The organism is Ruegeria sp. CE9 (assembly GCF_056537425.1).
This window is the reverse complement of sequence record NZ_JBQFRO010000009.1, coordinates 1-115,343: the sequence shown is the minus strand read 5'-3', so window position 1 is coordinate 115,343 and position 115,343 is coordinate 1. Positions and strand designations below refer to the sequence as shown.

Annotated in this window: 88 protein-coding genes and 5 pseudogenes; 69 read left to right on the top strand and 24 right to left on the bottom strand. The window is 55.2% G+C overall.

Going from position 1 to position 115,343, the window contains the following annotated elements:
• Window positions 1–63 precede the first annotated feature (63 nt).
• The 6 genes from ACR0B3_RS16745 to ACR0B3_RS16720 all read left to right on the top strand — a co-directional run bounded on the left by ACR0B3_RS16745 (window position 64) and on the right by ACR0B3_RS16720 (window position 4,936).
• Window positions 64–372 carry a hypothetical protein gene (locus ACR0B3_RS16745; RefSeq protein ID WP_170687397.1) on the top strand — a complete coding sequence of 103 codons (309 nt, stop codon included), beginning with the start codon at window positions 64–66 and terminating at the stop codon, window positions 370–372.
• Window positions 373–375: 3 nt separating this feature from the next.
• The gene (locus tag ACR0B3_RS16740) at window positions 376–729 is read left to right on the top strand and encodes a hypothetical protein (RefSeq protein ID WP_170329075.1); all 354 of its coding nucleotides are present in this window, start codon (window positions 376–378) and stop codon (window positions 727–729) included.
• Entirely contained in the window at window positions 719–1,573 is an 855-nt protein-coding gene (locus ACR0B3_RS16735; protein WP_170511148.1) for a hypothetical protein, read from the top strand. Before ACR0B3_RS16740 ends, ACR0B3_RS16735 begins: the two co-directional genes overlap by 11 nt.
• 93 nt (window positions 1,574–1,666) lie before the next feature.
• Window positions 1,667–2,866, top strand: coding sequence for an N-acetyltransferase DgcN family protein (locus ACR0B3_RS16730; RefSeq protein WP_480810071.1), 1,200 nt, complete (start codon window positions 1,667–1,669; stop codon window positions 2,864–2,866).
• Window positions 2,863–3,984, top strand: a complete 1,122-nt coding sequence (locus ACR0B3_RS16725) for an alanine/ornithine racemase family PLP-dependent enzyme (protein WP_480810070.1) — start codon at window positions 2,863–2,865, stop codon at window positions 3,982–3,984. Before ACR0B3_RS16730 ends, ACR0B3_RS16725 begins: the two co-directional genes overlap by 4 nt.
• Before the next feature lie 379 nt (window positions 3,985–4,363).
• The gene (locus ACR0B3_RS16720) at window positions 4,364–4,936 is read left to right on the top strand and encodes a hypothetical protein (RefSeq protein WP_170511153.1); all 573 of its coding nucleotides are present in this window, start codon (window positions 4,364–4,366) and stop codon (window positions 4,934–4,936) included.
• Between the two features lie 327 nt (window positions 4,937–5,263).
• Here the strand turns inward: ACR0B3_RS16720 and ACR0B3_RS16715 are convergent.
• The 7 genes and pseudogenes from ACR0B3_RS16715 to ACR0B3_RS16685 all read right to left on the bottom strand — a co-directional run.
• A pseudogene (locus tag ACR0B3_RS16715) lies at window positions 5,264–5,410 on the bottom strand (IS481 family transposase); the annotation flags it as partial.
• Window positions 5,411–5,760: 350 nt separating this feature from the next.
• Window positions 5,761–6,303 (bottom strand): RES family NAD+ phosphorylase, encoded by a 543-nt coding sequence (locus tag ACR0B3_RS16710; protein ID WP_480810069.1) that lies wholly within the window; start codon window positions 6,301–6,303, stop codon window positions 5,761–5,763.
• Complete coding sequence (locus ACR0B3_RS16705; protein ID WP_170638481.1) at window positions 6,300–6,650, bottom strand: hypothetical protein; 351 nt, start codon at window positions 6,648–6,650, stop codon at window positions 6,300–6,302. Before ACR0B3_RS16705 ends, ACR0B3_RS16710 begins: the two co-directional genes overlap by 4 nt.
• A gap of 321 nt (window positions 6,651–6,971) precedes the next feature.
• Window positions 6,972–8,054, bottom strand: coding sequence for a helix-turn-helix domain-containing protein (locus ACR0B3_RS16700; protein WP_480810068.1), 1,083 nt, complete (start codon window positions 8,052–8,054; stop codon window positions 6,972–6,974).
• A gap of 194 nt (window positions 8,055–8,248) precedes the next feature.
• Window positions 8,249–9,262 (bottom strand): plasmid partitioning protein RepB, encoded by a 1,014-nt coding sequence (gene repB / locus ACR0B3_RS16695; RefSeq protein ID WP_480810067.1) that lies wholly within the window; start codon window positions 9,260–9,262, stop codon window positions 8,249–8,251.
• Window positions 9,262–10,446 carry a plasmid partitioning protein RepA gene (gene repA / locus ACR0B3_RS16690; RefSeq protein ID WP_480810066.1) on the bottom strand — a complete coding sequence of 395 codons (1,185 nt, stop codon included), beginning with the start codon at window positions 10,444–10,446 and terminating at the stop codon, window positions 9,262–9,264. The genes repB and repA overlap by 1 nt, the downstream gene beginning before the upstream one ends.
• 418 nt (window positions 10,447–10,864) lie before the next feature.
• The gene (locus ACR0B3_RS16685; protein ID WP_480810065.1) at window positions 10,865–11,920 is read right to left on the bottom strand and encodes a tyrosine-type recombinase/integrase; all 1,056 of its coding nucleotides are present in this window, start codon (window positions 11,918–11,920) and stop codon (window positions 10,865–10,867) included.
• A 245-nt stretch (window positions 11,921–12,165) separates the two neighbouring features.
• On the opposite strand from ACR0B3_RS16685, the gene ACR0B3_RS16680 reads away from it, so the two are divergent.
• The 10 genes and pseudogenes from ACR0B3_RS16680 (at window position 12,166) to ACR0B3_RS16635 (ending at window position 22,295) form a co-directional block, all read left to right on the top strand.
• Entirely contained in the window at window positions 12,166–12,846 is a 681-nt protein-coding gene (locus ACR0B3_RS16680) for an IS6 family transposase (RefSeq protein WP_480809997.1), read from the top strand.
• Window positions 12,847–12,904: 58 nt separating this feature from the next.
• Window positions 12,905–13,168: pseudogene (locus tag ACR0B3_RS16675) on the top strand (DDE-type integrase/transposase/recombinase); the annotation flags it as partial.
• Window positions 13,169–13,597: 429 nt separating this feature from the next.
• Window positions 13,598–15,547 (top strand): oxidoreductase, encoded by a 1,950-nt coding sequence (locus ACR0B3_RS16670; RefSeq protein WP_480810064.1) that lies wholly within the window; start codon window positions 13,598–13,600, stop codon window positions 15,545–15,547.
• Window positions 15,548–15,621: 74 nt separating this feature from the next.
• On the top strand, window positions 15,622–16,818 hold the full coding sequence (locus tag ACR0B3_RS16665; RefSeq protein WP_480810063.1) for a Tm-1-like ATP-binding domain-containing protein: 1,197 nt from the start codon (window positions 15,622–15,624) through the stop codon (window positions 16,816–16,818).
• A gap of 10 nt (window positions 16,819–16,828) precedes the next feature.
• Window positions 16,829–17,659, top strand: coding sequence for a phosphoenolpyruvate hydrolase family protein (locus ACR0B3_RS16660; RefSeq protein ID WP_480810062.1), 831 nt, complete (start codon window positions 16,829–16,831; stop codon window positions 17,657–17,659).
• Between the two features lie 43 nt (window positions 17,660–17,702).
• Window positions 17,703–18,566 (top strand): branched-chain amino acid ABC transporter permease, encoded by an 864-nt coding sequence (locus ACR0B3_RS16655; RefSeq protein WP_480810061.1) that lies wholly within the window; start codon window positions 17,703–17,705, stop codon window positions 18,564–18,566.
• Window positions 18,567–18,570: 4 nt separating this feature from the next.
• A complete protein-coding gene (locus ACR0B3_RS16650) occupies window positions 18,571–19,578 on the top strand; it encodes a branched-chain amino acid ABC transporter permease (protein ID WP_480810060.1) in 1,008 nt (335 codons plus the stop codon).
• A complete protein-coding gene (locus ACR0B3_RS16645; RefSeq protein ID WP_480810059.1) occupies window positions 19,575–20,810 on the top strand; it encodes an ABC transporter substrate-binding protein in 1,236 nt (411 codons plus the stop codon). The genes ACR0B3_RS16650 and ACR0B3_RS16645 overlap by 4 nt, the downstream gene beginning before the upstream one ends.
• Before the next feature lie 10 nt (window positions 20,811–20,820).
• Window positions 20,821–21,567 carry an ABC transporter ATP-binding protein gene (locus ACR0B3_RS16640; protein ID WP_480810058.1) on the top strand — a complete coding sequence of 249 codons (747 nt, stop codon included), beginning with the start codon at window positions 20,821–20,823 and terminating at the stop codon, window positions 21,565–21,567.
• The gene (locus ACR0B3_RS16635; protein ID WP_480810057.1) at window positions 21,564–22,295 is read left to right on the top strand and encodes an ABC transporter ATP-binding protein; all 732 of its coding nucleotides are present in this window, start codon (window positions 21,564–21,566) and stop codon (window positions 22,293–22,295) included. Before ACR0B3_RS16640 ends, ACR0B3_RS16635 begins: the two co-directional genes overlap by 4 nt.
• Before the next feature lie 2 nt (window positions 22,296–22,297).
• Here ACR0B3_RS16635 and ACR0B3_RS16630 read toward each other — a convergent pair whose 3' ends face one another.
• Window positions 22,298–22,813 (bottom strand): GlcG/HbpS family heme-binding protein, encoded by a 516-nt coding sequence (locus ACR0B3_RS16630; RefSeq protein ID WP_480810056.1) that lies wholly within the window; start codon window positions 22,811–22,813, stop codon window positions 22,298–22,300.
• Between the two features lie 154 nt (window positions 22,814–22,967).
• On the opposite strand from ACR0B3_RS16630, the gene ACR0B3_RS16625 reads away from it, so the two are divergent.
• Window positions 22,968–23,882, top strand: a complete 915-nt coding sequence (locus ACR0B3_RS16625; protein WP_480810055.1) for a LysR substrate-binding domain-containing protein — start codon at window positions 22,968–22,970, stop codon at window positions 23,880–23,882.
• Here ACR0B3_RS16625 and ACR0B3_RS16620 read toward each other — a convergent pair.
• Window positions 23,875–24,945 carry an LLM class flavin-dependent oxidoreductase gene (locus ACR0B3_RS16620; RefSeq protein WP_480810054.1) on the bottom strand — a complete coding sequence of 357 codons (1,071 nt, stop codon included), beginning with the start codon at window positions 24,943–24,945 and terminating at the stop codon, window positions 23,875–23,877. The genes ACR0B3_RS16625 and ACR0B3_RS16620 overlap by 8 nt on opposite strands.
• Before the next feature lie 314 nt (window positions 24,946–25,259).
• Here ACR0B3_RS16620 and ACR0B3_RS16615 point away from each other — a divergent pair, with 314 nt between their 5' ends.
• The 3 genes and pseudogenes from ACR0B3_RS16615 (at window position 25,260) to ACR0B3_RS16605 (ending at window position 29,507) form a co-directional block, all read left to right on the top strand.
• Window positions 25,260–27,398, top strand: a complete 2,139-nt coding sequence (locus tag ACR0B3_RS16615) for an FAD-binding oxidoreductase (protein ID WP_480810053.1) — start codon at window positions 25,260–25,262, stop codon at window positions 27,396–27,398.
• Window positions 27,389–28,681, top strand: a complete 1,293-nt coding sequence (gene glcF / locus ACR0B3_RS16610) for a glycolate oxidase subunit GlcF (protein WP_480810052.1) — start codon at window positions 27,389–27,391, stop codon at window positions 28,679–28,681. Before ACR0B3_RS16615 ends, glcF begins: the two co-directional genes overlap by 10 nt.
• Window positions 28,682–28,796: 115 nt before the next feature.
• A pseudogene (locus ACR0B3_RS16605) lies at window positions 28,797–29,507 on the top strand (IS6 family transposase).
• A 275-nt stretch (window positions 29,508–29,782) separates the two neighbouring features.
• Here ACR0B3_RS16605 and ACR0B3_RS16600 read toward each other — a convergent pair.
• Entirely contained in the window at window positions 29,783–30,778 is a 996-nt protein-coding gene (locus ACR0B3_RS16600) for a DMT family transporter (RefSeq protein ID WP_480810051.1), read from the bottom strand.
• Window positions 30,779–30,987: 209 nt separating this feature from the next.
• A complete protein-coding gene (locus tag ACR0B3_RS16595; protein WP_480810050.1) occupies window positions 30,988–31,743 on the bottom strand; it encodes a GntR family transcriptional regulator in 756 nt (251 codons plus the stop codon).
• 300 nt (window positions 31,744–32,043) lie between these two features.
• On the opposite strand from ACR0B3_RS16595, the gene ACR0B3_RS16590 reads away from it, so the two are divergent.
• The 10 genes from ACR0B3_RS16590 to ACR0B3_RS16545 all read left to right on the top strand — a co-directional run bounded on the left by ACR0B3_RS16590 (window position 32,044) and on the right by ACR0B3_RS16545 (window position 43,112).
• Window positions 32,044–33,093, top strand: a complete 1,050-nt coding sequence (locus ACR0B3_RS16590) for an ADP-ribosylglycohydrolase family protein (RefSeq protein WP_480810049.1) — start codon at window positions 32,044–32,046, stop codon at window positions 33,091–33,093.
• Window positions 33,090–34,088, top strand: coding sequence for a carbohydrate kinase family protein (locus ACR0B3_RS16585; protein WP_480810048.1), 999 nt, complete (start codon window positions 33,090–33,092; stop codon window positions 34,086–34,088). Before ACR0B3_RS16590 ends, ACR0B3_RS16585 begins: the two co-directional genes overlap by 4 nt.
• A 4-nt stretch (window positions 34,089–34,092) precedes the next feature.
• Window positions 34,093–35,589 (top strand): amidohydrolase family protein, encoded by a 1,497-nt coding sequence (locus ACR0B3_RS16580; protein ID WP_480810047.1) that lies wholly within the window; start codon window positions 34,093–34,095, stop codon window positions 35,587–35,589.
• Between the two features lie 72 nt (window positions 35,590–35,661).
• The gene (locus tag ACR0B3_RS16575) at window positions 35,662–36,939 is read left to right on the top strand and encodes an ABC transporter substrate-binding protein (RefSeq protein WP_480810046.1); all 1,278 of its coding nucleotides are present in this window, start codon (window positions 35,662–35,664) and stop codon (window positions 36,937–36,939) included.
• A 102-nt stretch (window positions 36,940–37,041) separates the two neighbouring features.
• Window positions 37,042–37,974 (top strand): carbohydrate ABC transporter permease, encoded by a 933-nt coding sequence (locus tag ACR0B3_RS16570; protein WP_480810045.1) that lies wholly within the window; start codon window positions 37,042–37,044, stop codon window positions 37,972–37,974.
• Window positions 37,971–38,858 carry a carbohydrate ABC transporter permease gene (locus ACR0B3_RS16565; RefSeq protein ID WP_480810044.1) on the top strand — a complete coding sequence of 296 codons (888 nt, stop codon included), beginning with the start codon at window positions 37,971–37,973 and terminating at the stop codon, window positions 38,856–38,858. The genes ACR0B3_RS16570 and ACR0B3_RS16565 overlap by 4 nt, the downstream gene beginning before the upstream one ends.
• Before the next feature lie 33 nt (window positions 38,859–38,891).
• Window positions 38,892–40,070: an ABC transporter ATP-binding protein gene (locus ACR0B3_RS16560; protein WP_480810043.1), complete on the top strand. Its 1,179-nt coding sequence runs from the start codon at window positions 38,892–38,894 to the stop codon at window positions 40,068–40,070.
• Window positions 40,071–40,187: 117 nt separating this feature from the next.
• Window positions 40,188–41,003 carry a creatininase family protein gene (locus tag ACR0B3_RS16555; RefSeq protein WP_480810042.1) on the top strand — a complete coding sequence of 272 codons (816 nt, stop codon included), beginning with the start codon at window positions 40,188–40,190 and terminating at the stop codon, window positions 41,001–41,003.
• A gap of 113 nt (window positions 41,004–41,116) precedes the next feature.
• A complete protein-coding gene (locus tag ACR0B3_RS16550; RefSeq protein ID WP_480810041.1) occupies window positions 41,117–42,484 on the top strand; it encodes an FAD-binding oxidoreductase in 1,368 nt (455 codons plus the stop codon).
• A gap of 301 nt (window positions 42,485–42,785) precedes the next feature.
• Window positions 42,786–43,112 (top strand): hypothetical protein, encoded by a 327-nt coding sequence (locus tag ACR0B3_RS16545; RefSeq protein ID WP_480810040.1) that lies wholly within the window; start codon window positions 42,786–42,788, stop codon window positions 43,110–43,112.
• Window positions 43,113–43,535: 423 nt separating this feature from the next.
• Here ACR0B3_RS16545 and ACR0B3_RS16540 read toward each other — a convergent pair whose 3' ends face one another.
• Window positions 43,536–44,222: a glutamine amidotransferase-related protein gene (locus ACR0B3_RS16540; RefSeq protein WP_480810039.1), complete on the bottom strand. Its 687-nt coding sequence runs from the start codon at window positions 44,220–44,222 to the stop codon at window positions 43,536–43,538.
• A 128-nt stretch (window positions 44,223–44,350) separates the two neighbouring features.
• Between ACR0B3_RS16540 and ACR0B3_RS16535 the strand changes: the two genes are divergently transcribed.
• Complete coding sequence (locus tag ACR0B3_RS16535; protein WP_480810038.1) at window positions 44,351–44,740, top strand: RidA family protein; 390 nt, start codon at window positions 44,351–44,353, stop codon at window positions 44,738–44,740.
• Between the two features lie 280 nt (window positions 44,741–45,020).
• On the opposite strand, the pseudogene ACR0B3_RS16530 reads toward ACR0B3_RS16535, so the two are convergent.
• Window positions 45,021–45,338, bottom strand: a pseudogene (locus ACR0B3_RS16530) (DDE-type integrase/transposase/recombinase); the annotation flags it as partial.
• Window positions 45,337–45,645 carry a hypothetical protein gene (locus tag ACR0B3_RS16525; RefSeq protein WP_480810037.1) on the bottom strand — a complete coding sequence of 103 codons (309 nt, stop codon included), beginning with the start codon at window positions 45,643–45,645 and terminating at the stop codon, window positions 45,337–45,339. The pseudogene ACR0B3_RS16530 and the gene ACR0B3_RS16525, both read right to left, overlap by 2 nt.
• Before the next feature lie 452 nt (window positions 45,646–46,097).
• Here ACR0B3_RS16525 and ACR0B3_RS16520 point away from each other — a divergent pair, with 452 nt between their 5' ends.
• Both ACR0B3_RS16520 and ACR0B3_RS16515 read left to right on the top strand, forming a co-directional pair.
• A complete protein-coding gene (locus ACR0B3_RS16520) occupies window positions 46,098–46,322 on the top strand; it encodes a hypothetical protein (RefSeq protein ID WP_480810036.1) in 225 nt (74 codons plus the stop codon).
• A pseudogene (locus ACR0B3_RS16515) lies at window positions 46,261–46,809 on the top strand (IS6 family transposase); the annotation flags it as partial. The gene ACR0B3_RS16520 and the pseudogene ACR0B3_RS16515, both read left to right, overlap by 62 nt.
• Window positions 46,810–46,955: 146 nt before the next feature.
• Here ACR0B3_RS16515 and ACR0B3_RS16510 read toward each other — a convergent pair.
• Window positions 46,956–47,819 carry a LysR substrate-binding domain-containing protein gene (locus ACR0B3_RS16510; protein ID WP_480810141.1) on the bottom strand — a complete coding sequence of 288 codons (864 nt, stop codon included), beginning with the start codon at window positions 47,817–47,819 and terminating at the stop codon, window positions 46,956–46,958.
• 141 nt (window positions 47,820–47,960) lie between these two features.
• Between ACR0B3_RS16510 and ACR0B3_RS16505 the strand changes: the two genes are divergently transcribed.
• The 15 genes from ACR0B3_RS16505 to ACR0B3_RS16435 all read left to right on the top strand — a co-directional run bounded on the left by ACR0B3_RS16505 (window position 47,961) and on the right by ACR0B3_RS16435 (window position 66,469).
• Window positions 47,961–49,517, top strand: coding sequence for an ABC transporter substrate-binding protein (locus tag ACR0B3_RS16505; RefSeq protein ID WP_480810035.1), 1,557 nt, complete (start codon window positions 47,961–47,963; stop codon window positions 49,515–49,517).
• Window positions 49,518–49,600: 83 nt separating this feature from the next.
• A complete protein-coding gene (locus ACR0B3_RS16500) occupies window positions 49,601–51,727 on the top strand; it encodes an acetate--CoA ligase family protein (protein ID WP_480810034.1) in 2,127 nt (708 codons plus the stop codon).
• 15 nt (window positions 51,728–51,742) lie between these two features.
• On the top strand, window positions 51,743–52,696 hold the full coding sequence (locus tag ACR0B3_RS16495) for an ABC transporter permease (RefSeq protein ID WP_480810033.1): 954 nt from the start codon (window positions 51,743–51,745) through the stop codon (window positions 52,694–52,696).
• Window positions 52,686–53,525 (top strand): ABC transporter permease, encoded by an 840-nt coding sequence (locus tag ACR0B3_RS16490; protein WP_480810032.1) that lies wholly within the window; start codon window positions 52,686–52,688, stop codon window positions 53,523–53,525. Before ACR0B3_RS16495 ends, ACR0B3_RS16490 begins: the two co-directional genes overlap by 11 nt.
• A 3-nt stretch (window positions 53,526–53,528) precedes the next feature.
• Window positions 53,529–55,154: an ABC transporter ATP-binding protein gene (locus tag ACR0B3_RS16485; RefSeq protein ID WP_480810031.1), complete on the top strand. Its 1,626-nt coding sequence runs from the start codon at window positions 53,529–53,531 to the stop codon at window positions 55,152–55,154.
• A gap of 3 nt (window positions 55,155–55,157) precedes the next feature.
• Window positions 55,158–57,191, top strand: coding sequence for an oxidoreductase (locus ACR0B3_RS16480; protein WP_480810030.1), 2,034 nt, complete (start codon window positions 55,158–55,160; stop codon window positions 57,189–57,191).
• A gap of 98 nt (window positions 57,192–57,289) precedes the next feature.
• Window positions 57,290–57,619 (top strand): hypothetical protein, encoded by a 330-nt coding sequence (locus ACR0B3_RS16475; protein ID WP_480810029.1) that lies wholly within the window; start codon window positions 57,290–57,292, stop codon window positions 57,617–57,619.
• Between the two features lie 113 nt (window positions 57,620–57,732).
• Window positions 57,733–58,782, top strand: coding sequence for a LacI family DNA-binding transcriptional regulator (locus tag ACR0B3_RS16470; protein WP_480810028.1), 1,050 nt, complete (start codon window positions 57,733–57,735; stop codon window positions 58,780–58,782).
• Window positions 58,783–58,845: 63 nt separating this feature from the next.
• Window positions 58,846–60,495 (top strand): GMC family oxidoreductase, encoded by a 1,650-nt coding sequence (locus tag ACR0B3_RS16465; protein ID WP_480810027.1) that lies wholly within the window; start codon window positions 58,846–58,848, stop codon window positions 60,493–60,495.
• A 103-nt stretch (window positions 60,496–60,598) separates the two neighbouring features.
• Window positions 60,599–61,114: a VOC family protein gene (locus ACR0B3_RS16460; protein WP_480810026.1), complete on the top strand. Its 516-nt coding sequence runs from the start codon at window positions 60,599–60,601 to the stop codon at window positions 61,112–61,114.
• A gap of 61 nt (window positions 61,115–61,175) precedes the next feature.
• Entirely contained in the window at window positions 61,176–62,579 is a 1,404-nt protein-coding gene (locus ACR0B3_RS16455; RefSeq protein WP_480810025.1) for an extracellular solute-binding protein, read from the top strand.
• A gap of 76 nt (window positions 62,580–62,655) precedes the next feature.
• On the top strand, window positions 62,656–63,543 hold the full coding sequence (locus ACR0B3_RS16450; RefSeq protein WP_480810024.1) for a carbohydrate ABC transporter permease: 888 nt from the start codon (window positions 62,656–62,658) through the stop codon (window positions 63,541–63,543).
• Between the two features lie 10 nt (window positions 63,544–63,553).
• Window positions 63,554–64,378 carry a carbohydrate ABC transporter permease gene (locus tag ACR0B3_RS16445; protein WP_480810023.1) on the top strand — a complete coding sequence of 275 codons (825 nt, stop codon included), beginning with the start codon at window positions 63,554–63,556 and terminating at the stop codon, window positions 64,376–64,378.
• 10 nt (window positions 64,379–64,388) lie between these two features.
• Entirely contained in the window at window positions 64,389–65,462 is a 1,074-nt protein-coding gene (locus ACR0B3_RS16440) for an ABC transporter ATP-binding protein (protein WP_480810022.1), read from the top strand.
• Between the two features lie 17 nt (window positions 65,463–65,479).
• A complete protein-coding gene (locus ACR0B3_RS16435; RefSeq protein WP_480810021.1) occupies window positions 65,480–66,469 on the top strand; it encodes a zinc-binding dehydrogenase in 990 nt (329 codons plus the stop codon).
• A gap of 266 nt (window positions 66,470–66,735) precedes the next feature.
• On the opposite strand, the gene ACR0B3_RS16430 is transcribed toward ACR0B3_RS16435, so the two are convergent.
• Window positions 66,736–67,410: a TetR/AcrR family transcriptional regulator gene (locus ACR0B3_RS16430; protein ID WP_480810020.1), complete on the bottom strand. Its 675-nt coding sequence runs from the start codon at window positions 67,408–67,410 to the stop codon at window positions 66,736–66,738.
• A gap of 269 nt (window positions 67,411–67,679) precedes the next feature.
• Between ACR0B3_RS16430 and ACR0B3_RS16425 the strand changes: the two genes are divergently transcribed.
• The 8 genes from ACR0B3_RS16425 (at window position 67,680) to ACR0B3_RS16390 (ending at window position 77,061) form a co-directional block, all read left to right on the top strand.
• Window positions 67,680–68,786: a sugar ABC transporter substrate-binding protein gene (locus tag ACR0B3_RS16425; RefSeq protein WP_480810019.1), complete on the top strand. Its 1,107-nt coding sequence runs from the start codon at window positions 67,680–67,682 to the stop codon at window positions 68,784–68,786.
• 96 nt (window positions 68,787–68,882) lie between these two features.
• Window positions 68,883–69,848 (top strand): ABC transporter permease, encoded by a 966-nt coding sequence (locus ACR0B3_RS16420; protein WP_480810018.1) that lies wholly within the window; start codon window positions 68,883–68,885, stop codon window positions 69,846–69,848.
• 10 nt (window positions 69,849–69,858) lie between these two features.
• Window positions 69,859–71,367, top strand: a complete 1,509-nt coding sequence (locus ACR0B3_RS16415; RefSeq protein ID WP_480810017.1) for a sugar ABC transporter ATP-binding protein — start codon at window positions 69,859–69,861, stop codon at window positions 71,365–71,367.
• A 10-nt stretch (window positions 71,368–71,377) separates the two neighbouring features.
• Complete coding sequence (locus tag ACR0B3_RS16410; protein WP_480810016.1) at window positions 71,378–72,319, top strand: ABC transporter permease; 942 nt, start codon at window positions 71,378–71,380, stop codon at window positions 72,317–72,319.
• Complete coding sequence (locus ACR0B3_RS16405; protein ID WP_480810015.1) at window positions 72,316–73,347, top strand: zinc-dependent alcohol dehydrogenase; 1,032 nt, start codon at window positions 72,316–72,318, stop codon at window positions 73,345–73,347. The genes ACR0B3_RS16410 and ACR0B3_RS16405 overlap by 4 nt, the downstream gene beginning before the upstream one ends.
• A gap of 26 nt (window positions 73,348–73,373) precedes the next feature.
• Window positions 73,374–73,931, top strand: coding sequence for a hypothetical protein (locus ACR0B3_RS16400; protein WP_480810014.1), 558 nt, complete (start codon window positions 73,374–73,376; stop codon window positions 73,929–73,931).
• A gap of 29 nt (window positions 73,932–73,960) precedes the next feature.
• Window positions 73,961–75,463, top strand: coding sequence for an aldehyde dehydrogenase family protein (locus ACR0B3_RS16395; RefSeq protein ID WP_480810013.1), 1,503 nt, complete (start codon window positions 73,961–73,963; stop codon window positions 75,461–75,463).
• A complete protein-coding gene (locus tag ACR0B3_RS16390) occupies window positions 75,463–77,061 on the top strand; it encodes a GMC family oxidoreductase (protein WP_480810012.1) in 1,599 nt (532 codons plus the stop codon). Before ACR0B3_RS16395 ends, ACR0B3_RS16390 begins: the two co-directional genes overlap by 1 nt.
• A gap of 75 nt (window positions 77,062–77,136) precedes the next feature.
• Here the strand turns inward: ACR0B3_RS16390 and ACR0B3_RS16385 are convergent, their stop codons facing one another.
• The gene (locus ACR0B3_RS16385) at window positions 77,137–77,955 is read right to left on the bottom strand and encodes an aldo/keto reductase (RefSeq protein ID WP_480810011.1); all 819 of its coding nucleotides are present in this window, start codon (window positions 77,953–77,955) and stop codon (window positions 77,137–77,139) included.
• A 144-nt stretch (window positions 77,956–78,099) separates the two neighbouring features.
• Here ACR0B3_RS16385 and ACR0B3_RS16380 point away from each other — a divergent pair, with 144 nt between their 5' ends.
• The 4 genes from ACR0B3_RS16380 to ACR0B3_RS16365 are packed head-to-tail and all read left to right on the top strand — an operon-like array spanning window position 78,100 to window position 82,037.
• Window positions 78,100–79,680, top strand: a complete 1,581-nt coding sequence (locus tag ACR0B3_RS16380; RefSeq protein ID WP_480810010.1) for an acyl CoA:acetate/3-ketoacid CoA transferase — start codon at window positions 78,100–78,102, stop codon at window positions 79,678–79,680.
• On the top strand, window positions 79,680–80,447 hold the full coding sequence (locus ACR0B3_RS16375; protein ID WP_480810009.1) for an enoyl-CoA hydratase/isomerase family protein: 768 nt from the start codon (window positions 79,680–79,682) through the stop codon (window positions 80,445–80,447). The genes ACR0B3_RS16380 and ACR0B3_RS16375 overlap by 1 nt, the downstream gene beginning before the upstream one ends.
• 22 nt (window positions 80,448–80,469) lie before the next feature.
• A complete protein-coding gene (locus ACR0B3_RS16370) occupies window positions 80,470–80,781 on the top strand; it encodes a Dabb family protein (RefSeq protein ID WP_480810008.1) in 312 nt (103 codons plus the stop codon).
• Window positions 80,778–82,037 carry a glycerate kinase type-2 family protein gene (locus ACR0B3_RS16365; protein ID WP_480810007.1) on the top strand — a complete coding sequence of 420 codons (1,260 nt, stop codon included), beginning with the start codon at window positions 80,778–80,780 and terminating at the stop codon, window positions 82,035–82,037. Before ACR0B3_RS16370 ends, ACR0B3_RS16365 begins: the two co-directional genes overlap by 4 nt.
• Before the next feature lie 143 nt (window positions 82,038–82,180).
• Here the strand turns inward: ACR0B3_RS16365 and ACR0B3_RS16360 are convergent, their stop codons facing one another.
• The 6 genes from ACR0B3_RS16360 to ACR0B3_RS16335 are packed head-to-tail and all read right to left on the bottom strand — an operon-like array spanning window position 82,181 to window position 87,840.
• The gene (locus ACR0B3_RS16360; protein ID WP_480810006.1) at window positions 82,181–83,110 is read right to left on the bottom strand and encodes an electron transfer flavoprotein subunit alpha/FixB family protein; all 930 of its coding nucleotides are present in this window, start codon (window positions 83,108–83,110) and stop codon (window positions 82,181–82,183) included.
• Window positions 83,110–83,868, bottom strand: coding sequence for an electron transfer flavoprotein subunit beta/FixA family protein (locus ACR0B3_RS16355; protein ID WP_480810005.1), 759 nt, complete (start codon window positions 83,866–83,868; stop codon window positions 83,110–83,112). Before ACR0B3_RS16355 ends, ACR0B3_RS16360 begins: the two co-directional genes overlap by 1 nt.
• A gap of 34 nt (window positions 83,869–83,902) precedes the next feature.
• On the bottom strand, window positions 83,903–84,763 hold the full coding sequence (locus ACR0B3_RS16350) for a sugar phosphate isomerase/epimerase family protein (protein WP_480810004.1): 861 nt from the start codon (window positions 84,761–84,763) through the stop codon (window positions 83,903–83,905).
• Between the two features lie 4 nt (window positions 84,764–84,767).
• Window positions 84,768–85,916, bottom strand: coding sequence for a dihydrodipicolinate synthase family protein (locus ACR0B3_RS16345; protein ID WP_480810003.1), 1,149 nt, complete (start codon window positions 85,914–85,916; stop codon window positions 84,768–84,770).
• Window positions 85,917–85,927: 11 nt separating this feature from the next.
• On the bottom strand, window positions 85,928–86,698 hold the full coding sequence (locus ACR0B3_RS16340) for a 3-ketoacyl-ACP reductase (RefSeq protein WP_480810002.1): 771 nt from the start codon (window positions 86,696–86,698) through the stop codon (window positions 85,928–85,930).
• Window positions 86,695–87,840 (bottom strand): acyl-CoA dehydrogenase family protein, encoded by a 1,146-nt coding sequence (locus tag ACR0B3_RS16335; RefSeq protein WP_480810001.1) that lies wholly within the window; start codon window positions 87,838–87,840, stop codon window positions 86,695–86,697. The genes ACR0B3_RS16340 and ACR0B3_RS16335 overlap by 4 nt, the downstream gene beginning before the upstream one ends.
• Before the next feature lie 179 nt (window positions 87,841–88,019).
• On the opposite strand from ACR0B3_RS16335, the gene ACR0B3_RS16330 reads away from it, so the two are divergent.
• The 9 genes from ACR0B3_RS16330 to ACR0B3_RS16290 all read left to right on the top strand — a co-directional run bounded on the left by ACR0B3_RS16330 (window position 88,020) and on the right by ACR0B3_RS16290 (window position 115,255).
• Complete coding sequence (locus ACR0B3_RS16330; protein ID WP_480810000.1) at window positions 88,020–89,036, top strand: aldo/keto reductase; 1,017 nt, start codon at window positions 88,020–88,022, stop codon at window positions 89,034–89,036.
• A 4-nt stretch (window positions 89,037–89,040) separates the two neighbouring features.
• Window positions 89,041–89,487: a MaoC family dehydratase gene (locus ACR0B3_RS16325; RefSeq protein ID WP_480809999.1), complete on the top strand. Its 447-nt coding sequence runs from the start codon at window positions 89,041–89,043 to the stop codon at window positions 89,485–89,487.
• A 52-nt stretch (window positions 89,488–89,539) separates the two neighbouring features.
• Entirely contained in the window at window positions 89,540–89,968 is a 429-nt protein-coding gene (locus ACR0B3_RS16320) for a GlcG/HbpS family heme-binding protein (RefSeq protein ID WP_480809998.1), read from the top strand.
• A gap of 116 nt (window positions 89,969–90,084) precedes the next feature.
• Complete coding sequence (locus ACR0B3_RS16315; RefSeq protein WP_480809997.1) at window positions 90,085–90,765, top strand: IS6 family transposase; 681 nt, start codon at window positions 90,085–90,087, stop codon at window positions 90,763–90,765.
• Window positions 90,766–91,458: 693 nt separating this feature from the next.
• On the top strand, window positions 91,459–93,183 hold the full coding sequence (locus tag ACR0B3_RS16310; RefSeq protein WP_480810140.1) for a type I secretion system permease/ATPase: 1,725 nt from the start codon (window positions 91,459–91,461) through the stop codon (window positions 93,181–93,183).
• Window positions 93,180–94,487, top strand: coding sequence for an HlyD family type I secretion periplasmic adaptor subunit (locus ACR0B3_RS16305; protein WP_480809996.1), 1,308 nt, complete (start codon window positions 93,180–93,182; stop codon window positions 94,485–94,487). Before ACR0B3_RS16310 ends, ACR0B3_RS16305 begins: the two co-directional genes overlap by 4 nt.
• Window positions 94,488–95,614: 1,127 nt before the next feature.
• A complete protein-coding gene (locus ACR0B3_RS16300; protein ID WP_480809995.1) occupies window positions 95,615–113,845 on the top strand; it encodes a cadherin-like domain-containing protein in 18,231 nt (6,076 codons plus the stop codon).
• 268 nt (window positions 113,846–114,113) lie between these two features.
• Complete coding sequence (locus ACR0B3_RS16295; RefSeq protein ID WP_170548140.1) at window positions 114,114–114,401, top strand: transposase; 288 nt, start codon at window positions 114,114–114,116, stop codon at window positions 114,399–114,401.
• A 23-nt stretch (window positions 114,402–114,424) separates the two neighbouring features.
• Window positions 114,425–115,255, top strand: coding sequence for an IS3 family transposase (locus ACR0B3_RS16290; protein WP_480809994.1), 831 nt, complete (start codon window positions 114,425–114,427; stop codon window positions 115,253–115,255).
• Here the strand turns inward: ACR0B3_RS16290 and ACR0B3_RS16285 are convergent.
• Window positions 115,252–115,343 (bottom strand): integrase core domain-containing protein (locus ACR0B3_RS16285; RefSeq protein WP_480810139.1); only part of this gene is annotated, 92 nt, incomplete at its 5' end. The two genes, ACR0B3_RS16290 and ACR0B3_RS16285, sit on opposite strands and share 4 nt — an antisense overlap.

The window sequence follows — 115,343 nt, the reverse complement described above, 5'->3', positions numbered from 1 at the left end:
TTACGAGCGTGTACCGCGGCAGACTGCGCGGGGAAGATCCAACAAACTATATGGAGGACCAAGGTGAGCACGAGATCGTCCAGTTCTTTGGTGACGTTTTCAAATCCGTTCTCTTTGTCCGGCTACCCGGATGAACTTCCTGCAGGCGAGTATGAAGTAGTTGTTGTTGAAGAACTACTACAGGGCCTGAGTTTCGAAGCATATCGCAGAACCGGAACCTACCTGACAGTTCAGGGCAAAGGCAGCAAGCCAGGCCGCACGGAAATGCGCCCAATTGACCCAAAAGATTTTGAACTGGCGCTTAAGCACGACCAGACCTTGGCCACATCTAACAATGACAGCGATGCGGCGCTTTCCCCGCAGGAGGAATAGATTATGAACACGCCCGAATGGCTTAAACCCGGAATCTACGGTGCTCTGATCGGCGGGGTTTTCGTAGGCGTCGTTGGATTTTCATGGGGTGGATGGATGACCGGCGGTAGCGCGGACAAGATGGCCAACGCCATGTCCCGCGACAATGTAATCGCTGCGTTGGTTCCGGTCTGCGTCGACATGGCGAGAACTGACGCCCAACGCGCCGAAAAAATAACGACGATCAAAGAGGCTTCTTCTTTCAAGCAGAAGGATGCCGTCATGGCGGCTGGCTGGGCAACGGTGCCGGGATCCCAAACTCCTAACAAAGACCTGGCGCAGGCCTGTATCGAGGGGCTGAACCTGGATGGATCGTAACTCAATCACTCAACATTCGGACAACGCCGTTTGCATCAGGGCAAATCGAAAAAATCAGTACCGGTTTTGCGCTCACTTAATGGCTGCGTTGTTTGTTGTCGTCTTCAGCAGTTTGGCGGGCTCCTTTATCTCATCAAATCCCGCATCGGCCGAAACAAACTCGATCCCGGATAACGCGCATCCCAAAAAGTATGGCGACGGTTGGGAATGCGATTTGTCCTATCGGTTGAAAGGCGAAGAATGCGTGGCCATTGTCGTGCCGGGAAATGCCTACCCCACAAACAGAACCTATGGCTCAGGGTGGGCATGTATGCATGGCTTTGTTGAAGTTGGCGGCGCCTCATGCACTGAAGTGATTGTGCCTGAGGGTGGATATCTCGATCCATCAGGTGAGAGGTGGCGATGCCTGCGGGGGTACATAAGAGTAGACGATAGCTGCCAGAAAATTGTCGTGCCGGATAATGCTTACCTGACGAATAGCACTTATGGATCTGCATGGCGTTGCAACCGTGGCTACGAAAAAAACGGAGAAGCATGCGTGGCAGTAGCGGTGCCGGAAAACGCTTTTCTGAACGCATCAACCAGCGGGCGTCCCTGGACGTGCGAGCGTGGGTATTTTGAGCGCGACGGAAGGTGCGATACCGTTTTTGTGCCTGAAAATGCTTTCTACGATGACGCGATCCATGGAGTTGGATGGAAATGCGAACGTGGCTACGAGGCGTCCGGTGATCGCTGCAATGCAATCGAGCTACCGGCAAATGCCCATATCGACCGATCCGGCAATGGGTGGCAATGCCACAAAAACTATCATCGATCAGAAGGGCTGTGTGTTCTGAACGAATGAGGTTTCAGTCAGAGAGCCCACTTTTCCAAACTTCACATTTTGTGCCCGTTCTTACCAAGGACGGCGTGTTTCACACTCCAAAAAGGAACAGATATGAAACCCGTACCCATTGCGTCGGATGCCAAGCAGTTCAGTGCCAGCGATGCGCAAAAGCTACCACCTGCACAAGCAGTTTTTCCAGAGCTTCACCGCAAGACACTTGTGACAGATACACCGACTGCAATCGTGTATTGCGAAGGAAGCTTCGCAAAGATCGATGGCAAGACGGCTAATGGTCTCGTTCGACATTCACAGGCCTATCGCGTTCTTTCGGTGATCGACAGCACGTATGGCGGTTGTGACAGTGGCAAAGTGCTTGATAATGTCGCAAATCAGGTTCCCATCTTCGATGATCTTGATGCCGCCGTCGCTAATGAAGCTACGATCCCCGACACGTTTATTTACGCAATGGCGCCGGCCAGCGGCAGAATGTCCCTTGAGGATCGCGAAGTTGTTGTGGATGCGATAACGCTCGGAATGAACATCGTCAGTGGGTTGCATGAATTTCTTAGCGATGACAAGGAGCTCGCCGGATTTGCCAAAATTCACGATGTCACGATACGCGACATTCGCAAGCCGCGGCCTATTCGCGACCTGCGCCTGTTAGATGGCAGTGTTGGTGACGTCCAAGCGATCCGCATCGCGGTGTTCGGCACCGATTGTGCAATTGGAAAGCGTACAACCGCGACAATCCTGACAAATGCCCTTAACGCGCATGGGATCAAAACAGTTTTGGTCGGTACCGGCCAGACAGGATTGATGCAGGACGGCAAGTATGGTGTCGCGATGGATTCGGTGCCGCCGCAATTTTGCTGTGGCGAGCTTGAGCGCGCTGTTGTTGCAGCATCTGAAGATGAACACCCGGGTGTCATAGTGATCGAGGGCCAGGGCGCGCTAAGCCATCCGGCCTTTTGCACATCAGCCTTCATTCTGCGAGGCAGTCAGCCACATGCAGTTATTCTTCAACACGCGCCTAAACGAAAACGTCGATGTGATTTCCCCAACATGACTATGCCCGACCCTTGCGATGAAATCACCCTGATCGAGGCTTTTGCGAACACAGAGGTAATTGGCATGACGATCAACCATGAAGGAATGAATGATGTTGAGATTTCAAAGGCCATCACAGACTATAACCGCAAATTGTATCTCCCGGTCACTGACGCATTGAACCGTCCTCCAAAAAACTTGGTGAATATGGTTCTATCTGCGTTTCCGCGCTTGCAACCCGTACGTGCTACGACGATTGAATGAGCAAGCTGCGTATCGACATTGATCTGGACAAAATTCGCTACAACACACGGTTCCTGGTCGACCACCTCAGACCCCGCGGAATTACGGTGACAGGTGTGACAAAAGCCGTTTGCGGTCATCCTGAGATTGCGAATGCTATGCTTGAAGGTGGCGCGACAGGGCTGGCGGACGCGCGGATCAGCAATATCATGCGTATGCGCGATGCTGGGATCTCGTGCTCCATCTCCTTGATCCGAACGCCTATGCTGAGCCAGGTCGCGCAAGTCCTTGAAAACTGCGATGTCAGCTTCAACACTGAGATGGACATTATCGCCAGCCTGGCCATCGAGGCGCTGGGAAAGAGCATGACTCACAATATTATCTTGATGGTGGAAATGGGGGATATGCGGGAAGGCATCTTGCCTGAACACCTTGAAAGCACTGTGTCTCAAATTCTTAGAATGGAAGGGATTTCTCTGAAGGGGATTGGCGCAAATTTTGCCTGTCTGGGTCATGTGGCACCCTCTGCAGGAGCAATGGAATTGCTTTCGTCGCTTGCCGCCGACACCGAACTTGCAAGTGGACCCGCTCTGGAAACAGTGTCAGGCGGCGGCTCTGCCAGTTTGCCATGGGCGCTTGGCAAGGAGGCGACCGGAAAGATCAACAACCTGCGTCTGGGTGAGGCAATCCTGCTGGGTACTGACCCCATTTCGGGGTACACGATCGATGGGCTATACACAGATGTTTTCACGCTTTGGGCGGAAGTGATCGAAACGAAGACCAAAGCAAATTCAAATCCCGTGCAAATGACTTATCCTATGCCTTCAATGCGGTGTGTGACTTTAGACAGTCCTTCGAATACTCGGTCGATCCTTGCCATTGGACTCCAGGACACCGATGCGGCGGGTCTAATTTTCCCTACTGGCGTCACGTTCGTCGGAGCCACCAGTGATCATATCGTTGTTGAAACCACCAATTGCCTGCTTCGCGCTGGTGGCGAGATGAAACTGAAATTGAACTATAGCGCGCTCTCGCGCGGCATGGCTGCACCCGATGTAGCAAAAGTTTTCCATGGTGATGGCGCATTGGTTGACTGCACCGCAGCGAACACTGATCGCCCATATTCGAAGCGAAAGTAGCGCGCCAGGGTTGCCGCCGCCTCGGCTCTGCTTCAGCCACCCGTCTTATTCTACGGCTTTACGTAGTAAATGAGGCACCCAATCCCTATATTGGATGTAGCCGCATTCACTTTTCACACCCCATCTGGGCTCGTGGGTGGTGCGGACAATCAAAGGATCAAAATGATGTCTTTCAAAGACCTGACGACCAGAGCGGCTGCCGCACTGAAGGAAAACGATGCGGACGCGTCAAAAAAAGAAGTGACGTCGAAAGGGCAGGACACCGTCCCCGAAAAACCAAAGCCTAAACCCCAAAACTGATAATACCCTGCCGGGAGTGGGTGGCTTGTTCTTGTCTGCATCTCCGAGCGAGCGGTATCAGCAAAGGAGAATTAACCAAATGAACCAGATAATCAGCAAGACAATCGCAGTCTTTTCCAGGCCGTTTACTTTCCCTGGCTTTGACGAATTACTCCCGGCGGGCGAATACGACATAGAAACTGAGCTTTCCGCACCACCAGATTATTCGGATCCAGAAGCCTGGAAAGCATCAGTGCTAATCTGTCTGCATCCACGGAAATCTCACCCCGGTCTGGCGCGTACCTTGACCGTTTCTCTTACTGATTTGGAGAGAGCCCGCGCAAAGGATAAACTGTCTTCAAAGCAGTTGTCGCAGTTCTTGCTCGACCAACTTTTGGCCGATCCCATGGTGCAATTGATTATGGAAGCGGATGGCGTTTCAGAGACTCAACTTCGGCACCTCTACTCGGACTCGCTCATCTCTGAGGCAGGCGACATATCATCAGATCAACGAGCCCTACCGCGAGGATGCGGAAACGGTTCTCGGTATACTTTCGCTGTCCAAGCTGCTGAGAACGAAGGAATGCCGGTTCGTCCTAATAAAACCCCTCGGATTGCAGGCCGTCCCATCGGACAGTCTGAACCAGGCAGCGCCTTCAATCTCAAGGCTTAGGGCTCGGAACTTTCTTTTCCAGTCGCTGTATAAACCAAAACAGAAATCGAGGCTAAAAACTGATGGAAGACTCCGACAACGAAGCAGATACGATCATGGCTCGCGCCCACAATGACGTGCCGCAAGAACGCCCGTGTCTTCGTTGCAGAACTCCATTCTGGAGCGAAGGGTTCGGAGAGCGGATTTGTCGACGCTGCAAGGGGTTGAACGCATGGCGAAATGGCGTATCGGAAAGCCCTGGGTTTGCTCGGCGTCGCTGATGTACTGACATGTAGTGGTTCCGATGTGATCTGACAGTTGGCCGTTTTTCCTGTGGTGTATGCCAGATTAAGTTTGGTTCCGGATCTTTTGCTTCCTGATCTCTTTGCTCTCGATCATGGTCTGGAAGGGTATTCTTCTGCAACACATTTTGCCCTGATGAGTGTGCTCTTGGTTGTAGTGGTGCAGCCATTCTTCCAGATCGGCTTGCAGCGAAATCTGCGCCGCGAGCGCACGCAAAACGATTATGCTATGTCCGAGTTGGACTCGGAGTTGCCATGCGGTCGTGCGGCGAGATGCTCGGTTTCAGGCCATTCTGAACGTCCGCTCTCACTGTCCTGGCACCATCTCATCGCACTGGCGGCGAATGGCCGGATCCCGCCCATTCTGTTGAAAAACAGCGTGTTACGGACGCAGAAAGTGATCTGATGAATGCAGCGCGTGTACCTTTCAGATCTTCCAGTGCGATCTGCGCCAGTTTTTCAGCGCCAAGCTCTTTATAGTTTGTTGATAGAAATGGCGGGTATTCGGGCAATAGTGAAGCTCTTGAAATCAGGGACTCAGATTTATTGCCAGGATACATCACTGTTCGGTAAATCATCCCGGTGCAGAACCATCACCGCATTTGGTCTACTGGACGGCAAATGGTCAACCGCGTCCCAATCCCAAAGAACCAGATTGATGTCATCAGGAGTGGCCCCCGATGCGAAACTGTTCACTAGGACACCGGCGTAGCCTTCGCCTTTCAGACTTTCCGCAACATCATGAGTTGAAGGGATCAGTCCCTTGTGCATCTCGGATTCCCAGTTGTCATTGGCGATGTCTTCCCAAGTGATGCCCAATGCCAGTCTGGTATCCCGGCTGGTCAGATCAACGATATGATGGCAATCAACCGCCAGAAAATAGAAGGTATAGGGTTCTTGATTCAGGCTGAAACGCACCTCACGCGCGGCCGATTCATGAGAAAGCGACGTATAGAGCGCGGGCTCCCCGATCGGGTTGAACCGCCCACCCCGTCGCGCAGCCCCCTCCCCCGATGTTGGCAGATACGACCAACGCGGTTTGGCGGCACGGATGACGGTACGCTGCACCCTGATGGCATGCTTCAAGCGTAACCGCCTTCTAGACGCCGCAGAATATGGGACTTCAACGCTGCGTTTTCTCCATCCTTTACGATTTCCTCGGGCGTGCGTCCGCCAAATCCCACAATGGGTTCAGACCGATACCAGGCATAGGCCATGAGCGAGCTTCCAACAGCCGGTGCAACGGCATTCAGAATCTCGACAAGATGACGCAAGGATGTCTGGACTGATACGGAAGCCACACGCTGCCGCCGAGACAAGGATTCCGGGGCAATGCCCAAAGTCTCACCAATCTCGCGCTTGGTGGTTTTCAGATGCCGAGCCAGACGATCCGGTGAGATCATCCGGTTTTCTACAAGATCACGTAATTCCATATCGATCACTCCTGTTGCCACAATATATGGACCAATTTCTTGACAATCAAGGCGATCCAATCCTTTGCGCCATGATAGGTGTAGAAAACTTAGGCTACCTACCGGCTAAATCCTCCGAAGAGGCGGCGTTCAAGATACAACTCCCCTGCCCTCGTATTCCCAATCATTCCTCGGAGATAAGCCAATGCCGAGGCTTCCGGTGTCGCCTTCGAGCAACTGGCCACATTCCGATGCACCGCGTCTTAATTGCCATCGTAAATGCGGTTGCGCAGCTCTTCGCAAATCCGAAGCAGATGATGGAAAAGTGTCCTGTACAGCACGCTAAGTATTCTTGAGATTTTCCAACCCACCCTGCCTAGTTATCTGAGGTGTTAACAGTGCGGTTGGCTCCATGTCTCCCCGATCAATCTTGCCCATGATCGATGTCAGGTAGGATCTATGGCTTTGAATCTTCTCAACACGTTGCAAGATATAACCTAAGGCCATGAAGCGTATCGCTGGGCCATGTGATAATTTCATTGCATACCAAGCCTCTCCAAGCAGCATGTGGTCAGCCAACTGGTCCATCAGTTGATCACAATGCGCTTGGTCTCGGGCAAACCTCAATTCTGAACACAGCCGGGGGAATGCGTGTTCCATTTGATCCTGGGTCACCCTAATTTGAGAATGATCTTCTTTTTTACTATTATGAGTCAGCGAATGTTCTTTGTGCCCCTCAATTTCGCCGTCGCCATCCCTCAAATTGATGGCCTCGCAGGGGTGTGAGGGGTGGTTGTCCACAGAAACGCTCTCATTGATCTCGTCCAGCAGCTCCACAAGAACGTCATATTGTGGCCTACGGCGCAGGATCAGCCGCGCCCGAACGAGTAGATCCTGAACACCATCCGAGATAGCATCCTGCAGTCGGGCCAGCGCCAGAGTGCACTCATCCCGCAGCATCCGAAGGGCCTCTTGTGTGCGTCGATACTCACTGGCAAGGGCTGTGAACTCTGTATGACGGGTTGCCAGTGGTAGTAGTGACAAGCCGCTGACCAGTGCCACCTTCCCTGCCTCATCTCGTCTGCACCATCTCTTGCCGTTTGCGGCGGTAACGCGTTGAATGATGCCCAACTTGATCAGCTTCGAGATGTGTCGCTCCACGGTCTGAATGCTCACGTGGGCACGTCCAGCTATTGTAGCGTTGCTGGCATAGACGATGTGATGGTCATCGGCTAATTCGCTGACACGATCAGCTGACATAAATGATAGCATTGCTCGCACAATTGAGATGCTCGTCGCCTTCAACCCAAGCGGTTCACGGGCTTCTTCGATAGCACGGAGCTGCATCCATTTGGGCGCACTACTCCCCTGCCCGGTCAATGACCTGGCTGCTCCTATTGGAGCGCAATTTGTTACTGTCCTCATGGTTTTTTGTCAGCAGACACAGAAATATCGCCCACCCAAGGGTGTTTTTTCTTGTGTGGTGATTCGAGAGGAGCTAAATTCAATTTGCTAGACAAGATTTGGTCCTCGGGAGCATCACCGCTTTCGGGGGCTATTTCTTTCTACCTTTCTCCTTTGCTCGCTTGCCTTTGATTTAGTTCACAGCTGTGAACTTCTTACTTCCGGCCGCTCACTGCCTCAAAGCGGTCTCGGAATTCCTTCATTAGAGTTTCAATGTGCTCATCCAGCCAATCAGAGAAGCCGGGAGCTGCACTGTCATTAATACTGATGTTTAGCCCGGAGGCCCCTTGTTTAACAGTTGCTAGGCCTTCTCCAACGATTCTGGGGTTCGGTCTAGGTGTTTCGGATTTCCTCTTTATCTCATCAAGCAGTGCCAAGAGTCGTTCATCTGAAGAAGAGCTGGAAGGAAGCTTCTCCAGTTTCAGGAGTGCGTTGCGAGGTGTGATCACCTTTTGATCCAAAGCGTCTACCAAGATCATCCACTTGGTGCGACCAAAGCCCGGTGCAGCTCCAATGGCATCACCCAGTTCGCGCGGTATTGATTTCGTAATGCGCTCCAGGTTGGATAACCCTGACTTTGTCAGAGACATTATTGTTATGACCTCTGACCTGTTCTTACCTGATGCAATGATGTCTGTAGCAAAGCGTGCGCGCTCATAGAATGTGAGGTCCTTTCTGGACGCATTTTCGAGAGCTTTGGCGATCAGAGCCTTGTCATCATCGAGGTCGACAACGTTAGCTTTAATCTTAATGTTTTCATCCGGGTAGTTTTCTTTCAGATAGCGACAGGCAGCCAGTCGGCGGCGACCATAAATGATTTGATAACGCCCGGTTCGACCAGGCTCATGCCGCACCTGAATTGGCACCTGCTGACCATTCTCTCGAATACTGTCCGCCAGTTGTTCAAGTGAATGGTTGGGGATGTCCGTGTCTTCGTCAGCTCCGGAATTCACAGCTGTGAACTTCTCGAGCCGATCCTCCACGCCCCAATCATCAACAAGATCGGGATCGATCTCATCAATAGCGTTATATGTGTCCTCGATGAATTGAAGACCTGGAGTGATTGGTCGGGCAGGGGAGGGGGCCGTGTCCTTGACCTCCGTAGTTGCTTGCTCCGCGATCTCCATCATGCTGGAATGACGCTTTCTTGCTCTGCGTTCTTTTGCCATCAGATGCGCCCCCATGCTTCAAGAACCATGTTTTCTACTTCCTTACCGACGGCATCCATTGATGCCTTGGCTCGGTCGTAAGTTGCCCGTGTCAGGTCAGACCTATTCAGCTCATAGATTGATTGCTGAAGCATGGCGGCATCACTGATGGCGGTGCTTTTTAGGCTGGTCGCAGTCATTACCCGCTCTTGGAAGAGGGCTCGCATGAACGCGACAATTGTCTGAGATGGTGTATCGACCGGCTCGTCCCGTGTAACCAAGAGGCGGTAGTTATCATAAACAAGTTTTGCTCCGCTTCTCTCAATTACTTCCATGTACGACGAAGTCATTTTGAGAAACTGCGCCGTGGATGCGACATCGAGCATCGAAGGAGTTAGTGGTACAATCACCGACGTCGCGGCCGCCATACCACCCATTGTGATAAAGCCAAGGCTGGGGGGGCTATCGATCAGAACCACATCGTAATCGGCCTCCACCGACATGATGGCGTCGTGAAGGCGCGCGAAGAAGGGGTGTTGCTTGCTGTTTAGCTTTGCCGACTCTGCCTCAAACTCAGACAACATCAGCCCGCCTGGCGCGATCGAAAGGCCAGGAAAGTACGTTTCTCGGATGACTTCCTTCATCGAAATCGGATCATGGTAAGTGATCGCATCGTAGACAGTATCAATACTCTCATCCAGCTCGGTTTGAAGGCCGCACATTGCCGAAAGCGAAGCTTGAGGGTCAAGGTCAACACAAAGCACCCTGAAGCCTTGTAGTGCGAGGTAATGCGCAAGGTGGATACATGTCGTGGATTTGCTGGAGCCGCCCTTGAAATTCATCACCTGAATTCGTTGTAGTGGCTCACCCTCGCGCCGAGTGGGGAGATATCGCCCTGGAGTTTTACTGCGGGCGTCCAGAAGCTGCCGCAATTCCCAAACTTCCTGACCTGTATAATACCTGCGACCGTGCTTGATTTCACTAGCCTCGGGAACGGCGCCCTCAACAGTCGCTTTGCGAAGATACTGATGGCTGATGCCAATCAGGTCACAGACTTCTTGAGCCGGGAAAAGCCGCAGCTGCTTTGTCGAGTCTGGAGCATAGGCAGCAAGTAGGTGTTCTTTGATTGCGAGATTCAGTCGACTACTGATCTCACTACTGATATCAACTGGGGAGGTTGATGCGATAGGTGTGGTTGGGATCATGGTTACATCTGTATGCTCGAATTGGCGATTTACGCTCTACCATCACTGAGACCTGATGAAGTGATTCAAGTCAACCTTTTTTTACATGTAGGGTAGTGGACTTTGAGCCCCACTACATGTTGGTGAAAAAGTTCACAGCTGTGAACTTTTTGCGCTGAGACAAAACGCATGCTTCTTGTATGAGTGCTTCGCATCTCGTGCTCTTGGGAGCCTGTCGGGATTTATTCCGGCGGCGTACAGAATGACACCTTAATTTCTGGACAGGATTGTAACTTCGTAAGCTAATCGATCTGTCTGGGGATCTATTGTGACATGTTTCCGCGCTGGCCACTTTGACGGACGCCGCAGGGAAAAAGACATAGGCATTGCAGTCAGAGTTTCCCTCAAGCAGAGATTTCTTTGAACAATCAGTAAGTGATCACCCCAACAAGTCCGTTGCCGGGTTTTCCGCGATATCGACGTCGTCATAATATCTCTGCGCCTGGGCCATGGAGCGGTGCAGCGAGAGGCGCATGGCAGCCTGGATTGGGGCGCCGTCCAGTGCGGCTTGGGTTAGGAACCCAGAACGCAGACCGTGCGGCGAGGCGAAGTCCTCCGGCAACCCGGCCAATCGGAGGCGATGTTTGACGATCTGATAGATAGCGTCCGGTGAAAGCCGACGTTTCAGCACACGATCCGCTTTTGAGACTGGTCTGAACAGTGGCCCGTTCTTAATCTGTCCGACCTCGATCCAATGGACCAGAGCCTGGGCTGCGCGGCCTTTCAGCACCAGCCGCGGTGTTTCACCTTTGGTTGTCGTCTTGGTCTCCAGCAGTGAAATCCAAACCAGGCTTTTCTCGTCGAACTCCTTCAGTGAGACGTCTTCAAACATCAACCCGGTGATCTCCGAGCGCCGTCTGCCACCAGAAGCCCAACCCAGCATCAGGATTGCCCGGTCGCGGCAATCCCGCCGGGACCCCCGACAGGTGGACAGCAATTGCTCGAGCACATCGCGGGTAATCGGGTGCTGCGATTTTGGGGCAGGGGGTCGGGCTGCTGCCCGGCGCGCCTTGGCGCGGGCTTGCTTCACCTGCGGCGCCCCGAAAGGGCTGGTCAGGTTTTTCATTCGATGAAAGGCAAGCCAGGAGGCGATGCGCCGGTCCAGCGTCGAAGGGGCAGGGCAGGCGAGGGACTTGCGCAGCCCCTGAGCAATTAGCGCTTCTGCGGTTTCGCGCGCCATATCCGTTTCTGGTGCGTCATTCAGATCGCGGGCGTGATCGAGAATGAAGGCGAGGGCGGTGGCCTCAGATTCCGGCCAGTCCAGCGTCGCTGCGAACCGCGCGGACTTCCAGGCGGTGACATAAAGTAAATCCCGTTCATATGCCCGCAGCGTGTTTTCCGGTGTGCCGCGCACATAAAGATTAGTGAGCGCCTCCTGATCTGTTTCCGAGAGGGCAGGGGCCGCGGCGGGGAGGTATGGGGCAGGGGGCTTCATGTACCCATTCTGCGTCAAATTGGGTCAGATTTCAAATAGCATGATAAGGGATACTTATCAAATATAACTAAGATTTGACTGAACTAAAATGTAACAATCAAAAATACCAATTTTTGCGCGTAAACAAGATTATGTCACGACTGGCAGGGGCGAAATGGGGGGATCTGTTGCAAACTTTTTGCCATTGACGCTCAAGAACGCAGAGAGTGAATAGCGACCGGTGAAATTCAGCCGAAAGCCAGCTCATGATCTCCTTTAAAGGCGCGCAATATCCCAAGGATGTGATCCTCTTTGCTGTGTTCTTCTACCTTCGATACGGCGTGTCGTACCGTGACCTTGAAGAAATCATGTCCGAGCGTGGAGTTTCGGTTGACCACATCACGCTGAACCGTTGGGTGACAAAATACGCTAGTGCAATTGCCGATGTTGCGTGTCGTCGAAAGAGACCGTGCGACCGCTCCTGGAGAATGGACGAGACTTACATTAAGGTGAAAGGTAGCTGGGTTTATCTCTATCGTGCCGTAGACAAGCACGGCAAGACGCTTGATTTCATGCTTTCAGGACGTCGGAACAAACCCGCAGCCACCAAATTCTTCGCCCGAATGCTGGAGGTCAACGGCCTTCCGAGAAAGATTGTCATCGACAAAAGCGGAGCGAACACCGCTGGCCTCAAAGCCGTCAACAAGATGCTGAAAGGTTTTGGTTGCCCGGTCCCAATTGAAATGATCAGGCGGAAATACTTGAACAACATCGTGGAACAGGACCATCGTTTCATCAAAAGACGAACTCGCCCGATGCTGGGGTTCAAGGCCTTCGCTTCAGCGGCGGCTACACTGGACGGGATCGAAGTGGCACACATGATCCGCAAAAGTCAGCTCACGCCCGGAATCTGTCCGTTTCGTCAGTTTGCGGAACTGGCGGCATGAGCCGCGGGTTCGGTGTCAACTCTTCGGTCAATAAGAAACTTTGCAACAGATCCACTCCGCTGGCATCAAGGCAATAAACAAGATGCTTGCGGGTTTTGGCTGCCCCATCCCGATCGAGATGATCAGGCGGAAATATCTGAACAACATCGTAGAACAAGACCATCGTTTCATAAAACGGCGAACGCGCCCGATGCTCGGTTTCAAGAGATTTCCCTCAGCTGCCGCAACACTTGCTGGCATCGAAGTTTCTCACATGATCCGAAAGGGCAAATTCGCGCCTGGAATCTGTCCGTTTAAACAATTCGCTGAACTCGCAGCCTAACTTCGTTCCGATCGCCAAGACAGTTCGGTTAGCTCAAAACTTTGCAACAAAGCCCAACGTACAAAACTGCATCCTTGGGGAAATGACAGCCCTTCAATGAGATCATACTCAAACAACCTGTTCGAAAACTATTCGACGAGAAGAAGCCCAAGATCACGCATGCGCGTCAACTAGACCTCAGAGTTTGCGACACATCCTCAGTGGCTCTGTATTGGCCGGCGCTGGCTCCATCTTAGCGTGTATCTGACGCAACCATTCAGAGAGCATCATCAAAAATAGCAAGAAATATTTCTTCAAGTCTATGAAATTATTACATCATAATATTTTTACATACTTCATCGCAAAATTACATTTTTCATACTCACGTCACTTTTCCACACTGAGACCAACTCTATCAAAAAAACGAGAATTGGCACTTGGGAGGGTATTGTGGCCGAATATTCACACATTTCGAAAGAAGGTAGGATCGGCGGTCTGACGATCAAGAACCGGGTCTCGATGTCTCCAATGGAAAAACAATGGGGCGACCGCGTTGGCAATCCCACCCAGTTCTATGTCGACTTCATGGAAAAGCGGGCCAAGCACGGCGTGGGCATGATAACCATGGAATCCACTTTCGTGCATCCTCGTGGCCGGGGCCAGATTTGGCAGCTTGGCCTGTGGGATGATCGGAATATCGAACCCCATGCCCGACTGACGGATGCCGTGCGCAAGCATGGCACCCGTGCGGTCACTGAAATCATGCATGCGGGGCGTCAGGCGTCGACCTTCAAATCCGGTCTGCAACCCGAAGCGCAATCTCCGATCCCGTGCGAACCATCGGGCGGATACATTCCCCGCGAGGTCGACAAGGAGGATATGGCACGGATCCGCGAGTGTTTTCGACAGGCCGCACGCCGGGCCGTTCAGGCGGGGTACGACATGATCACCATTCACGGTGCGCATGGCTATATCATCACCGGGTTTCTTTCTCCCAAGTTTAATCAGCGTACTGACGAATACGGAGGCTCGGAGCAGAACCGCTGGCGGTTCCCGACCGAGATTTATGACACGATCCGTCAGGAAGTGGGGGGCGACGTTCCAGTCGGCATACGACTGTCTGCCACCGAAGACCTTGAAGGGGGCATGGTGGTTCCGCAAACCATCGATTTCGTCAACCACCTGACCGAACGCGGGCTTGATTACGTTGATGTCTCCGCTGGCGTCTACGAATCCGCCGCGACGATTATTCAACCGATGGACCTTCAGCAGGGCTGCCTTTTGCCGATAGCCCGCGAAGTCAAGCAAGGGGTCTCTATACCCGTGATTGGCGCCGGGCGTGTCAATGACATGGATATCGCGGAACGTGCCATTGAAAGCGGTGATGCCGATTATGTCCATATGGGCCGGGCGTTTCATTGCGATCCGGAAATCTACGAAAAGTCGATACGCGGCGACCGTGATCAAGTGATCGGTTGCATCGCCTGCAACAAGTGCATTGGCGAATTGTTCATCAACAACCGGGTTGTGTGTACAGTGAACCCTGCCGCCGGGCGCGAACGCCAATTCGCGCTCAAACCCGTAAAAACCGCCAAACGCGTCATGGTCGTCGGTGGTGGTATGGCGGGAATGGAAGCGGCCCAAGTGGCTGCATCACGAGGCCATAATGTGACCCTGTACGAGAAATCCCAGCAACTGGGCGGTCATATCAAGGTGCTAAGTTCCACCAAGAACCGCCGTAATTGGTGGCGTGCCGCGCAGGACCGGATTGGCCTTGTGGAACGCGCCGGTGTCCGGGTCGAGATGGGTGTCGAAGTCGATGCAGCCAAGATTCGATCGGAAAAGCCGGATGTGCTGATCATAGCGACCGGGTCAAAACCTTTTGTGCCACCTTACATTCCGGGGATCGATCAGGACCACGTGACCACGTATCAGGACCTGATCAATGGGCATGCCGACGTTGGTGTAAACGTCGTGGTGATGGGTGGTCAGGAGCTTGGCTTGACCACCGCCGAATACCTCAATGAGAACGGCGCGTCGGTGACCATCGTCGATATCGCAGACGGTATTGGTCAGGACATTGAAGGCATCACATCGACCAAGATATTGCCCCGCATCGAGGAGAATGAAGACATCTCCATAAGGGTCAAAACCAATATCGAGGAGATTGGAGAAGACACCGTCACGATCCAATCAGACGGCCAGATGGAGAAGCTCGAAGACGTCGATCAGGTAGTTTACGCGTGGTACCGGGAAGTGGACCGGGATTTGGTGGATGTGGTCGAGCGTGAAGTCCTGGATGACCTGGACATTGAATACCACGTGATCGGCGACGCGGTTTGGCCCCGCCATCCGTTCGATGCGGTGAACGAAGGCGCATTGGTCGGCCGCCGGATCTAGCGACACATCGGCGCAGGGCCATCCGGCGCCGATCCGCGAACTTTGAACAATCAAATTCGATGAGGGGAACGCATATGCCGGGCAAGGTTTATGTTGTCGGAACACTCGACACCAAACATGAAGAGTTGCGGTATATGCGCGACCTGATCGCAGCCCACGGTCTGGAAACCTGTCTTGTTGACCTCAGCACACAAGGGACGGGCGAAGGGGCTGATGCCTCCGCGCGGGACGTCGCGGCGCATCATCCCGAAGGTGTTGACGCGGTCCTGGGCGGGACAGATCGCGGGGCGGCAGTTTCGGCCATGTCTGTTGCGTTCGAAAACTTCCTTGCCGCGCGAACGGATGTGGCAGGTATCATCGGTGCTGGCGGCTCCGGCAACACCGCTCTTGTCACACAAGGGCTCAGGGTTCTCCCGGTGGGTGTCCCCAAAGTGATGGTATCGACCGTCGCGTCTGGGGACACCTCATCTTATGTTGGGTCCAGTGACATCTGCATGATCAATTCTGTGGCCGATGTTGCGGGTCTGAACCGGATCACGCGTCCGGTTCTGGGCAACGCGGCGAATGCTGTTGCGGGCATGGCGGCCAATCCCATAACAGCAATTTCCGACAAGGCCACAATCGGCATGACCATGTTCGGTGTGACCACGCCTGCGGTCACGCAGGTACGCGAGGCTCTTGAGGCGGATGCCGATTGTCTGGTGTTTCACGCCACCGGCGCGGGCGGAAAAGCCATGGAAAAGCTGATCGAGTCAGGGTTAATCGGAGGCTGCCTGGACCTGACCACCACTGAGATCGCGGATCTTCTGGTTGGCGGGATCATGCGTGCGGACGAAACCCGGCTCGATTGCATCGCTGAGACGCAGATTCCCTTTGTCGGCTCTTGCGGCGCGCTGGACATGGTCAACTTTGGCGGCGTCGAAACGGTGCCGAACCAGTTCAAGGAGAGAAACCTCTTTGTTCATAACGCGCAAGTTACCCTGATGCGCACGACAGCAGAAGAAAACGCTATGATTGGCCGCTGGATCGGTGAGAAGCTCAATCGCTGTAAGGGACCGGTGCGCTTTTTGATGCCTTTGGGCGGCGTCAGCCAAATCGACGCGCCCGATATGCCATTTCACGACCCGGATGCAGACGCTGCCCTGTTCGCGGCGCTTGAAGAAACCGTTCAGCAAACGGACAGCCGAAAGCTCGTTCCCGTAGACGCCAATATCAACGATCCGACCTTTGCGCAGGCGGTGCTTTCCGCTTGGACAGAGGTTTCAGGCTGAGGACGATCCTATGACACAAACACGCACAGACATTATGGCAGGATTTCGCGCCAAACTGGCACGCGGCGAACCAATCATCGGGGGCGGCGCCGGCACGGGAATCTCGGCCAAATGCGAAGAAGCGGGTGGCATTGATCTGATCGTCATTTACAACTCGGGGCGCTACCGCATGGCCGGGCGCGGCTCGCTTGCGGGGCTGATGCCTTATGGCGATGCAAATGGCGTCGTAATGGAAATGGCGGGCGAGGTTCTGCCTGTTGTGAAGCATACGCCGGTGCTGGCTGGAGTCTGCGCAACAGATCCGTTCCGCGATATTCCCAAGTTTCTGCAACAGGTCAAGGACGTTGGCTTTGCCGGTATTCAGAACTTCCCAACTGTTGGGCTGATCGACGGCATATTCCGGGCCAATCTGGAAGAGACGGGAATGGGCTTTGGCGCCGAAGTCGACCTAGTGCGTCAGGCCAATGAACTGGACCTGCTAACGACGCCGTATGTCTTTTCGTCCGATGAGGCCATCGCGATGACCGAGGCCGGAGCCGATATTGTTGTTTGCCATCTGGGGCTGACAACAAAGGGTGCTATTGGTGCGCAAAGCGCAAAGTCACTCGGGGATTGCGCAACGCTGATCAATGAATGGTCGGCGGCGGCCCGCTCGGTGCGTGACGACGTCGTTCTGCTGTGTCATGGCGGCCCGATTGCCATGCCCGAAGATGCCCAGTTCATCATGGACCATTGCTCGGACATGGCAGGGTTCTACGGAGCCTCGAGCATGGAGCGTTTGCCGGTCGAGATTGCGATCAAGGAACAGGTTGAAGCGTTTCGCCAGATCGGTCGGGCATGACGATCCATATGCGCGTATCGGCTGTACCCGAAGGAGTGTTCGCATGACCCTGACGACCTTTGTATTCCTTACCATCAACGGCGTCACCTTCGCGGCGCTGCTGTTTGTAATGGCGTCCGGGTTAACCTTGGCCTTCGGCTTGATGCGAGTCATCAACCTCAGCCATGGCGCTCTTTATATGCTGGGAGGTTATGTCGGGGTTTGGACTTTTGGTCAAACCGGGTCGTTCGGGCTGGCCCTGGTCGCCGGAGGAGGAGCGTCCTTGGTCCTTGGTGTCTTTGTCGAACGGGTGCTGCTTTTACGCGTGCGGGGCCAGGACTTGCCGGAAGCCATTATTACGATAGGTGTCGCGATCATTGTGGCCGACGCTATGCTGGTCATCTTTGGCGGAACACCACAGCGTCTCGCTGCGCCCGAGTTTCTACGCGGTGCCGTGGATCTGGGCGTACTACGTTACCCGAAGTTTCGGTTGTCAGTGCTTGTTTTCGCCATCGTGTTGGCGGCCATCTTGTGGTTCATCCTGACCCATACACGGACCGGCGCCGCCATTCGCGCTGGGGTAGATGACCGTGAAACTGCGGAAAGCCAGGGAATCAACGTCGGCCTGCTTTTCGCAATCGTCTTCGGATTTGCCAGTTTGCTGGCTGGTCTCGCAGGTGTTCTTGGCGCGTCATTCGTTTCGCTCTCGGCTACAACAGGTGTGCGCGTGCTAATGCTATCGCTGGTCGTTGTGATCCTTGGTGGGCTTGGCAGTATCAACGGTGCAATCGTCGGCGCGCTTGTCACCGGGCTAGTGGTCAGTTTCTCGTCCGCCCTCGCGCCGCAGTTTTCGCTGATGTTCCTCTTTGTGCCGTTGGTTCTGGTGCTGACGTTCCGTCCGCATGGCCTCTTTGGGCAGAAGGTGTAGCAGTATGGAGAACCAATCGCCCATTTGGTTCAGTCTGGCGGCAGTGGTGATGCTTGCGCTGCCGTTTGTGTTGGGTGATTACTTCCTGCTCCTGGCCAACCGCGCCATAATCTTTTCGATCATCGCGCTTAGCGTGGCGCTCTTGGCAAGCGAATTGGGACTTGTCTCGCTCGTGCAGACAACATGTGCAGGCTTGGCCGGGTATGCTTTTGCAATTTCCGTGATGAGCCACGATGTCCCGATCTTTTGGGCGATCCTGATTGCCATTGTCTTTGTGCAACTGGTCGCTATCGTATTTGCACTGCTGACAGCGCGTGTCGTGGGTGTGCCCTTCATGATGCTGACGCTTGCGCTCGGACAACTCTTCTGGGCACTGACGTTTCAATGGAGCGATGTGACGCGGGGAACCAACGGTTTTACCGGTATTCCCACACCGAGCGTCTTTGGATTTGGGTTCGATTCCCGTACGACCAGTTACTACATGGCGCTGATCGTCGCGACACTGGTATTCTGGAGCGCCGGGCGTGTGACCGCATCGAGCTTTGGTCTGCTGCTGCGCGGCATTCGCGACAATGAACCGCGCATGAAGGCTTTTGGTCACCCGGTGGCGCGCGCGCGGTTTCTGTTCTTTCAACTTACCGCGTTTTACGCCTGTTTGGGCGGGTTACTTTTGACTTGGGAAACCGGGCTTATCACACCGCCATCGCTGGACCTGAACCGGGCTATCTGGGTACTGACAGCGGTCGTTCTTGGCGGAGTTGCCATGAAGACCGGTGTTTTGGTCGGTGTGGTGTTGCTCGTGTTTCTGGAAGCGACCATCAACATCTTCACATCGCGTCATCTCATCATTTTCGGCGGCATCCTGATCTTTTCCATGATCGCCATGCCGGACGGGCTCGTGCCCACCATCCGGGACGCCTTGCGACGGCAGCGCACCAAGACGCTGCAGGCGGCAAAGAGTTTTGGCATCCCACATTCCAACACCAACTCTCAACAGGGGGAAAACCAATGAAATCTCTATTTTCCAGAAACCTGCTCGGCGCAACTGCGCTTGGCCTGATCATGGCTGGCAACACCGCTTCGGCAGACCACATCAAGGTCGGTGTGATTGGTACGCTCAGCGGCGTGTTTGCCTTCTTTGGCGAGGAGATGGTCGAAGGGATCGAGCTCGCTGCTGAACAAGCCGGCTACCAGGCAGGGGATCACACATTTGAGCTGATCATCGCGGATGACGAACTCAACGCCGAGGTTGGGCTAACCCGGATCGAACGGCTTGTTTCTCAGGATGAAGTTGACATCATCGTTGGGCCGATCGCTGGATTCATCGGGTCGGCAGCGGCCAAATGGGCCTGCGCCGACGGCACGCCACTTGTGATTGCTTACGCGGCGGCCGAGGATGACACGATGCGGGACCGCTGCGCAAACGTTGTGCGGCCTGGCTGGACCGGGGCGCAACCGATGTTCGCCTTTGGCGAATACATCGCTCAACAGGGTATGAAGCATATTGTCATGGTCGGTGAGGATTACTCGTTCCCACACAACCAGATGGGCGGATTTCTGAAATCCTTCTGCCGCGCGGGCGGTGAGAAGGTAACAAAGATCTATCACCCGTTGGGCCAAGACGACTTTGCCTCGATCCTTGCAACGCTGCCCCAGGGAGACGCTGTTATGTACAACGGTGCCGGCACGGATGCCGCATCGTTCTTCAACCAGTACGAACAGTTCGGCTTGCGTGATCAGATGCCCATTATCGGAGGCTCAAACTTCTTTCTGCCCTTCATGCTGCGACTTATGGGCGACAGCGCGCTTGGTGGCGTCTCGGCGGTTCAGTATACCGATTATCTCGACACACCCGAAAACAAAGCCTTCGTTGAAGCGTATAAAGCTGCTTATGGCGACAGTCCGTCGGCCCCCGGTGAGCATGGCTTTGTCGCGATGCATCAGGTCATGGAAGCGATTGCCAAAGCAGGTAAGGATCGTGATGCAATGGTGGCAGCGCTGCGTGAGTTCGAGTTTGACGCACCGCGTGGTCCGATCACAATCGACGATTACGGAAACGTCGTACAGAACATCTATATCAACGAAGTTCAAAAGATCGATGGTGAGCTGGTGAATGTGCCTATCGCTACCTTCGAAGCGGTCAGCCAGTTCGGCCCCTACGACCCGGAGAACTATATGGCCGATCCACGTGACACGGCGGACTTCCCTCCGGGCGACTGCTCTGATCCTTACTACCAGGAATAAGGCGAGTTCCATGCAAACTAACGCGGGCGGATCGCTAAAGATCAAAAGCATCGAAAAGTCTTTCGGTGCTGCGCGCGTCTTGTCGGGGGTGACGTTTTCCGTCAGCCCCGGTGAACGACATGGATTGGTAGGGGTTAACGGTGCCGGAAAGACGACATTGTTTGACATTATCGCAGGTGATCTTTCCGCCAGTGACGGAACCATAGAAATGAATGGGCAGGATGTCACCAAGCACAGTATTCAGGACCGTGTTAATCTTGGACTGGGCCGCACCTATCAAGTCTCAAGCCTCGCTTTGTCCGAAACGGTTCGGGCAAATCTTATGCTCAGCGAAGGTAACGGCGCGTTACCGTCGTTATGGACCCCTTGGCAAGACTCACCCGGGGCCATCGGCATTCTTGAAATGGCGGAACGTATGGGCTTGTCGGACATGTTGGACGAGCCCGTCGCAGACCTGTCACATGGTGCGCAACGCCAACTTGAACTGGCAATGGTTCTGCATCGAAATCCAAGGTTGCTTTTGCTGGACGAGCCGGCGGCCGGACTATCCCCGGCTGAGCGGGAAACGCTGGCTCAGGCAATTCGGGACCTGCCGAAATCTGTCACGATGATCATGGTGGAACATGATTTGGAAATAATCCTCTCGCTTTGCGAGCGACTAACGGTTTTGCACCATGGCGAGATCCTGATGACCGGAACGCCAGATGAGGTTATCGCGAATGAAACGGTCCGTGACATCTATTTGGGGAATACATGATGGCAGTGGAAATCGGACTTTCGCTGGATAAGGTGAACGCTTGGTATGGCCACGCGCATGTTGTGCAAGGCGTTACACTTGAAATAGGTGCCGAATGTTTGGCTTTGATGGGTCGTAACGGCGCGGGCAAGACCACGCTTGCCCGTGCGATCATGGGTCTGTCCCCGCCGCGCATGACGGGACAGGTCCAAATTGGCGGGACGGATGTCTCAGAGTCACCATCATACAAGCGGTCTAAGGCGGGGCTGGGATACGTTCCGCAAGGTCGGCGCATCTTTAACTCCGTCACGGTCGAAGAACATCTGATGCTTGCCCGTAAATCAAGCGGATCAAGGTGGACCGATAGCAAGATTTACGACATGTTCCCGACGCTCTCTGATCGCAAGACGACAGCAGCTGGCAACCTGTCAGGTGGTCAGAAATCCATGCTTGCGTTCGCGCGCGCATTAATGACCGATCCTAAGTGCTTGGTTCTGGACGAACCAACAGAAGGGCTGGCCCCTGCCATAGTTGACGAAATGTCCCAAACTATTCGAAAGATGGTCGATGAGGGTGTTCCGGTACTGCTGATCGAACAAAACATTCACGCCACAGAAGTTGCAAGCGACCGGGTTGCTATCATGAACTCTGGTCAACTTGTTGGTACATGGACAACCCAGGAGTTTAAGGCAGATCACGCAATTCGCGACCAGTATCTTGGACTGAGCGCAATCGACGCCGCAACATGACGTTATTCGCCCAATACGCTGGCAACAGCACCCAGTGCTGCCTGGGCGCAAGCTTCGTCCTGATCAGCTGTCGCCCCGCTGATCCCGATGGCTCCGATATGTGCATCGCCTGCCATGATCGGGAGACCACCAGCAAACGAAATCACACCGGATACATGCGCAAGTCCTGGCAAGGCCGGCGCGTTGCCCTCAGCGCCAAAGGACAGTTCCTCGATGAAGCGAGAGGAGAATGGAAACCAGGATGACGTCTGCGCCTTTTCAAGCGCGTTGCCGACGCTGCCCAAGAAAGCGTTTTCCTGTCGGCGGAACAGCTTCAAATTCGCACCGTCATCCATGATAGCAATATTCAGAGGAGGCAGACCATTTGCCGCCTGATAAGCTTCGCACGCATCGGCCATTGCCTTGGCGACCTCAAGCGTCAGGACCGGTTTGGAGTCCAGTGTCTGAGCCGCCAATGGCCCCGTTCCGAGCAGAATGGCAACCGTACATGCCTGGATCGTCGCGTTCTTAGGTTTCATTGCTAATTCTCCCCCTTGTTGGGCACACCGCTTCGCAGTGCAGATCCAATCGGGGGATATGTTCTGCAGATCATGATCATAAAGAAAACGAATTATTCCTGATCAACCATGCGTTTATGATATGTTAATTTAGGCGATCACGGACGGAGGGGACATGGCAATCACTCAGCGGCAGATCGAAGCCTTTAGAGAAGTGTTCATCAACCGCAGCTTCACTGTGGCAGGACAAAAAATGTTCACGTCTCAGCCTGCGGTGAGCCGCCTGGTGCGCGATCTTGAAGCTGAGATAGGGTTCCAATTGTTCAGCAGGCAGGGCACACAGATTTTCCCAACCCGAGAAGCAAACACATTTTATCAAGATGTACACCGCAGCTTTGTTGGCCTGACCGAGATCATAGAATCTGCACGTGAAATCGAACGTGAGCGAAAATCCAAATTCTCAATCGCGGTGACGCTGGCGGCATCCCTGACTGTATTGCCGGAAATCACCAGTAAATTCCACCGCCGGTGGCCGAACACCAAGCTAGAAGCTTATGCGGACCTTTCTCCAAACATCATCAACGCCGTCGCGTTGGAAAAATACGAGCTTGGGCTTGCGCTCGGGCCAGTAAAGAACCCAGCCCTGAAAGAAATTGAACTACCAAATATCAACGTTATGTGTGTTCTGCCGTTCGATCACCGGCTGGCAACGAAAAGCGTGGTGTCTATCAATGATATTCGCTCTGAACCACTGGTGCTGTATGCTGGCGAATCCCGTTTTGTCAGGCGCATCAATGACATCATTCTTGGCGACGACTGCAACGTCGATGTGGTGGCTAGGGCCCCTTATGCTTCAACGCTTTGCGCGATGGTTTCCAAAGGTCTGGGCATCGCTGTGATTGATCCGCTGACTGCCCGGTTTTTCACCCGTCTCGGCCTGCATGCCAAACCAACCGAGGTCCGTGTGCCATACGAGGTTAGCATCGTGTTGCCGAATGCGGGTGCTGAGTCACGCGAACGCACATTCATTTTGGATACGATCATCGAATTCTTCGTGCTGGCCGCTGAAAATGCCGGAAAGATCAAGTGATCTTTGGCAGCACCTGCTCGGCCATCATACGCATCGAAGCGCGGCCCAATTCCGGTTCAGCCCAATCGGCACCCACATAGAGCAGCGTTCCAAACGGTCCCGTCTTCTCTCGCAGCGCATTTAGTCGATCAGCCACCTCAGAGGCATCCCCGAAAATTACCATGTCCCGGACCAACTGTTCGGCGCAGGGCTTCACGTTATCTTGATTCTCCGGACCAATCAGATGTTGCACCTTTCCCAAAGACGTGAATTTGCCAAGCAGGTTTTCGAAATACGCCAGATAGGGGCTGTTTTCGGCCAGGACATAATCGCGGGCCGCCTGTGGCGTGTCGGCGACGAAGATACTGCGCGCCACACGCCATTCGGAAATCGAAGTGCCCCGGCTTGCCCGCGCGAATCCCTGCGCAGCCATATCCCAATGCGATTTCAACCAGTCAGGATGTGTGAAATTGGCTGATATTGGCAACCAACCCAGTTCTGCAGCGGCCATGACCCCTTTCGAGTACGGTTCAAGCACGGTGGAAAAAACCGGAACTTCCGCTTGCAGGGGTTTTGGGATTGCCCCCATGCCCTGCTCCATATCAAATGTATTCCCGGTTGACACCTTCCAGAATTCCCCATCGATATTGTAGGGCGGCGGTAAACGCCAGATTTTTTGAATGATTTCAAAACACTCAAGGAACATTGCAAGGCGATCTTGCTTGTCTGTACCGAAGGCTTCTGCATCTGAGGATAACCCACCGGGGCTGATGCCAAGATTGAAACGCCCGTTCAGAAGATGATCAAGAAGGGCAATGTCAGCCGCAAGCTCAACAGGGTGATGGTTGGGAAGATTGACGGTTGCCGTACCCAACCGCATGTTGGAAGTCGCATCCGCCAACGTCGCGAGAAACACAAGCGGAGACGGAATAGTCTCGCAACAATCTGTGTAATGCGACCCACAAAAAGCTTCTGAGTATCCCAGTTGATCTGCAAGAATAAAGGCTTCGCGGTCCTCTGCAAGCGAAAGCGTCAAAGGCTTGTTGGGCGGATGCATCGGCATGGTAAAAAAACCGAGCTTCATATTCCCACTCTATCTCCGTCCCTTTTCGATCTTATAACGCACCAAACCGGGATTGGAAAACAAATGTCGTCGGGCTTTGCCATTTTGAACCATAACACGGGCGCATAGTTGATTTGAAATCTTTAGTTCTTGCCAAGAACGAACGCATGGATGCTTACAGCATCTGCTGTAAACCGGACACCGCCCCGATGTTATCAAAGTTACGTCCCAGTCGACTGTGCAGTCCGGCAAAGTTGTTAGGCGTGACGTCGATCATCAGTGATCTGGAAAGGCTCGTTCCTCGAGGCGTAAAGTCTGCAAAATTGGAAACCCGTTTGTATTCGCAACAGTATTCCAGACTTGCGAATTCTGCATCCATTGCCACGCTGCTGCCGACAACAGAAGAGGAATTGATCACCGTAATGCGCTATGCCGCAGGTGCGGGCATCTCGGTGTCGGCCCGAGGCGCCCACACCGGGCGGGTGCCTGAAAAAAGTTTGCACGACGTTGGTCTGCAAATTTGTCTGACCCGGCTTCGGTGCATCCACGATGTGGACGTACGGAAAGCGTGCGCGCAGGTAGATGCTGGCGTAACCAATACATCGGTAAGGCAAGCCGCGGAAAAAGTCGGGTTAACCTATCTTCCAGATCCCACCTCTGAACGATCCAGCACAATCGGTGGCAACATCGCGCTCAACGCTTCTGGTCCCGGCGCGTGGACGCATGGGCGAACAGGGGATTTTGTCCAGGAGATGTCGCTGGTGCTGTGGAGCGGCGAACTCGTGCGGTCGCAGGATTTTGCTGATGGTCGGGCGCTGGTACAACTCGTCACCGGGGCTCAAGGCAAAATCGGAATCGTTTCGCGTGCTAGCTTGATTTTGTCCCCGGGCCCTTCGCAAACTCTGTTACTGGTTGCGCGTTTTTGCGATTACAACGCTGGTTTGGCGTTTTCACAGCAGGTGATGAAGTTAAATTTACCGCTGACCAGCACGGAATTGTATGATGAAACTCTCACAAACCTAAGCCCGGACTTACAAATCGAAGGTGCAAAAGTCAGCTCGATTGCGATCCGGCTGGATGGCAACCGACGAGATATTCAGACAGCGTTACCGCAACTTCGCGATGCCTTGCACGCGTACGGTGCGTCCGACGTTTCATGCCAGTATGGTCCCGCCGCAGAGCGTGCAGCCCACCGATTGGCGCACCGGGTATTCGGTCTGATGACAGACAAGCCCCATTATCGCTGCGTTGATCTTGCCGCACCGCGCTCGGCATTGGGTGCAGCGGTTCAAAGGGCAAAAGCTAAAGTTCAAAGTATCGGGTTTCAAGCCGCCATTCGGTGTCGTCCAACAGACGGAGTATTTCACGTTTTCATTTGGGCAGACGACATATCCGCCTGCGCTCCGAATGCGGTGGATCGCCTTGTTGATCGACTCCGCCATGACACCGCGGCTTTGGGTGGTGCAGCCAGCAGCGAATTCGGCCTTGCGTCTCACTCTCAAGACGCGGGTTACATCACCGCTCGGGCAGTCGCTGCCGAGCTTGTTCAAGCCCAAAGTGTAACGGCGCTGCCGATGAAATCGCGTGTGCAAGACGCATCTAGCGCCCAAGTTTTCAAACCAGAGACAGACCGCGAAGTTGCCGAGATCATTAGATCTGCAAGATCCCATAGCATGCAGCTGTTTGTGATGGGTTCAGCAACCAGATCGGCATCCTACCGAGCGCTGGCGTCCAAAATCGACACTTCCAAATTTCGCGGGTTGATCCGGTTTGACCCTGAAGACGGCACAGTAACGCTCCGCGCCGGTACACAGGTTGCACGCGTGCAGGAAGACTTGTCATCGCATAACCATCGCATCGCCGGTCTTGGTCTGGAAACGGGTACAGTGGGGGGGGCGCTCTCGACCGGAGCCTTTGGTCGATCCGGTATGCGTACGCACGGTCGAAGCGCACTCTTGGGAGGGCGATTTGTAAACGGCCGCGGTGATCTTATTCGGTTTGGCGGCCCGACGCTGAAATCGGCACTCGGGTTCAACCCGGCGGGGCCGTTGATTTGCGGATGGGGAGATTTCGGTATTTTGACCGAGGTCACGCTGAAAACCGAACCTATTCCTCCTGTCAGGAAAATACTCCGCATCCAGGACCTTGCCCCAGAAAAAATCGGAGTTTTGCACATTACAGCCATGCAACTCATTGCCGTCGTGGACGTTTGGTGGAAGACGCCATCACAGTCGACCATCGACCTAAGCATCGAAGGTCATTCCGGTGCTGTCGCGGAAGCACTTGAAAAGCTGGCACCGTTTGGGCCGGTCGAGGTCGAAGCTGTTGATGTGAAAGCGGACACTTTTTCGCCCAGTCTTGCGGGTGAGACAGGTCAGGTCCTGCTCCTACGGATCAAATCGCATTATGACCCCGCGAAGATTTTCGTTAGGGGCGCCCCAATCAATAAGGACCGGACACACCCATGCATGTAAATCTTGCGGAACACTTGAAGAATGACGCCAATATCAACACAGCCAAGGATATCATCGAAAGCTGCATAAACTGCGGCTGCTGTCTCCAATCTTGCCCAACGTACGATCTGACAGGTGATGAACTTGAGGGCCCAAGAGGGCGTATCAACATTCTTAAGGATATGTTGGAGACGGGCCAGGCACCCGATGCAAAGGCGGTCGAGCATATCGACAGCTGCCTTTCGTGCCTGAGTTGCACGAGTGCCTGTCCGAGCAACGTCGATTACATGCATCTGATTGACTTTGGTCGCGCGCACATCGCCAAAAACTACACCCGTGGCAGGGTCGACGCGGCTTTGCGCAACATGCTCACAAAAAACATGGCGGAACCGGATCGCTTCTCAAGGATGATGGCACTTGGTCGGATTGGTCGTCGCTTTCATTGGGCGCTGGTAGGCGGCGGCTTTATTGCCAAGCTGCGCGCGGCGATCGACCTTGTTCCGTCTGCCAGTCCGGCGCCTGCTACGGACGCTGCCCCTGCGCCTGCGCAGCCGGCGCGAACTGTCGCGCTCTTGAAGGGTTGCGTTCAATCGGTTCTGGACTCAGAAATAAACGCTGCGGCCCAACGGCTTCTTGCGCGCGCCAACATTGCGGTTATTGAGGTACGCGGTCAAGGATGCTGCGGGGCCATCGAGTTGCACGGCGGCGAACACACCGCCGCATTGGGTCGGGCCCGCGCCAATATTGACGCGTTTTTTCCTATGCTCAAATCTGACGCGATCGACGCCATCATCCCGACAGCGACCGGCTGTGGGACGACTATGAAGGATTACGGTGAGCTGCTTGCAGGCGATGCGAACTATGCGATCAAAGCCAAGGCGTTCTCGGAATATGTGGCTGACTTGACCGAAGTTTTGGTGAGCTCCGATCTTCCCAAACTGAAGCTGAACAAGGAAATGCGTGTGGCCTACCACCCTCCTTGCTCTTTGCAGCATGGACAGAAGGTGCTAAATGAGCCGCGAAAGGTTCTGCTGAAGGCCGGGTTTCGCGTTGCCCGTGCCGAAAACGAGACTCATTGCTGTGGATCGGCCGGAACCTACAACATCCAGCAGCCGGAAAACGCACAGCACTTGGGTACGCGCAAGGCGTCACATCTGGAAGCGACCGGGGCGGATGTGATCGTGACGGGGAACATCGGGTGCATTGTCCAGATCAGAAAATATTCAGAAGTACCCGTCGTACACATTGCGAAGTTTCTGGATTGGATCTATGGCGGACCCAAACCCGGCGAGTTTCAGTCGTAGTCCCTTACAATCCCTCGAGGAAACGGGATCATTGCGAGTTCTGTTGCGGAGATCATAGCTGACTGAATGGCATTGCCAACTTGTTTGTGCGTTCTGAACTGGCTACCGCTCACGCATGAAGATACCGTGCAAAATGCCGCGCCTGAAGGACTTTCGTTTTCCGCGAGAGATCATCGCCTATGCCGTCTGGGTCTACCATTGCTTTGCGCTTAGCACTGCGGATGTTTAAGATCTACTCGCGGAACGTGGCGCGACGGTCAGCCGGGAAACGATCCGGCAATGGGTCAACCGCTTTGGCCGCCATTTCGCGAATTGCATCAGGCGAGACCGGCCAGCCGTGGCCGACAAATGGCATTTGGATGAAGTGGTCATCCCGATCAAAGGTCGAAAGCGCTGGCTCTGGCGGGCCGTGGATTCGAACGGAGATACTCTTGATATCCTTGTCCAACCACGGCGGAGCGCTAAGGCAGCCCGTCGCTTTCTGAAGCGGTTGATTTCACAATTCGGCGAACCCCGTGTTATGATCACGGATAAGTTGCGAAGCTATTTCAAGCCGATCCGCGATCTTGCGCTGGGTGCGGATCACCGAGCACACAAAGGGTTGAACAATCGGATCGAAGGATCACACAGACCGACTCGAAAGCGTGAAAAGCTCATGGGATGTTTCAAGTCGCCAAATCAAGCGCAAAGGTTCGTTGACGCTCACGACCAGATCAACAAGGTCTTTCGACCCCGCCGCTATCAACTCTCCACAGTCTCATACCGTCACGCCAGCACCGATGCTTTCAGCCTCTGGGACGGTTACGCTCTCGAAATGACTACCTGACTATGCGGACATTGCTGCCTTTTGCCGGTGCCGCTATTGCTGACGCAGAAATTGCTCGCCGGCGCGGCATAGTTCTCGCTGCAATGCAGCACATGTCGTCAAAGCGATCATTGAATGTCTGTCTGAACGGCGAAATTCAATCCACTATTTCGCCGCAATAGGGACCGACAAACGTGGAGCGGACAAACCGGTTCGTGTGGCATTTACCTAGAAGGTCAGCTGTCGGAGTGAATGATTGGTTCAAAGCCCCCGTTCAATCGTCTAGCGCGCCGAGATCATGTCTCCCTTTTCGCTTTAACTAGCCTCAATCCCAGAAGCATCAACGCTAGCGACAAAATGATGTTCAAGGATGCAGGTTCTGACAAAAATACAACCGCGATCAATACCCCTGCCAGTGTTCGAATATAACTAATTTGGTTCGCAAACACTGACCCTACTTCGCGAACAAGCCAGATCATCCCATAAGCTGCGCAGACATGCAGCAATATCGCAGCAAGGGCGGCAAAATGGGCTGGGCTCATCGGAACCCAGCCAAATGGTGCACCAGGTACTGCAAGCAAAGGGATAAGGATGATTAGCCCGGCCCAGGACATGCCACACAAGGTTACAATCGGGTCCACTCCCGGAATCCGAAACTTGTCCATACAGACCGCTACGCCAGCAAAACAAAAAACCGTCAGAAACAGTACGCACAACCAAAGCCAACTGGCCGATTGCCCAACTGCGTTCCCGGGAAAGGCAACAATCAGTATCGCGACAAAGCCAAGAGCAAGTCCCGTTAGGCGTCTGGGGTTGGGGCGATCGAGCCCAAAACAGCTGGCCAAAAGCAATGTAGTCAGTGGCACAGCGGCCAATACAATCGCGATTATGCTCACGGGCACGTGACGGGTCGTATAGTACAACAGGGGATGAGGAAGCGCTATGTTCAGCAAGCCAAGCCCCAGATAGAATAGAATGAATGGTCGCGAGACAGGAAAGCGTCTGCCCGTCGCCAAAACCAAGACGCTCGTGATTAATGCGGCAATCGCAGTCTGCCAGAAAGTAAGGCCAATTGGGTGCAAACCGCCGGCCACTGCTATTTTGCTCAGACTGGGCGTTGCGCCCCATGCGACACCGACACCCAACATGATGCTCCAGACAAGAGCCATGGAAGGCGCCGATTTCACTCTTTCGTTCAACATATCTTTTCCTTCAAAGCAGTCGCGACACTTTTCGGTCGCAAATCGGCCCTGTCGGAAAATAGCTATGTGCCTTGCAGCTAACGCGGTCATTGTGAACCAAAGACCACCCGGACTGCGCAACCGGTACCCAAAATCAGCCGATCAAGTCAAGCACATCAGAGACAGTACAAATCACACTTCGGACAATTTTTGAATTTGCAGCGTTTTGCACTTAGGGTTCGGCACCGACCAACGCCGCATGAGGTTGCGACTTGTCTGACGCATAAGCGATCGTCACAGCAATTTGCGAACGAACCAGGTCAAATGTCCGAACTTGATCCGCGGTATTCGATCGGAAATTTGAAACGGTGGCTGTATCCGGCCAGAGCGGAACGAACATATTCGATAGGTGTTTCGTCTGCGAGATACGAGGTCCAGTGAGATCGTAAAATTGGAACGCCTTGTTCGACTCCAAGAAGTTCGCCTTCTTCTTTCGTTGCTAGACTGGCAACCAAGTCGTACGACGCGGATGCCGGACCAAGCCCTAATTTCTCAAGCTCGCTATGCAAGGATCGATTCTCGAGATCCACACTAAGAATGGGCATGCACATATCTAGCGGTAAATGCGCCTCTTCAATCGCCACGGCGCGATCCTCAACGGTGCGCAGCCTTCGGACCGAGATCAATTGTGTTCCCGGCACCACCTTGAGATATTCCACATCTTCATCAGAAGCGTTGATGATTTCGCGCTGCAACAGCCGGGCCGGTCGTCCTGGCTGCTCGGGCAAAATACCGCGAGCCGAACCCAGGTTAACGACACCGGTGGGTTGTGTGGGGTGGGCGGACACGAAATAACCTTTGCCGGCTGCCGAATAAATCAGACCAGATCGTGTCAGGTCGACCAGCGCTTGACGAATAGTAGCGCGACTAACTTTGAAATGGTTCTCAATCTCGCGTTCAGATGGTAGCCGTTCACCAGGCGCATAGTTGCCTGACCGGATTTCTCTGGCAAACAGGTTTCGGATCTGAACATGCAGCGAAACCGCTCCGCCGCGTTCGAGACTATTTGTAAGCATGCATTCTCCCGAATTTTGGTGCTGTCTGGTATAAACCAGGTTTACAGATGATTCACCCCCTCTGTCCCGAAATCTTTGTTTTGGCTTGTTTCAGGAGGTCAAGGAAGCAGTCGATTGACCTGCAATAGATCATTTATAAAGCTAAGAAATATAAATAATACTGCAGTAAACAGAACGCTTGGCATCTGTAAATCATCTCAATTTACAGCCAACTGCATTTCGGTTATAACTGGTATATACAAGTTTATACAGACAGGAGTTGTCACGTTGCCGCAAGAGAATTTACCGGATAGCGAGTACTTGGATAAAATCCACGGTTGCTTGCTTGGAATCGCGATGGGTGACGCCATGGCGATGCCGGGGCTGTGGTCCCGCGAGCTCATTTTAAAGGTCCATGGCGGCGAGATTACGGACTTTACTGCCCCCTCAGGCGACGAAGAATTGGACCCGGTCCACGCGCTACTTCCCGCAGGTCAAGGCACGGACGACGCCTTTGCCTCGGTATCGATCGTTCAGCATTTGTCGCGGGAACGCGTGCTTGATCCGCATGTCATGGTTCGGGCGTATATCGAATGGATCGAGAAAACTGACAAGATTTGTGCCGATTACGGTCGGAAAAGTGGATTTGCGGGGCCAAACACACGGCCTGGCATGGAGGCAATTCAGGCTTCCGGCAAAATCCCTGAAAAAGGCGGTCAAGGCACGACCAGCGGCGCGGCAATGCGCAGTGCACCCCTTGGCTTCCTGTATCCAGGCGACATTGCGCGCACAGTCGACGCAGTCGAAATCAGTTGTAAGCCTACGCACAATACCGGCGTCGCTATCGCCGCCGCCTCTGCGGTGGCCTGCGCCGTCTCGGCGATCGCTGCAGGCGAAACGGATTATGCCACAATTCTGGATGCAGCTGTAGAAGGCGCCGAACGTGGTATTTCGCGAGGCTGCCACTATCATAACGTGCCTTCTGTGGCACGGCGTATCCGATTTGCCCAGGACATCGTGTCGAAGGGCGATTTTCACACGGTTCAACCCGACCTTTACGATCTGGTCGGAACCAGCATGGAATCGCATGAGGTGGTGCCTTCCGCGCTCGCCCTTTTGACACTGGCGAAGGGAGAATTGCGCCCAGCCATTTTGTACGCTGCAAACACCGGCGGTGATTGCGACACGATGGGTGCGATTGCCGGGGGTATCGCCGGGGCAATGGCCGGTCGTTCGGGGATAGCAGATGCGGACAGCGACCTAATCGAGCGGGTGAACGGGTTCGATCTTGCGACAGTTTCACAGGATTATCTCGATGCGATCAACGCCGTTTGGGGGCGCTCATCGTCACACGCAGCGGCGGGCGCATGAACGGGCCGCAGATCGTAGTCGCGGGCGGCACAATGCTCCTCGACTTTTCGATCTGCCTGCAGAAGCTGCCTGTTCTGGGCAGCACAGTTCTCGAATCTGGCGTGACGCGTCAGCTAGAGCAGCCCTTTTTCGGCGGAAATTCCAGCAATGTCGCCGTCGCAGCAGCCCGGGCCGGGGCGGCGGTTTCGCTGATTGCCGTCATGTCCGACGACAAAGAGGGCGCCGATTACCGGACTCAACTCGAGCAACTCGGCATCGGGACGAACACGCTCATACTCGCCACAGGCCAGAAAACCCCGCACTGCTACATGTTTTACGACGGCGCGGGCGAAAAGCACGGGTATATGGATCCCATTTGGGATGACTCTATGGGCTCCCATGTGCCGGTTCCGGCACTCTTCGACACCTCGATCATCGATGAAGCGGAACTGGTTGTGTTGGTTGGCGGTGGCATGTCTGACCCAATGAGGAAGGTACTCCACACGGTCGCAGACCATGCCCGCGCAAAGGGCAGTCGCGTCTTCATCAGCCTTACCGGGGTCGGCGACGAGATCGACTTTGATCTTATCCGCAAGTGTTCGGTCTTTTTCTGCAACTCCCACGAGGCCGGTGTCATATCTCAGCGCCTGGATCTGCAGGCGGCAGGGGATCTCGCAGAAAAACTGGACCTTTGCCTGTTTGTGACAAATGGGGCCGAGGGCGCCACGATCTATGCGCCTGGTACCGGCCCTGTTCATGTTCCGGCGTCCATTCCTGCGAAGATTGTTGACCCGACCGGCGCGGGCGACGCTTTTGCAGGCGTCGCCTCAGTTGCCTTGGCATCCGGTCACATCAATGCCGAAGCGGCGCGCGCAGGCGCGGTTGTATCCAGCTTTGTAATCGAAGAGCGCGGCGCGCAGAGCCGGTTCCCACTAAGCGACGAATTCACATCACGCCATCTCGCTTCATACGGCGAGAAAGCACCAAACCTGAAATTAACAAATGCAAGAGGCTAGCAATATGGTTGAGGCTGCCCCCTCGATACTCGTCAAAAACGCACTCATCCTGACACAGGACAAAGAAAAAACCGTGATCGAAGGCGGCGACCTGCTTGTGGTGGACGGTAAGATTGCAGGGATTGGCCCAACCGGCACAGTCGAAGGCAGTGACAAGGCCGAAAAGGTGATCGACGGCAGCCGTCGTTTGGTCATGCCGGGTTTGATCAACGCGCACAGCCATTCGCAATCCGCGTTGACCAAACTGGCCGAGTCGCGGGATCATACCAACGTCATTACAGCGCTGTGGTACGGGTTTGCGCATGGCCTGAACCGTGACAACCGCGACATTTACATCAGTGCAATGCTGACTGGGATTCAGACACTGCGCACTGGTTCAACAAGCATCATTGACCAGTTCTGGTTTGGCGGAGGCCCTCCCACCGACGCGATCAACAGCGCCGCGCAGGCGTATGCCGACCTTGGGATGCGCGCGAACATCTGCCACGATTTCGTCGACCGAAAATATTCTTCTATGCTACCAAGCCATTTGGGCGATGTGCCGGAACTCGCCACCAAAGTCGCGACAAACTTCGATTCACCGCCGATTGAAACTCAGATTTCTTCATACAAAGAAATTTCATCCAGCTGGCGCCAGCGCGGAGACCGGATCAAGATCACGCCTGGTGCCGGAACCGCGAGCCGATGCACTGACGATACGCTTCTGACGTTGCTCGAACTAGCCGAAGAAGGCGATACCGTCGTTAACATGCATTTGCTGGAGCATCTCAAAGAGCGTGAAAGCGCCTTGAAACTTTGGGGCAAGGATGAACTTCGCCATCTTGACGAGATCGGCTTCCTGTCCCCCCGGACACTTTTCGGTCACGCAATCTGGTCAACCTATGAAGAAGTTGATCTCATGGCTGAACGCGGTGTGTCGGTTACTCACAATCCCGAACTCAACATGCGTCTGGGCGGTGGTCTCGCGCCGATACGATACATGCTTGACGCTGGATTGAATGTCGGATTGGGCACTGACAGCTCTACCGACCAATCGATCTTTGGCTCAATGCGGCTGGCCTCCGTGATCCACCGCATTGGAAACCCAAACCCGCAGAGTTGGGTTTATGCCGACGAGACGCTGGAAATGGCGACAAACGGTGGCGCAAAGGCACTCGCCCTTGGCGACCGCATCGGATCGCTGGAAGTTGGCAAACAAGCCGATTTCATTTGTCTCGATCTACATTCGCCATGGCTTGTCCCGATGACAGACATTGTCACGCGACTGGCATACTTCGAAAGTGGCCGCGGCGTGGACATCGCCGTCGTGGACGGGCGGGTCATCATTGAAGATGGCCGCATCACGACGATCGACGAGGATGCCATCATCGAAGAGGCGATCGAACGTGGCGAGGCGCTCCACGCGAGAAATCACGATCTCTACGAGATGGCAGGTCAGATGAAAAAACTGCTCGATCCCGAAGTGCTGGCCATCGCGTCATCACACGAATTCAAAAGATAATAATAAATGAAAACGGCCATGCCTTCTTGGGCATTGCCATCAAAAGGAATCCAACAGAACAGGAGGTACATTATGAAACACTTACTCTCACGGCTGGCTTTGGCGGCGATGATGTCGGGCCCGGCAGGGCTGATTGCGACTGCAAACACTGCGTGGGCTGAGGTCACGCTTGAAGTGACCAACTGGCACACCACCGAGGACCAGTTTGGTGCACCATTCCGCGAAATGGTTGCGGCTTTTGAAGCCGAGAACCCGGATATCAAGATCAAGCTCGTGGATCTGCCATGGTTCGGAACGCCCGAGAACCTAACCATTCGTGTCGCTGGCGGCGACGCACCGGATATCGCGCTTCTCAGCGAGTTCTGGGTGCCAGCGTTTGCCGCAATGGGGGCGCTTGAACCCGTTGGGCCGCTTCTGCCGCAGGAGACCGTCGACAACTTGTCCTGGGCGCAATCGGCACTTGTCGATCCTTTCATGTACAATGGTGAAATGGTAGCTGCGCCCTGGTACGTCTTTGGTTTCAGCCTTATTTATAACAAGCAGGTCCTGACCGACGCTGGGTTTGACGGTCCGCCGGCAACGTTCGAAGAATTCGAACAGCAGATCGCCGCAATTGCTGATCTTGATGGCGACATCAAGGGACTTGGCGCAGACTTTACGAACGGCGCAGGTGCAGGACAGCAGTTCTATGGCTGGCTCCGGGCCTATGGTGGCGAAGTGTTCGATGCCGAAGGTAACGTTGCGTTTGACGGACCCGAGGGCGTGGCCGCTTTGACCGCGATGGCTGAGTTGCATAGAGAACACCCCGACGCCTTTACCTACGGTATCAACACCTACGCGGCGCGTGAGGTGTTTGCCAACGGCAATGCCGGTTTCATCGGTGAGGCTGCCTGGATCCGTTCCATTCTGCGCGACCTGTCCGGCAAGGGTGAAGCGTTTGATGACGAATGGGGCATTGCAGCTTGGCCGGCCGGCGCAAACGGTCTGTCAATTCCAACTGTGTCGAGCCATGTTTGGGCGATCTTCAAGCAAAGTGAGCATCCCGAAGAAGCGGCGACCTTCATCAACTATCTGATGTCGAACGCCGAACACCAGGAAACCTGGGCGGAAGTTTTTGGATCTACTCCGGTTTTCCAAGACCAGCACGATTTCCCGATCTTCCAGGAAGACCCTTACTTTGCGCCATTCCTCGCGGCGATCGAGAACGGACGTCTGAATCCGCTGCACCCGCAGGAATCCGTTGTGGCAAGCACCATTGCTGGCGCGGTTCAGGATGTTCTGTCGGGGGGTGATCCGGAAACGGCGCTGAAGCAGGCGGGAGATACGTCGCGCCGCATTCTCGGGCAATAAGCGAAACATACCCTGCCAACCAGCAGCTTCTTGTGGTTGCTGGTTGGCGAAGTGGCCCAGACGATCGACCGTCCGCCAATTCCCATTTGACCGGAGCCCATCGTGGAAACCGCACAGAACACGCACGAAATATCGCGCCCTGTTTGGAAGAAGCGCAAGACCCTGCTGAGCGATAAGTTGTTTGGCATGGTACTTGTTTTGCCAGCAGTAATCCTGCTCTTGCTCATCGTCGTCTATCCAGTCCTACAAGCTGTCTGGCTTAGCCTACATGACGTCCAGCTCACGCGGCCGAATGGCGAGCCCTGGGTCGGGCTCGAAAATTATCGAAGACTGGTATTCGACGAGCCGGAGTTCTTGCAGGTCTGGCAAAACACCTTGATTTTTGTCGCTGCCACCACTGCCGGATCCTTTACAACCGGCTTTGCCATGGCATTGGCCCTGCGCGGTGTCCGGCGCGCAAAGGCGGCTCTGAGGACACTGTTCCTGCTGCCCTTTGTCATGCCAACCATTGTGTTGTCGCTCGTTTGGCTGTGGATGTTCAACAGCTCGTTCGGCGTGATGAATTACATGCTCGATGCGGTCGGGCTCATCGACGGGTTCAAGCCGTGGTTTTCGCTTGGAACGACGGCATTTGTCCCCGTCGCGCTGCTCCTGATCTGGAAAGGCGGCGCTTTCCAGATGATCATGCTGACCGCCGGCCTAAGCCGCGTTTCCCAGAGCTTGCACGAGGCGGCCAAGGTGGACGGAGCCAATGCGGTACGCCGGTTCTGGCATGTGACTCTGCCGTCAATGCGCCCGATGATCGTAACTCTGTTGCTGCTTTCATTCATGTTTACCATGCAGCAATTCACGCCCCTTTGGTTGCTGACCCAAGGCGGCCCGGGCCACGACACGACGACAACCGCAGTGTGGGTGTATCGAATCGCCTTCCAGAGATTTGACTTTGGTTTGGCCGCTGCTTTGGGAACGATCTGGATGGCTCTCCTGATAGTGCTGACGTTGGTCGCGATCAAAGCCGGAGGCAAGAACGAATGAGTAAGGGGATCGTAGAAGGGCGCTATACAGAGCCGCCCGCGCCAGATCGCGAAAAAAAGGGTGTGGTCTTCTCGCGTTGGACCGTGATCGTCCTGGCGAGTATTGTAACACTCTTTCCATTGTTATGGATGCTGTCGACCTCGCTCAAGGTGCCGGGCAATCTCACGCAGTTGCCACCACAGTGGATCCCGAATCCGTCCACTTTTGATAACTACGTCCGCGCCATGACCGTGGAAATGCCCTTCTTCCGCTTGCTTTGGAACAGCACGGTCGTGGCTTTTGGCGTGGCGATTTTGTCGACAATCCTCGGAACGCTCGCGGCCTATGGGTTTTCACGCTATCTCAAGTCAGCCGGAAACCGGTTGTTGCTGGTCCTTTTGCTGGCAGGGCAGATGTTTCCGGGCGTGATGCTTGCCATTCCGTCCTTTGTGCTGCTCAAAGATCTTGGTCTGTTGAATACACGTCTCGCTCTGATCCTCGCGAATACAAGCTTGGCGCTGCCGTTCACGATTTACATGCTGAAAGGTTTTTTCGACACTCTTCCCGAGAGCCTCGAGAAAGCCGCCATGGTCGATGGCTGCACGCGGTTTCAGGCGTTCTACAAGATTGCCGTGCCTCTGACGGCACCGGGGATCGTAGCAACCGCTTTCATGGCGTTTGTCACTGCCTGGGATGATTATGTGCTCGCGCTTACTCTGGTAACCTCCGAAGAAAAGAGAACGCTGCCTGTTGGCATCGTCGGCGCCTTCGTGGGCGAACTCGGAATAAAATGGGGAGAGATGATGGCAGCTTCGCTCTTAGTGAGCCTGCCAGTTATCGTTGTCTTCCTACTGGTTCAGCGAAGCCTCATCGAAGGCCTGACCGCAGGTGCGATCAAGGGATAAACAGCGCATTGGCGCAGAGAAAGGAGACTTGGCTTGGCTAACGTCGTGATGGATAAACTCTCTAAGGTCTATGCGGACGGCTTCAATGCCGTAAGAGATTTGTCGATGTCCATCGACGAAGGCGAGTTTCTGGTCCTTGTCGGTCCCAGCGGTTGCGGGAAGTCAACGGCCCTGCGGATGGTGGCTGGCCTCGAGTCGATCACGGGTGGAACGCTCAGCATCGGCGGCGAAGTAGTCAACGAATTTGGGCCGCGTGACCGCGATGTTGCCATGGTCTTCCAGGACTATGCTCTGTATCCGCATATGACCGTGGGCGAGAACATGGCCTTCCCCCTGAAACTCCGCGGACTTGGCCGCAGCGAACGTGAGGCGATGGTCACCGAAGCTGCAGGCGTTCTCGAATTGAGCCCTCTGCTCGACAAGCGCCCGGCACAACTTTCCGGTGGACAACGCCAACGGGTGGCCATGGGACGCGCGATCGTTCGCCGGCCTGCCGCTTTTCTCATGGATGAACCGCTTTCAAACCTCGATGCAAAACTGCGGGTGCAGATGCGGGCCGAGATCGCCCAGGTGCAGAAGCGATTGAACGTTTCCACAATCTACGTCACCCACGATCAGGTGGAAGCAATGACGATGGGCGACCGGGTCGCAGTCATAAAAGACGGTGTGCTGCAACAACTCGACGCGCCCGAACGCATTTATTCGCACCCCTGCAACATCTTCACCGCTGCGTTCATAGGGTCTCCCCCCATGAACTTGATGGAGGGCCGGATCGACAATTCGTCAGGTGAGTGCCAACTGGTCGTTGGTTCACAAAAGGTCCGACTGAGGGACGAGATTTTTGCTGAGAATGCCGCATTGCGCGACTACGTCGGGAAACGTCTCGTTATTGGCGCGAGGCCCGAAAACCTGCAGCATATCGCGTTCGAACAGGATTGCCCCGTGGATGAACGGATCTCGATACGCGTGTCAAATCGCGAGGCCCTAGGAGCCGAGACGCTGGCCCATTTCCACATCGACGCGTCGGCTGTCTCCGGCGGTGACCCGGATGTTCAGGATAATCTAATGGATGGTTCAACTGACGATCAGGCGCGTTGCGTGGCCAGGTTTGATCCAGCCTCTACTGCTCGGATCGGAGATCAGGTTGAAATCGCCTTTCGGCCGTCGAAGCTGCATTTCTTTGACGCCGAAACTGAGCAGGCCATCCGTTAAGTTCTTGCCATGTTGAGCAGGTCCCGATCAGGCGCCGGGACAAGTTCACAACAGGGAAAATGTGGTTCCACAATCAGTGTTGACTGTAACACCTAAGAGCTTCTGGGAGAGCTGGATATGAAGCATCGCTATTGGTCCCATTATACAGCGCGGGAATTTGCGCGTCTGGATCGCAAAAACCTGATCGCGGTCTTGCCAATCGGCGCGACGGAACAACACGGCCCACATTTGCCACTGTCCGTTGATCAGGCGATTGTCGACGGCGTGGTCGCAGCTACCGTCCGCGTCATGCCAAAAGATCTACCGGCGTTATTTTTGCCGACAATGCCGGTGGGCAAGTCGAACGAGCACGCGGAATGGCCGGGGACGCTGACATTCTCCGCACAAACGTTGATGGCCATGTGGAGCGAGATAGGGGACTGCGTGGCCGCCGCGGGCGTGCGTAAGCTGGTCTTTCTAAATTCACATGGCGGGCAAATTGCGCCGATGGATATCGTCGCACGGGATCTCCGGGTTAAGCACAAGATGTTAACCGTGGCGGCAAGCTGGTTTTCTCTGGGTATGCCCCAGGGGATGTTCAGCGATGATGAAAATCGATTTGGGATCCATGCAGGCGATATGGAGACCAGCGTGATGCTGGCGCTGCATCCCGATCATGTCGAGATGATCCACGCCCGTGACTTTCGTCCAACGATTGCTGACATTTCAGCGGAAAACAAACATCTCGGCCTGTCGGGATCCGGGAAACTCGGCTGGCAGGCGCAGGACATGAACGCGGCGGGAGCCTGCGGCAATGCCGCAGCGGCCACGGCAAAAAAGGGTCAGGAGGTGATCGACTTCGCCGCCGGTCAACTCGTCACTCTACTGCAAGAAGTGCACCGGATGCCGCTGTCCTTCCTGGACACTCAAGCTGATCCGGACGCCTTTTCATGACAAGGCATCAAGCGACAAAGGTGCGGGCGATACGCAGGCACCGACAACACTGAACAACATTCCGCCCGGGGGCCTTAATCAGTTAGGCCGGGCGCATCAGAAAGGAAACTCGCATGACCGCCACCTCCGAACAATTGGACCGCTTCAAGGCTGATATCGGCGATATTCTCTGCCGTGATGACGCAAAACTCCTCGCCGCGAAATCCAAGGACTATTACTGGTATTCGCCGATCCTGAAGGAGTCTTTGGATGACTACACAGGTCAGCTTTTGGTTCTGCCGCGCAGCGAAGAAGAGGTGATCACAATTGCCGCCGCCGCCGCCCGGCACCGGATTCCAATCACCGTGCGCGGCGGTGGCACCGGCAACTACGGCCAATGCACCCCAATCGAAGGCGGCATCATTCTGGAGATCACAAAATTGAACAGGGTTTTGGAGATTTCCGATGGGCGCGTCGTCTGTGAAACCGGTGCGCGGATCGAACAGGTTGAAAAGGCAGTCTCCGAAACCGGTCAGATGCTGACGATGTTCCCATCTACCAAGCGGCTTGCAACGATTGGGGGGTTCGTTGCCGGAGGCTCTGGCGGTATCGGCTCTCTGCGCAATGGTATGCTCCGCGACGGAAACAACATTACATATCTGCGGATCGTGACAGTCGAAGAAGAGCCACGCGTGATTGAACTTCATGGCAAGGACATCTTGAAGGTCCAGCACGCATACGGGACCAATGGCATCATCACCAGGATGGACTACGCCCTGACGCCAGCGACGGATTGGGTTCACACGATCGCCCTTTTTGATGGCTATCGTACGGCCCTGCAATTTGCCGCCTCTGCGCAAAAGTCGGGGCTGGATGCCTATCTGATGTCGCCTGTTGAACGCCGCTTTTCCCAATTTTACCGACGCCTGACCGACTATTTTCCAGCAGACCGCGATGCCGTGTTTTCAATGATTGCGCCCGGCGATCTGGAAAAGTTCAAAGAGCAGGTTGCAAGCCATAGCGGGACCATCAGCCTCGCCAGCTCCCTCAGTGAATTGGAGGACAAAAACTTGCCCCCTGCATGGGAGTGCGGTTGGAATCACACGACTTTGCAAGCCCTGAAACACGAGCCCGGCGTCTGGACATACATTCAGATCGCCTACCCGGAAGCATTTGATCCCGATTTGTCGGTGGCACAAATGGAGCGCTACGGAGAAGAACTCTACTTCCATCACGAAATGGCCATGCTGGATGGGCAGATCCAGATATTCGCATTACCGATTGTACGCTGGAAAAGCAAAGAGCGCATCTATGACATCATTCGCGAATTGGAAGAGACTGATGGTTGCATAGTATGGGATCCGCATGTCATCACAATTGAAGATGGTGGCATGAAAGAGATCGATTCCAATCAAATCGATTTCAAAAAAGAGGTTGATCCTCACGGTCTCATGAACCCGGGAAAGACCCGGGGTTGGACGCCGGACATGGCGCGAGAGTGACTAACTCTGATATTGATTCTTGACCGCGTGACCTTCTCTCCGCAAAGTCCACGTTTTTCAATTTGCTCAGTTCAGGGTTTGGTCCGCTATTTATCGTTGGTGATACGCTCAAGGGGTAAGCCCGTAGAAACTCGAATGCCGGTGTTGATTTTTGTAGTCTTCGCGCCAAGCCTGCCGCAACCATGCGGCAGGCTTGGCGCACAGATGGGAACAGGAGTTCGTAAGGTGGCGCAATCGGGGCTCAGTCCTCATGACCGCCGGAATTCTTCTTTTCGGTAAATCCTAAACCGGGAGAACAACTATGACCGTAGCATTGTATGTAGGCCTCGACGTATCGCTTGAGACGACCAGCATCTGCGTCGTTGTTGTCAATCGCGGAACGATCCTTGAGGCGAAGGCGGTATCGAACCCTGTTAATATCAGTGACATCTTGGGCGGGATCGATGGAGATTACGAACGTATTAGTTTCGAAACCGGACCGTTATCTTGGTGGCTCTACAACGGACTCACGAGCACAGGAACGCCGGCGGAGTGCATAGAGGCGAGGCATGCGAAGGCCGCAAAGGTTGCCATGAACCGCAACATAATCGATCGTAAGGATGTTCGATCCCTGGCACGTCTTGTCTGACCTTTTCTTTCAGATGATCACTTTGTCGTCTTGCCTCGTTTCAGTGAACGATTTGAAAGAATCCGGCTGACCGATCTTCGAAGTCAGCCGGACTTACGTTGCCAAGACTGTTTGAGTTCAGCTATCATGACGCCTCCCGGAAAACTCGCACCATGGCCTAAACAATACATGCTTGTGTAGGCTGCGGTACAAAACGGAATATGGTCAAACCTGGCAGGATCAGCACGTTATGCTCGGCACGCAGCCGAGATAATTTGCGCTCGACCACAGCTGCCACCAGATCGCTGTCAACGGATACGGGCAGATGAGGTCCATGCTGTTAGGTTGCGCCGACGGGTAACACGGCGATAATATCATCTGGCATATCGTGGAAATCCGGCGCCTTGTGATCGGCCTAATAACCTTGAATGCTCATTGCGCCCTCTAAAACAGGCGGCCAAGGAAACCGTGGAACCAATCGGCTTGCGCAGGATCGTGCTGATTCATCAGGCGCGTTAGTTCTTCCCGACTTTGCACACCGGGGCGACCATAGACGCCCCACTTGGCCTTCTGCCATCGCCGGAATCCAGCGACCGTAACCCCTGGGTGGAACTGTAGCCCATACACCTTGTTGCCGTACCGAAACGCCTGGTTCGCATAATTGTCGTTGCTGGCAAGGCGGGTCGCGCCCTTTGGCAGATCGAATGTGTGATAATGCGCCTGCGTGACCGATAAGGGCCCCGCCATGAAGTCGGTTTCAGAAGGTTCCGGATCAACCCTGTAATACCCGAATTCAAAGCATTCGGTTTCCGGTGCTCCGGCCCACGCGCCCAGATGATATGCGATATGCTGCGCGCCCTGGCAGATGCCTAGCATTGGGATGTCGGCACCCAGGCCTGTCTCGATCCAACGATACTCTTGGTTTAGAAAGCGGTGCCTGTCTGTTTCATAGACGTTGAAGTTTCCAGCATAAATAACCGTACCGACCAAATCCTCTTCCGGCTCGCCCAACAGGTCGCCATCAAAGGGTTTACAGCTGTCGATTTCAAAGCCTTCCCGGCCAAGCCAGGTGACAATTCGATCATCGGCGGGTTCATTCCCATGGCGCGCTAAAAAATCACGTTTGCCCATATCGCTCTCCTTGAACGACAGTGGTTTTACGTGGCCCTTGAAGTATCCATGCCAGAGAATGGATTTAGGACTTGCAAAGAATATCCTAACTCGCCAGCTTAATTTGAAAGCCAAAAAGAGTGCAGGAAATGAATGCGTTAAGTCCCACAGACATGCCGCCACCCTTCGCGCGTTATGCGCATGGCGTGGAAATTCCTGGTGACTGGAGGTTGGTGCAAACCTCGGGTCAACTGGGGATTTGCCTGGATGGAAGCATCCCCGAAGATGCCTATGGTCAGGCGGTCATATGCTTTGAGAACATCGCGAAAATTCTGGGATCAGTTGGCATGAACGCAGGTGATGTTGCGCATGTCAGCGCCTTTGTCACTGATCGATCCCATATGGCGGGCTACATGCAAGCCCGCGATGAATTTCTTGCATCGCCCTCCCGTCTGCCAAGCTCGACTTTGTTGATTGTAAGTGGATTTACGCGGCCAGAATTCAAGGTCGAAATTGAGGTCTTTGCCGCAGCCCCATAAAGAACTTTTTAAGTTGAGTTTTGATTCAGCCATTCCCAAAACTGCGCCTTGGCGACGTTTTGATTTAGGGTGGTTAATTGTGTGGTTGCGTTGTGGCGTTAGGCATACATTTGTGGCACAATACGGCTGAAACAGCACTAACTCATCAACGTATTATCGTTCTGTTTGACGTGGTTCTGGTCGATCCCCTCATTCGGTTCGGCGCAGCAATGATCGCACCAATCGATGGCTCTGTTGCGAAGTTTCTGACTGAACGAAGAGTTGCCACCGAACCAGCGGCTTATGCCGCCAGTTCCGCAAACTGACGAAACGGACAGATTCCGGGCGTGAACTGACCTTTGCGGATCATGTGCGCCACTTCGATTCCGTCCAGTGTAGCCGCCGCTGAAACGAAGGCCTTGAACCCCAGCATCGGTCGAGTGCGTCTTTTGATGAAGCGATGGTCCTGTTCCACGATGTTGTTCAAGTACTTCCGCCTCACCATCTCAATAGGGATCGGGCAGCCAAAGCCTTTGAGCATTTTGTTGATCGCCTTGATACCAGCTGTGTTAGCGCCACTTTTGTCGATGACGATCTTACGTGGAAGGCCGTTACGCTCAGGGCTTGTTTCTATCGATCCAGCGGGACATCAGAGTGCGATCACGAAAGCATTCGTCCGGAACCGGATTGCGCTTGATCCGCGCAATGCGCTCCGCGAAAGCCACCTGCTTGGAGCTTGGCCGGGTATCGCGAACGCGAGGTGCTGACCTCTGCGTGTCGATCCACTGGCTCATCGCACGCCGATCTTGCTGGATCTTCCATGGCAACACGACGTTTTGTTGCTCTGCCAACTTGCGTGCATAGGAAAGTTGCTTGGCCGTTGCAGGCAGTGCTGTCTGTGTGTCTGAACTGGCAGTTTCGGACATGAGTTTTCCCCTTGGCAGCGTAGCTAAAGAATAGAACAAAAGGGGATCAAAAGCAAGTGTATTGTGGATCTGTAGTTATCATATACTAAATATGGTGTTCGTGCCGATGGATAGTAACACGCGTGCTTTTGTAATTTGACAAGACCGCGAAAACAGTGAGTTGAGACCCGAGTGCGCTGACCCCAACCCTGAAACTTCAACTACCGGTTCTGGGCTCGTTTATAACGTGAAGGCCCTAGTCATCTGACGTTCTGCCTCATTGGCAAATCCCGAGCCTGTCGTCTCGTGACCGTGCTCTAGGTTCCAGCCGGCAGGCCGGCTTCCACCCAGAACACCCCAGCATGATCTCCCTGACGCAAAGGCCCATGACCCGTCTCTTGCGAGCCGGGCAACCCCGGAAGGGGTAGGGCACCCTTAACACGAAGCGAAACACTCAAACAAGGATTTGCCCCATGAGCAAAGTCGAAACATTCACCGCACCGGAAACCATCGAAACCATCGCTATATCCGATCTCTACCTGTCTGATCTGAACCCACGACAGGACGTTGCTGAAGAGCGCATCGCCCTACTGGCCGACAGTCTTGTTATGTGCGGCTTGATCCAAAACCTCAGTGGCCTTCGCGAACCGCTGGGCCAGTCGATATGCTGGTCTCGTTGCGGAAGCGGCGCGCTATAGAAAGCGTCCCGCCGACCGTTCGTGGCGCATGGATGAGAGCTATGTCAAAGTGAAGGGTGAGTGGGTTTATCTCTATCGCGCTATCGACAAACACGGCAAGACCCTGGACTTCATGCTATCCAAGCGCCGAAACAAAGCCGCAGAAATGCGGTTTTTTGCCCGACCGCTGGAAGTCAACGGGCTTCCACGAAAGATCGTCATCGACAAAAGTGGTGCCAACACTGCTGGCATCATGGCAATCAACAAGATGCTCAAGAGCTTTGGCTGCCCGATCCCGATCGAAATGGTCAGGCGAAATTACCTCAATAACATAATTGAACAGGATCACCGTTGCATCAAACGACGGATCAAGCCCATGCTGGGATTCAAATCTTTCGCTTCAGCCGCATCTATCCTGGCAGGCATGGAACTGGTCAACATGATCCGCAAAGGTCAATTCACGCCCGGACTCCGTCCGTTTCGGCAGTTCGCCCAACTGGCAGGGTAAACCGCTCTCTAATTCCACTGATGCTCTGCCATCCAAAAAGTTTGCGACAGAACCTAGCCGCAGCTGCAATCAGGCGCACCGAAATTAATCCGAGAATTCAAACAACACAGCACGCGAAGCTCACTAAGCATCAAGTAGCTCGGGTCTCAGCCCGATCCTTCTTTAGCCTCTCCGGTAAACCAAGCCACAATGGCTTCTGCCAGCACTTTGTCACGCATACGTGGCATCTTGACGATGTAATAGCATTCACCCGTCTCAAAATCATGCGCGATGGGCATCATTAGCTTACCCGATCTGAGGTCGTTTGCGATTAGATTTCGGCACGACATTCCAACGCCAAGACCATTTCTGATGGCAGCCAATAGCAGCGCAGTGCTGGAAAACTCGAAATGCGATGTATAATCACTTGGGTCAGCGCCCTGTTGTGTAAGCCATTCCGAAAACTCGTGTGAAATGAAGGTACCTTGAAGGATCCGCCGACCCTTCAGAGATTCCACGGTCCAGGGCCCTTGGTGCGTTTCAAGGTACTCAGGTGACGAGATCAACGTCACTTTGCGCGGAAGAAGGATGTTGCCGTTTTTTTGCTGGCAATGTCTTTCAGTCCCCCAATCAATTGCAATATCAACCTCATCCGCAAAGGCTTCGCTAGGCCGTTCGGCATAAAGGAACTCGAACCTGGTTTCCGGAAAGGCGTCTGCGAGGCTTGGCAAACGCGGGCCGAGCCAGTTGTGCGCGAACGGCGGGTGAAGTGCGATCCTGACCGGGAGCGATTTGGCGCCTTTTGCAAATCTTGCCCCCGAGGTCGAGATCATGTTGAGGGCAATTTTTATCTCTCGAACATATTCGCGACCTGCGGGAGTAAGTTCCACGGTGCGCCCCGAACGATTGAATAACGGAGCGCCCAACTCTGCCTCAAGATCCGCGATTCTGTGACTTATGGCAGAAGGTGTCGTATTAATTTCTTCAGCGGCCGCGCGAAAAGTTCCTTTGCGGCTGATGGTCTCCAGAATTCTTAGGCTACGGGTCGAAGGAAGGCGCGAGACGATTTCTCCTGTTCAATTTTCCTCATCTTTGGTGCAAATCGATCAATTGACAATAGGCCAGATGCTCCGAATGGTGATGCAGTCTAACCATTCAGGAGGAGGGGCACTATGGCCGGAAAACCAACTTCATTCAACTCATTGGACCGCAGACAGGTTTTGTATGGTGGTGCGGCCCTTGGTGCTTCGTTGATCTTGCCTCATGGGTTGCGCGCCCAGACGCCGAAGTCGGGCGGACGTTTCCGCATGGGGATGTCGGAGGCAAACTCCACCGATATTCTAACCCCTGGCAGCGTCGTCGGGTCGATGACCCACCTGATTAACGGGTCAATTCGCAACTGCTTGATCGAATTGTCTCCCTCTGGCGAACTTGTTCCGGAACTGGCTGAAAGCTGGGAAACGACCGATGCCAAGACATGGTCTTTCAAAATCCGTTCGGGTGTTGAATTCCACAATGGCAAAACGCTGACGCCAGCAGACGTCGTCTTCTCTCTGAACCTTCATCGGGGTGAGGATTCTTCCTCTGCGGGCAAATCGGTCATGTCTGCGGCTTCTGACGTAAAAGTTGACGGCGATCGGGTAACGATTGTTCTGAGCCAGGCTAATGTGGATTTCCCATCCTTCCTGACCGACGACAACTTTGTCATTGTATCCGAAGACTCGACCGCAGAAGAACTGGCGAACGGAGGGCCGGGAACGGGCGGCTACAGCGTGGGCAGGTTCAACCCAGGCGTTGATTTTGTCGGCGTTCGCCACCCGAACTACTGGAAAGAAGGCCGCGCTCATTTTGATGAGATCGAACTGATCGGCATTCCGGATCCGAACGCGCGGATGAATGCTCTGATGAGCGGTCAGATCCATGCCATGAACAAACCCGAGGACAAAACCCTGACACTGCTTGCGGGCGCGCCCGGTGTCAATGTCCAGTCGGTTCCAAGCATGAAGCACCTGATCTTTGCCATGCGGACGGACACGCCTCCGTTTGACAACCCTGATGTGCGCTTGGCTCTGAAACATGCGATCGACCGCGAAGCGATCCTTAACACCGTGTTGCGCGGCAATGGCTCCTTGGGGAATGATCAGCCAATCGGCCCGGCAAACCAATTCTTCAACGCCGCCATTCCGCAACGCAGCTACGATCCCGACAAGGCCAAATTCCATCTGGACAAAGCAGGATTGTCATCGCTCGACGTCGAGCTTTCGGCGTCAGAAGGTGCGTGGGCAGGTGCCGTCGACGCCGCAACGCTCTATTCCGAACATGCCAAGCCCGCCGGCATCAACATCAAGGTCGTGCGCGAACCCAACGACGGTTACTGGTCCAATGTCTGGATGAAGAAAGGCTGGTTTGCGTCCTGGGCTGCGGGTCGTGTCAGCGAGAACCTGATGATGACATTGACCTATTCCGCAGACGCCAAGTGGAACGAAACCTTCTGGAAGCACGACCGCTTCAACGAGCTGCTGGTCGCGTCTCGCGCGGAAACGGATGACAAGAAGCGCGCCGAAATGATGGCCGAAATGCAGCTTATCATTCACGATGACGGTGGTTCGGTCGTTCCGGCATTTGCGAACTGGAATCTGGCCCTTTCCGACCAGATCGGGCACGGAACGATCGCGGGTCAGTGGGACAATGACGCACGCCGCTGCACTGAAAGATGGTGGTTCGCATAACCCCATTGCCTTGAATGATGCGCGCCGGCCCAGTTCCGGCGCGCGTTTTGCCACGATCTAAAATATTATACTCGGAGTACTGGATGTCGTTCACCGATACCCAATCACGGTCGCATGTCGAAAACACTGGGACAGAGCACCGCCTCAGGCCACTGATCGAACCTAAAAGCGTTGCGCTCGTCGGCGCGTCACCGCGCGAAGAGACGATTGGTCATCTGACATTGCTGTCGATGATGGAGGCCAAATACCGCGAGCGGCTTTACCCGGTTAATCCGAAATACACCGAGATCGAAGGGCTCACCTGCTATCCGAACCTGGCAAGTCTGCCGGAAAAGGTCGACATGGCGTTGCTCAATCTTGCATCGCCCCGTGTGGAAGATGCATTTGAACAAGCGATTGCGGCAGGCGTTCGGTCGGTTTTGCTGTTTGATCCGCTGCATATCGAGGGCGACGCCGCCGACAACACTATCCTTGATCGTTTGCGAAAACGTGCGGCTGATACGGGTATTCCGGTTTGCGGCGGGAACTGCGCCGGTATTTTTGACTTCAGCACTGGAAGCTTTTCCAGCTTCTTTGTCCCGCCCACAACCCCTCCGGGCGGTATTTCGTTGATTGCGCATTCCGGCATGATGCTGTGTTGGACCCGGTCCGATCCGCGTTATCGCTTCGACGTGGGGTTGCACGTCGGACAGGAAATCGGTGTCACTCAGGACGAGTTTCTCGACTACATGGTCGACCGTCCGACAACCAAGGTCATCACGCTGTTTGTCGAAGGGGTCCGCAACCCGGAAGGCATGGACCGTGCGCTGAAAAAAGCGCTGGCGGCGGGCAAACCCGTCGTTGTGACAATGGTTGGGCGCACGCGGCGTGGCGCGGCCCTTTCGGTCACGCATACCGGAGCAACGGTCGCGGATGGAGATCTGGCGCGTGCCTTTTTTGAATCCCGTGGTGCCGTGGTTGTCGAAACGCTGGATGACATGTACAACACCGCACTCCTGCTGGAACAGGGCCGCCGCGCGCCTGCGGATGGGGCAGCATACGCAATGGACTCAGGCGGATGTCGTGGCCTGATGGTGGATCGTGCCGATGCCCTTGACGTGAAACTGGCCACCCTGACCGAAGAGACGTCGCAGAGTCTGAAAGCTCAGGTGCCGCCCATGCTGGTGCCGGTCAATCCTTTTGACGGAGCAGGTCCGGTGGATGAAAACTATTCGAAAGTGCATGAGATCGGATACAAGGAAATCGAAAAAGACCCGAATGTCGGCGTGATGGGAATTGAATTCCATTTCAATGACCGGTTCGCCCCGCGTGTCGGCGCCGTCGAGGCGCTGATGAATGTCTGGGAGGTCTCCACCAAGCCATTCTTTTATTTCACGTCCATTACGCCTTTGCCGAACGAAGGTCTGGCACAGACCCTGGCGGACAAGGGTATCCCTGCGATCGACGGGCAGGACAATGCGTTGCGTGTTGCCAAATGGTTTCTCAGAAGCCAGTCCCTGCGCGACGCAGCGCTCGCCCGCGCAGCACAGAGCGATGCCGCGCTTTCGTTGACGGATACGCAAATTGCGGCTCTGAAGTCCAAGGGCGCAATGAGCGAGGCGGAAAGTCTGGCGCTTTTGGCCGATCTGGGATTGCCCACGGTGCGGTATGAAACGGTTGCAGGAATGGACGCCATCAAGGAGGCGGCCACACGCATCGGCTTTCCGCTGGTTCTGAAAGCCCATGTCGAAGGTCTGCACCATAAGACCGAAGTTCAAGGCGTCGCGCTGGGACTGAGTGATGAAGCTGCTTTGATCGCCGCGCACGAGAAAATGCGCGCCAATGGCCTCGGCGAAACGCGTGTCCTTCAGACCTACATCCCAGAAGGGGTGGAGTTCTCCATCGGAATGCTGGTTGATCCGGATTTCGGCGCTTTCGTCACGATCAGTGGCGGCGGACGCAACGTCGAGTTGTTCCGGGAGCGGGTCATCCTTCCTGCCGGACTAAGCCTCGCTGACGCCCGGGCGGCGGTTGAGGACAAAACGGTGTCTCGCCTTCTGAATGGCGCGCGTGGGTTTGAACCGGACGCGGAAAAACTCGCCCGGACGCTGCATCGGTTCGGGCAGATCGCGCAGGCGATCGCGCCTCATGTTTCGGAGGTCGACATAAACCCGGTTGTCGTGAACGGCGCTGGAGCAGTAGCTGTTGACGCGCTGATTGTTCGAAGCTGAGGAAAGACACAAAACATGGGGACTATCACGCCCTTGATCCTGAAACGCGTGGCATTGGGCATCTTGTCCTTGGTCGCCGTTTCCATGATCATCTTTTTTGCCGTTGAGCTGCTGCCCGGGGATATGGCCGAATCCATCCTGGGCCAGAACGCGACGCCTGAAACGCTCGACGCGATGCGCCGGGAGCTGGGCTTGGATCGTCCGGCTGTCACGCGCTATGTCGAATGGATTACCGGAGTTTTGCAGGGAGACCTCGGGCAATCGCTGTCAAGCGGGCGCGACGTGGTGGATTTGATCGGCTCGCGGTTTGGCGCAACGATTTTCCTGGCTGTCTACGCCGCGCTGATCTCGGTTCCACTCGCCTTGATACTGGGCATGGCCACCGCATTGTACCGCAACACCCGTTTTGATCGGATCACAAATGCCGGCGCGCTCTTCGCAATATCATTCCCCGAGTTTTTCATCGGCTATCTCCTGATCTACTTGTTGGCGCAAAACGGGTTCTTTCCAACCATGGCTCGCATCACCGAGGATATGGATTTGGGCCAAAGGTTGCATAGCACCTTCCTACCTGCGCTCACGCTGACCTTTGTGGTGGCCGGATACATGATGCGCATGACCCGCGCGGCCATCCTGAACGTGTTGTCGTCACCCTATATCGAGATGGCCCGTCTCAAAGGGGTGCGCCCCCGCAACGTGGTGCTCCGCCACGCGTTGCCCAATGCGGCGTCGCCCATCGTCAACGTAATCTCGCTCAGTCTTGCGTATCTGATTACGGGCGTCGTGATGGTTGAGGTGGTCTTTGTGTATCCCGGTGTCGGACAGTTGCTTGTGGACTCAGTTGTGCGCCGGGACTTGCCCGTCATCCAAGGGGTCAGCCTGCTTTTTGCCTCGGTCTACATTCTGCTGAACTTGGCGGCCGACGTTATTTCGATGCTCAGCAACCCGAGGCTCCTTCATGGCCGTTGATCGCACGGCAATCACCCAAACAATCGCCGATGCGCCGGGCTCGGCCAAGTTCGGGATGTTCATTGTCATGAGCTATGTGTTCGTGGCCTTGTTTGCGCCACTCATTGCACCTTTCTCCCAAACCGAGGTTGTCAGCGGCCCCTACGAAGCGGCAACGACCGCGCATTGGCTGGGCACGGATGCGCTCGGGCGCGATTTCTTTACACGTTTGATCTACGGCATCCGCAACACCGTTGGTATTGCGCTGATTACGACCATCGTGACTTTCTTGTTCGGGTCTTTTTTCGGGTTGCTTGCGGCCGTGCGCGGTGGCTGGGTTGATCAGCTTTTGTCGCGCATCGTGGATATCCTGATGTCCATCCCAGCACTGATATTCAAGCTGCTCTTGCTGTCGATTGCTGGAACGGCGGTGATCAACCTGATTCTCATCGTCGCCTTTGTCGACTCAACGCGGGTGTTCCGCCTGTCCAGGGCGGCCGCGGGCGATGTCGCGGTCATGGAGTTCATCGAAGCCGCGCGGCTCAGGGGCGAAACACAGTTGTCACTCATGCTGCGCGAAACGCTCCCCAACATCATTGCACCACTGGCGGCGGAATTTGGCGTGCGGTTCAGTTTCGTTTTTCTTGTGATCTCATCGCTGTCCTTTCTTGGCATTGGCATTCAGCCACCGGCGGCGGACCTGGGCTCAATGGTGAAAGAGAACGCGGCCCTGATCAGCTTTGGAAGCGTCACGCCCTTGATCCCCGCCTTTTGCATCGGCCTTCTGACAATTGGCGTGAACTTCATTGTTGACTGGCTTCTGCACATGACCAGTGGGCTAAAGGACTAGGCCATGACCGAGAAACCCCTTGTCAAAATTGAAAACCTTCAGATCGAAGGTCGGCGCGGACGCAGCTGGTCTCCGATCCTCAAAGGCGTGGACCTGACACTCGAACGGGGCAAGGTTCTGGGGCTTGTAGGTGAGTCCGGCGCCGGAAAGTCAACAATGGGCCTCGCGGCCATGGGGTATGCGCGTCCGGGATGTCGCATCAGCGGTGGCACCATAACTTTCGACGGCACGGACATCACCCGTGCGGATGAACCCTCTCTGCGCGCATTGTGGGGAAAACGCATCGCCTATGTCGCGCAATCGGCTGCTGCGAGCTTCAACCCCTCCCATCGGATCCTGCGCCAGCATTGCGAAGCGCCCAAGGACCACGGGACCGATGCCACGCTTGATCCGAAAATGGACGCGGTTGATCTTTATCGGCGCATGGGCTTGCCGGATCCTGAACATATCGGCGAGCGGTTTCCCCATCAGGTGTCCGGTGGGCAGTTGCAGCGCATGATGACGGCAATGGCGATGGCATGTCGTCCCGAACTGATCATCTTTGACGAACCCACGACGGCGCTGGATGTCACAACACAGATCGAAGTGCTTGGCTCGATCCGGCGAATTGTACGCGAGTTCGGAACGTCCGCGATCTACATCACGCACGACCTGGCCGTCGTGGCGCAAATGGCTGATAGCATCAAAGTCATGCGCTATGGTGAAACTGTCGAGGAGGGCCCGGTCCAGCAAATGCTGCACACGCCGCAGGAAGCGTATACCAAAAGCCTCTGGTCCGTGCGCGCGATGCAATCAGAGGGCAAAACCGACACGCCGGCAGGTCAGCCGCGCGTCGAAGTTGCCGATGTCACCGCGTCATATGGTGCCGTCAACGTATTGAAAGACATCAATATTTCCGTGGCCGCAGGCCGCACCACGGCAATTGTCGGGGAATCCGGGTCAGGCAAATCAACTTTGGCTCGCGTAATCTGCGGATTGCTTCCCCCGGACTCAGGAAGTGTTTGCGTTGACGGCAAAACCCTTGCGCCGGACTACCGTTCACGCAGCCGGGAAGGTCTGCGCAGCGTTCAGCTGATCTATCAGATGGCCGACACAGCACTGAACCCCCGCAAAACCATCGGCGAGCTGATCGGACGCCCGGCATCACTGTATCTGGGTTTGAAAGGCGCTGAACTTGAAACCCGCGTGCGCGAACTGATGGACATGGTACAGCTTGATCCCGACACCATGACGAAAGCGCTCCCGGGCGATCTCTCGGGTGGTCAAAAGCAACGTGTCGGGCTGGCACGCGCCCTGGCCGCTGATCCCGCCGTCATCATCTGTGATGAGGTCACGAGCGCGCTGGATCAGATCGTGGCCGTCGAAGTTTTGAAACTTCTCGAAGACATTCAGAAGAAACTGGGTGTCACTTATATTTTCATTACGCATGACTTCGAAGTTGTCGAAGCCATCGCCGAAGACGTAGCTGTCATGCAGCGCGGGGAGATTGTTGCGCAAGGTGCAAAGGAAACGGTCTTAAATGCACCGTTGCACCCTTATGTGGCCGAGCTCTTGCGCGCCGTGCCACAACGCGATGAAAACTGGCTGAGCCGCGTGACCGCTGATCGAAACTCCGAGAGCACAGTTTAACAGATGTCCAACGATCCTCTTCTCCAGCCCTATCAACTCAAACACCTGACCTTACGCAACCGGATTATGACCACCAGTCATGAGCCGGCCTATCCGGAAGACGGGATGCCAAAAGATCGCTACCGTTTGTATCATCTGGAACGCGCCAAAGCCGGTGTTGCCCTTACGATGACGGCAGGATCTGCTGCGGTGTCGCGCGACTCTCCACCGGTGTTCAACAATATTCTGGCTTGGAAAGACGAGGTCGTGCCCTGGATGAAACGCCTGGCCGATGACTGTCACGAAGCAGGTGCCGCCGTAATGATCCAGCTGACGCATCTTGGTCGCCGGACCCGCTGGGACAAGGGCGATTGGTTGCCCGTTCTGGGCGCAGGACCGTCACGGGAACCGGCCCACCGGTCCTTTCCCAAGGTGATCGAGGACTGGGACATCACCCGCGTCATCAAAGATTACGCCGATGCCGCCGAGCGCATGAAAGAGGCTGGACTCGATGGTGTGGAATTTGAATGTTACGGGCATCTTCTCGATCAGTTCCTGAGCCCGCTCACCAATGATTTGGAGACGCCCTATGGTGGGTCATTGGAAAACCGGATGCGCTTTGCGATGGAGGTTCTGGCGGCCTGCCGTGAGCGCGTTGGCGACCAATTCTTGCTTGGAATGCGCTACACCGCAGATGAGGACGCCAACGGCGGAACCACCGTTGATGAAGGGGTCGAGATTGCACGACGCTTCCGAGACTCGGGCCTTGTTGACTTTGTCAACGTGATCCGTGGTCAGATCCACACCGATGCGGCCCTGACCAATGTCATTCCGCTTCAGGGCATGAAGGCTTCCCCGCATCTGGATCTGGCCGGACGCATTCGTGCGGAGGTTGGCCTACCGACATTCCACGCGGCGCGCATCCCCGACGTCGCAACGGCCCGCTACGCCGTGTCCTCCGGGCAGCTGGATATGGTGGGCATGACCCGTGCGCACATGGCCGACCCTCATATTGTCAGGAAAATCACCGAGGGGCGCGAAGACGATATTCGACCCTGCGTCGGCGCGACCTATTGCCTTGACCGGATTTATCAGGGCACGCCTGCCTTATGCATTCATAACCCATCGACCGGGCGCGAGGAACACCTTCCTCATCAAATCGAACCCGCCGATACCGCAAGACATGTGGTCATTGTCGGCGCTGGTCCTGCGGGGCTGGAAGCGGCGCAAGTTGGGGCAAAACGCGGCCACAAGGTCACGGTTCTCGAGGCCGCCGACCAACCCGGCGGACAGGTCCGTCTGACAGCGCAGACACCGCGAAAAGCCGAAATGATCAGCATCATCGACTGGCGCATGGGACAATGTGCGGCACGTGACGTCGACTTCCGCTTCAACACGCTTGCCGAAGCCGACGACGTTCTGGCCCTGAACCCGGATGTCGTGATCGTCGCCACAGGTGGGCTGCCGCGCGCCGATGTACTGGAGAGCGGTGAGGATCTCGTCGTTTCGGCATGGGACATCCTGTCCGGCGATGTGAAACCGGGGTCCGATGTCCTTCTTTTCGATGACGCAGGGGATCACGTTGCAATGCAAGCTGCTGAAAAACTGGCAGAAAGCGGCGCGCGGGTCGAAATCATGACGCCGGACCGCAGCTTCGCGCCCGAGGTCATGGGCATGAACCTGACCCCCTATATGCGGGCGCTGCAAGGCCAGAATGTGACCTTTACCGTGACCTATCGGCTGACGTCAGTCGAGCGCAACGGAAACGGTCTGCGCGCAGTTGTGGGATCTGACTACAAGGACGTAAAGCTACACAGGGACGTCGATCAGGTGGTTGTTAATCACGGCACCTTCCCGCTTGACGAGCTCTATTTCGAACTGAAACCCCAATCGGCCAATCTGGGCGCAGTCGACTACGACGCTTTCACTGCGGGCCGACCACAAACAATATTTGGCGGCCCCGGCAGCTTTCAACTGTTCCGGATCGGTGATGCTGTCGAAGCCCGAAATATACATGCCGCAATATACGAGGCCAACCGCCTTTTGAGAGTGTTGTAATGGTGTAGGAGCGGGCTGGCTCACTGTGGGAGCAAACCCACAGGTCAATCCAAACTCCCACAAAGTTGGAGACCTCATTAAAGGCTGACCTGCTTGTCGTGGGCGCCGGTTTCACAGGATGTTCCGCAGCGCTTCAAACGTTACAATTAGGCGCGCGGGTGGTCGTATTGGAAGCAAATTCAATTGCCCATGGCGGATTCTGGGCGAAATGTTGGCTTGGTCAATGCTGGGTTGTGGTCGCCACCGGAAGACACAACGCGAGAGTTGGGTCAAGAGAATGGTATGCGACTGCTCAATGCCCTGTCCGGCGCCTCGGATTTGGTTTTTTCGGCTGTTCGAGTCAAATGACATCCAGTGCGAGGCGACACGCTATGGAACCCTACATTTCGCCCACGCGCCCCGCAGCATTAAAGCTTCGTCGATGTTGAAGCGAATGCCTTGAAGCCGAGCATCGGGCGCGTTCAGACCTTTGTCGTGAAGCCGCAAAGTATGGACATGAATGCCAAAACTGTGATCCTCTCTCGCACGGCGTCTAGCGCCTTTGGTTGTCTTTGCTGGCACATCATTTTGGAATGCGGTTTTGAAACGAATAAAAATATCTGACATTGCGAAGGCGGCCGGAGTTTCCAATGCGACGGTATCTTACGCTCTGAGTAACAGCGGCAGAGTTTCCGCGAAAACGCGAGACAATATTCTGAAAATTTCGCAGGAGTTAGGCTTTATTCGCGATGATAAAGCGGCGCAATTGCGGACCGGTCAATCGTCGCTTTTGGGTGTTGTTTTAAACACTGTCGTGAACCCTTTTTTCAGCGAGCTTGTCGCGGCGTTGGAAACTACGGCCTATGAAGAAGGTTTTCTGACACTCTTGGCAACGGCCCAGAATGACGCAGTGAGGCAGCAAAAGCTGATTGCCTCGATGATCGCGCAGGGTGTTGCTGGGATCGTGGTAAGCCCGGTTCATGTGCCGGGCCAGACAACCATTGCGGAAACCGTGCGTCGCAATATTCCAACGGTTGTTTGCGTGCGTGACATGCCGGGCTCCGGTGCTACTTTTGTCGGGGCCGACGAGGTCGCGTCCGGGTATTTGGCGTGTAGGCATTTGGTCGAGAGTGGTCACCGGTCGTTTTGGTTCATCGGTGGGTATGAACAGACGACGACCTGGCAGGGGCGGAAAGCAGGGGTTTTGAAAGCATTGGATGAGGCGGGTCTGTCCGCAGATGCGGTTGAAGCGCTTCCTGGATCGCAACTGCCTGAATTTGCGTTTCAGAAACTGATTGAGGCGAAACAGAAAGGCACTCTGCCGACTGCGGTTTTATGTTTCAATGATGATCAGGCGTCTGGCGTCTATCGGGCGGCAAAGCATGTGGGTGCCACCATCGGTGAGTCACTTTCAGTTGTTGGCTTTGACAATATCCAACAAAACGACGCGATGATTCCGGGTCTGACAAGTATCGACATCCACCCCAAGCAGATCGGCCAAATGTCGGCTGAAATGGTGGTTAAGATGTTGCGGTCCCCGGATGGGCAATTTGAACCTGTGATACTGAAGCCTGAGTTGGTTGTTCGCGGGTCCGTGGCGCGCCTGACTTGACATAGGCAAACGACCATGTGAACGTTAGTAACCATACGGTTACTTCAAGTTCGGGATCAGGGCATGTCTAAAGAACTCTACGACTATGTGATCGTGGGTGGCGGGTCATCGGGCTGCGTTCTAGCCGCACGGCTGAGCGAAGACCCGGACGTCCGGGTGCTCTTGATTGAAGCCGGGGGGCGGGATCGCAATCCGCTGTTCCACATGCCCGCAGGCTTTGCGAAAATGACGAAAGGCATTGCATCCTGGGGGTGGTCTACCGTTCCCCAAAAAGGTCTGAACGGTCGGTCTTTGTGGTACACTCAGGCGCGCGTGATTGGTGGAGGGTCGTCCATCAATGCCCAGATCTACACGCGCGGCAACCAAAAAGACTATGACAACTGGGTCGAGCATCACGGATGCGACGGGTGGACCTATCGCGAGGTCTTGCCCTATTTCAAACGCGGGGAAGGCAACGAACGGTTCGACGATGACTATCACGGCGGCGACGGCCCGCTCGGGGTTTCCATGCCGCGCGGTGCGCTTCCCATTTGCAGCGCGTTCATTCGGGCCGCGCAACAATGGGGACTGCCGTACAATCATGATTTTAACGGCAAGCAACAGGCAGGCTGCGGGTTCTATCAACTGACGCAGAAGAACGCCCGGCGCTCGTCCACGGCGCAGGCCTATTTGAAGGATGCCGAAAAGCGGAAAAATATGACGGTGATGACCGGGGCGCAGGTTCACAGGCTGGTCACTGAAGCCAAACGCGTGATTGGGGTCGAGTTGCTGACCGGTTCTGAAAAGACTGTGCTGAGAGCCGAACGCGAGGTACTGCTGACTTCAGGTGCAATCGGCTCTCCACGATTGATGATGTTGTCAGGTATCGGACCAGCAGATCACTTGCGCGAGGTGGGGATTGACGTTGTGCATGATCTCCCGGGTGTGGGCGCGAACCTTCAGGACCACCTGGATCTGTGCACCATATCCGAATGCACCGGTCGCCACACTTATGATGGCACGGACCGGCTGGACCGTACCGTTTTGGCCGGGCTTCAGTATCTGTTGACAAAGACTGGTCCGGTGACCGCATCCCTATTTGAGACCGGGGGGTTTTGGTATGCGGATGAGGACGCCGAGGCGCCGGATATGCAATTTCATCTGGGGCAGGGTTCGGGCATTGAAAAGGGGATCGTGAAAATCGACGGCTGCGGTGTGACGCTTAACAGCACATTTGCCCGTCCACGATCGCGAGGAACGGTTCGACTTGCGTCTGCTGATCCAAGTGTGGCGCCGCTGATCGACCCGAATTTCTGGGGCGATCCGTATGATCGGGAAATGTCCCTGCGCGGCTTGAAAATGGCGCGGGAGATCATGCAACAGCCCGCTTTAAAGGACTATGTCCGCAAAGAGATTCTGCCAGGTGCGGGTGCTTCAGATGCCGAGATTATCGACTATGCGATTGCTATCGCCAAAACCGATCACCACCCCGTCGGAACCTGCAAGATGGGGCATGACGCGACGGCGGTCGTCGATCCAGAGCTGAAAGTCCACGGCCTCGAAGGGTTGCGAATTTGCGATGCATCGATCATGCCGGCGATCAACTCGTCCAACACCAACGCTCCGACCATAATGATCGGTGAGAAAGCGTCTGACATGGTGCGCGGGCTGGACCCGTTGCCAGCGGTGATTTTTGCGGACGAACTTAACGATAATCGCCGCCATCTGCGCTGAAACCGCTGATATTTAACGACGAATGATGCCTGTGAAAAATATCCTTGATTAAGTAACTAAATAGTGCGTTAATCGTTTCAGCAATTAAGACTGGGAGGTTAATTTGTCAGCACTCGGATTGCATCACATCGGCTTCACCGTTCCGGATATGGAAGAGGCGGTGGCCTTTTTTGCTGACGTCTTTGGCGCGGTTACAATTATGGAATGCGGCTCGGTCGACGTGGATGACGAATTCATGCTGACAAGGCTGGGCGTCCCTGCGGGGTGCAAAATTACGGATCAGAGAGTCTTGCAAGTTGGCAGGGGCGGCTCGCTTGAGGTTTTTGAATATTCCGGCGTCGCCGAACCAAAACCGATCAAACACAATGGCGAGGTCGGCGCGATGCACATCGCGTTTGAAGTCGAGGATGCATTTGCGACCGCTGAGCGACTGAAAAGCAAGGGTGCCGATGTTTTGGAAGGCCCCACGCTGATCGAAGGCGGGCCCATGGATCAACTCGTCTGGATGTACCTGCGCACGCCCTGGGGCCAGTATCTTGAAATCGTGAGTGCCGACGGTCCCTTGGGATACGAAGCCGATGCCACAGAGATTCTGTGGACCCCGTCAAAGGGTGAATGATTGACAAAGGTTAAACGTTTAACCAATGGCGTGAAAAGCGCCTCACACCGGAGGAGGAAAAATGAAATTACTTAGACTGGCTGCGCTTGCGTCGGTTATGGCGATCACCGCCGGAACTGCCGCTTATGCGAAAGACTTCGACGGCGTCGAACTGAAGATGCTGGCGATTGGCGATACGTCTGTCACACGGTTGGCCCCAATCGTTGGTGAGTTCGAAGAGCTCACCGGCGCGAAAGTTCAGATCGACATGTTTCCCTATCCGGGCCTGATCGACAAAATCGTAATCGAAGCCAGCGCCAATGACCCATCCTACCAGCTGATGTGGGTTGATAGTCCCTGGGTCGGGGTACTGGGTGAATCCGGCGCGCTTCAGGACCTGACCGAGTGGGTCAAGCGGGACGCCGAAGAAATCCATCTGGACGACATCGTGCCGATCCAATTGCAGGAAAACACCTGGCAGGGGCAGCTTCTGGCCTTCCCGGCATCGGGTATGATCTGGCATCAAAACTACCGTAAAGACCTGTTCGAGCACCCGGACGAACAGGCCGCGTTCAAGGAAAAATACGGCTATGATCTGGCCCCGGCACAGACCTGGGATCAGTATGTCGACATTGCCGAGTTCTTCACCCGCAAAGCGGGCGACACCTTGGCCGGGGAAACTCTTGAAAAGGACTTCTACGGCAACGCACAAGCCTACAGTCGCGTTGCGGGCGCCATCACACATGACTTCTTTCCGATCATGCGCAGTTTCGGCGGCAGCTACTGGGACCCTGAAACCGGGCTGTGCGCGATGGATAGCGAAGCCGCCCTGGCCGCCGCCGACGTGATGAAACGTCTGGTTGCCTTCAACCCGCCGGATTATCTGGGTCTGATGTGGGATATTCGCACCGGGTATATGGAGCGTGCCGAGGTGGCCCAATCCAGCTATTGGTCCGTGCGCACCGTGCGTCTGACCAACCCGGAAGAAGCTGTTCTGCCGACGGTTGGTGAGGCCGGATATGCGGCCAGCCCGACTGGTGACGGCAATCCCCAGCCCACCATGACTGGGGCGTTGAGCTTTGGCATCAACTCAAAGGCTTCGGATCAGGAAAAAGAGGCCGCCTGGGAATTCATCAAATGGGGCACATCGCGTGGCATGATGCGCCGATTTGCCGAGGAAGGATCAGGGGTTAGCCAGTTCCACAAGTCAATCCTATCGGACCCGGAACTGCAAGTGAAATACCCCTATTATAAAGTGCTTCTGGAGACGCAGGACAATGCGAAACGCCGTATCTTCCACCCGTTCTATGCCGATGTGGAAGAGATTTTCGGCGTCGAGCTGAACAAGTACATGGCAGGTGAGACCGATACAGCACAAGAGGCGCTGACCAATGCCTGCACCAAGATCAATACGCGGCTGAAGGTCTTCCCGGAAGAGCTGCGCCTGCGGTGGATCAACGACGCACCGGCCGAGATCTTCAATTGAGGCCGGCCTCCCAGCCGCTCCGGCGTGACAACCGGGGCGGCACCCAAGCCCAAAATTCTGACGAAAGTACCGCTTCATGGCGTATATCCGTAAGCGCAACAGAAAGATCTTTCTGATCTTCCTCCTGCCGGCTATTCTGGTCCTGTTCCTGACGACCATCTATCCGATGCTCTATGCAGGCTACCTGAGCTTCCGCTCCTACGATCTGGCCAAGCCCTTTGTGCCCCGCGTGTTCGTCGGGTGGAGCAACTACAATCAGGTGCTGACCGGAGGTGATTTTCTGCACGCCCTGAAAATCACGTTCCAGTTGATGGCAATTATACTCAGCATCCAGTTGTTCGTCGGTGTGGGCCTTGCGTTGTTGGTCACACAGCGTTTGCCGGGCATGGGGATCGCACGAACGCTGCTGTTGATCCCAATGATGATCTCACCTGTGATCGTGGGTCTTGTCTGGTTGTTCCTCTATTTCCCTGAACTGGGGTATCTGAACTATTTTCTGAGCTTTCTGGGCGTAGGCCCTGTTTCGTGGATCACTTCGCCGGACTGGGCGCTTTGGGCGATTGCCATAGCCGATATCTGGCAATGGACGCCCTTTATCATGATGGGCACAGCTGCCGCATTGACCAGCCTGTCGCCTGAGCCGTACGAGGCTGCGCGGATCGACGGTAACACCCGCTGGCAGGTTTTCCGCTATGTGACCTTGCCGCAATTGAAACCGGTTTTGGTAAGCCTGCTGTTTCTGCGCGCCATCGACGCCTTCAAGATCTACGACATCATCTTTGTTCTGACCAAAGGCGGACCGGGCGACTCGACCGAGGTTCTTTCCCTCTACATCTACCGCCAATCCTTCACCTTCTGGCAGATGGGCGTCGGGGCTGCCGCGTCCTTCGTGTCGCTGATTATTATCGTTGTCCTGATCACCTTCTTCTTCAAATCACTCAATCGCGATCCGATGCAGACCTGAGGCGATCATCATGAACAAACCAAGCACACAACAGGCCGTATTGGTCTATACCCTGCTGGGAATTGCGCTGATCGTCTTCATGACGCCGATCTATCTAATCGCGTCGTCGTCGATAAAGCCAAGTCCGATCATGTTCCAGAGGCCACCCGCCATGGTTTTTGAACCAACGCTGGACCACTACCGCGATCTTTTTGCGATGCGCCCGTTTGGCAAATTCATCGGCAACAGCCTGATGGTGGCGTTAGGATCAACTGCATTTTCCGTGTTTTTCGGGAGCATCGCGGCCTATGCGATCAGCCGGATCAAGCACAAACGCATGAACGATGTCGCCTTCTGGATTCTGTCTATGCGGATGTTTCCACCAATCGCGGTGGTTGTGCCGTACTACATCATCTTCAAGACAGTTGGTCTGCTGGATACCCCGATTGCGCTGATCATCGTCTATTCCACCGCCAATATTCCGCTGACCGTCTGGCTGATGAAGGGGTTTTTCGACGAGGTTCCAACTGCCCTGGAAGAGGCCGCAGCCGTGGATGGGCATGGTCTGATCGCGATTTTCTGGAAAGTTACGCTGCCGCTGGCGGCACCCGGTCTCGCCGTATCGGCAGTGTTCTGCTTCATCTTTTCATGGAACGAATTTCTGTTCGCGCTGATGCTGACCGGTTCAAACGCGCAAACCGCTCCTGTGGCCGTCATGTCCTTCTGGTCGTCAGATGCGGTGCAATGGGGGCGCATTATGGCCGGATCCTTCGTCATTCTCATTCCCGGTGTCGTCTTTGTCCTGACCTGCCAGCGGTGGCTGGTGCGCGGGTTGACGATGGGGTCCGTCAAGTAAAGGAAGTGAAATGTCAGCGATTACGTTGAGAAACATCATCAAACGTTATGGGCAGGTCCAGGTCGTGCATGGTATCGACCTGGATGTGGAAGAGGGTGAGTTTGTCGTTCTGCTAGGACCATCCGGCTGCGGAAAAACAACGACCCTGCGCATGGTTGCCGGACTCGAGGACGTGTCAGACGGGGATCTCTTCATCGACGGTGTCAGGGTCAACGAAGTGGCCCCAAAAGACCGGGGTGTGGCGATGGTGTTCCAGAACTACGCTCTGTACCCTCATATGACCGTCAGACAAAATATGGAGTTCGCGCTGAAACCTCTGGCCCTGTCCGCCGATGAGGTGGCCCGCCGTGTGGATGAGGTTGCAAACACTCTGGGTCTGTCCGAACTGCTTGCCCGCCGACCAGCGCAGCTTTCCGGCGGGCAACGCCAGCGTGTTGCAATGGGGCGGGCGATGGTGCGAACGCCGGATGTGTTCCTGTTTGATGAACCTCTGTCCAATCTGGATGCAAAACTGCGCACACAGGTCCGATTGGAGATTGCCAAGCTGCACAACCGGCTCGGCACAACCGTTCTCTACGTCACGCATGATCAGGTTGAGGCGATGACTCTGGCGGACAAGATCGTCATTATGCGCGACGGGTATATTGAGCAGGTCGGCACACCGGAAGAGGTCTATAGCAAACCCAACAATATGTTTGTTGCCACGTTCATCGGATCACCTCCGATGAACATGGTACCGGCGCGCGTTGCTCAGGGTCAGTTGCTGGCTGACGGTCTTTCCATTTCTGTTCCATCCCGCTTTTTTGCGGCGCTTACCGAAGGGCAGGCCGTAACGATCGGCATTCGCCCAAACGGGTTGTCCGTGGCCGCTGGCGATGCGTCCGACGCGCTTCCGGTTCGGGTCGAAGTGACCGAATATCTCGGGAACGAAGCGCTTTTGGACTTGCGCGCCGGAACACATGAGTTGATCGCAGAAGTGCCAGCCATCGGGCGCCCCTCACCGGGGGATGAAATCCGCATTCAGCTCAACCCGGACGCCATTCATCTCTTTGATACCGAAAGCGGCGCAAGCCTGTCGCTCTAAAGAAGGAAACACCCGTTATGCCAAAAGAAATTGTCATTCCGGCCAAAAACACGTTTGTGCTGTGCGACTATCAGGACGGCCAATTGGCGGCGGATGAAATCCGGGGCCCAACCATTGCGACTCTGGTCAGTCAGGGTACCGAACTCGCATGGGCGAATGGCGAGGAGTTTCCGATCCGGCCCGGTTATGCTGCTGTCTTTCTGGTCGAAGACATCGGATCTGACGTTCAGGGGATCAAGACGGGTGAGTTGCGGTTCTGCATGGGCCACCACCGGTCTACGCAACAACACTGCGCGCGCCATACGCTGCCGGTGCCATCTGGAATGGACGCCGAAACCGCGCTGTTGGTCCGGCTGATGGGCGTTTCGATGACCACGCTCATGACCACAAAGGCCCGACCCGGTGACAAAGTGATCATCTGCGGGGCCGGGCCGGTGGGCCTTCTGGCGGCTCACAACTTCAGGATAGGCGGGTATGATGTTGCGGTCGTGGAACCTGATCCATTGCGACGAGGTCAGGTGGAAGCCTCCGGCATTGCAACGACATTTGCGACGATGCCCCTCAACAACCAAGATTTTGCGCGCAACGTCGTACTGGTCGTTGACTGTTCAGGCCACGAAGCAGCAATTCTGGATGCTTGCCGCGTGGTCCGACAAGGGGGCGAAGTTGTTTTGGTCGGCGTCCCTTGGCAACAACGCACTGACATTGCCGCGCATGACATCCTGCGCGAGGTCTTCTTCAGCTACGTCAATCTGCGCAGCGGATGGGAATGGGAGCTGCCGATCCACGCCCGCGGCTTTGTTTGGGAAGAGCTGTTGGAAGGTTACAACAATGCACCACAGAGCGTGTTCTCCGGCTTTCAAAAAGCACTGACTTGGCTGGCAGAACGCCGTTTGGACATGAGCCCCCTGATGACCCGAAGAACGGTTGAAGATGTTGCCGCGATCTATTCAGAGATATCTTCGCGATCAATCGAGGAACCATTGATCGTACTGGATTGGGCGTAGATGTGAGGCCGTGACCTGGTTTGCGTCAATAAGGAAAAGCTAATTTGTCTGTCGCGGCAATTTCGAATGTATTGAGTTCTTGCAGGGCAAACGCACCACCTGTCGGAGGTCGATACACCCCTCATTGCCGTGACCTGCCACGGCGACAAAATGGCGTTCAGCGCAAGTCATGGTTCACCGCCTTAAACACTCCGATCATGAAGCAAAGACAAGAAAATTACGTCCGAACCGATTGTTTGGGATTCTACCGTGGCACCGCAGTCTGACTAAGTTTGGCGCTCTGCGTGATTAAGCGCGTTGCTGTCGGAATGCACCAGTCTCAGGATGGTTTCGACGTTGAAATCCAACCGCTCTTTCAGCGCCGCTTCATCCATCAGATCGCGACCAAACAGGAAGGACCCTGTATGCCTGTTTGTCAGATAATAGTATCCGATGGCTGCAATCGTAATGTTCAGTTGCGTCGCGTCCAGGTTGGGGCGAAACTCGCCTGTCTCCTGACCGCGTTTTAGTATCCGGTCGACGAGATCTACGAGACCGCGCATTGTTTCGGGCAGGCTGGACAAGGTCTTGATATGCCGGGCGCGGTGTAGGTTTTCGCTGTTGACCAGAGTGATGAACTCGGGGTTCTTCAGGTAATACTCCCAGGTAAATCGAACCAAAGATTCAAGTGCGTCAGAGGGCGACAGGTTCTCGAGGTCCAGTTTTTGTTCCGCGTTACGAATATCCAGGTAGGCGTTTTCCAGCACAGTACGGAACAGGTCTTCTTTGCTGCCGAAATAGTGGTACAGCATGCGCTTGTTTGCATTTGCCCGTTCGGCAATTTCATCCACACGCGCGCCGCCAAGCCCGTTCTTGGCGAATTCTTTCTTTGCGGCTCGTAAAATTCTCGCTTTGGTTGCCTCGGCGTCTCGTTTCTTTTTGTTTTTTGTGACTTCAGCCACTTTTTGCTCCCCGTTTCCTTTGTTGAAAGCTGTTTATGCCGTTCTCGATAGAATAGTTATCACGAATTCCCTCATTCGCTAAGGCGGCAATCGAATTGATACTGGAAGTTTGCTCACCTCTTATATGGTGGTCTTAACACTTGACACCGCCCTCTGTAAAGAAGTAACCAGTTAGTGCGTTATGGTCGCGGCGATAGGGCCGCTAAACAAGCCTTGGGGGAGGAAAAGGCTGCTTCGGGCTTTGTCAGGAAAACCAAAGGGAGGACAAAATGTCATTCATTAAAAAGTTCATCGAGCAGGAGACGATCACCCGTCGCAACTTTCTGCTTGCTTCGGCCTACGGTGTAGGTGGTGCTGCGGTTTCGAGTATGCTGGGTGGAATGGCCCGTGCCGCGATAACGGACCCGACCGTAGCATGGTCGTACCGCAACCGTACAAACCCATACTGGAACGAGATCGTAAGTGGCGGTGAAGCTTTTGTGGAAAGCCTAGGCAAACCCAAGGATTTCCTGACTCACCTGATCAACGAAGGCTCCTCCGAGAAGTCGCTGGCAGACGTCAAGGCACTGCTGTCGAAAACCAATGGCGAACTGGCGCTTGCCATCGACACGAACGACGCCCCGAACGCGCGCCCGGTTGTCGAGGCCGTGGCCGAGGCAGGTGGGTACGTATCAACGATCTGGAACAAGACCGACGACCTTCATCCCTGGGATTTTGGCGATCACTATGTCAGCCATATGACCTGGTCCGATGAAGGCCCGGCCGAACAAACTGCGCGCATCCTGCTGGATGCGATGGGCGGTTCCGGTGGCGTCGTCCACTTGGGTGGTATCGCCTCGAACAACCCGGCGATTGAACGTCTGGCGGGTCTGAAGACCGCGCTGCAAGACTATCCGAATGCCGAGCTGCTGGCGGCTGAGCCTGCGGATTGGGACACGCAGAAAGCCAACCAGGTCATGAGCGCTTTCCTGACCCGCTATGGTGACGAGATCAAAGGTGTGCACTGTGCGAACGACACCATTGCCTACGGTGTGTTGGAAGCGCTTCGCGCGGAAGGAATCGACGATATGCCCATCGTGTCTTACGATGGCAACCCGCAAGCCGTGGGTCTGGTTGGCGAGGGCAAGATCCTGGCGACCGTCTTCACCAACCCGCACTGGGGTGGCGGTATCACCGCAGCGCTGGCCTATTATGCGGCCACGGGTCACTTCAAGCCTTCGGAAGAACCGCATGAAAACCGCGAGTTCTACGGTCCGACCATCATGATACGTCCCGAAGACGCTCTGGCGTTCAAGGCTGAGTATCTGGACAGCGTTCCGACCTATGACTGGAAAGATTTCTGGGGTCCGACAAACGGCCAGATTCAGTACAAGTAAAGAACCTGTGCGGACCGGTTTCACCCCGGTCCGCCCTTCTGAAGTCCGGAGCTGGCGACGGACGACCCGAACAATTCACTCATTGGGAGGAAGCACGTGAGCAATGTGCTGACACGGGATGTTCTGATCAAATGGGCACCCTTGATTGTCCTTTTGATCCTTGTCCTGTTTTTCACCGTAATGGAGCCGCGTTTCTTTTCGCTGCGCAATTTTGCACGGATCGGGATTTCGTCCGCGCCCGCACTGATGGTTGCCATTGGCGTGACCTTCATCATCATCATGGGATCAATTGACCTGTCGATGGAGGGTACAGTTTCTGTCTGTGCCGTCGTCTTTGCATTCGCATTTCTCGCGCTTGGGGGCACGTTGGCGTCCTGGGCTTGGTTGGCTCTGCCGCTGGCTTTGCTGGTGGGGGCGGCCATTGGGCTGGTGAACGGACTGGTTCATGTGCTGTTGAAAATCCCCTCTTTCATGGCCTCGCTTGCTATGGGCTTTGTCGGTACCGGTTTCGCCCTTCTGCTGACCGGAGGCGACCGCGTGCGCGTCGAGGATGAGTTGTTTCGCTCGCTTCTAACCGAGCGCTGGTTCGGCTTTCCGATCATGTGTTACGTCGCGCTGGCATTCCTGCTGATCGCCTGGTTTATCCAGTCACGCACCACGCTGGGGCGCAACTTCTATGCTGTTGGCGGTGGTGAGGAATTGGCCCATGCCTCCGGTCTGAACGTAAATCGGGTTCGAATAATGGGCTTTGCACTGGCAGGCGTATTTTATGCAGTTGGTGCGCTGCTGGCGGTCGGGCGGATCGGGATAGCGGAAACGGCTACCGGGTCGAATTTCATGTTTGTTTCAATCACCTCGGTTGTGGTGGGTGGTACGGCACTTTGGGGCGGTATCGGCGGCGTCTGGAATACGCTGATCGGCGTCCTCATCGTGAACGTCATCAACAACGGCATGGTTGTGATCGGGCTGCCCGGCTACGTGCAGGACGGTGTTCTGGGCGTGTTGGTCATCGCGGCGGTGGTCCTGTCGACCGACCGCAAATCCGTAACCTTCGTGAAATAGGGGCGGGCTGATGTACGAACTGATCAACGTAGACAAGAAATTCCCCGGCGTTCACGCGCTGAAATCTGTAAATTTCCAGATCGGCCGCGGTGAGATCGTTGGGCTCGTCGGTGAAAACGGCGCTGGCAAATCCACCTTGATGAAGGTCATCTACGGTGCCTATCAGCCCGATGGGGGCGACATCACCATCGATGGCACCAAGGTCCGTTTTCAGAACCCGCGTCAGGCGATGGATCACGGTATTGGCATGGTGTTTCAGGAACAGTCCCTTATCACCAACCTCACCGTGATGGAAAACATCTTTTTGGGCTTTGAGCAGCAATTCGTCAGCTTTGGCGTGATTGACTGGAAAGCCATGGCTGCGGCGGCGCGCAAGCAGCTGGCCAAGGTCAAGCTGGATATCGATCCTGCAACCACGACCTCGAAACTGTCCTTTGCACAGCGCCAACTGGTCGAGCTGGCCAAAGTACTGACACTGGAAGAGCGGATCGATGGCGATCTGGTCATCTTGCTGGACGAGCCGACCTCGGTTCTCGCCAAGGAAGAGGTCGAGCTGTTGTTCAGCCTCGTGCGCGAGCTGACGACCCGCGCCTCGTTCATCTTTGTCAGTCACCGCATGGATGAGGTTCTGGACTTGTCCGACCGCATCTATGTGATGAAAGATGGTGAGGTTGTTGACGTTGTCGCCCACGAGGATGCCAACGTCGATGCGATCCAGCACAAGATGGTCGGACGGGATGTCGACAAGGAGTATTACCGAGAGCAAAAGCAAAAGCCCTATCAGGCTGACGCCAACCCGCTGGTTTCGTTCGATGATGTGTCACTTAACGGAAAATACACGAATATCTCGTTCGATCTGCGACCGGGCGAAGTGTTGTGCCTTGTAGGGACCGAAGGATCAGGTCGTGAGGCCATCCTGCGCACGATTTTCGGGCTCGAGACGCCATCCTCCGGTGCCGTTGCGCTCAAGGGGAGCGCTATTGGCAGGTTCAACGCACGTGTCAGCGTGACGTCGGGCGTGGGCTACATCCCACGCGAGCGAAAGGTCGAAGGCATCGTGGCGGGCATGAATGTCTATGAGAACATGACGCTCTGCCAGATGGGGAATTACGCCAATTCCGGTGTGTTGCGGATTGGCGAGGAAAAGTCGCTGGCGCGCCAGTGGATAGACCGGCTCGCGATCAAGACACCGGATGTCTACAAGGATTGCGGCGGGCTGTCCGGGGGCAACCAGCAAAAGGTTGTTCTGGCCAAATGGCGATCTGCCGGGTCCGACATCATCCTGCTGGACCATCCAACCCGCGGTTTGGATATCGGTGCCAAAGAGGACGTCTATGACATGGTGCGCGAGATGTCGGATGACGGCGTCGGCATCATTCTGGTCGCGGATACCCTCGAGGAAGCCATCGGCCTCAGCCACACGATCATCGTTCTTAAGGACGGTGTCGCGCAAAAACGTTTTGATTGCAGCCCTGGGGACAAACCGTCGCTGTATGACCTTGTCCACCACATGATCTGAGGCCCGCACCATGAGTTTTGAACGTATCAAACCCCATCTGCCCTGGATCACCCTGCTGGTGTTGGTGCTGGTTGTCGGAGCCGCAGACTCCAACTTTTTGCGCCCGGCCAATCTGATCTCGATGATGGCGGATATCGTACCGCTTTTCATCATGGCCCTGGGTATGACCTTTGCGATCTATATTGGCGGTATCGACCTGTCTGCGCAGTCCATCGCAAACATGACCACCGTTGTCGCCACAATTACCCTGCCAGTTTTTGGTATTGGCGCGGCGCTGGTTTGCATTCTGTCGGGCGTGGTGCTGGGCAGTATCTCGGGATATGTGACAACACGGCTTTATGTTCCGTCATTTATCTCGACCCTGGCGGTTGGCGGCGTCGCGTTCTCGGCTGCGCAATACCTGTCGGGTCAACGCGCCCTATTCATGGACGCAACCCTGCGGGATTCAACCTTCGGCTGGATGACCGGCACGGTCGCCGGGTTGCCGAGCGAACTGATCATTGCTGCAATTCTGGTTCTGGCCGCATGGTTCCTGCAATCGCGAACAACCTTCGGACGGGCGCTCAAGGCCGTTGGCGCGGGGGAACCTGCGGCGGTGGCCTCGGGTCTGAACGTCAACCGCATCAAGATCATCGCCTTCGCGCTGTCTGGCGGCTTGGCGGCAATCGCGGGTTTGCTGTTCTCGGTAAAGCTATCCGGTGGCTCGCCCACCTTGGCCAACGGGTTCCTGCTGCCTGCAATCGTTGCAGTGCTGGTCGGAGGCACGCCGCTGACCGGAGGTGTGGGTGGCGTGATCAACACGTTGATCGGCACGCTGATCGTGGCGGTGATCCGATCCTCGATGCTGTATTTCGAGGTGGACGCAACGCAGCAGCAGATGGTCTTCGGCCTGATCCTGATCGCCGCGATTGCCCTGACCATCGACCGATCTAAACTGAAAGTCGTAAAATGACCGAGACGATGAAAGCCGCTGTTCTGGTCAAGCCTGGCCAATTTGAGGTGCAGGAGGTTTCCCGCCCCGAACCCGACCGGGACGAGGTGTTGGTGCGCATTTCATGCGTCGGGGTCTGCGGTACGGATATCCATATTTTCAACGGCCATTACGCCAAAGAAAACCTGCCGATGATCCCCGGCCACGAGTTCACCGGCACAGTGGCCGCCTTGGGCGACGGCGTTGCCGGTCTGTCGGTCGGGGATCCGGTAGTCGTGGATATGAATATCGGCTGCGGCAAATGCTATTGGTGCCGCCGCAACGAAGTTCTGAACTGTCCTGAGATGCGACAAATGGGGATCACCATGGACGGGGCCTTTGCAGAATACATTTCGGTGCCTGCCCGACTGGTCATTCCGGCCCCTTGGGATGTGCCTGCAGAGGTACTGGCGCTGACCGAGCCCTTGGCCTGTGTGGTACGATGCGCGCGCAAGGCGCAGATCACCTTTGGTCAGTCCGTGGTCGTGCTGGGGGCCGGGCCGATTGGCAACCTGCATGTGCAATTGCTGCGCACAATCGGGGCGGCTCCGATTGTCGTGGCAGACCTGTCGGAAGACCGTGTTCAAATGGCACTGGAGGCCGGGGCCGATTTTGGCGTCACGAATATGGACGAACTGGAAGAGGTGGTTCTCCGCCACACAGATGGGCGCGGTGCGGATGTGGTGATCGAAAGCGTTGGCCTTCCTGCACTGTATGAGAAAGCATCGCGGCTGATACGCAAGGGCGGACACATCGCTGCTTTTGGCCTGACCGGGGCCGGTGAAACCTTGCCCGTGGATATCTTGCAGACCATTCTTCAGGAGAACTCGATCAAAGGGTCCGTGGCCGGAATGGGGCAGGACATGCATGATGCGCTGGTTTTGCTGACACATGGGCGTATCAAGACCGAACCTTTCACCAATGCCGCTTTCACATTGAGCAACATTCAAATCGCGTTTGAGACACTGCCCCTCAGGCCAGGGGATCTGAAAACTCAGATCGTAATCTAGCGCGTTGGAACTGGGAGGAGCCCACAATGTCCGTCGAAGCCTACACATCGAAACCCGAAGGCATGATTCCGAACAGCCGCTTTCCTTTGCTGATCCATCGCGGAGCGATCCCCGGTGGTGGGGGTGAGGCCGTCAAAGCGCGCTTTCGGGCGAATGGATGGGGCAACAATTGGGAATACCCAGGCGTTTACGAATACCCGCATTTCCACTCCACAACGCATGAGTGCCTGGGATGCGCCCAAGGCTGGATGGAGTTTAACTTGTCGGTAGAAGGCTGGACCAAGGTGCGGATCGAAGCGGGTGATGTAATCGTTATGCCGGCAGGCGTCAGCCATGAGATGATCGGTCATTCCGACGACATAATAATGTGTGGTGGCTACGCAGGTGGCCGCGATTGGGACAACATTCAAGAGGCGTATCTGACGCCCGAGATGTTTCAGGCCGCCGCTAAGCGCATCATGATGCTGCCGATACCAGACAAAGACCCCGCCACTGGCGACACCCTGCATCAATGGCATGACGCGCCATCTTCGGTGGATGGCGGATGGAATGACTTTCGTGACGGCCTGGATGCCTCTGCCTAGCGCCGCGCACAATCAATGGAGCCCCTGTAATGGACCAACATAGCCAGATACTGACGCCCCCTTCTGAGCCCCGTGAGTTTGGATTTTTCATGGACGGGAAATGGATCGCAGCCGAGGGCCGGGACATATTCGAGCGTTCCTCACCCGGCCACGGTGTCCCGGTCACCCGAATTACTCGGTGTACCGAAGAGGACCTGAATGCCGTTGTCGCATCCGCCCGCACTGCATTTGATGACCGTCGTTGGTGCGGCCTGTCAGGTGCCGACCGGACCGCGGTCCTGTTGAAAACGGCAGAACTGATCCGCGCTCGCGCTGATGAAATTGCCTATTGGGAAACGCTGGAAAACGGAAAACCTATCGCGCAGGCGCGGGCCGAGGTTCAGGGCTGTGTCGGGATGTTCGAGCTCGCCTCAGGCCTCGCGCGGTCACTGCATGGAGAGAGTTTCAACAACAGCGGCGACGGTGCGATTGGCATCGTCACGCGCGAACCTGTTGGTGTAGTCGGCCTGATCACCCCATGGAATTTCCCTTTTCTTATCCTGTGCGAACGGGTGCCCTATATTCTGGCGTCGGGCTGTACGATTGTGGCCAAACCCTCGGAAGTCACCAGTGCCACGACGCTACTGCTGGCCGAGATTTTGACCGAGGCGGGCCTGCCTGACGGTGTTTTCAACGTGGTCACCGGGTCGGGGAGCGTGATCGGCCAGAAGCTGGCCGAACATATGGATGTGGATATGCTGTCCTTCACCGGCTCCACAGCCGTTGGCCGGTCGGTTGTCGCGGCTGCCGGGCAAAGCAACTTCAAGAAGCTGGGGCTGGAACTGGGTGGTAAGAACCCTCAGATCGTGTTTGCCGATGCCGATCTTGAGGATGCCGCGGATGGCGTTGCCTTTGGGATTGCCTTCAATACGGGCCAATGCTGCGTATCGGGCGCGCGCCTGCTAGTCGAACGCTCGGTCGCGGACACGTTTTCTCAGATGGTTGCCGAGAAGCTGCGCAAGGTGCGTGTCGGTGACCCATTGGATGAGCGCACGCAGGCAGGGGCAATCACAACGGATGCGCAGAACCGCACGATCCTGTCCTATATCGCCAAAGGTCAGGAAGAGGGCGCAACGCTTCTGACCGGCGGCACCACGCCGGAAATTGCAGGCGGGCAGTATATCGATCCGGTCGTCTTTACCGATGTGACCATGGACATGGCCGTCGCGAAGGAAGAGATTTTTGGGCCGGTTCTCTGCGTGATCCCGTTTGACACGCTCGACGATGCAATCGCGATTGCAAATGACACGGAATATGGGCTGGCCGCCAGCGTATGGACCAAGAATATCGATAAGGCCTTGACCATTTCGCGCCGTGTTCAGGCGGGTCGGTTCTGGGTCAACACCACTTTGGCCGGTGGCCCGGAACTTCCAATCGGCGGATTCAAAGCGTCAGGTTGGGGTCGCGAGGCAGGGATGCACGGGGTCGAGGAATACACGCAGGTCAAGTCGATCCATGTCGAGATTGGCAAGCGGCCGCATTGGGTGGAGTGATGGCTGAAAACGGATATGACTATGTGATCGTTGGCGGCGGGTCGGCTGGGTGCGTTCTGGCAAACCGGCTGACTGAGGATGCCAACACCAAGGTGCTGTTGCTGGAAGCAGGTGGGAAGGACAGTCACCCGCTGATCCATATGCCTGTGGGCTTTGCCAAGATGACCGACGGCCCCCACACCTGGGGCTTTGACACAGTACCTCAGACCCATGCCAACAACCGGGAAATCCCCTATGCGCAGGGCCGGGTTCTGGGCGGCGGCAGTTCGATCAACGCCGAGGTGTTCACGCGCGGCAATCCAGTCGACTACGACCGCTGGGCCAACGAAGAAGGCTGCGAGGGATGGTCATTCGAAGAGATCAAACAGTACTTCATCCGTTCTGAGCGCAACGCGATCCTGTCCGGCGACTGGCACGGCACGTCCGGCCCGTTGGGCGTGTCCAACCTGCAGCCCCAAGAAATGACGCGTGCCTTTGTAAGGTCTTGTCAGGAGGCTGGCCTTCCCTACAACCCCGATTTCAACGGCCCGGTGCAGGAAGGGGCAGGGGTTTATCAGACAACCACATGGAATGCGAAGCGCTGCTCGGCGGCGGTTGGCTACTTGAAACCTGCCTTGTCGCGGCCCAACCTGACGGTTGAAACCGGATGTCAGGTGCATCGCGTTGTCATCGCCGGTGGCCGGGCTACGGGGGTCGCGTACGAAACGGGCGGTCAGGTTAAGAATGTCTCGGCGGATTTGGAAGTGCTTGTGACCTCGGGTGCCATCGGAACGCCGAAGCTGATGATGCTGTCAGGTGTCGGTCCGGCGGCGCATCTGCGCGAGCACGGGATTGAGGTTCAGCATGATTTGCCTGGCGTTGGCGAGAATCTGACCGATCACTTTGGTATCGATATCGTGGCTGAGTTGAACGGGCATCAAAGTCTGGACAAATACAACAAACCACATTGGGCCGTTTGGGCCGGGATGCAGTACTATCTGTTCGGGTCAGGCCCGGTTGCCTCGAACGTCGTGGAAGGCGGGGCGTTCTGGTATGGCGATCCCGAAGCACCAGTGCCGGACCTTCAGTTCCACTTCCTTGCCGGGGCCGGGGCCGAGGCCGGCGTGCCCAGCGTTCCGAAGGGCAGTTCCGGTATCACGCTGAACTCCTACACTCTGCGCCCCAAGGCGCGGGGCAATGTCCGGCTACGGTCTAATAAGGTCGAGGATATGCCGCTGGTCGACCCGAATTTCCTGGGGCACCCTGATGACCTGAAAACCTCGGTCGAAGGCGTAAAGCATAGTGTCGAGATTTTCAGCCAGCCCAGCCTGCAGAAATATGTGCGTCAGATCCGGTTCCCGGATTCCAGCGTGAAAACCCAAGCGGATTTCGAGGCTTATGCGCGCCAGTATGGCCGGACATCCTATCACCCGACATGCACTTGCAAAATGGGCGTGGATGAGATGTCTGTTGTCGATCCGCAAATGCGGGTTCACGGCATAGATGGTCTGCGGATCTGCGACAGCTCTGCGATGCCCAGCCTGATCGGATCAAACACAAACGCGCCGACAATCATGATGGCCGAGAAAGCGTCGGACATGATCCGGGGTAATCGCTGAGCCAATCCATGGACCGTCTCTCCTGAACACTCTCCAAACTGGCGGTGCCGGACCCCGGCACCGCCCTTTTTTCGGTCAGTCCCATTTTGGTGCCCACGGCACCAGGTCCTCTCCCACAATCCGAAACCCGGTTTGGGTCATTGCGTCGATCCGGTCCATATCGACGCTGGACAAGGCAAAATCCATTACGTCGAAATTGGCCTGAATATTCGTGCGTTTGGTGGACATTGTGTTGATCGAGACACCTTTCTGAAGAATCCAGCGAAGCACGATCTGTCCTGCCGTTTTGCCATATCCGGCTCCAATCTCTTCGAAGATCGTGTGTTTGAACACTTCACCCCGGGCGACCGAGCAATATGAGGACAGCGGAATCCCTGTCTCGGTCGCGGCGGCTAACAGAATGTCCTGATTCAGAAGGGGGTGAAATTCGACCTGATTGGTGACCAGCGGTGTGTCAATGATCTTGACCGCGTCGCGCATCATCTGCGCAGTGTAGTTTGAGACGCCGATATTCTTGGTCAGCCCTTTGGCCTGTGCCTGTTCCAGCAGTTTCAGAGAGGGCTCGATGTCTTCTCCAATCGGCGGCCAATGCAGCAACAGCACATCGACATAATCCAGTTTCAGCTTCTTCAGGCTTTCTTCGACTGATGGCAGGAACGCCGCTTCCGAAAAATTGTCCGGGTGCACTTTGGTTGTCACGCAGATGTCATCGCGTTTCAGCCCAAGCTGTGCTAGCGCCTCTCCGGTTTCTTGTTCGTTTTCATACATTTGGGCGGTATCGAACGAGCGATAGCCAACCTCGGCTGCGATTTCCATGGCATTACGCAAGTCGTTTCCGGTCAGGGGAAACGTGCCGAATGTCCGATGGTTTGTACCTTGAAAGTAGATGTTCATTTGCATCCTCCCGGGGATTAAGGCTGTAAGTAACTTAATGGTTACTTTTTTCCGGGTCAATTCCGTCTTGGTCAAAAAGCAGGTTGATTTCGTCACGATCGCACGGCATAAAATTATAACCAGTTAGTTACTAAGGAGGCGCAGATGGCCAGACATATGACAGCCCGCGAAGCTGCCGATCTGATACCGGATGGTGCAACCCTTGCCGTAAACTCTTCAAGCGGTCTTTGCTGCCCGGACGCTGTGCTGAAGGGCATCGGTGAACGTTTCGCCGAGGATGGCGCGCCCCGCAACCTGACCACGATTCACCCTATCGCCGCGGGTGACATGTTCGGCACCAAGGGCGTCGACCATATCGCCCGGCCTGGGCTGCTGACACGGATAATTGGCGGGTCCTACCCGTCGGGGCCCAGCAACGCGGAGCCGCCGATGATATGGCAAATGATCACCGCGGAACAAGTTCGCGCCTACAACGTTCCCTCAGGCATTATTTTTGACATGCTGCGCGAAGCCGCGGCTAAACGGCCGGGTGTTTTGACCAAGGTCGGCATGGACACCTTTGTCGACCCGGATATCGAGGGTTGCGCGATGAATGCCTCGGCCCGATCCGAACCCATCGTCAAACGCATGGCGTTCGAAGGGGAAGACTGGCTTTACTTCAAATCGATGTCCCCTGACGTTGCCATCATTCGTGCGACGACTGCTGACGAAAAAGGCAACCTGAGTTTTGAACAAGAAGGGGCCTATCTTGGCGCGATGGAGATGGCGCTTGCAGCGCGCAACAATGGCGGTCTGGTGATCGCGCAGGCGAAAAGAACCGCCGCCTCAGGCAGCATTCGCCCGCATGATGTGCACGTGCCCGGCATACTGGTGGATGTGGTGGTTGAAGCCACTGATCAGCTGCAAACAACAGCTACAGAATATGACCCGGCTATATCGGGTGAGTTAACGCGACCAATCGAAAGTTTCCGGACTGCCGAGTTCAATGTGGGCAAAGTCATCGCCCGCCGGGTCGCCAAAGAGCTCAAAGACGGTTGGGCCGTGAATATCGGGTTTGGTATCTCGGCCAATGTTCCGCGCATTTTGGTCGAAGAGGGGCTGCACGGCTCCGTCACCTGGATGATCGAGCAGGGTGCGGTCGGCGGCGTGCCCCTGTTGGATTTCAAATTCGGTTGCTCCGCCAATGCCGAGGCTTTTGTCCCGTCGCCGCATCAGTTCTGCTATTTTCAGGCGGGGGGATTTGATGCCTCGCTGCTGTCCTTCCTTGAGGTTGACAAGTTCGGTTCTGTCAACGTTTCAAGGCTCTCTGCGATCCCGCACAGAACGGCCGGGTGTGGTGGATTCGTAGACATCACGACGCGCGCGCGCAAAATCGTATTCTCGGGCAATTTCAACGCGGGCGCCAAGATGGCGATTGAGGACGGTAAGCTGACAATCCTGAAAGAAGGCAAAGTCGCGAAGTTTGTCGATGAGGTTGATCAGATTTCATTCTCAGGCAAACGCGCTTTGGCCAAGGGGCAGGAGGTCAGCTATGTGACCGAGCGCTGCGTGATCGAACTGACCGAGCAGGGTCTTATGGTGACCGAGATCGCTCCGGGGCTGGACCTGCAGCGCGACGTACTGGATCAGGCCGCAACCCCGTTGTTGGTTTCGGATAATCTGACGACCATGGATGCGGCGTTGTTCGATCCCTCTCTGATGAAACTGGAACTTTCGGCGGCATAATGGGCCATTTTCTGCTCGATATCAGGGATGGCGTTGCGACGTTGACGCTGAACCGGCCCGAGCGATTGAATGCGCTGACCGAAGCGATGATGGACGATCTGATGGCGCTGTGCCGTCGGATCGAACGCGCCGAGGACGCGCATGTTGTGATCCTGACGGGTGCAGGTAAGGCCTTTTGCGCCGGGGGCGATATCGATGCCTGGTCCGAATACGGACCAGACGGTTTCGGGCGTCATTGGCTGCGCGATGGTCATCAGGCTTTGGATGCACTGGCGCGCTTGCGTCAACCGGTGATAGCTGCGCTTAACGGACATGTGCTAGGCGGCGGGTTGGAATTGGCCGCTTGTGCTGACTATCGCATCGCCGAGGCGCATATCCGGATTGGACAACCTGAACCCGCTCTGGGCATCATCCCCGGATGGTCTGGAACCCAACGCGTCACGCGCCGCTTTGGAGCGCAATTGGTGCGGCGCATGGCGATCTTTGGTCAGGATTTTCCGGCAGCGGATGCTTTGACCGTGGGTTTGGTCGATCAAGTTGTTGAAAAAGGTCAGAGTGTGGCCGCGGCAAGGGAACTGGCGGCAAATATGCGGCGTCGCGGCCCGGTCGCGACTGAGCTTGTGAAAATGCTGATCAACGCCGCCGAGGGTGAGGAAGGTGAGCGTATTTTCGACACGCTGGCCGGTCGCGTCGCTGCCGCGCAGCCCGAACTGCAGACCGGTTTGGCCGCGTTCAAAGACCGCAAGAAAGCCGATTTCTGGAAATAGCCCAGCTACAAGGAAGCATCCCATGATACGACATCTTGTCCACCTTCGTTTCAAGGCCGAAACTACCGAGGCCGAAAAGCAGGCTCTTTATGATGATCTGGCCGGGTTACAGGATATCATCGACGGGCTGACGAACTTTCAGCACCGCAAGAATATCTCAATAGAAACGCCGCTCGTGCGGGATTTCAACGATATGTTCTGGTTCGATTTCCGCGATACCGCGGTGCGGGACGCATATCTTGAGGACGCAACCCATCAGGAAATCGGCGGTCGGATCGTCGAAAAACTGGAAGGCGGAGCGGACGGCGTTTTTGTGTGCGATATCCAACTGTGAATTCAGAACAGGCTTTTCTGGCCTCACTGTTTCAAGCTGCGGTGGCGGCGGCGAACCCACTTGAAGCGCTCAAACCGTACCTGCCCGAACCGCCAATAGGGCGTTTGGTCGTTGTGGGTGCCGGGAAAGGGGCCGCACAGCTCGCGCAAGCATTCGAGACCCTGTGGCAAGGGCCGTTGTTCGGCGTGGTGGTCACCCGCTATGGCTATGGCACGAAGTGTGATCGGATAGAGGTTTTGGAAGCTTCCCATCCGGTGCCAGACTGTGCCGGGCTTGCGGCCAGCGACGCGTTGATTCAGGCGGTTTCAGGCCTGGGGGCGGACGATCTGGTTGTCGCATTGGTCTGTGGGGGTGGCTCTGCCTTGCTTCCCTGCCCGCCAGGGGGGTTTGGGCTTGAGGATGAACAAGCGCTCAATCAAGCCTTACTGGCTTCTGGGGCACCGATTTCGGTCATGAACGCCATTCGTAAACACGCCAGCGGAATAAAAGGTGGGCGATTGGCCGCGCTGGCGCATCCCGCGCGTGTGCTGTCTTTGGTTGTTTCGGATGTCCCGGGCGATGACCCAGCCCAGGTCGCCTCAGGTCCGACGGTGCCGGATGCAGTTTCACATTTTGATGCGCTTGACCTTATCCGGGATCATCAGATCGTGCTGCCCGAGACCATCATGACGCATTTGAAAAATGAAGAAGCGTCAGCACCGAAACCTGATGAACCTTGTTTTTCTGGCAATGAGGTCCTCGTGATTGCTTCAGCAGGGTTGTCGTTGGAGGCTGCGGCGCGAGCAGCAGAGGCACAGGGCGTTCCTGCAATTATTCTGTCTGATGCCATAGAAGGTGAAGCGCGCGACGTAGGGCAGGTGCATGCTGCGATTGCACGCGAGGTTGCTGTCAAGGATCGCCCGTTTCAGAAGCCGATTGTCATTCTCTCGGGGGGCGAAACAACAGTGACGTTGCGCGGCAATGGCAAAGGTGGGCGCAATAGTGAGTTCCTTCTGTCACTGGCGCTGCATCTCGACGGTGTGGAAGGGATAACTGGATTGGCGGCGGATACTGACGGGATTGATGGTTCTGAAGATAACGCAGGGGCATTTGCTGACGCGACCTCTTGCGCGCGAATGCGCGCTGTCGGACGCAACCCCACCACCGATCTTGCAAATAACGACGCGTTTAGCGCCTTTGAGGCTATTGATGACTTGTTCTCACCGGGTCCAACTGGAACCAACGTCAACGATTTTCGCGCGATATTGGTGCGTTAGAACCCTGTGAGCACGCTAGTATCAGGCGGGCGGAGTCTTCCCTTAGGCGAGAATATTTGAAGGTCGTTCCGTGCATTGGTGACTGGCGGCCCGCCAATTGGCGGGCCTTCCCAGATTTTTCGACGAAAAATCTTAGCCTTTGATCAGCCGAGCTTTTCGGTAAGTTCCGGCACCGCCTGAAATAGGTCGGCAACCAGACCGAAGTCGGCAACCTGAAAGATCGGCGCTTCCTCGTCTTTGTTGATCGCAACGATGACCTTGGAGTCCTTCATGCCCGCCAGGTGCTGGATCGCGCCCGAGATACCAACAGCGACATACAGGTCAGGGGCAACAACCTTACCGGTCTGACCCACCTGCCAATCGTTCGGGGCATAGCCCGAGTCCACAGCCGCACGCGACGCACCAACGGCGGCGCCCAGCTTGTCGGCCAGGGTTTCGATCAGTTTGAAGTCCTCTTCCGAGCCGACACCACGGCCGCCCGAGACAACAACACCAGCCGAGGTCAGTTCCGGACGGTCGCTTTCAGCAACCTTGTCTTCGACCCAGGATGACAGACCTTCGGAACCAGGAACCGATATGGTTTCAACCGGGGCCGAACCGCCTTCGCCTGCCGCGTCAAAGCTGGCGGTCCGCAAGGTGACAACCTTCTTGGCGTCGGAGGATTTCACGGTCTGGATCGCGTTGCCTGCATAGATCGGACGCTCGAAGGTCGAGCCGTCCACCACGCCGGATGCATCCGAGATCACCATCGCGTCCAACAGAGCGGCCACGCGCGGCATAACGTTCTTCGCGTCAGTGGTTGCCGGGGCAACGATGTGCTCATAGCCGTCGGCCAGAGACACGATCAGCGCCGCGGTGGATTCCGCCAGGCGGTGACCCAGCGAGGCATCCTCGGCGACCAGCACCTTCGACACACCGTCGATCTTGGCAGCGGCCTCACCAGCAGCAGCGGCAGACCCGCCCGCGGCCAGAACGGTCACATCGCCCAGAGCCTTTGCGGCGTTGACAGCCTTGGCGGTGGCGTCCAGCGACAGCTCACCATTGTTGACTTCAGCCAGCAGAAGAACAGCCATTACACAGCCCCCGCTTCTTTGAGTTTCTCGACCAGCTCGTCGACCGAGCCTACGACGATACCATCGGCACGTGCCGGCGGCTCTTCGGTTTTGACCACTTCCAGTCGCGGGGTGACGTCGACGCCGTAGTCTGCGGCGGTTTTCTCATCCAGCGGCTTTTTCTTCGCCTTCATGATGTTCGGCAGCGACGCATAGCGCGGCTCGTTCAGGCGCAGGTCAACGGTCACGATGGTTGGCATCTTGACGCTGATGGTCTGCAGGCCGCCATCCACCTCACGGGTGATCTTGGCGCTGTCGCCTTCGATATCCAGCTCGGAGGCAAAGGTGCCTTGGCTCCAGCCCAGCAGGGCCGACAGCATCTGGCCGGTGGCGTTCATGTCGTTGTCGATCGCCTGCTTGCCCGCCAGAACGATGCCCGGCTGCTCTTCTTCGACCACTTTGGCCAGGATTTTGGCAACGGCCAGAGGCTCGATATCCGTGTGGACTTCATCGGCGGCCACAACCAGGATCGCGCGGTCCGCACCCATGGCCAGCGCTGTCCGCAGTGTTTCCTGCGCCTGCTTCACGCCGATCGAAACAGCAACAACTTCGTCAGCCTTGCCTGCTTCTTTCAGGCGGATCGCCTCTTCCACGGCGATCTCGTCGAACGGGTTCATCGACATCTTTACATTGGCGAGATCAACACCGCTGCCATCCGCCTTAACACGGACCTTAACGTTGTAGTCAATCACGCGCTTGACAGGCACAAGTACCTTCATTTTGCGCTTTCTCCTATTCTTTGAATTCAGTTGGTCAGCAGACGGTTTTGAAACGCTCGACGATGACGTCGAGAACCTCATCAGGTTCCCGTTTCCACCAGTTTTGGGCCGAGAAAATCTCGACCTCACAAAGGCCATTATATCCGGCGTTTTCGACGGCCGCGCGGAGTGTCCGCAAATCCGCGACGCCATCACCCATCATACCCCGGTCAAGCAGAACATCTGTTGTATCGGCTAGCCAATCGCACAGGTGATAGCCAAGGATGCGACCGTTGCCCCGAGTGGCCAGAGTGTCGACCAGCGTGGTGTCCCACCAGACATGGTAGACGTCGATCGCGACGCCCACGTTTTCAGCGCCAACCGCATCACAGACGTTCAGCGCGTCTGCCGCAGTCATCAAACAGGTGCGGTTTCCTGCCGTTGCGGGATTCAGAGGCTCCAGCGCCAGCTTGACGCCACGCGCGGCAGCATATGGGGCTGCGCGGGCGACGCGGTCTGACAGGATCTTCTGACTCTCCAACACGCCTTTTGTGCCGGGCTCGGGGCCGCCGGTTACGATGGTCAGAACCGTGGTTTCCAAAGCGGCGGCCTCGTCGATAGACAGGTGGAAATCATCCATGATCTGCAGGTCCGAGGGCAGCGCCAGTGGGCCGGTCAGGAAGGGCGTTCGGCAAAGTCCGACAACCTGCATCCCGGCGGCGCGCACACGTTGACCGATTTCGGCGGCGCGCCCGTCGAGTTCGCGCCGCCAGAAGGTGATCCCGCCATAGCCCCGATCTGCACAGGCATCTATAATACACTCTGGTGACCAGCCCGCCCCGTGACCATCCAGATTGTGGCCCAGAGTCGCCGTGTTCAGCGCAAGGGCCGAGTGGTCTTGTGAAAAGTCGCGCATGGGCTCAGACCCCGTAGAGTTTCAGCATGTACCCCATTCGCGCGATGGCCATGTCAGGGTCGCGTAACAGGCCGCAGTCATCCGCCATTTTGAAACAGTCGATGAAATACGGCAGGGACCGGGTCGCCTGTGCGCCGTTCAGCATGATGAAATGGTCCTGAAACCCGTTCAGCCAGGCCAGAAATACAACGCCGGTTTTGTAGTACTGCGTCGGTGCGCGGAAGATGTGTCGCGCCAGCGGTACGGTCGGGTCCAGTGTCGCGCGGAACGCGGTTGCATCGCCTTCGCTGAGCTTGCTGACAGCATAGGCCGCCGCAGGCGCGAGCGGGTCAAAAATGCCCAAAAGCGCGTGGGAAAACCCTACGTCGTCGCCCTCGATCAGTTCGGGATAGTTGAAATCATCACCGGTATACATGCGGACGCCTTCGGGCAGGCGGCGGCGCATGATGATCTCTTTTTCCGCGTCCAGTAGCGAGATCTTGATGCCATCGACCTTGTCTGCATTGTTTTCAATGATGATCAGCGCTGTCTCCATCGCCGCATCAAAATTGTCTGCACCCCAATACCCGGCGAGTTGCGGATCGAACATCTCACCCAGCCAGTGCAGGATGACAGGTTCATCGCAAGCCGCCAGCACGTCGTTGTAGACCGAAATATAGTCGTCCGGTCCTGTCGCGACGCTGGCCAAAGCGCGTGAGGCCATCAGGATCAGCTTACCCCCAAGTTTTTGGATTGCCTCGACCTGATCAAGATAGGCGCGACGCACATCGTCCAGACTGCGCGCGTCAGCGGGGTCCAGATGATCGGTGCCGCAGCCATTGGCAACCAGCGCGTCAGGCAGTTCTTCCTTGGTGCGGCGGATCAGTTCCAGCGCACCGTTCCAGTCCAGACCCATGCCGCGCTGCGCTGTGTCCATCGATTCGGCAATGCCCATGCCCATCCCGGCCAGATAGTGGCGGAACTCCATCGTTTTTTCCCAATCCACATGAGCCGGACCGGTCGGGTCATGATCGCCGAACGGGTCCGCCACCACATGCGCGGCGGAATACAGAACGCGTGCTGAGTTTGGGGTCAGTTTCGACGGGGCGACCGGGGTGCCCACCAGAGAATAATCATGCAGCACGCCAGAGGTGTTGGGAAGCTGGATTTTCATGCCTGTGAACCTCAGAAACGGGGAACAAGCATTCCGCCATCGACGGAAATGACTTGCCCGGTAGTATAGGGGATGTGGTTGGTCGCAAGCGACGCGATCACCGTGCCCAGCTCTTCGGGCTGGCCGACACGCGGGAACAGGCACAAGCCTTCTTCTGCGCGCTTTTGGTAAGTGTCGATAACGGCCTTGGTCATCTCGGTCGCAATCAAGCCGGGCTGGACGTCAAACACCGGGATACCTTCTGGCCCCAGCCGGGCGGCAAACGCTTTGGAGATCATCGCAGCGGCTGCTTTTGACGCGCAATATTCGGTGCGGGGCACGGCGACGGCGGACGCATTGGATGAGGTCACGTTCACAATCGAATAGTGCAGATTTGGATCGCGCTCTTGCGACAACCAGCGTTTGACGACGGATTGCGTCAAAAAGAACATGGCTTTGGCATTGACGTTCAAACAGCGATCATAGCTTTCCTCGGTCACATCCAACGGGTCGCCGCGGCTGATTACTCCGACACCGGCATTATTGATCAAAGTTGTGATAGGACCCAAAGCGGATTCGATCCGGTCCAGCAAGTTACCATGATCGCTGATCCTTGTAACGTCGAGTGGCGATTTGAAAGCTTTTACGCCGAGCTCTTCGATCGTACGGGCCGCATTGGCCAATTCTTCATTGTCGGCTTCCGCGTTCAACGCGACATTGAAACCGGCTTTCGCCAGTTCAACAGCTGCGGCCAGCCCGATGCCGCGGCTGGACCCGGTGACAAGTGCGACTTGGGCACTCATGCCTGTGCTCCTTTCGACAGAAGCTCTCGCGCAATGATCGTGCGCTGAATTTGGTTGGTGCCTTCGTAAATCTGGGTGATCTTGGCATCGCGGTAAAGCCGTTCAACTTCGAAGCCGCGGATGTATCCGGACCCGCCAAAGACCTGCACTGCGTCTGACGACCGCTGAACCGCCATATCCCCGGCAAAGCACTTGGCCATCGAGCATGCCTTGGTTGCATCCTGTCCTGTGTCGATTTTGTGCGCTGCGGAATGGACCAGCAGGCGTGCAGCTTCGACATCCTTCGCAATATCGGCCAGCAGCCACTGCACACCCTGAAAATCAGAGATTGGTTTGTTGAACTGCTTGCGCTGCTGCGCATAGTCAGTGGCGGATTCAAGCCCTGCTTGCCCGATACCAACGGCCAACGCGGCGATGCCGACACGGCCCTTATCCAGAACGCTCATCATCATGTGAAAGCCGCGCCCCTCGGCGCCCAGCAGGGCATCGGCTGGCAGGCGCACATCATCAAAGGACAACGGACCAACCTGACTGGCGCGTTGACCCATCTTGATTTCCTTGGGCCCGCGCGTGACACCATCCGCGTGCAGATCGACCATGAAGATCGACATGCCCCGATGACCTGCTTCGGGGTCGGTGCGGGCCAACACAAAGCCGACATCCGCGACCGGAGCGTTGTGAATCCAGATCTTTCCGCCGTTCAGCACCCAGCCGTCACCATCACGGACCGCTGTGGTCCGAATGCCCGATACGTCGGTGCCCGCTTCGGGTTCGGTGATGCAATAGGCCGGCCGGATCTTCGCGGCCAGCAAATCCCGCAGCCATTTCTGTTGCTGCTCAGGCGTGCCGTGGCGCACCAGCAACGAGCTGACAAGCTCCAGCAGCCCGCATTGATCCGCGATTGAGGCATAGCCGCGCGACAATTCTTCCATCACCAACGCATAGGTTACGTTATCAAATCCGGCGCCGCCCAGTTCCTCGGGGACACCGATTCCAAACAGGCCAAGTTCGGCCATTTGATCGTAGATCTCTGCCGGAAAGCGTGAATCACGATCCAACTCTTCGGCTGCGGGCCGGATAACGTCCTGCGCAAACTGACGAGTCATATCGCGAACCTGAAGATGAGTTTCAGTCAGAAACATGGCGGCATCCCATAATGTAACCAGATGGTTACTAATATGCGGCAACGCCCTGCCACGTCAAGTGGGTTGATTGGGGCGCGCATTTCCGATAAATAACCAAACAGTTACTTATTGGATGTGCAAAATTTGGTGGCCGGGCCTGTCCGGGGTCAACACCGATTTGCGTTAGGGAGGCTTGCATGAATCCACATACAAAGAACAAGTTTGGCCGCGTTGATCTTGAGGTTACTGCCTTTGGCTTTGGCACCGCGCCAATCGGCAACATCTTTCGCGAGATTGATGAGCGAACGTCTGACGCGATGATTCAGAACGCCTGGGATGCGGGTGTCCGGTATTTCGACACCGCGCCAATGTATGGTCACGGGCTGTCTGAAATGCGCACCGGGCATAGCCTGCGTTGGAAGAACCGCGACGAATTCGTTCTTTCCTCGAAGGTTGGGCGTATTCTGAAACCCGCCCGTCGTCAGGACATCAACTTCGAGCCCTGGACCAACGCCGCGCCGTTTACCATGCATTTTGACTACAGCTATGATGGCATCATGCGGTCGTTCGAGGACAGCCTTCATCGTTTGGCGCTGGAGCGGATGGATATCTGCTTCATCCACGATATTGACGTCTTCACCCGTGGGAACGAGCAGCCCGAAGTCTTCAAACAAGCGATGGATGGGGCCTGGAAAGCGCTGGAAAGCCTGCGGGATCAGGGCGTCGTCAAAGCCATCGGTGTCGGCGTCAACGAATGGGAAGTTTGCCACGCCGCATTGGAGCAGCGCGACTTTGACTGTTTCCTGCTGGCGGGTCGCTACACGCTTCTGGAACAGGACGCGTTGGACAAGTTCCTGCCCCTTTGCGAAGAACGTGGGGCGGCAGTCGTTGTCGGTGGTGGCTTCAACTCGGGCATTCTGGCGACCGGCGCCAAAGAAGGTGCCAAGTACAACTACGCTCCGGCACCGGCCGACATTATGGACAAGGTCCGCAAGATCGAGGCCGTCTGCGCCGAATACAACGTGCCGCTACCCGCCGCGGCATTGCAGTTCGTTGTGGCCCATCCGGCGGTTCCGACCTTTATGGCCGGCACGCGGACAGTCGAGCAGTTGCAACAGAACCTGAATTGGTTCAGCCACGAGATACCAACCGCGTTCTGGGCAGACCTGAAAGCCAAGGGCCTGCTGCGCGAAGATGCACCTGTCCCGGAATAGCGAAATGGCCCTCGCGACGGGAACATATTCTTATGACGACTTGCAGATTGGGGACGTGATCGAAACCGGGTCTGCCGAAGTCTCGGCAGATCTGATTTCGCAATTCGCCGCACTAAGCGGTGACCGATATGTTCTGCATCTGGATGATGAGGCCGCACGGCAACGCGGGTTCAAAGGCCGGGTCGCTCACGGACTTCTGGTTCTTTCGGTCGTCGATGGGCTGAAATTCAAATCCGACGCACGGCTGGATGGTCTGGCCTCGCTAGGCTGGGACTGGCAGTTTGAAGCTCCTGTTTTTTCAGGCGATACGATCCGCGCCAAGATACGGGTGGTGGCAAAAACTCTGACCAGCTCTGGCCAGCGCGGCGTCGTGACGTTTCAGTTCGAAGTCTTCAATCAGAACGATCAGCGCGTGCAGCACGGCACCAACAAACTTATCTTTGATCTCTGACACCTGGGCCGAAGCGCCGTGCCTGGCAGAGACGTAGATTTACGAGGAAAGAATGCCTGCAACAGTCACCAGAAGTTTTATTTCACAGTCAGCAGCAAACACCGCAGTTCAGGCCGCTTTGTCCTATGCCTCGCAGAGAGGTTGGAACATTGCGGCCTTTGTCGTTGATCCAAGTGGTCACATGCTCGCCGCCGGTCGGTTGGATAGTACACCAGCGGCCGTTTCCGATTTCGCCTACGACAAAGCGCGCACGGCCGTTCTTGGCAAACCGACGCGCGATTTCGCGGCCCGAATGCTGTCTGCCCCTGAACTTAAAATGGGCCTCGTAAATCGCCCGAACCTCTGCGCATGGGAAGGCGGATTTCCGATCCTGTTTGAGGAAGAACTGATCGGGGCTATAGGAGTATCAGGCGCCGCTGGGTCAGAAGATACGGAATGTGCAAAGGCCGGAGTTGAGGCTATTGGACTGACTCTGTCGTGAAGGGTTCTGACGGAAATTCCTTTGGAGGAGAGGATCTGTTGCAAACTTTTTGCCATTGACGCTCAAGAACGCAGAGAGTGAATAGCGACCGGTGAAATTCAGCCGAAAGCCAGCTCATGATCTCCTTTAAAGGCGCGCAATATCCCAAGGATGTGATCCTCTTTGCTGTGTTCTTCTACCTTCGATACGGCGTGTCGTACCGTGACCTTGAAGAAATCATGTCCGAGCGTGGAGTTTCGGTTGACCACATCACGCTGAACCGTTGGGTGACAAAATACGCTAGTGCAATTGCCGATGTTGCGTGTCGTCGAAAGAGACCGTGCGACCGCTCCTGGAGAATGGACGAGACTTACATTAAGGTGAAAGGTAGCTGGGTTTATCTCTATCGTGCCGTAGACAAGCACGGCAAGACGCTTGATTTCATGCTTTCAGGACGTCGGAACAAACCCGCAGCCACCAAATTCTTCGCCCGAATGCTGGAGGTCAACGGCCTTCCGAGAAAGATTGTCATCGACAAAAGCGGAGCGAACACCGCTGGCCTCAAAGCCGTCAACAAGATGCTGAAAGGTTTTGGTTGCCCGGTCCCAATTGAAATGATCAGGCGGAAATACTTGAACAACATCGTGGAACAGGACCATCGTTTCATCAAAAGACGAACTCGCCCGATGCTGGGGTTCAAGGCCTTCGCTTCAGCGGCGGCTACACTGGACGGGATCGAAGTGGCACACATGATCCGCAAAAGTCAGCTCACGCCCGGAATCTGTCCGTTTCGTCAGTTTGCGGAACTGGCGGCATGAGCCGCGGGTTCGGTGTCAACTCTTCGGTCAGTAAGAAACTTTGCAACAGATCCGTAAATCCGACCCTCCTTGAGAACGACGCAAACGATGTGCTATCGTCTGCCTGCGTTCAATGAGCACGCTCTGCGATCGTGTAACCTTGCTTTTGTTCATAGATTTTCGTTCTCTGACTCACAGGAACACAAGTAGAAAATTCTAGCGCCAAACACGATAGTTTTCGAACGGCAGGTCATATGAACCAAGGGCCGGAATGTTCATTGGGCGTGGTATGCTTCTTTCAGTTCAAACATAGCTCCGACGCGCTTTGTTCTACAGAGTTTGCCATGTGAATTCCTCGCTCACGACGCTTTCTCGTTGCCTGTGGCAGTGGAATATTAGCAAACGATATTGAACCATTGCGTGAATGAATGTGAGCGCTTTCTTTCCCATCGAATCATAGCCGAGATAACGGCATGAAAAGTAAAGAGAACCCCGACAATACTTCTGCGTCGAAAATAACTTTCCGTACAGCTAAATTCATTGTGACTGCGATTGCTGCTCACCGCTGATCGGATCAAAAGATATTTAATAGAACGCGCAATTAGAACGGTTGCCAATTCAGTCTTTCTAAGTGCGACAGACGTTCGGCTGTGCTGATACCGACCAGTGTCGCCCGGCAAACTCGGATTAATATGTCGATACAGGATCGAGATAATGGTGCACCCCGGAGTGAATGAGTTGCAAAACGCCCGCCGGGCAGGGGCTAAGTTCTTATGGGCAGTGTTCTTATTCAGTGTTTTTGTAAATTTGCTGATGTTGACGGGGCCGCTGTTCATGCTTCAGGTGTACGACCGAGTTTTATCGTCAGGGTCCGAAGAAACACTTGCGGCGCTTTTTCTCCTGGTTGTCGTGCTCTACGGGTTGATGACTGTCTTGGACTATGCTCGAAGCCGTATTTTGGCGAGGTTTGGGGCTCGCTTTCAACGAATATTGGATCGTCGAGTCTTCTCGGCCGTTTTGAAACGCGGCATATTGCCGATGGAAAGAGCCGCACCATCCGGTGGTCTTCAAGATCTCGAAAGTATTCGCACATTGTTCACTTCCCCGGTTATGATTGCACTATTCGACATTCCTTGGACGCCGGTGTTCATCGCAGCGATATTTGTATTCCACCCCTGGCTAGGTTGGATGGCGATATTTGGCAGCGGTGTATTGGTTACGACGACGTTGCTCAATAATTGGTTTACCAAATCAAAGACACTTGCGGCCCAACAGGCGACTCAACAGGCCCAGAGTTTTGCCGAACAGGCACGCCGCTCAGCGGAAATCGTTCGGGCACAGGGCATGCGCACCGATATCACCGAGCGTTGGGATGCAATGCGCATTGATGCACTCGGCCAATCCATTCACTCTACAGATTGGACAGGTTTCTTTTCGTCCTTCGGCAAGACCTTTAGGCTTTTTCTGCAATCTGCGATGCTTGCGCTAGGTGCTTATCTGGTCCTGCAGAACCAGGCTACTGGTGGTGCGATGATTGCCAGTTCCATATTGTTGGGGCGTGCCCTTGCCCCTATCCAGCAAGCCCTTGGGCAGTGGGGTATGGTTCAGCGTGCCCGGGGTGCCTGGTCTTCTCTCGGACAGTTGCTGGAAACAACACCGACAGAAGAAACATCACACACCTTGCCGCGACCGCATGCAAACATCTCTTTCAATGGTGTGACGGTGATCCCGCCGGGGGCCAAATCGCCAACCTTACACGGGATTTCTTTTTATCTGGGAGATGGAGAAGTGCTGGGTGTTATTGGTAGCAGTGGATCAGGTAAGACCACCCTTGCGAAGACGCTGCTGGGACTGCATCGCCCGACTAACGGGGAAGTTCGGTTAGGGGGCGCTACTCTTGACCAATATGATCCGGATGATCTGGGCTCTTACATCGGGTATCTACCGCAGAATGTGGTTCTTTTTTCGGGAACGGTCTCGGAAAACATCGCGCGTATGTCTATCAATCCGGATGAAGACAAAGTTGTCGAAGCTGCCAAACGAGCAAATGCCCATGAAATGATCCTGTCTTTGCCAGCAGGCTACAAGACAATCGTACATGGCGATGACAGTCAGCTGTCAGGCGGACAACGGCAGCGCATCGCTCTGGCACGAGCTTTTTACAATAATCCAGTTCTGCTGCTGTTGGATGAACCTAACTCGGCATTGGACAATGAGGGCTCGCTGGCCTTGAACGATGCCATTCGCGATTTCAAGGCAGACGGCCGTACCACGATCATCATGACTCATCGCCCCACAGCCATATCCGAATGTGATCGCCTGGTGGTTATTGAGGCTGGCCGTGTTCGCGCGGATGGATCCCGCGACGAAGTTCTCAAATCCACGGTCAGCAATGTAGAAGACATCAAGCGAGCTCACGCAAAGGTGGCAATAGCATGAACCAATCAGCTAAGGATGAATGGAAAGCGACAGGAACGATCATCATTGGCGCACTCACTCTCGGTCTGCTGGTTGGTGTGCTGGGGTATTGGGGCGTTCAGGCGCGGATTGCAGGGGCTGTTGTCGCGTCGGGAATGACCCAAGTTGAGACCAATCGGCAAGTTGTTCAACACCCGGAAGGAGGGGTCGTAGGGGCAATTTACGTCAAAGATGGAGATCTCGTATCTGCCGGAGATGTGGTATTGCGTTTTGACGATCAGCAATTGCGTACCGAGCTGGCGATCATTGAAGGGCAGTTGTTCGAAGTTTTTGCCCGAAAAGCCCGGTTGCAAGCGGAACGAGACGGATTGACAGAATTAGTAATATCAGATGATCTGATGGTCCTTGCCAAGGACCATCCCGAAATTCAGGCGCTGATCGATGGGCAGCGCAGGCTTTTTTTGGTACGAGCAGACACATTAAGACACAACACTGAGCAGCTTTCCGAGCAAATATCGCAGACGGAAAATCAGATTGACGGCTCGAGGGCTCAGCTGGCAGCCCTTGAACGGCAGCAGACACTGATTGTAAATGAACTGTCCGATAGCAGCACTTTGTTAGAGAAGGGCCTGGCGCCGGCCGCGCGTGTTTCGGCTTTACAGCGCGAAGACGCACGTATCATGGGTGAAATTGGCAGTATTCGGGCGATGATCGCACAACTCAGCGGACAAATAGCTGCGCTGGAGATCCAGAAGGTAGCGTTGACCACGAGGCTACGTGAAGAGGCTGTATCCACGCTTCGAGATCTTCAGATTCAGGAGGTAGAGCTTGTCCAGCGCCGACTGAGTATGATGCAGACTTTATCGAAGACAGATGTACGCGCTCCTGTAGATGGCGTCATATTCGGATTGCGGGTTTTTGCCCTGCAATCAGTGGTAAGCCGCGCAGATCCGATCATGTATATTGTCCCGCAAAACCGGCAATTGGTAGTCTCGGCCCGAGTGGAACCAATCCACGTAGATCAGATCAAGATCGGACAGACCGCAACTTTGCGATTCGCCGCGTTTGATCAACGTTTGACGCCCGAAATCACTGGCCTTGTTACAAATCTGTCCGCGGATGTTCTAGTGGATGAGGCTACGGGCGCATCTTATTTTCAGGTCGAGTTGATTCCCGCCGAAGGTGAAGTTCTAAAACTTGGCGATCAGACGCTGTTGCCCGGTATGCCGGTTGAGGCCTTCATAAAAACAGGTGACCGATCCCCCCTAAGCTATCTTACAAAGCCATTGACAGATTATTTCACCAGATCATTCAGAGAAACGTGAAGCGCCAAGAATGCCTGATGTTGATTTGTGGCTTGTCGTATTTAGGAGGTTGGATCATTTCAGCATCCTGGCCCGTTGTGCTTCGAACGCGATTTCCGAAAGTGACGAAGGGCCAATTGCGCCCCCGCGGATGCGGCGATTGAGGTATTCACAGGCCACCTGGGCACGTTTGGACATTGCTATCCGACGAGTAGGCGGGCAGGTGCCGTGCTTCAAGGCGGCACCTTATGGAGACATCCATTAGATCATTTGGCATGCAAACTTGTACATTAGGTCTTAGCTTCGACGCATTGATGGTGACTTGGGCCATCAATGATGGCTTGGTGTTCGATACATAAATCAAAAGAGTGACGGTTTCAGGACCGGAATCGCGAACCGGCTGCACCTATTATAACCTTACCGCGCACAAGAATACCGCTGTGCCCAATGCTGTTTCTTGTACGTACCCTATACTGCCCGACTTGAACCCCATTGAGACGGCGTTCTCAAAACCAATCGTGTGACTGCCCAGCATCGTAGCTTAAACCTTCTACGTACCGTTCAACGTAGTTACAGAATGCTGTGAACGCTTATAATCGGAAGACAGCTAGAATTACTTCAGCGCCGTCCGATTTATCACAAGCTAGGCGACAGTGGATTTACCGTTTTGGAATTGGGCCTTCAGCTGCGGTTTAGGGGTCATGAGTATCAAGATGGTACAAAACTTGATGGTCTTCGTGCGACATAAACAACAGCATGCGGTATCGCACCATCACAATTTATTCAATGACAGCGATTGAATAATAGTATGAGTTAGAATTTTATCCTTAATGGATTGGAACAAAATGCTTTTTTTCTGATACCCCTCACGAAATGCGTGAGTATTTAAGTTCGTTATGATTAATATAACTTTTGCTAATTTCCAAAAATCTTTTTGCGTTGCTAGCTCTTGTTGCGAGACCGAAAGCTCTCTTTTCCCAACCGTATTCCGCCGAGGATGCTGGCAGAAAATTGAAGCTCATCAGCAACCTGCTCAAGCAGACCAACTCGAAAACCTCTGGATGACTCCGGGATTTCGGTGGTGATCAACTGCGGCAGAATAATGTCGGCGGAACAGAATATGCCGCCGTAAGCGGAGTAAATGTACCATGCCTGATACTCTTACAACCAGCAATGAATCGACATCTGAAGATAGCACGCAGTCACTGCCAAGTACGCCTGATAATGTCTCGGTTACTGGAGAAGTTGTCTTCGAGCTTGGCAGCGGATCCAACACAATACAGATCCTTGAAACTCCGGAAGGCAGCGGCGTCAGTCAGGTACTGCAAGTAACTGAGACGGAAAATGTCTATCCCGTTTTGGAAGCGACGCCTACAACAAACGAAGCGTTATATGATCGATTGGCGGCTCGGGAGCCAGGTAGCACTCGAAGTCTGATTATCGACCGCCTGACAGGCGACGTGTACGACGTCTTGGAGGAAAGATCCGATGGCCGCCTGACAGTTCGCAAATTGCAGGAAGGGGCAACACTGCAGGAACGGCTGAACTCCCCTGCCGTGGACAGCGATGTGATCGAACCCGACAATGCAGCATTTCAGAGAGTCGAATTGCGCGTCGATCCTGAAGGCGGGCGGAATACCACATATGCCGTGCGCGAAAATCCAACTGAAACGTCAGAGCCTGTTATTCGCGCTATTGAACTGCCGGATACTGCCTCCGCGTTGGAAGTTGCCAATGTTGTGGGCCTGGAAGCTGACATCTCGGACTTTGAGGTCAACCAACAGGGACGGTTGGTGACACTCGATTTTGATCGTGTCGTAAATGGTGAAGTTACCACCGCGAGCGTCGGTGTGTATATCTCGGAGAATTATCAACAGCAACGTTCCGTGTCGGAAATCCAATCCGATTTGAACGGCTTGCTTGATGATCTAGCTAGATTGTTTGAGACTTCTAGTGGACAACAAATCTATGATAATCTCGCATTAAACATTTCTGGAACGGGGCGTCCGCAAACTCTTGGAACACTGGCGGATCGGCTGCCTTTCACTGGCTCGACTCAGGATACAACTCCGTTACCAAACAACGTCAATCTGGTCATAGCGCTTGAACCACGCATCGTGTTGCAGGCTGACGATGCCGTAAGCACCGCGCGGGCATTTAATCGTCAAGCTGCTGAGTCTGGCAACCTGGGTTCAGTCAGTCTTGTGCAGCTTGATCCCCGATTTGATCGCGGGATTGGTGATGTGGACCTTCCTGTCCTTTATCGACAATTAGCTTTGGCATCTGAACAGATTGCAGGGCAGGCGGACCAGGTCACCAACGGGAGTTTGCGCACGACAGATAACCAGATCCGCCTGGAACTTGATCTATTGCCGGTTTTCGACAGTCGGTCCGACCGAGCGGTGATCGACCAATATGTACGCCAATATGAGAGCGAAGTTCTTAGTCTCGAAGGTCCTGACGCGGCTGCGCAGATCAGCCGGGCGCAAGATAGCTTAGACTCACTGTTTTCACGTGCAACGGCGCAGCAGCGCGCAGACCTTTCTTCTTCGTTGCTTGAGAGCTTTGACTCCTCCAGAAGCCCAGCGATACAAGAGGCTCTAGATCGACATCGGTCAGATGTGCTGCAAGCCTATTCGCAAGGCAATCTTAGCCCACAGGCCGAAGACACTGTGAATGTGCTTTTCCAACAGCTCAGCACCGCACAAATTTCAACTCCAGATGACTTTCCTCAGCTGGATCTGACCGAAGTTAGCACTGGCGTACTGAGCAGGCTGACCTTGCCGACGACTGCGGATGCTCAGATTTCGACGGTGACGATCAGCGCGGATGGCAACCGCACAATTGTGTCACAACCGGCAAGTTTCAACCATCAAAGCACCTCTTTCACACGCGGCGATGATCTGACCCAGCTTCAGCGAATAGAGCTGGAAGCGCTTGATGCAGATCTTCTCGATTGGTTTGGCAGAGCGTCAACGGGTTCTCCGGACGGCGCTGCGATTTCCGACCTACGTGCAATAATTTCGGATGTGCTCAGTGGGGCAATTCCACAGCAAGCGGATTCCGTTATGCTTGTTACCAGCCGTGCTGGCGACGGGTCACTGGGTTCGGCGTCGTATTATGCCTACGACGGTAACACCAGAACCGTCACTCTTACGGATAATGTGGTAAATCCAGACACTCTGCTTGATCTGCAATCGCGTCCTGCCGGCACATTTGTTGACGCGGATGCGTCCAACCGTATCGCTGTTCTGCGCGATATTACAAGCACTTACCCGACGATACAACGCATTATATCAGAAACAGAAAACCCGCGCGAAATCGCCGGTCTGAATGATCTGTTTTTTGTTCAGGACGAACTTCTGTTTCGGCAGCCCATCGAAGGGATCACCCAGGCCCAGAATGACTTTCTGCGCCGTCAGGGCGATGTGTTAGTTGCAGCGTCTGCTGACCTTGCTGCCCAAGCGGCCGCTGACCCTCGTGGTCTGTCCGCAACACTGCAGGCGGAAATCCGCGATCTGAACACCCGTTTACAAAGCCTGGATCTGGGAACCACAACCGTTGCGGACCTGTCTGATCTGGGTGATGAGCTTGGGCTCGCTATCAACCGGGCCCGTTTCTCGTCGACGGGCGACTTAGAGTCAAACCTAGGCCCCGAAGCGCTGGCGCTCGGCAACCTGGAGGTTTCGGCCTCTGCCAGCAATGGTGTCACCCGAGGCGACTACGTTATTTATGAACAATTGACCGATGTATTGGACCTGACAGACGACGCTGTCCGAAGCCGTTCCGGATCAGCGGATGATTTTGTCAGAGTTCTGACCAACGACATCTACGAATCTTCTCTTGTTACGGCACCTGTCGACGAAGACGGCGAGATCATCAGGGAAGTCGCCAACGGGATCTATAATGATCCTGACGTAATCGACGCTTTTGCCGGAGTCTATGATCGGCTTGCACAAAGAAACCTTGATGTCGACGCTTTTGCACGAGGTTTGGCGGAGACTGCGGACGAATATGCCAGCCTTGAAGACAGGCAGGTGTTCATCGAAGCGCAAGGGGACGGGAATGTCGCCCGTCTTCAGGAGAGCGCCTCAACGTCCCCTGAGATCGCAGATCAATTGGACGCGGTCCTGGCCGCGCCCGCTGATGTGATTAGCGTGATCGGACCAGATGGTGAGGATATTCCCCAGATACAAATTGTCATTTCGGAAGACCTGCGCGGGCTTAGCACGGATGCGGAATTGAATGGGATACTGAGAAAGGTGCAAGGGGATTTGGATGTTTTCTTCTCGACAAACGCGAGCCGCAATTCTCTAGACCGTATCCTGCAAAACCCGACACCGGAAATTAGGCAAATCACCGATCTGGATGCGTTTTCCGGTTTGAGTTCGACTGCCAATCGCGATTTACCAGCAGGAACTCAACTTGTCTTATATCTGGAACCAGACTTTGCTGACTCAGCAACCGGAGATTTCGCCCGCGCGTTGGCGATCGATCCGACCGCCGCGACTGATCTGAGCGGTACTTCATCCGTGATTAGGATAAACGCAGATTATGAAAGCGGGCTGTCCCACGGTAATGCGACATTGCTTTTCCGCGAAATTCACCGAGCTGCAATAAACCATGAAGGCTTGAGCGGTGGATTTGAAGAAGGTGCATTTACGCGCTTTGAAAACCAGGTTCGTGGCGAACTGTTTCTTCCCGATGTGCAGTTCGATCCTTTTTCCAATGCGGTGGCGACAGATACGGTGGGAGACCGCATTGGTTTCGAAAGCGAGTTTGTGAATGCATCGATTACTTTTTCGGACGGTGAGTTCGGGGTTCGTACCATTGCAGCCACAGATCCTCAATTTGACGATCTTGGGTTCCCATTGCTTGCGATTACCTCAGACAGCTTCTTTGATAGAGATCGCAACCCTCAAAACGATCTGGAAATTGTTACAAGCCCGGCGTCTATATCTGACAACCAAAATCAAGCTGGGTTTGAGGTAAGGGCTATCATTCAGGATGAAGTTAACCGGCTAACAACTGATGAAACACCACTTGCTGATTTTGTTGATTCAATAAACCGGCGGATAATGAGTGAACTGGGAGAAGCTGGACGTCCATATATTCTTACACCTCAGCGGGATGACGGCACAATTGCTTTTGCTACATCAAATGCTTCGCCGTTCCAAAATGCATCAGAGATTGACGGCGGCGCCGTGCAAGTCAATCTTTCGGTAGGTTATTCGGTCATCGGTGATGTCAATACCGGTTTGGGTGGCTTATTTGTATCCGAGAATAGGTTTGATTTGTTTAATGGTGCGCAGCGTTCGGCCCTTAAAATTGCCTCCGAGCTAACTGATACATCCAGCCCATTATTGGACTCTTTTCTAACTCATCTACTATTTTACACCACTACCGTTGCAATCTCTAACACCGGTTTCGATAATACTAACAAAAATGCCATAGGCATCCAAATCCGCGTTAGTTTAGAGGACGTCGTAGCTTCTATTTTGTCGCCAGAAGACATTGCGGCGATTTCCAATTTGCCTGAGGGTTTCCAGCAGCGGCTCGAAGCTGAAGTTAGTGCTATAGCAAAAACTGAAAACTTGAACTTTGATGGCTTAGACGGACGGCTCAGCAGCGTTTTCGACACGACCGTTCAGGCGCGACTAGACCTCGGGCAGGCATTCCAAATCTCGGGATCAGAACACGCAAGTTTTCTGCCTCCATTTGTAGGCCGTCAGGTTATTCAGCACACAATCGCAGATGACGGTGGAAGCCGATTGCCAGTTAGCATTGTAGACGGCGAGGCACGTGTCGTTCTGGAAATCCGAGATGGTTCCAACCTGTTGACGTCTTTCAACGAGCTCTACAATTCGAGTGATCGTTGGAGTCTGGAACAAAGCGGTTTCCGTGAAATTGTCAAAGTTCAATACGCGGGATCACCGCTTTCGGAAAAGGTAATCTTTGAAGACTTTGTATCCCAATACGCGCAGAGTGTTCAGAATGTGATTTCGGATCTGGCAGGTGAAAACAGTTTGCCGCCTGAGTTGGTTGACGTGTTCTCGGAACGCGTGTTCTCGGTAATTGATTCATTGCAGGAGGGGCGCACGACTGGGCTTTATGGCGACGACCTGCTTGCGCGTTTGGATAACATTGTTGACGAAGTTGGAATAGAGACCGACCTGCAGATATTGGTCAGATTCCGCACAGATGCTGAGGCGCGTATCGAAACCATCCGGTCCTTCCAGCCAACTGAGGCGACATCCCTAGAGCTTTATCAGACACTGGTTGCAAATGCCGATAGTAGTGCCTTACGCGGGCGTACCGGGACTGCTGAGGATGTGCGTATCGCCCTAGAGCATCTAGCTGCACAAGACGGTGTTTCGGTAGTCGCAGAGGTACAACGCACACTCGACGTTGCAATTCAACGAAATGCCAACGGCGAGCGGTTGTTTACCGAACCATTTGCCGAAGCGCTACTTGCCTATCAAGCAACGTCTGGCAACAATGGGATAGCCGAAGACTTGTCCATCGATGCTATCGGCCAAGACCGTTTGGAATTTCTACTAAACTCGGTATCTGACAACGGCGACCTATTGCGCAACTTTGAAGCGCTCGGCTCGCCGACCGCCGGGATTGACGACGCATCCTCGCTCGATCCTGCCGCTATTGCAGAACAGAAACTGGCTTTGTTCCGGGCTTATGAGCAGGTGCTAGAATCTTCTGGAGTTGAGCTAGATACTCTGTCCGACTTCGGCGATCTTAACGCACGTATTCGGTTTCTGATCGAAGCCGACGTTGTCACGGATCCAGATGGCGTCAGTGCATTGCGCGCGATCAACTACGACTTTGAGCAGTTGAACGCACTGGACGGCGATGCGTTCGCAGATATCGCGATTTCGGAACAGCAGACGGGCATTTTGCTGGACGAAGGTATTGCGGTCGCCCGTGCGCAGGCACGACTTGACGAGTTCGAAGCGGATGTGGAAAGCGCCGGCACCGAGTTCGAAGCGCTAGCCATCGAGTTCCTGGGCGAGCAGGGGATCGTTCCCGCGTGGGATGCAGATCGGGCGACACTTTTAGAGGCCGTTCGCGACAGTATTTCTCCGATTGTCGAAGGGGGCTTCGATGAAGCATCGCTTGAAACTGTATCGCGAGGTCTGAGCCTTACCGCCATCGGTGACGCACTTGAAGACCTGCAAAATGCTGGTCGCGCTGATGGATTGCTGGAGGCGTTGGCACGTTCGCAACAGGGCGAGAGCCCCCAGGGGGTTTCCGGACTTTTGGATCAACCGGGCCTGCTGATCAACGGCATCGACCCAGATCAGACCAATGCCGAGCTTGTGTTGAACTTCAATAGCAATGGCAACAACAATAACAACGGCGACGCGGTGCTGGAGTTACGGTTGGTTCAAAGCGGAACCGTTAAGACCGCCCAAGTGGGCGCTGCTAACAGGTCACCCGCTGATCTGCTGGATGATCTGGACACTACGCTAAGCTTCATCGAGGCGGAGCTGAACGATCCGGTCTTCCGACAATTGTCCGACGAGTTTTCGGTCAATGACAATGGACGTGTAGACTCTGTGCTGCGGTCGACAAGCGGATCCGCCGATCTCAACCTGATCGAAAGCACGGATCGCATCCTGTCAGTCGCGACGAATTCGCTTGATGTCGAAAGCCTTCAGGGCCGACTGCTCAATCAAGAATTCAACCGCACCTTTGGCGATTTGGTTGTGAATACGCAGAACTTTTCGGCCCGTGAGGCAGGCAATGTCCTGCTGGACAGCGTTGAAAGGGCCGGTCTTGGCCAAGTAGCAGATATCTACCGCTCTTTGTTAAGCGGGGATAACACAGAGATCAATCGTTACCTTGATGAGTTTGACAATCCCGGCAGTGCAGCACCCGATCTGGATAACCCTATCTGGCGAGGGTTGGCGGACAGCCCTGAAGCACAGGAACAAATCTTGGAGCGCCTCGGTGGTCTGGAGGCGCCAGATAGCGTCCGGCGACTGACCGATGACGGATCGGACGGTGATGCGGCGTTTCTCAATGTGTCGGCCTTAGGTGAAGGTAGTCTGTCCGGGATCAATGTGCCGCGAGCGATTGCAGGCGAAGTGTTCTCGACGGCGTTTTCTGCCTTTGGTGCAGGAACGGCGGCTTTTGGGCTATATGGGGGGTTGAACACGCTGCTTAATCCCGATGCGGGTGGCGTGCGTGCAGTCGGTGCAATTACGGTTGCGTCGTCAACATACGGTCTGGTCAGTGCACTCACCGGTGGTGCAATCAGTGTGGCAGGCGAGTTTGCTGATATCAGTCGCTACCCGGCGCTTGCGGCCGTCAATCCCGGTGCTTTCGTCAATGCGGTAGAAAGCGCTGGGGGCACTGCGAGCAGTCAGGTCACGCGCGTTGCTAAGGTCACGGGTGCAGTCGGAAACATCATTTCAATCGGTCTCGGGGTTTATTCACTGGTTGAAAATGCCATCGGCGCGGATGAGGCACGCAATAATGGCGAAACCACGCGTGCGGCCTTGCTGGGCTTATCGGCCGCGTTGGACGCAATCTCGATTGTTCTGGATGTCGTCAGCACGGTGGTTGAGCTTGGTTCGGCAGAAATTTTGAAACCGGTTTCCATTATCCTTGATGTGATCAATGCCGTTATCGGGGCGATCAGCATTGCCATCAGCTTCCTGATCCCACCTCCGGGCGTGCAAACGCAGTTTGAAGATTACCTCGAATCGGATGCCTATTCCGACCGAATTGACAGTCTGACCGATACATACGCCAATCAGGGTTTCGATCTGCTGCAATACATGTTTGACGCATCTACATTGGGTATCGAAGGTGCCCGAGAGAAGCTTGAAGCTGCCCGTCGTGATCTCGACATCAACCTGACGGAAGCGGCTGAGCTTGATCCGGAAAATCGCGATCTGCGCGTTGCAATCATCGATGATACTGGTGTGGGGAATCTTCTGGAAGGTCGCGATAATGACGACCTGATCCGAGCGGGCCTTGGAGACGATGAAATCTATGGTTTCGGCGGCGATGACGACATCGATGCGGGTGACGGCGACGATCTTGTGTTTGGCGGCAGCGGCGATGACAACATTCGTGGTGGCGACGGCAACGACCGGCTGTTTGGCGAAAGCGGCGAAGATGTTATTCGCGGTGGCTCGGGCAATGACTACATCGATGGCGGTGCTGATAACGATCTGTTGTTCGGTGGGCGCGGGGATGATGAAATCTTCGGCGGCAGTGGCGATGATGATCTCCAGGGCGGCGTAGGCAATGACATTTTGCGCGGCGGCCTTGGAAATGATCTGTTGCGCGGTGGTAGGGGCAATGACCTGCTCGAAGGTGGCGATGGAGATGACCTGCTTGATCTGGGAGCAGGTAATGATATCGCATTTGCCGGAGACGGAGACGACCGGGTCGAAACGGTGCTTGGGATCAACACGATCTCCGGCGATGATGGTCAAGATCTACTGGATCTGTCGAACAATACCCTATTGACAAATGTTCCGGGCCTGTTCGGCTATGTGCGCATTGCGCCGGGATATGAGTTGAACTTGGCAGACGGCTCAACCTCTGCGCGTTTGAACGGTTTGGAAGAGGTTTCTCCGGACATACGTCTGGCGCTGTCGGATGAGCTGAGCAACGTCAACGCAACTCTGAACCAGCTATACAGCTTGCCGCGACTGGAAGGCCGGTTGTTTTCGGATGACCCGGATATTCTGGCGGATCCTTCGGTACGTGGCGCGGTCTTGCGCGAGTTCCGGGATGTTCCGCGAAACTTCTCGTTTGCCGATCAGGTACGTGATCCCGCCGGTCCCCTTGCTTTCGGAATATATGATGTTGACGTGTCCGTTCGTGATACGCTCGAATCTGATCTCCTGGCCGAACTGGATGCCCGCGCACAATTGAACCGCAGCGCCAATGGGATTTTTGAGGTCGGTGGGTCAAATTTCACGGCAGATGAACTTAGTGAATACTACCGTCGGGTACATGAGGTAAATCGGGAATACTATCGCGACGCCTATTCGCTGGGGTATTCGGAAAAAGTAACCGGTCAAACGGAGGTTTCGCAGGTCTATGCGAACTTTGCGACCGAAGCAGCAGAAAATGGGAGGGCGGTACGATTCCTTGCCGACGCACAGATTGCGCGCACGATCACGACCAATGATGGCAGATTTGATGGCCTGCTTTACCCGGATCTCAGTGCAAATTTCACCTCAGGTGAGATTACAGATCCGACCTACGCGCTTGAACCAGCCTATTTCCGCGATGTTTTCGAAGGCCGAGTATTTACTGATGGTCAATTCCTGATTGTAATTGCCAAAGATGGGTCGGAACTTTATCGGTTTGACGCATCGGTGCAACAGAATGGCAATGTGGATCCCAACTCACTGCGGGGTCAACAGGCGCGCTCTGAAGCATCGGATTCTTTGACGACCATAACCGATTTCTATTTGCTCACGCTCGATATCCTGAATGCCCAGGCCTCAATCGACGGAATTGAGGACGTCGTCGGTGGTGAGAGCGACGACAATCTGACCGGCGATGAAAATGACAACGCCATTTACGGTGGTCGGGGTGATGATGAATTGGACGGCGGGGGTGGAAACGACCTGCTGGTCGGTGGCCTAGGTGCAGATACGGTGCGCGGTGGGGCAGGCAACGACCTTATATTGCAACATGATGAATATGGCTTGCGGTCGCTGGAAGGTTCCGTTGATGGCGGGGACGGCATCGATACGATTTCGTTCAGAGGCGTGGAAATTGGTGGGATTGAAGCCTCTGTCTCTCAGGTTGGAAATCTCGAAATTCGCAATGTCGAGAACCTGGAAGGCACAAATCAGGATGATGTTCTGATCGGTGATGGTGGAAGCAACACGCTGACTGGTTTAGACGGGAATGACCAACTTAGAGGGGGCGATGGCAATGATGCTCTGGTCGGTGGTGCCGGCGTCGACACGCTCATAGGCGGGCAGGGGTCGGATACAGCCAGTTATTCCGACCGGACTGAGGCCTATCAGGCTGCGCAGATCGAACATGTCCGTGCCGAAGAAGGGCTGGCTGCTGCGGAAACCAGCCTGAATTCCGCCCAGCTGCGCAATGATGCGGTGACAAGCGATCTAGCTACCGTGGAAGAGTTGCTTGATGATATTAGCTCTCTTCAACTGCTCATAGATTCAGAATCTTCCATATTGGGCACAACCTCGAACGCTGAGGCGATCAATGCGCTTTTGGTGACGATCACAGAAAACGGGTTGCAACCGACCGAACAGGAACTGGATGTGTTACGGGCTGATGGTCGAACCCGATCCGAGCTTCATGAAGCGCTTCTGGTAAAATCTATTCGGCGACTGGCCGAAGTTACAGCAGAAGAACTGGTGGCTGACAGGGAAGAAGAGGCCGCACGCGCGGTTCGCGCAACAGCCGTCGAGGCTCTGGCCGACGCGCAACAGGAGCTCGACGATCTGCTGGAAGACGGCGGATTGGCAGCGAACGCCGAAACGCTTCTTTCCCAGGCACAGGAGCGTGTCGACATCGCCCGGTCCACGCTTGCCGAAGCGACGGCGGCGCTTGCATCCGCCAATGCTGTGGCTGTTCTTGCGACCGAGACCCGAGCTGCTGCGATTGAGGCCCGTGCTGCGATCTCCTCATTTGATCCGTCAGATCCGCAGTCCATTCGCTCTTTGCGTCGATTCGAGGATCAGCTAGAAGAAGGTATCGTATCCCTGTCGGTGAGACGATCAGAAGAACTGGCTGAAGCGCGTGAGATTCTTGAAGCGGCGAACGACCGTTTGCGTGCAGCCATAGAAGACGAGGCATTTCTGCAAACGGCAGGTATTACCGCCAACCTCAGCACCGGCGAGAATTCCGATGGTGATGTGTATGACAGTATCGAAAATATTGTCGGAACGCATGCAGCGGACGATCTGACGGGCACGGATAGTGAGAATGTCCTCAGCGGCGGAAGCGGCGACGATGTGCTCAATGGTCTGGGTGGCGCAGATCTACTTTTGGGCGGCGCGGGGGCTGATACGATCCGTGGCGGTGATGGCATCGACACGCTTTCTTATCTTGACGGGCGTGCGGAAGGTGTAAGCGTCAATCTTGAGACTGGCGAGAATACCGACACAGACGCAATCTCGGGCATTGAAAACGTCGCAGGATCCGACGCAAACGATGTGCTGACGGGAGATAATGAGGCCAACGCTCTTTCAGGCAATGATGGCAATGATACGCTTTCGGGCGGCGGCGGTAGTGACACGCTGGAAGGTGGAGTGGGGGCCGATGTTCTGCGCGGTGGCGAGGGTATTGATACCGCCCTCTATAGTTCTGCGGCGACTGGCGTAGATGTCGACTTGCTTGCGGGTACCAGCAACGATGGAGACCGCTTAAGCGGAATTGAGAACATCGTGGGCTCCGCATTTGCTGACAATTTGGCGGGTGACGACAACGCAAATACGCTGTTTGCCGGAGATGGCGACGATGTGGTCGATGGTAACGCCGGGGCGGATGCTTTGATCGGGGGTCGTGGCGCGGATACGCTGGACGGTGGTGCGGGCTTGGATTCGGTCGTCTACAACGACGGTCGCGACACCGGCGTGACGGTCAACCTTGCAACGGGTGAGAACAGTGATGATGACATCCTGCGGAATATCGAAGGTGTTGTAGGATCTCTGTATGACGATGTTCTGGAAGGGGATTCACAAGACAATTCGCTATCAGGTCTGAGTGGCGAGGATCGGCTGGTCGGCGGCGCGGGCAGCGATACGCTAGATGGTGGTGCTGGTGCGGACGTGCTGGATGGTGGGGCCGGTAGCGATACCGCAACCTATGAGAATGCCACAACTGGCGTTACAGCTGATCTCTATGGCGGTGCGAACAGCGACGGGGATCGGCTTGTCGATATCGAAAACCTGACTGGCAGCCGGTTCGATGACCGTTTGCTGGGGGACGATGGCAGCAACCGGCTGATCGGAAATGGTGGCGCTGATACATTGGCCGGGCAGGGTGGGAATGACCTGCTTGTCGGCGGTGCAGATAACGACACACTACTGGGGGGAACCGGGAACGATGTATTGGTCGGCGGTAGTGGACGTGACATCCTGAACGGCGGCGCTGGATCTGACTCGGTATCCTATTCAACGGCCCAGGTCGGTGTGGAAGTTGATCTTGAGACCGGGGAGAACTCGGATGGCGATACGTATGTTTCCATTGAGAATGTCGAAGGGTCCGGATTTGACGATACGCTGGACGGCGACACTCAGGATAACGTGCTTTATGGGCTGGATGGGCAAGATATCTTGCGCGGTGGTGACGGTAATGACCGCCTGTTTGGCGGCCTAGGTACCGATGTCCTTGAGGGGGGCGATGATGATGATGAACTGAGCGGCGGGGCAGGTGCAGACGTGATCCGCGGCGGCGAAGGTATTGACCTGCTCAGCTATGCCGAACGTACGGACAGCGGTGTTTTTGCGTCCCTTAATACAGGCGAAAACAGCGACGGAGACACTTTCTCGGGGATCGAACAGTTGACCGGCAGCCGGTTTGATGACGACTTGGAAGGTGATGATGCTGAGAACCTCCTGAGCGGTGGAGCTGGTAATGATGAGCTCAGCGGGCTGGACGGGAATGATGTTCTGAACGGAGAGGATGGCAATGATCATCTCGACGGTGGTTCAGGCGCGGATGTTCTGATTGGCGGCGCGGGTGACGACACGCTTATCGGCGGCGATAACGATGATCTGCTGAGAGCCGACGAAGGCGAGGATCATCTGATTGGTGGCCGAGGTCTCGACGTCTATGCAATAAGCAGCGCAAGCCGAAACTCCCTAATCACGGCAGGTGAAGATGTTGATCGGCTCGCATTTGCGGATCTGCGATCCGATGAGATTGGGCTGACGCTCACACAATCGGGCGCTGACCGCTATCTGGTATTCAACCAAATCGCACAGAATGAGGAAGTCAGAGAACCGATTGCTATAGCGCGGATCGCACTGGCGTCGCTTTTCCCGGAAGATAGCGACCTTTCGGCACTGGATAATGACGCCATCTCGACACAGATCGCTACCGCGTTCGATCGGATTGTGTTTACCGATGGCGAGGTCAGCGGTGCTGCAACTCAAACTCTGGTCGTCAATGGGCTTGAAGGCCAGCCGCTTTCGGTTTTTGCCTTCGGATCCGGGCAGGGCACAGATGGAAATGATGTGCTCGACGGAGCCGGGCGTCGTGACGATGTACTGGTCGGAAGAGGCGGCGATGACCGGCTCACCGGCCTATCCGGAAATGATCGCCTGAACGGTGGCGAAGGTAGCGACGTTCTGGATGGCGGCGAGGGATTGGCAGATTTTGCGATTTACACGGATGCCAATGAAGGTGTCACCGTTGATCTGGAATTCGAAACACAATACGGCGGCGAAGCGGAGGGTGACCGCCTACTTAGAATCGAAGGTTTGGATGGTTCTCAGTTCGCTGACAATCTGTCTGGTGACGTGCAAGACAATATTCTGCTTGGGAACGCCGGAGCTGACCGATTGGACGGGCGTGCTGGTAGTGACTTCCTGGACGGCGGGGACGGTACAGACCATTTGGACGGTGGCGACGGTGATGACATACTTGTTTCTAGACTGGGCGCAGATACGCTCTCAGGCGGTGAAGGTTCAGATGTCTATATCGTTGCTGCAACCTCGGGACATGTAACGCTGAATGAAACCACGCTGGGCGAACGGTCTTCCGAAAACCGACTGGTGTTCGAGGCGATCGATTTCAGTACTGTCGAGGCGCAGCAACTTGGCGACGCCCTGTTACTGACCCTATCAGAAACTGCGAGTGTCACAATCGAGGGCTGGTTTGCACCTGAAGTGCCGGTTTCTCATGCATTCGACGAGTTCCGTTTTGCGGATGGCGTGCGCATTGATGCGGGGTATTTTGTATCTCAGGTTCTCGCCGGGCTTGAACCTCAGATCCTATACGGCGGCGATACGGATGACCGCTTTGATGGCACGGATGTCGCGCTTACCGTCGACAGTGGAGCGGGAGCCGACACGATCAGCGGCAGCAACAGAGGCGACGACTTGGCCGGCGGTGCTGGAAATGACGAGATTATTGCAAATGCCGGTAATGATCAGGTCAATCTTGGTGACGGCAATGACGTGTTCCGTGACCGGAGTGAAGATGCCGAAGCCACCACAGGCGATGACAATGATACCGTTTTTGGTGGTGCCGGCGCGGATGTCTTCTATTCCGAAACCGGCTTTGACCAGATTTTTGGTGAAGCGGGCGATGACCAGATTTTCGTCACCCTTGGCACGGGCAACTTTGTCGTGGACGGGGGGACTGGCAGCGATACGCTTTCTCTGTCTTTCGGTGCTTTGCCAGAGGGTTTTGACCCAGAGCAGGTTGAACTGCACCAGGTTTCGTTGCGGTTAAATGATGTTGTGAACGAAGGCATCAGACAGGATGGTAACCGTTATGTATTCGCTGAAACGCTGAACGCGCTGATTGCAAGTGGTGAAGTCACAGAGGAACTTCTCGAAGAAGAAGAAGAGGGCACAGAGGCTGCGGCCGACGTTGTCTATCGCGATATTGACGGGCGACAAGTCTTTGTCCTGCGCCCAGAAAACAGCACATTTGTTACCCTTTCAACGCAGCAATCCGATGTACTAGCCGGTGCGGTCAGCTTTGGATCGGTCCACGGTATCGAAAACGTCTCGGGTTCCGAATTGAATGACGTTCTGACCGGAAATTCCGGTGCAAATACCCTGACAGGTAATGGCGGTAATGACACCCTTTCGGGAGGCGGAGGTGCCGACCGTTTGGACGGCGGTATCGGGGATGACCAACTGTATGGGGGTGATGGCGCGGACCGTCTTGTCGCACAATTCGGGGCTGACCTGCTAGAAGGCGGGCTTGGTCAGGATACTTATGTCATTCACCGGACAGCCCGTAATGCGCGTATTGACGAAAATCTCAGCAGTCGCTCTGATACAGGCAATACGCTTGTTTTTGAGGATGCGCGTTCGGATGAAGTCCATTTTGTACAGGCTGGCACCGACATCGACATCTTCATCGACCGCGAACGCGTCGTAACACTGGACAATATTATCCGCGGTGGTTTCATTGAAGCCCAATTTGCGACCATCTCATTCGCTGACGGTGTTTTTGTCACTGGCGCTCGGGATGCGCAGATATTCCTCCGTACGCGGCTATCTGGTGAAACAGCAAAGCTTGATGTGGTTCTGGGAACTGATGACATCGACGTTCTTGAAGGCGACGCAGCAGATAATACGTTCAGCGGTCTGCGCGGAGATGATGTCGTTACCGGTGGCGCGGGCAATGATATCCTTCGCGGAGATGATGGAGATGACTTGATTGATGGTGGCAGTGGCAATGATGTTTTGGACGGAGGCGAAGGGAACGACTTAATATACGCAACCGAGGGCACCGATCGCATCACAACCGGTGCTGGCAACAATCGCGTTATTTTGAGTTCTGCGTCCTCTTTCAGCCTGATCGATGCTGCAGGTGGTACAACGACAGTGGACTTTCAGGACCTTGCGCTAGGGGATGTTACCTTCCGTCGCGCGGGTGTTGATCTCGAAATTCTAAACGATGGGCAGCGTCTTGCCGTTGTCGTCGATGCCTGGTTCAATGACTTCAGCAATGTACCTCGAAATGAAGTCTCGCAGTTAATCTTCACCGATGGATCGATCGGGCTGGCGGATATCTCATACGAGCGTCTGCCCGCGACATTCGATGCACGTGTTCTGCCTCCGCAGCCTGGCGAGGACGTCTTGACGACACAGGAAGACACGGCCGTGACGGTCACGGTTGAACGCCTTCTTTCAAATGACACAAATGTCGCTGAAACAACGGTGTTGAGCGCGGTCGACAACGCCCGAAACGGCACTGTCAGGCTGGAAGATGGTGTGGTCCACTTCACGCCCGATGCGGATTTCAATGGTCTTGCGTCTTTTGACTATGCGCTGACCGACGCAAATGGCATCACTGTGACCTCGACCGTCACCATCACCGTGGCGCCTGTCGAAGATGCGCCCGAGGCTGTCGATGACGTGCTTCAGGCAGTGGAAGACACTCCGCTGTTAATTTCGTCGCAATCGCTAATTGCAAATGACATGGACGCGGATGGTGATTTTCTGACGCTGGTGTCGGTTCAGGATGTGAATGGCGGTGGAGTCGAGATTACTGCCGAGGGAGACCTTCTGTTCACACCTGACGCGGATCGTGTCGTACCCGCGACGTTCGGTTATACGATCACCGATCACAATGGCAACCAATCAACCGCTCAGGCCCGAGTCGACATTGCCGCGGTTAACGATGCCCCAGTCGCCGAGACGGATTTCTTTGAAACAGAATTTGATGAAGCGCTGAGCGTTTCTGCCGATCAACTTTTGGCCAATGACCGGGATGCTGAGCCGGGCGAGTTGACACTTGTGTCGGTTGGGGATGCGGTGAATGGTTCCGTTGTGCTGACCGCGCAAGGAGAGGTGTCATTCACCCCTGCTGAAGGTTTCTCAGGCGCTGCCCGGTTCAACTATACGGTTTTAGATGCAGAAGGCGCACAGTCTGTGGGCACCGCAGTTGTGAATGTTGCAGCCAACACCACGCCGCCGGATGCGGCGAATGACCAACTAACCTATCAAGTTGGACAGATTCTAGAGTTCAGCCAGGCGGCGCTGCTAGCCAATGATACCGATTATTCGGGTGGTGGTTTGACCATCACCTCTGTGCAAGGTGCCGTTGGCGGCTCGGTTAGTTTGGGTGAAAACGGAACAATCATCTTCACGCCCGAGGGGGCAGCCCCGCTGCCCGCGCAGTTCAGCTATACCGTCAGTGATGTGAACGGAAACACATCGCAGGGTGTCGCAAACCTTAACGGACTAGCCGCGCAACAGATATTCCTTTCGGATTATTCCGCTGCCTCTTCCGTGAACGGGTGGGGACCAATTAAATTCAATGGAGCAAATGACACAATCGGTGGCGAGGTTTCGACCCCACTTCTGTTGGACGGAAACAGTTATGACACGGGCATTGGCGTTCACGCCGGGTCCGAAGTGGTGTACGATTTGCGTGGTGGAGACTTTTCTCAGTTCACCGCGTTGATCGGTGTGGACGACTCTCGTGGAATTGCGGGTTCTGTCGAGTTTCAGGTGTTTGTCGATGATGTGCTACAGTTCTCCAGCGGTCTTGTGACCGGCGCGAGCGCGGCGCGCGAAATCCTTGTGAACATCGATCCCGATGCCGAAAAACTAACCCTTGCGGTGATAGACGGAAACGACGGTCGTGGAAACGATAATGCCAACTGGGCTAACGCGGCGTTGACACTCGCACGCCCGGATGGGACGATTTCAAGCGAGGGGCTAGACCACGTAGTCAATGGAACTGGCGATGCTGACTGGATTACGGCTGGCGCCGGTTCCCAATCCCTTTACGGAGGATGGGGTGAGGATAGCATTTCGGCCGGAGCTGGGGATGATTTCGTCGATGGTGGGTTTGGATCTGACTCCTCCGACGGTGGAACTGGTGTAGATACCGTCAGCTTTGAGCGCTCAATCGGCACATCCGATACGAGAGGGATTCGTATTGACGTTAACAGCGGCAACACTTTCCTAATCAACCGCGACGAGAGCCTTGCCGTCGATAGCATTTGGGAGCGGCATACCAACTTTGAGAATGTCATTGGCTCTCATAACAATGATGTCATCACAGGATCGCAAGTTGCCAACGTTCTGACCGGCGGCGAGGGAGATGATCGGATCGACGGCCGCCAAGGAAATGATTTGATTGATGGCGGTCGTGGGACCGATGTTACCGATGGCGGCGATGGTAATGACACAATCAGCTTTGCGACGGCGCTAGGATCGCAGGATATCCGGTCCATCGACTTCAGCCTAGGTGATGGAAATGCCTATCTTCTCAATCCCGATGGGACCCGCACTTTTGCCGCTGTATGGGAAGCTCATGTGAACTTTGAAAATGTAGTCGGATCTTTCAACAATGACCGATTGCTGGGAGATCAAAATGCAAATGAACTCTCTGGCGAGGACGGAAATGACAGGTTAGAAGGCGGCGGTGGAGCGGACACTCTCAACGGTGGGCGCGGCCGAGATATTCTGGTCGGAGGCTCCGGAGCGGATACCTTTGCATTCCGAAGAGGTGACAATGTCGACACGATCAGAGACTTCCAGGATGGTACGGATGTAATCAGCTTTGCAGATCAGGGCCTTAGCTTTGAAGACTTGTTCATCTTCAGTGATGCCTCAGGGGTTTACGTGGTTTACGGTCCTGGGGATGAAATACTTCTGGAGGGTGTCGCAGAAAACAGCCTGAATGAGGAGGATTTTGCTTTCTATCCGTAAGGTCACGCTGGTCCTATTACCTTAGGCAAACAAGCTGGGCTCAAATGGAGAACACTTTGTGCCGTTTGTACAGCAAGAATGCGCGGCAGAGTAGGATTCAACTTGGTCGAATTGTCTGATTGATTTTTGGATTTCTCAAATCCTCGCACCAATCGCCAATACGACAACGCGGGCAACCACAAGTGGAAATAAAGATCTCGAGGCCAACGGGCGTGTCTTAGCCCCGTAAAACTGTGCCACTATTTTGGTGTCACGGAAGGGATGATGGATGGCTCGGAAGCGATATTCGGATGAAGATGCGTTGAAACTTTTGCGCGAGATCGACGTGCATTTGCATGATGGCTTGGATGTTGTGAGCGCGTGTCGGAAGGCGGGGATTTCAGACAAGACGTATTACTACTGGCGCAAGAAGTTTGGCGGCATGGGGCGGCCGCAGTTGTCAGAGATGCGAGCGCTTCAGAAAGAGAATGAGCGGCTTAAGAAGATCGTGGCTGATCTTCAACTCGACAAGCTGATCCTGAAGGAGAGCCTGGATCATTTAAAGCCCAAGGCCTGACGGTTGATGGGTTGCGTCAGGCGGTGATCCACACCCGCCAAAAGCTGGATACATCGGAACGTCGAACCTGCGCTGTGTTGGGTGTGGCGCGGTCCAGTCATCGCTACCGGTCCAAGCCTACCAATGATGATGCGCTGCGCCTGGCGATGATCCGGCTGGCCAAGCAATACGGACGATATGGTTATCGGAAAGTGACAGCGCTTTTGCGGATGGAGGGCTGGCAGGTCAATCACAAGAAGATCGAACGATTATGGGGCGAAGAAGGCTTGCAGCTGCCACATCGGCATAAGAAACGACGGCGGCTCTACCACAAGGACAGCTCTGTCATCCGGCTCAGGCCCACGCATCCCAACCATGTCTGGGCGATTGATTTTGTCCAAGACAAACTGAGCAGTGGGCGGAGCTACAAGATGCTGACTGTGCTCGATGAGTACACCCGTGAGGCGCTCTGCGTGGCAGTGCGACCCAGAATGAATGCATCTGACGTTCTGGACGTTCTGCACCGGCTGCTGATGAAACACGGTAAGCCCGAGTTTATTCGTTCAGACAACGGCCCGGAGTTCATCGCTGCACCGCTTCAGGAGTGGCTCCGACGGGTCGGTATCCAACCGATCCAGATCTACCCAGGATCACCGTGGGAAAATGGCTACAACGAACGCTTCAATGGAACACTCCGTCGCGAAGTCCTCAACGCCGAATGGTTTCACACAACCAAACAAGCTCAGGTCGCCATCAATGTCTGGCTCAGACAATACAACCAAATCCGGCCACATCATGCTCTGAACATGCGCCCGCCTGTGCCTGAAACCTTATTAGAGAAACCTCAATTTAGTGGTACCGAAAGAGGGGGCTAGCCCAGTGCACTGTGGGGGCGTTTTGTGTTGTAGTGTTTCCTCCATTGCTCGATCAGAATTTGAGCTTCGCGTAGGTTGTAGAAGATTT

What these genes read in the sequence shown, in the direction of transcription:
- ACR0B3_RS16495 (WP_480810033.1), top strand. Translation starts at nt 51,743, where the DNA reads ATGGGGACTATCACGCCCTTGATCCTGAAACGCGTGGCATTGGGCATC.
- ACR0B3_RS16625 (WP_480810055.1), top strand. Translation starts at nt 22,968, where the DNA reads ATGGCAATCACTCAGCGGCAGATCGAAGCCTTTAGAGAAGTGTTCATC.
- ACR0B3_RS16525 (WP_480810037.1), bottom strand. Translation starts at nt 45,645, where the DNA reads ATGTCCGAAACTGCCAGTTCAGACACACAGACAGCACTGCCTGCAACG.
- ACR0B3_RS16325 (WP_480809999.1), top strand. Translation starts at nt 89,041, where the DNA reads ATGGCCCTCGCGACGGGAACATATTCTTATGACGACTTGCAGATTGGG.
- ACR0B3_RS16685 (WP_480810065.1), bottom strand. Translation starts at nt 11,920, where the DNA reads ATGAAGCCCCCTGCCCCATACCTCCCCGCCGCGGCCCCTGCCCTCTCG.
- ACR0B3_RS16575 (WP_480810046.1), top strand. Translation starts at nt 35,662, where the DNA reads ATGAAACACTTACTCTCACGGCTGGCTTTGGCGGCGATGATGTCGGGC.
- ACR0B3_RS16720 (WP_170511153.1), top strand. Translation starts at nt 4,364, where the DNA reads ATGAACCAGATAATCAGCAAGACAATCGCAGTCTTTTCCAGGCCGTTT.
- ACR0B3_RS16730 (WP_480810071.1), top strand. Translation starts at nt 1,667, where the DNA reads ATGAAACCCGTACCCATTGCGTCGGATGCCAAGCAGTTCAGTGCCAGC.
- ACR0B3_RS16370 (WP_480810008.1), top strand. Translation starts at nt 80,470, where the DNA reads ATGATACGACATCTTGTCCACCTTCGTTTCAAGGCCGAAACTACCGAG.
- ACR0B3_RS16480 (WP_480810030.1), top strand. Translation starts at nt 55,158, where the DNA reads ATGTCCAACGATCCTCTTCTCCAGCCCTATCAACTCAAACACCTGACC.
- ACR0B3_RS16680 (WP_480809997.1), top strand. Translation starts at nt 12,166, where the DNA reads ATGATCTCCTTTAAAGGCGCGCAATATCCCAAGGATGTGATCCTCTTT.
- ACR0B3_RS16350 (WP_480810004.1), bottom strand. Translation starts at nt 84,763, where the DNA reads ATGCGCGACTTTTCACAAGACCACTCGGCCCTTGCGCTGAACACGGCG.
- ACR0B3_RS16490 (WP_480810032.1), top strand. Translation starts at nt 52,686, where the DNA reads ATGGCCGTTGATCGCACGGCAATCACCCAAACAATCGCCGATGCGCCG.
- ACR0B3_RS16585 (WP_480810048.1), top strand. Translation starts at nt 33,090, where the DNA reads ATGAACGGGCCGCAGATCGTAGTCGCGGGCGGCACAATGCTCCTCGAC.
- ACR0B3_RS16360 (WP_480810006.1), bottom strand. Translation starts at nt 83,110, where the DNA reads ATGGCTGTTCTTCTGCTGGCTGAAGTCAACAATGGTGAGCTGTCGCTG.
- ACR0B3_RS16340 (WP_480810002.1), bottom strand. Translation starts at nt 86,698, where the DNA reads ATGAGTGCCCAAGTCGCACTTGTCACCGGGTCCAGCCGCGGCATCGGG.
- ACR0B3_RS16415 (WP_480810017.1), top strand. Translation starts at nt 69,859, where the DNA reads ATGTACGAACTGATCAACGTAGACAAGAAATTCCCCGGCGTTCACGCG.
- ACR0B3_RS16450 (WP_480810024.1), top strand. Translation starts at nt 62,656, where the DNA reads ATGGCGTATATCCGTAAGCGCAACAGAAAGATCTTTCTGATCTTCCTC.
- ACR0B3_RS16725 (WP_480810070.1), top strand. Translation starts at nt 2,863, where the DNA reads ATGAGCAAGCTGCGTATCGACATTGATCTGGACAAAATTCGCTACAAC.
- ACR0B3_RS16645 (WP_480810059.1), top strand. Translation starts at nt 19,575, where the DNA reads ATGAAATCTCTATTTTCCAGAAACCTGCTCGGCGCAACTGCGCTTGGC.
- ACR0B3_RS16485 (WP_480810031.1), top strand. Translation starts at nt 53,529, where the DNA reads ATGACCGAGAAACCCCTTGTCAAAATTGAAAACCTTCAGATCGAAGGT.
- ACR0B3_RS16640 (WP_480810058.1), top strand. Translation starts at nt 20,821, where the DNA reads ATGCAAACTAACGCGGGCGGATCGCTAAAGATCAAAAGCATCGAAAAG.
- ACR0B3_RS16440 (WP_480810022.1), top strand. Translation starts at nt 64,389, where the DNA reads ATGTCAGCGATTACGTTGAGAAACATCATCAAACGTTATGGGCAGGTC.
- ACR0B3_RS16380 (WP_480810010.1), top strand. Translation starts at nt 78,100, where the DNA reads ATGGCCAGACATATGACAGCCCGCGAAGCTGCCGATCTGATACCGGAT.
- ACR0B3_RS16315 (WP_480809997.1), top strand. Translation starts at nt 90,085, where the DNA reads ATGATCTCCTTTAAAGGCGCGCAATATCCCAAGGATGTGATCCTCTTT.
- ACR0B3_RS16345 (WP_480810003.1), bottom strand. Translation starts at nt 85,916, where the DNA reads ATGAAAATCCAGCTTCCCAACACCTCTGGCGTGCTGCATGATTATTCT.
- ACR0B3_RS16410 (WP_480810016.1), top strand. Translation starts at nt 71,378, where the DNA reads ATGAGTTTTGAACGTATCAAACCCCATCTGCCCTGGATCACCCTGCTG.
- ACR0B3_RS16320 (WP_480809998.1), top strand. Translation starts at nt 89,540, where the DNA reads ATGCCTGCAACAGTCACCAGAAGTTTTATTTCACAGTCAGCAGCAAAC.
- ACR0B3_RS16700 (WP_480810068.1), bottom strand. Translation starts at nt 8,054, where the DNA reads ATGAGGACAGTAACAAATTGCGCTCCAATAGGAGCAGCCAGGTCATTG.
- ACR0B3_RS16465 (WP_480810027.1), top strand. Translation starts at nt 58,846, where the DNA reads ATGTCTAAAGAACTCTACGACTATGTGATCGTGGGTGGCGGGTCATCG.
- ACR0B3_RS16455 (WP_480810025.1), top strand. Translation starts at nt 61,176, where the DNA reads ATGAAATTACTTAGACTGGCTGCGCTTGCGTCGGTTATGGCGATCACC.
- ACR0B3_RS16300 (WP_480809995.1), top strand. Translation starts at nt 95,615, where the DNA reads ATGCCTGATACTCTTACAACCAGCAATGAATCGACATCTGAAGATAGC.
- ACR0B3_RS16540 (WP_480810039.1), bottom strand. Translation starts at nt 44,222, where the DNA reads ATGGGCAAACGTGATTTTTTAGCGCGCCATGGGAATGAACCCGCCGAT.
- ACR0B3_RS16565 (WP_480810044.1), top strand. Translation starts at nt 37,971, where the DNA reads ATGAGTAAGGGGATCGTAGAAGGGCGCTATACAGAGCCGCCCGCGCCA.
- ACR0B3_RS16555 (WP_480810042.1), top strand. Translation starts at nt 40,188, where the DNA reads ATGAAGCATCGCTATTGGTCCCATTATACAGCGCGGGAATTTGCGCGT.
- ACR0B3_RS16595 (WP_480810050.1), bottom strand. Translation starts at nt 31,743, where the DNA reads ATGCTTACAAATAGTCTCGAACGCGGCGGAGCGGTTTCGCTGCATGTT.
- ACR0B3_RS16740 (WP_170329075.1), top strand. Translation starts at nt 376, where the DNA reads ATGAACACGCCCGAATGGCTTAAACCCGGAATCTACGGTGCTCTGATC.
- ACR0B3_RS16660 (WP_480810062.1), top strand. Translation starts at nt 16,829, where the DNA reads ATGACACAAACACGCACAGACATTATGGCAGGATTTCGCGCCAAACTG.
- ACR0B3_RS16550 (WP_480810041.1), top strand. Translation starts at nt 41,117, where the DNA reads ATGACCGCCACCTCCGAACAATTGGACCGCTTCAAGGCTGATATCGGC.
- ACR0B3_RS16580 (WP_480810047.1), top strand. Translation starts at nt 34,093, where the DNA reads ATGGTTGAGGCTGCCCCCTCGATACTCGTCAAAAACGCACTCATCCTG.
- ACR0B3_RS16445 (WP_480810023.1), top strand. Translation starts at nt 63,554, where the DNA reads ATGAACAAACCAAGCACACAACAGGCCGTATTGGTCTATACCCTGCTG.
- ACR0B3_RS16355 (WP_480810005.1), bottom strand. Translation starts at nt 83,868, where the DNA reads ATGAAGGTACTTGTGCCTGTCAAGCGCGTGATTGACTACAACGTTAAG.
- ACR0B3_RS16405 (WP_480810015.1), top strand. Translation starts at nt 72,316, where the DNA reads ATGACCGAGACGATGAAAGCCGCTGTTCTGGTCAAGCCTGGCCAATTT.
- ACR0B3_RS16305 (WP_480809996.1), top strand. Translation starts at nt 93,180, where the DNA reads ATGAACCAATCAGCTAAGGATGAATGGAAAGCGACAGGAACGATCATC.
- repA (WP_480810066.1), bottom strand. Translation starts at nt 10,446, where the DNA reads ATGATCCCAACCACACCTATCGCATCAACCTCCCCAGTTGATATCAGT.
- ACR0B3_RS16330 (WP_480810000.1), top strand. Translation starts at nt 88,020, where the DNA reads ATGAATCCACATACAAAGAACAAGTTTGGCCGCGTTGATCTTGAGGTT.
- ACR0B3_RS16655 (WP_480810061.1), top strand. Translation starts at nt 17,703, where the DNA reads ATGACCCTGACGACCTTTGTATTCCTTACCATCAACGGCGTCACCTTC.
- ACR0B3_RS16295 (WP_170548140.1), top strand. Translation starts at nt 114,114, where the DNA reads ATGGCTCGGAAGCGATATTCGGATGAAGATGCGTTGAAACTTTTGCGC.
- ACR0B3_RS16620 (WP_480810054.1), bottom strand. Translation starts at nt 24,945, where the DNA reads ATGAAGCTCGGTTTTTTTACCATGCCGATGCATCCGCCCAACAAGCCT.
- ACR0B3_RS16665 (WP_480810063.1), top strand. Translation starts at nt 15,622, where the DNA reads ATGCCGGGCAAGGTTTATGTTGTCGGAACACTCGACACCAAACATGAA.
- ACR0B3_RS16635 (WP_480810057.1), top strand. Translation starts at nt 21,564, where the DNA reads ATGATGGCAGTGGAAATCGGACTTTCGCTGGATAAGGTGAACGCTTGG.
- ACR0B3_RS16535 (WP_480810038.1), top strand. Translation starts at nt 44,351, where the DNA reads ATGAATGCGTTAAGTCCCACAGACATGCCGCCACCCTTCGCGCGTTAT.
- ACR0B3_RS16705 (WP_170638481.1), bottom strand. Translation starts at nt 6,650, where the DNA reads ATGGAATTACGTGATCTTGTAGAAAACCGGATGATCTCACCGGATCGT.
- ACR0B3_RS16545 (WP_480810040.1), top strand. Translation starts at nt 42,786, where the DNA reads ATGACCGTAGCATTGTATGTAGGCCTCGACGTATCGCTTGAGACGACC.
- ACR0B3_RS16735 (WP_170511148.1), top strand. Translation starts at nt 719, where the DNA reads ATGGATCGTAACTCAATCACTCAACATTCGGACAACGCCGTTTGCATC.
- ACR0B3_RS16505 (WP_480810035.1), top strand. Translation starts at nt 47,961, where the DNA reads ATGGCCGGAAAACCAACTTCATTCAACTCATTGGACCGCAGACAGGTT.
- ACR0B3_RS16520 (WP_480810036.1), top strand. Translation starts at nt 46,098, where the DNA reads ATGAGCAAAGTCGAAACATTCACCGCACCGGAAACCATCGAAACCATC.
- ACR0B3_RS16335 (WP_480810001.1), bottom strand. Translation starts at nt 87,840, where the DNA reads ATGTTTCTGACTGAAACTCATCTTCAGGTTCGCGATATGACTCGTCAG.
- ACR0B3_RS16650 (WP_480810060.1), top strand. Translation starts at nt 18,571, where the DNA reads ATGGAGAACCAATCGCCCATTTGGTTCAGTCTGGCGGCAGTGGTGATG.
- ACR0B3_RS16435 (WP_480810021.1), top strand. Translation starts at nt 65,480, where the DNA reads ATGCCAAAAGAAATTGTCATTCCGGCCAAAAACACGTTTGTGCTGTGC.
- ACR0B3_RS16500 (WP_480810034.1), top strand. Translation starts at nt 49,601, where the DNA reads ATGTCGTTCACCGATACCCAATCACGGTCGCATGTCGAAAACACTGGG.
- ACR0B3_RS16630 (WP_480810056.1), bottom strand. Translation starts at nt 22,813, where the DNA reads ATGAAACCTAAGAACGCGACGATCCAGGCATGTACGGTTGCCATTCTG.
- ACR0B3_RS16425 (WP_480810019.1), top strand. Translation starts at nt 67,680, where the DNA reads ATGTCATTCATTAAAAAGTTCATCGAGCAGGAGACGATCACCCGTCGC.
- ACR0B3_RS16375 (WP_480810009.1), top strand. Translation starts at nt 79,680, where the DNA reads ATGGGCCATTTTCTGCTCGATATCAGGGATGGCGTTGCGACGTTGACG.
- glcF (WP_480810052.1), top strand. Translation starts at nt 27,389, where the DNA reads ATGCATGTAAATCTTGCGGAACACTTGAAGAATGACGCCAATATCAAC.
- ACR0B3_RS16600 (WP_480810051.1), bottom strand. Translation starts at nt 30,778, where the DNA reads ATGACCGCGTTAGCTGCAAGGCACATAGCTATTTTCCGACAGGGCCGA.
- ACR0B3_RS16400 (WP_480810014.1), top strand. Translation starts at nt 73,374, where the DNA reads ATGTCCGTCGAAGCCTACACATCGAAACCCGAAGGCATGATTCCGAAC.
- ACR0B3_RS16395 (WP_480810013.1), top strand. Translation starts at nt 73,961, where the DNA reads ATGGACCAACATAGCCAGATACTGACGCCCCCTTCTGAGCCCCGTGAG.
- repB (WP_480810067.1), bottom strand. Translation starts at nt 9,262, where the DNA reads ATGGCAAAAGAACGCAGAGCAAGAAAGCGTCATTCCAGCATGATGGAG.
- ACR0B3_RS16385 (WP_480810011.1), bottom strand. Translation starts at nt 77,955, where the DNA reads ATGAACATCTACTTTCAAGGTACAAACCATCGGACATTCGGCACGTTT.
- ACR0B3_RS16390 (WP_480810012.1), top strand. Translation starts at nt 75,463, where the DNA reads ATGGCTGAAAACGGATATGACTATGTGATCGTTGGCGGCGGGTCGGCT.
- ACR0B3_RS16310 (WP_480810140.1), top strand. Translation starts at nt 91,459, where the DNA reads ATGGTGCACCCCGGAGTGAATGAGTTGCAAAACGCCCGCCGGGCAGGG.